The sequence below is a fragment of the Pseudomonas sp. GL_139_B genome (assembly GCF_057834475.1).
The window spans coordinates 6,083,322-6,196,271 of the sequence record NZ_CM174403.1 but is presented as its reverse complement, the minus strand read 5'-3'; the positions used below and the strand labels follow the sequence as shown (position 1 = coordinate 6,196,271).

Sequence of the window (112,950 nt, the reverse complement as noted above, 5' to 3'; positions counted from 1 at the left end):
CCGTTGGCCTTGGGGATCGCGATGTAATCCTTGAAGCGCCCCGGCAACGGTTTGTACAAATTATGCACAGCACCCAGCACGCGGTAGCAGGTGTCGACCTTGTCGACGATGATCCGGAACGCGTACACGTCCATGATCTCGTTGAAGGCCCGACGCTTGCCGCGCATTTTCTTGTAGATGCCGTAGAGGTGCTTCTGGCGACCGCTGACCTCGCCCTGAATGCCGTCGATGGCCAGGCAGTGGCTGAGGGACTCTTCGATCTTGTTGACGATTTCCTTGCGGTTGCCCCGGGCGCGTTTGACCGCCTGGTTGATTCGCGCGGAGCGCATCGGGTGCATGGCCTTGAAGCCGAGGTCTTCAAATTCTATGCGGATGGCGTGCATGCCCAGCCGGTTGGCGATGGGCGCATAGATTTCCAGGGTTTCCTTGGCGATCCGCCGGCGCTTTTCACCGGACAGCACTTCCAGCGTGCGCATGTTGTGCAAGCGGTCGGCGAGTTTGACGAGGATCACGCGAATGTCGCGCGCCATGGCCATCGCCATTTTCTGGAAGTTTTCGGCCTGGGCTTCGGCTTTGGTCTCGAAGTTCATCTGGGTCAGTTTGCTGACCCCGTCGACCAGTTCGGCCACGGTTTCGCCGAACTGCGCTTGCAGCGCCTCTTTGGCAATACCGGTGTCTTCGATCACGTCATGCAGCATCGCGGCCATCAGGCTCTGATGGTCCATGTGCATGTCGGCAAGAATATTCGCCACCGCAAGAGGATGCGTGACGTACGCCTCACCGCTACGTCGGCGTTGACCGTCGTGGGCTTGTTCGGCGTAGAAATACGCTCGGCGGACCAGGTTGACCTGGTCCTTGCCGAGGTAGGTCGATAAGCGATCGGCGAGGGCGTCTATGCTCGGCATGATAACTCCTGCCGTTCGCTATGACCCCGCGCCGTGCTACGTCGACCAGGCATAGGCTTAGACGGCCTCGTTGGACTCGTCCTCGAACGCTGCGAACAGCGGTTCGTCTTCGACGATTTCAGCATTGGCGATGAACTCGTAGCTCATCAGGCCTTCAGCGATTTCACGCAGCGCTACCACGGTAGGCTTGTCGTTTTCCCACTGAACCAGTGGCTCTTTGCCGCCGGTGGCCAGTTGACGGGCACGCTTGGTGGACAGCATGACCAGTTCAAAACGGTTTTCCACGTGGTTCAGGCAGTCTTCAACGGTTACGCGGGCCATGGTATTCCTCGGAGCGAATGCAATATGCGCGCTGCCCGGGTGGGCGAGCGGACTCAACAGTTTAAAAAATCACCAGCGATTAGGGAAGCGCTGATTTTTTGACCAAGCCCTTCAACGCGCTGCAAGTGCCAATGTAAAGCCCTTGCAGCGGTTTTGGGAAGTGCTGTTTAGCCGAGCAATTCAGCCAAAAGTTTTCCATTACGCTGCTGCTGACGCTTTTGATGCAGCTGATTGGCGCGGAATATCGCCTGCAAATCGCTCAGCGCGTGGGCGAAATCGTCGTTGATGATCAGATAATCGTAGTCGACGTAGTGGCTCATTTCGCTAACGGCTTCACGCATCCGGCCTTCGATGACTTCGTTGCTGTCCTGACCGCGATTGTTCAGGCGTTGGTGCAACGCTTGAAGTGACGGCGGCAGAATGAAGATCGAGCGGGCCTGTGGCATCAGCTTGCGCACTTGTTCCGCACCCTGCCAGTCGATTTCCAGAATAAGATCGTGGCCTTCGTCCAGCGTCTGCTGCAAATGGCTTTGCGAAGTGCCGTAGAGATTGCCGAACACTTCGGCGCGCTCAAGGAAATCGCCGTGCTCGATCATTTTCACAAAGTCGCTGCGGTCGACGAAGTGATAATTCACGCCATTCACTTCACCTGGGCGCATCGCTCGAGTGGTGTGGGAGACCGAGACGCGGATCTCCTGATCTGCATCGGTCAAGGCCTTGACCAGGCTGCTCTTGCCCGCGCCCGAAGGGGCGGAAATGATGTACAGGGTGCCGGTGCTGTGGGTCATGTAGGGTTTGCCTTACTCAATATTCTGCACTTGTTCGCGCATTTGCTCGATCAACACTTTGAGGTTGACCGCCGCTTGGGTGCTGCGCGGGTCGAAGGCTTTGGAGCCCAGTGTATTGGCTTCGCGGTTGAGTTCCTGCATCAGGAAGTCCAGGCGCCGACCCGCAGCGCCGCCGGATTTGAGCACCCGGCGAACTTCAATGATGTGAGTGCTCAGGCGATCCAGTTCTTCGGCGACGTCGCTTTTTTGCGCGAGCATGACCATTTCCTGCTCCAGCCGCTGCGGGTCCAGGTCGGCCTTCATGTCGGCGAAGCGGTCGAGGACTTTCTGGCGCTGGGTGGCGAGCATCTGCGGGACCAGTTCGCGCAGGGTAACGACGTCTTCTTCGATGGAGGTCAGGCGATCATTGATTAGCCGTGCCAGCTCCGCACCTTCGCGTTCGCGGCCAGCCTTGAGTTCCTTGAGGCCTTCGTTGAACAGCGCCAACGCTTCGGCATTCAAGGCTTGCGGGTCGGTGGCATCACCCACCAGCACGCCGGGCCAGGCCAGTACCTCCAGCGGGTTGAGCGCCGCAGGATTTTTGATCAGGCTGGCGATCGTCTCGGCGGCGGCGACTAATTGCGCGGCGCGCTCGCGGTCCACTTGCAGCGGTTTATCAGTGTTTTCTTCGGTGAAGCGCAGGGTGCATTCAAGCTTGCCCCGGGAAATGCCTTGGCGCAGGGCCTCGCGGACGGCCCCCTCGAGGTCACGAAAGGACTCCGGCAGGCGCAAGTGCGGCTCCAGGTAGCGGCTGTTGACCGAGCGCAGTTCCCAGCTCAGGGTGCCTTGGGTGCCGGCTTTTTCAACGCGGGCGAAGGCGGTCATGCTGTGCACCATGGAGGTACCTCGCAAGTCAGGTCGATGCGTTACCAAAGGTTTCGCGGACCCGATATCTGTGAATGAAAGCCGACAGGCAGCAAAGGCGCAGGATTGTAGCGCAGTGGGGCGGATGCGCCCAAACACACGCTGTGACAAAGGGCTGCAAGCCGTCGGCAAAGCGCGGTTCAGGGCCTTCGGTCGTCGGGCTATTTTTTTAGAAGTGCCCAGTCGCGGCCGGCGGCTCTATAATGCTCCGCAGTTTTCCGTCCTCCGTACAGGTATTCCCTATGAAACGTCCAAGTGGTCGCGCTGCCGATCAGCTCCGCTCGATCCGCATTACCCGCAACTACACCAAACACGCCGAGGGTTCTGTACTGGTCGAGTTCGGTGATACCAAAGTCATCTGCACCGTCAGCGTCGAAAACGGCGTGCCGCGTTTCCTTAAAGGTCAGGGCCAGGGCTGGCTGACCGCTGAATACGGCATGCTGCCGCGCGCCACTGGTGAGCGTAACCAGCGTGAAGCGAGCCGTGGCAAGCAAGGCGGCCGCACCCTGGAAATCCAGCGCCTGATCGGTCGTTCCCTGCGCGCTTCGCTGGACATGTCCAAGTTGGGCGATGTGACCCTGTACGTCGACTGCGACGTGATCCAGGCTGACGGCGGCACCCGCACTGCCTCCATCACCGGTGCCATGGTTGCACTGGTTGATGCCTTGAAAGTCATCAAGAAGCGCGGCGGCCTGAAAGGCGGCGACCCGCTCAAGCAAATGATCGCTGCCGTTTCGGTGGGCATGTACCAGGGTGAGCCTGTGCTTGACCTCGACTACCTGGAAGACTCGGCTGCCGAAACCGACCTGAACGTGGTGATGACCAGCACGGGCGGTTTCATCGAAGTCCAGGGCACCGCCGAAGGCGCGCCGTTCCAGCCAGAAGAGCTGAACGCTATGCTGGAACTGGCGAAGAAGGGCATGACCGAAATCTTCGACTTGCAGAAGGCTGCACTGGCCGACTGACCGGATGGAACCACACAAGGAGGACGTTATGAGTGACGAGCAGCAGGTACTTCCCATTCCGAGCAAAGAAGTTCGGCAGTGGGCGATGTTTTGTCACTTGTCTGCCTTGCTGGGGATCTGGATTCCGTTCGGTACACTGATCGGCCCGCTGATTCTCTGGCAGATGAAGCGTGAGATGGACCCGTTCATTGATGCGCAGGGCAAAGAGGCGCTGAACTTTCAGATCACCGTCGCCATTGCCTCCGCCATCTGCTTCCTGTTGATGGTAGTGATTGTCGGATTTTTCCTGTTGGGCCTGGTGGCAATAGGTGCATTGGTGCTGACGATCATCGCTGGCGTGAAGGCAAATGAAGGGTTTCCCTACCGCTACCCATTCACCTGGCGGTTGATCAAGTAACGCGCTTTAAAACAATGCCCCGACTTGTCGGGGCATCTGCTTTTTTGAAGTTGGGTTATCTTTACCGCATCCTTTTTGATATCCAGTGATGGCGGCTATTTTCCGTCTAACAATTATCGCTATTACACTTTTAGTCACAACTGCATCACCTCAGCACCACCTATGTTCTTGGCAATGAGACTTTACGGTTGATAGAGTTGCCCCACGTCATATTCAATCAGAAATATTTCGACATATTCAAGCCATCGAAGGTCCTTGAATTTCAAGCAATCAGTGTTGAGATACTCAGCCGGTTCAAGAGGCTTGCGCAGGTAAAAAGTTCGCCTCTGAATATATAGCCAAGAATAATCCCAATGATTCAACTCGATTTTTATGGAACGCTTGTGGCCGCCTCCTTAGTGCTTTTGCTGGGGCGCGGACTTGTCACACGTGTCGGTTTTCTACGTAATTACAATATTCCTGAACCCGTCGCCGGTGGCCTGTTGGTTGCCCTGGTTCTCCTGGTATTGCGAACCTTTGATCTTGAAGTCCGCTTCGATACTTCATTGCAAGCGCCATTGATGTTGGCTTTTTTTGCCACTATCGGTTTGAGTGCGGACTTCGCCAGCCTGAAGAAGGGTGGTCGGGTCGTGGGCGTTTTTCTGCTGGTAGTGACCGGACTGCTGATAGTGCAGAATGCCATGGGCATCGGCCTCGCAAAAATGCTGGGGCTCGATCCTTTGATGGGGCTGCTGACAGGCTCGATTACGTTGTCGGGCGGTCACGGTACAGGCGCTGCGTGGGGGGCGGTGTTCAGTGAGAAGTACGGTCTGGCTTCCGCTTCCGAGCTTGCAATTGCCTCTGCGACGTTTGGTCTGGTGTTGGGTGGCTTGATTGGTGGTCCGGTCGCTCGCCTGCTGATCAAGCGTGTTCAAGTACCCGGCTGTCATCCTCAGGAAACGCCACGGTTGCCAAAGGGTTTTGAACAGCCGAACAAAGAGCGCTCGATTACGCCGTTTTCGTTTATCGAGACACTCGCTCTGATCGCAGTCAGCTTATTAGCCGGCAATCTTCTGAATGGCTTGCTGCAAGGTACTGCACTGGAGTTGCCGACCTTCGTGTGCGTCCTGTTCGTGGGTGTGGTTTTACGCAATGGGCTTTCAGCGTTGGGCTTGTATCAGGTATTCGAGCGTGAAGTCTCCGTACTGGGGAATGTCAGCTTGTCGCTGTTTCTGGCGATCGCCCTGATGTCGCTCAAACTGTGGGATCTGGCTTCACTGGCTTTGCCGTTCTTCATCATCCTGGCTGCACAAACGCTGGTCATGGCACTGTTTGCGATTTTCGTGACGTTTAGAGTCATGGGTAGTAACTACGATGCGGCGGTACTGGCGGCAGGGCACTGCGGTTTTGGGCTGGGCGCCACGCCAACCGCCATCGCCAACATGCAAGCAGTGACACAGCGCTACGGAGCTTCGCAGATAGCGTTCCTGGTGGTGCCAATGGTGGGGGCTTTCTTCATCGACATCATTAATGTCATCGTGATTAAGTTGTACCTTGCGCTGCCGTTCTTTGCCGCTGCTTGAAGGTTCGATCACTGTTAACGATCCATAAAAAATGCCCGTATCTTGCGATACGGGCATTTTTTCTTCCGGCAACCGGATTTTCACAGGTCTGAGCGATGTCCGCTTTTTGTGTCTGCGAAACAGGGCTTAGATAGTCAGCGTCCAGTCGTAGTCCACGATCAGCGGTGCGTGCTGCGAGAACCGTGGCTGACGTGGCAGGCGTGCGCTGCGAACAAAGCGGCGCAGGCCCGGGGTCAGCAACTGGTAGTCGAAACGCCAGCCCAGGTTGAGCATCTCGGCCTGTTCGTTGTCCGGCCACCAGCTGTACTGGTCGCCTTCACGGCTGACTTCGCGCAGGGCGTCGACATACCCCATGTTGCCGACAATCTCGTCCATCCAGGCGCGTTCAGGCGCCAGGAAGCCCGGAGATTGCTGGCTGTCACGCCAGTTCTTGATATCCAGCTTCTGTTGCGCCACGTACAGCGAGCCACAGTAAATGTACTCGCGACGTTTGCGTCGCTGTTTATCCAGATAACGGGCGAAGTCGTCCATTAGCTTGAACTTCTGGTTCAAGTCTTCATCGCCGTTCTGCCCCGAAGGGAGCAGCAAGGTCGCGATGCTGACCTTGTCGAAATCGGCTTGCAGGTAACGCCCGTAGCGGTCGGCCGTCTCGAAGCCGAGACCGCTGATGACTGCCTTCGGTTGCAACCGCGAATACAAAGCCACGCCACCTTGGGCAGGAACTTCGGCTTCGCAGGCATAAAGGAAGTAGCCATCCAGTTGGAAGGCTGGATCGTCCAGTTCAAAGGCGGAGGCGCGGGTGTCCTGCAGGCAGATGACGTCGGCATTCTGTGCTTGCAGCCAACTGAGCAAACCACGCTCGACTGCAGCCTGAATACCATTGACGTTCACACTGATGATCCGCATAAATGGCCCCAAAAATCGCGTGCGTGTATGATACACGGCGTCAACCTAATTAGCTAAATCCGTGGTATTTGGGGTTTTTTTCATGCAAGCGTATCAGCGCGATTTCATTCGTTTTGCCATCGATCGCGGCGTTTTGCGCTTCGGTGAGTTCACCCTGAAGTCCGGGCGTACCAGTCCTTACTTCTTCAATGCCGGCCTGTTCAACTCGGGTTCGGCCCTTGCACAGCTGGGTCGTTTCTACGCGGCAGCCATCGTCGAGAGCGGTATTTCGTTCGACGTGCTATTTGGCCCGGCCTACAAGGGCATCCCGTTGGCGGCGACCACGGCAGTGGCCCTGGCTGAACACCATGACCGTGATTTGCCGTGGTGCTTCAACCGCAAAGAGGCCAAGGCCCACGGCGAAGGTGGCAGCCTGGTCGGCGCACCGCTGACCGGCGACGTGCTGATCATCGACGACGTGATCACCGCCGGCACCGCGATTCGTGAAGTGATGCAGATCATCGCTTCCCAGGACGGCGCCAAGGCCAAGGGCGTGCTGATCGCCCTGAACCGTCAGGAGCGTGGCAACGGTGAGTTGTCGGCGATTCAGGAAGTGGAACGGGACTTCGGCATTCCGGTGATCAGTATCGTATCGTTGAACCAGGTGCTCGAATTCCTGGCGGACGATCCGCAGCTCAAGCAACATTTGCCTGCCGTAGAAGCCTACCGCGCCCAATTCGGCGTTTGAACACAAGCCCGCTCCCACAGGGATCGCAGGCAAAAAAAGACCCCGCTCAGCCAGGCTGAGCGGGGTCTTTTTGTATGTGCTGCTTAAGGACGCTTGCGATTACTGATCAAAGTGCCCACACCGGTATCGGTGAAAATTTCCAACAGAATCGCATTCGGCACCCGACCATCAATGATCAACGAACTGCCGACGCCGCCCTGAACCGCTTCCAGCGCACAACGGATCTTCGGCAGCATGCCGCCGTAGATGGTGCCGTCGGCGATCAAATCGTCGACCTGCTGGGTGGTCAGGCCAGTCAGCACGGTGCCCGACTTGTCCATCAGGCCGGCGATGTTGGTCAGCAGCATCAACTTTTCAGCTTTCAGTGCTTCGGCGACTTTGCCGGCCACCAGGTCAGCGTTGATGTTGTATGACTCGCCGTTGGCGCCGACACCAATTGGCGCGATCACCGGGATGAAGTCGCCTTTTACCAGCAGGTTCAGCAGATCGGTGTTGATGCCGACCACTTCGCCAACATGGCCGATGTCGATGATTTCCGGTTGGGTCATCTCCGGGGTCTGGCGGGTGACGGTGAGCTTTTTCGCACGAATCAGCTCGGCGTCTTTACCGGTCAGGCCGATGGCGCTGCCGCCGTGACGGTTGATCAGGTTGACGATGTCCTTGTTGACCTGGCCGCCGAGGACCATTTCCACAACGTCCATGGTCGCGGCGTCGGTGACGCGCATGCCATCGACAAAGTGGCTCTCGATCGACAGACGTTTGAGCAGATCGCCGATTTGCGGGCCGCCACCGTGAACCACCACCGGGTTAATGCCCACGGCTTTCATCAGCACGATGTCGCGGGCGAAGCCGGTTTTCAGCTCCTCGCTTTCCATCGCGTTGCCGCCGTATTTGATCACCAGCGTCTTGCCGACATAGCGGCGAATGTAAGGCAGCGCTTCGGACAGGACCTTGGCGGTGTTGGCGGCGGCTTCGCGTTCGAGGGTCATTCAGGGCTCCGGCACTTCAATAAAATGCGCTTCAATCAATCAAAACGGTAGTTGGAGGTCAGGTGCAACACGTTTCAGCTGGGCGTGGAACACGTCCTTGATGCGCTGCAATTCAGCCTCGTCATCGGCCTCGAAACGCAATACCAGCACCGGTGTAGTGTTGGAGGCGCGCACCAGGCCCCAGCCTTTGGCGTAGTCGACTCGCACGCCGTCGATGGTGGTCAGGTCAGCGCCTTCACCCCACTTCGCATCGTGCAGTGCATCAATGATGCTGAATTTGCTCTCTTCGGTCACATGGATATTGATTTCAGGCGTAGAAATATCATTAGGGAAGGTCGCAAACAGCTCTTCCGCAGTGGATTTTTCCTTGCTCAGGATTTCCAGCAGCCGTGCGGCGCTGTAAATGCCGTCGTCGAAACCGAACCAGCGCTCCTTGAAGAAGATGTGCCCGCTCATTTCACCGGCCAACAGCGCGCCGGATTGTTTCATTTTCTTTTTGATCAACGAGTGACCGGTCTTCCACATTAGCGGACGGCCGCCAAATTCCTTGATCAGCGGAGCCAGGCGACGGGTGCATTTGACGTCGAAGATGATTTCCGCGTCAGGGTTGCGCGCCACAACATCGCGGGCGAACAGCATCAGCAAGCGGTCCGGGTAGACGATGCTGCCGGTATTGGTCACGACACCAACGCGGTCGCCGTCGCCGTCGAAGGCCAAGCCGATGTCGGCCTTGGTTTCCTTGACCTTGGCGATCAGGTCGACAAGGTTTTCAGGCTTGCCCGGATCCGGATGGTGGTTCGGGAAGTTGCCATCTACTTCGCAGAACAGCGGGATGACTTCGCAGTTCAGCGCTTCGATCAGTTGCGGGGCGATCACACCGGCCGCGCCGTTGCCGCAGTCGACCACGACCTTCAGGCGACGGGCCAATTTGATGTCCTGGACGATTTCTGTGTTGTAGCGGTCGAGGATCTCGACTTTGGTCACGCTGCCCTTGCCGCTGCTCAGGTTGTGGGTCTTGAGGCGGTCGTGCAGGGCCTGGATCTGTTCGTTGGCCAAGGTGTCGCCAGCGATAACGATCTTGAAGCCGTTGTAGTTCGACGGATTGTGGCTGCCGGTGAGCATCACCCCGGATTTACCGGCCAGTACGTTGGCGGCGTAGTACAGAGCAGGAGTTGGCACCAGGCCGACGTCGCTGACGTGGCAACCGGCATCGGCCAGGCCTTTGATCAACTGCTCGACCAGCTCCGGGCCGGACAGGCGGCCGTCGCGGCCCACGGAAACGTTTGGCTCGTCCTGAGCCAGGCTCTGGGCGCCGATGGCGCGGCCGAGCCAGTAAGCGGTTTCAGCGTTCAAGAACTCCGGGACGGTGCCGCGAATGTCGTACGCACGGAATATGCTGTCGGGAAACCTGGGGGCGACTTGGGCGGGGGTGTTCATCTGTAGGAATGCTCCATCTCGAAAGTGACTGGACAGGCCTGCTTGGTACGCATCGGCCGGCTCAAACTGAAGGGTATGACGGCGTTTTCCACAGAGAGTTCGTGGTGCGAAAAGGCCATGCCAGCGGGATTAGCGGAACTTGGGTCGGCCAATGCCTTGATTTTCGCCGGTAAACCTTCCAGATAAACTTTGTGTAATTCAATGCAAAACCTGTGGGAGCGAGCCTGCTCGCTCCCACAATGAAGTCATCAATGGCTGCCGGAATGCCCGAAACCGCCCGTGCCGCGCTGGGTTTCGACGAACTCTTCGACCATCTCGAAATGCGCTTGAACCACTGGCACCAGCACCAATTGAGCCAGACGTTCGCCAACAACCATGGTGAATTCGGTCTGGCCACGGTTCCAGCAGGACACCATCAGCGGGCCCTGGTAATCGGAGTCGATCAAACCGACCAGGTTGCCCAGCACGATGCCGTGCTTATGGCCCAGGCCAGAGCGCGGCAGAATCAGTGCAGCCAGGCCCGGATCACCGATGTAGACCGACAGGCCGGTCGGGATCAGCACGGTTTCACCCGGCTTGATGACGATGTCTTTTTCCAGCATGGCGCGCAGGTCGAGGCCGGCGGAGCCTGGGGTGGCGTATTGCGGCAGCGGGAATTCGGTACCGATGCGAGGGTCGAGGATCTTGGCTTGCAAAGCGTGCATGTAAATTAAACCTGGTTCAGACGTTCGGCGATAAAAGTGATCAGCTGGCGAGCAATCTTGCTCTTGCTGGTCTGGGCGAAAAGTGTGGCGTGAAGCTCGCGGTCGATCACGCTGCAGGCGTTTTCTTCGCTGTTGAAGCCAATGCTCGGGTTGGCGACGTCGTTGGCGACGATCAAATCGAGGTTCTTGTCTTTCAACTTGCGGGCCGCGTAGTCGAGCAGGTGTTCGGTTTCGGCGGCGAAACCGACACTGAACGGACGGTCGGGGCGCGTGGCGATGGTGGCCAGGATATCCGGGTTACGGACCATCTGTAGCAACAAGCCGTCTCCATTCGTAGGGTCTTTCTTGAGTTTCTGTGGGGCGACGACTTCCGGACGGTAGTCCGCGACCGCTGCCGAGGCGATGAACAGGTCGCAAGGGATCGCGGCTTCACAGGCGGCGAGCATGTCACGGGCGCTGACGACGTCTATGCGCGTGACGCGATCCGGCGTTGGCAGGTGCACCGGGCCGGTAATCAGGGTCACGCGGGCGCCGGCTTCCACTGCGGCTTCGGCCAGGGCGAAGCCCATTTTCCCGGAGCTGTGGTTGGTGATGTAACGCACCGGGTCGATGTTTTCCTGAGTTGGGCCGGCGGTGATCAGTACGTGTTTGCCGGTCAGCGCCTGACGCTGGAAACAGTCCGCTGCGCATTGGGCGAGTTCGACGGCCTCAAGCATGCGGCCCAGGCCGACGTCGCCGCAGGCCTGGCTACCCGAGGCCGGGCCGAAGGCTTTGATGTCGCGGCTTTCAAGGGTTTGCAGGTTGGCCTGGGTCGCCGGATCGCGCCACATGGCCTGATTCATCGCCGGGGCGACGGCGACTATGGCGTCGGTAGCGAGCACCAGCGTGGTCAGCAGGTCGTCGGCAATGCCTTGGGCCAGACGGGCGATGAGGTCCGCAGTTGCGGGGGCGATCAGCACCATGTCGGCCCATTTCGCCAGCTCGATGTGTCCCATGGCAGCTTCTGCCGCCGGGTCCAGCAGGTCGAGGTGGACCGGGTGGCCGGACAAGGCCTGCATGGTCAGCGGGGTGATGAACTCGCTGCCGCCACGGGTCATGACCACGCGCACTTCGGCGCCCTGGTCGATCAGGCGGCGAACCAGATCGGCACTCTTGTAGGCAGCAATGCCGCCGCCGACGCCCAGAACGATGCGTTTCCGATACAGCCGCTGCATAGGTCTGCCTTTCATTTCGTTAATGACTGCATGGCGAGACCCCCTCCCCAGGGATGAAATCGCCAGCAAAAAAGATGGGCTACGATATCACAGCGACCGCTACGGAACAGCGGCGCCCATATTCCAGGGAGGTGCTATGAGTATTCGTGATTGGCCGGCGGCGGAGCGGCCGCGGGAGAGGCTGCTTGAGTTGGGCTCGGCAAGTCTTTCAGATGCCGAATTGCTGGCGATTTTTTTACGGACCGGCGTTTCAGGCAAAAGCGCGGTGGACCTGGCTCGACACCTGTTGAATCAGTTTGGCAGCCTGCGCTCATTGCTTGAGGCCGATCAGGTAGCGTTCAGCAAACAATTGGGGCTCGGCCCAGCGAAATTCGCTCAGTTGCAAGCGGCGCAGGAGATGGGGCGGCGGCATTTGGCAGAACGGGCACGTCAAAAATCAGCGCTGGAAAATCCGCAGGCCGTTCGGGATTACCTGAAATCGATGCTGCGCCACGAGCCCCACGAGGTGTTCGGTTGTCTATTTCTTGATTCCAGGCATCAAGTGCTGACCTTCGAAGTGCTGTTTCGCGGCTCCATCGACAACACCAGCGTTTATCCGCGCCAAGTGGTCAAGCGTGCTTTAGCTCACAACGCCGCAGCGCTGATCCTGTGCCACAACCATCCGTCGGGCAACTCCGACCCCAGCCAGGCCGACCGATTGCTGACCAAGCGCCTGCAGGAGGCGCTGGGCCTGATCGATGTGCGGGTACTCGACCATTTCATCATCGGCGACGGCGATCCTTTGTCCATGGCCGAGTACGGGTGGATGTAGGAGGGGCGGGTTAAGCCAGCTCCTACAGGTTTTGTGGTGGTGCTTATGGCTTGAGGTTGACCTTCGAGTAATCCTGCCGGCCGAACGGGCTCACTGCATAACCCTCAACATCCTTGCGCGTCAGCGCAAACGCCGTCGGGTGCGCCAGCGGCAGCCACAGCGCCTGCTGCTGGATCTGCGTCTGCGCCTGTTCGTAGAGCTTGGTGCGTACACCTTGTTCGCCGGTGGTCTTGCCGGCACTGATCAGCTTGTCCAGGTCCTGATTGCAGTAACGGGCGAAGTTGGTGCCAGACTTGACCGCTGCACAGGAAAACTGCGGTGTGAGGAAGTTGTCCGGGTCGCCGTTATCGCCAGCCCAGCCCATGAACAGCAGGTCATGCTCGCCTGCTTTGGCGCGGCGAATCAGCTCGCCCCACTCGATGACGCGGATTTCGGCCTGAATACCGATTTGTGCGAGGTCGGACTGCAGCAATTGAGCACCGAGGCTCGGGTTCGGGTTCAGCGTGCTACCGGAAGGGCGGGTCCAGATGGTGGTCTGAAAGCCATCCTTGAGGCCGGCCTTGGCCATCAATGCCTTGGCCTTCGCAACGTCGTGCGGGTAACCCGGCAAGCTTTTATCGTAGCTCCAGGTGTTCGGTGGGTACGGACCTTTGGCGGGCTCGGCGGTGTCTTCGAACACGGCTTTGACGTAGTTGGCCTTGTCGAAGGCGAGGTTGATCGCCTGGCGCACTTCCGGCTTGTCCAACGGAGGATGTTGGGTGTTGATACCGACGAACGCGGTCATGAACGCGTCGGTTTTTTCCACTTTAAGCTCTGGCTCTTTCAGTGCGGCCTGTACGTCCAGAGGCTTGGGCGACAGGGCGATCTGGCACTCATTGCGACGCAATTTCTGCAAGCGCACGTTGGCGTCCGGGGTGATCGCGAAGATCAACGGGTCCACCGCGGGCTTGCCGCCGAAGTAGTCCGGGTTGGCCTTGTAGCGAATCGACGCGTCTTTCTGGAAGCGCGTGAACACGAACGGGCCGGTGCCGATGGGCTGGCTGTTGAGTTTTTCCGCCGTGCCGGCCTTCATCAGCTTGTCGGCATACTCGGCGGAATAGATCGAGGCGAACCCCATGCTCAGGGTCGCGAGGAAGGTCGAGTCCGGATGATCGAGGGTGAAGCGTACGGTCATCGGGTCCAGAGCGTCGATCTTCTTGATTAGCGTGGGCAATTGCATCGATTGCGCATGGGGGAAGCCGCTCTGGGCTACCGAGTGCCACGGGTTGGCCGGGTCGAGCATGCGCTCGAAGCTGAAAATCACGTCTTCGGCGGTCAGGTCTCGCGTCGGGCTGAAGTATTCGGTGCGATGGAATGGCACCTGCGGATGCAGTTTGAACACGTACGTCAGGCCGTCGGGCGAGACTTCCCAGCTGTCCGCAAGACTGGCGACTACTTTGCCACTGGCGGTGTCGAACTCCACCAGGCGGTTCATCAGCACATCTGCCGAAGCGTTGGTGGTAGTCAGCGAGTTGTATTGCACCACGTCGAACCCTTCAGGACTGGCCTCGGTGCAGACAGTCAGGGCCGCGGCCATGGCCTGTGGGCTCAGTAGCAATGGGGCGAGCAAGAGGGGTAGGGCAGCGAGGCGCATGGTCGGATTCCTTTACAGATCGAAGGCCCATCTGCAAGTGCAGTCTGGAAAAGGCTTACCCTAGTAGGCTCTTTTGCAAATGACTATCCCCTTTTTCATTTTAAGGGGAGTATGTGCGATTGTTTTCAGTGTGCATGGGCTGAAAAAATCCTTAATCGGCGGGTTGGCCGATTTTCTGCGACGAGTGGTCTTTATCGACGATAGCCTTTATCCAAGGCGCTCGTGGCCCGAAAAACGGGGTTTTTATGAAGTCTGTGCACACGGAATGTTGTTGCTCTCCAGTCTTTCTGGTATAAAGCAGCGCTCTTTTCTAGGGGCCCGGTTCCTTCACTGTAGGTGTAGCCGGTAAGACCTCTAAAGAAACGCGGCGCCTGGCGCCAAATGACTGAGAGATTAAGCGGCCAACCCATGCCGGGTTGGGCATGTGGTTTTAGAGGGCTGAGGCATGTCGAGAGTATGTCAAGTTACCGGTAAGGGTCCGGTGACTGGGAATAACATTTCCCACGCAAACAACAAAACCCGTCGTCGTTTCCTGCCGAACCTGCAGCATCACCGCTTCTGGGTTGAAGAAGAGAAACGTTTCGTGCGTCTGCGCGTATCTGCCAAAGGCATGCGTATCATCGACAAGCGTGGCATCACTGTCGTGCTGGCCGAAATCCGCAAAGCTGGCAAGATCTAAGGGAGCTAATCATGCGTGAATTGATTCGTTTGATTTCGAGCGCCGGTACTGGTCATTTCTACACTACCGACAAGAACAAGCGTACTACTCCGGACAAAATCGAGATCAAGAAATTTGATCCGGTTGTTCGCAAGCACGTGATCTACAAAGAAGGCAAAATCAAGTAATTGATTTTTCTCTCTTACGAAAAAGGCCCGTATCGCGAGATATGGGCCTTTTTTGTTGCCTGCAGATTATGTGTTGTCTTTCAGGTCCTCATCGCGAGCTTTTGTGATCGACGCAAACCCCCTGTGGGAGCGAGCTTGCTCGCGATGAGGCCAGCCCAGACAGCCTGAATCCTCAGGCCTTCTGCTCAAACGCCACATAGATCTTGCGGCACGGCTCCAGCACTTCCCAGGTGCCCTGGAACCCGGCCGGAATCACGAAGCGGTCACCCGCGCGCAGGGTTTTGCTGTTGCCGTCGTTGTCGCGCAGCACCGAAACCCCTTGAACGATTTCGCAGTACTCGTGTTCGGTGAAGTTCACCGTCCATTGCCCGACTTCGCCTTCCCAAACGCCAGCATTCAACTGCCCGCAAGGGCTGTTGTAGTGGTTGTACACCGCTTGTTCCGGGTCGCCCCTGAGGATTTTCACCGGGTCCGGCCGATAGCGCTCGGGCGCGGTCGTGGCCTGGCTGAAGTCGACGACATTCTGGATTTTCATTCTTGTAATTCCCCGTGATTGCGGCGCGAGTGTTTAAAAGTCCCAAAGTCTATGTTTATTAAAATGAACATCGCAAGGCCGTTTGACGGCCTTATGTCAAATATATTGAAACATGAGGGGTGGCTGGTTTAGGGTGACGGTTGCCTTGGGCCGAAAAGCAGGCTGGCCGGGCAGAATTCCTGACAGCGCCCGCGAAGACCGCGTAGCGTTCGTATTCAATAAGAGGAGGACACTCGAATGACCACCCTGACTCGTGCCGATTGGGAACAACGGGCTCGCGATCTGAAGATCGAAGGCCGCGCCTACATTAATGGCGAATACACCGATGCGGTCTCCGCCGAGACCTTCGAGTGCATCAGCCCGGTCGATGGCCGTCTGCTGGGCAAGATTGCCAGCTGTGACGCCGCCGACGCCCAGCGTGCTGTTGAAAACGCCCGCGCCACTTTCAATTCCGGCGTCTGGTCGCGCCTGGCGCCGACCAAACGCAAATCCACCATGATCCGTTTCGCCGGGCTGCTCAAACAGCACGCCGAAGAGCTGGCGCTGCTTGAAACCCTGGACATGGGCAAGCCGATCAGCGATTCCCTGTACATCGACGTTCCCGGCGCGGCGCAAGCCCTGAGCTGGAGCGGTGAGGCCATCGACAAGATCTATGACGAAGTCGCGGCCACTCCGCACGATCAGCTGGGTCTGGTGACGCGCGAGCCGGTCGGTGTTGTTGGCGCCATCGTGCCGTGGAACTTTCCGCTGATGATGGCCTGCTGGAAACTCGGCCCGGCGCTGTCCACCGGTAACTCGGTGATCCTCAAGCCTTCCGAAAAATCCCCGCTGACGGCCATTCGCATCGCAGCGCTGGCCGTTGAAGCCGGCATTCCGAAAGGCGTGCTGAACGTGCTGCCAGGCTACGGTCACACCGTCGGCAAGGCCCTGGCCCTGCACAACGATGTCGATACGCTGGTGTTCACCGGCTCGACCAAGATCGCCAAGCAGCTGCTGATCTACTCGGGCGAGTCGAACATGAAACGCGTCTGGCTCGAAGCCGGCGGCAAGAGCCCGAACATCGTGTTTGCCGATGCTCCGGACCTGCAAGCCGCTGCCGAAGCCGCTGCCGGCGCCATTGCGTTCAACCAGGGCGAAGTCTGCACCGCCGGTTCGCGCCTGCTGGTCGAGCGTTCGATCAAGGACACTTTCCTGCCGCTGGTGATCGAGGCCCTGAAAACCTGGAAGCCGGGCAACCCGCTGGACCCGGCGACCAACGTCGGCGCGCTGGTTGATACCCAGCAGATGAACACCGTGTTGTCCTACATTGAGTCGGGCCATGCCGACGGCGCCAAACTGGTGGCCGGTGGCAAGCGCACGCTTCAGGAAACCGGTGGCACTTATGTTGAACCGACGATTTTCGACGGTGTGAGCAACGCGATGAAAATCGCTCAGGAAGAAATCTTTGGCCCAGTGTTGTCGGTCATCGCTTTCGACACCGCAGAAGAAGCCGTTGCGATTGCCAACGACACGCCATACGGCCTCGCCGCAGCGGTGTGGACCAAGGACATCTCCAAGGCTCACCTGACCGCCCGCGCGTTGCGTGCCGGTAGCGTTTGGGTCAACCAGTACGATGGCGGCGACATGACCGCGCCGTTTGGTGGCTTCAAGCAGTCGGGCAACGGCCGCGATAAATCGCTGCACGCGTTCGACAAGTACACCGAGCTGAAGGCGACCTGGATCAAGTTGTAATCTGGAGCGGGCCCCGAGACCGGGGCCCGACACAACGAAGATCCCCTGTGGGAGCGAGCTTGCTCGCGATAGCGGTCTGACAGTCGACGTCATTGTTGAATGTGAAACCGCTATCGCGAGCAAGCTCGCTCCCACAGTGTTTTGTGCCGTACACAAAAAATATCCACAGGAGCGTGGAACATGCGTTGGGCGACTTATTTCGCCGTGTTGGCGTCTGTCTTGAGCGTCGGGCTGGCCCTGGGCGTCAGCATGCCGCTGGTGTCGTTTCGCCTGGAAAGCTGGGGTTATGGCTCATTCGCTATCGGCGTGATGGCGGCGATGCCGGCTATTGGCGTTTTGCTGGGGGCGAAAATCTCCAGCCACCTGGCCGCGCGCCTGGGTACGGCCAATCTGATGCGCCTGTGTCTGTGGGCCGGGGCGTTGTCCATCGGCTTGCTGGCGCTATTGCCGAGCTACCCGATCTGGCTGGTATTGCGGCTGATGATTGGGGTGATCCTGACGCTGGTGTTCATCCTCGGTGAAAGCTGGATCAACCAACTGGTGGTCGATCAGTGGCGCGGGCGGCTGGTGGCGCTGTATGGCTGCAGCTATGCCTTGAGCCAGCTCGCCGGGCCTGTGCTGCTGGGCGTTCTGGGCACTGAGCATGATTACGGGTTTTGGGTGGGTGTCGGCTTGCTGATGACAGCTCCGTTGCTGTTGTTGGGCCGTAGCGGTGCGCCGACCAGTGAAGCGAGTGGCGTGACGTTTGGCGATTTGTGGGTTTTCTGCCGTGGCCTGCCGGCGATTGCCTGGGCAGTGTCGTTATTCGCCGCGTTCGAAGCGATGATCCTGACCTTGTTGCCGGTGTATTGCCTGCGTCAGGGCTTCACCACGGAAATTGCCCTGGCGATGGTCAGTACCGTGGTGGTCGGTGATGCGCTGCTGCAATTGCCGATTGGCGCGCTGGCGGATCACTTGTCACGGCGCACGCTGTTCACGAGCTGCGCAGTGGTGTTGCTGCTGTCGAGCCTGGCGATCCCGTTGTTGATCGACACCTTGATGATCTGGCCGTTGTGGGTGCTGTTTGGCGCCAGTGCTGGCGGCTTGTTCACCTTGTCGCTGATCCTGATTGGCGAACGCTATCGCGATGATGCGCTGGTACGCGCCAATGCCCATGTGGCGCAGCTATGGGGAATCGGTTGCCTGGTCGGACCGTTGGCGGCGGGGGCGGGTAGCCAGTGGATCAGCGGGCATGCGCTGCCGTTGTTGATGGCGGCCGGTGCGTTTGGCTTGGTAATTCTACTGATGCGTCAGGGTGCGTTTGGCGCCGCTGCCGAACCCGCCTGACACCGCTCCCTCCTTCAGAGATTTTTATCGCCTGTCAGAGCATCCTCTCCAGGCCGACCGTGGTGCTCATCCAGGCATTGAAGCGTCGCCACCAGCTCCCCGGTTCCCTGGTCAGGGTGTGCAGTTTGCCGTCGTCTTCAGTGACCCAGACAACCTGACCATTCTCCAGCTTCGCCTCATAGCTCAGCGTGGGTGCCATACCCTGCACGGCCAGCTCGCGAACACGCGCGGCCAACTCGGGACTGTCCACCAGCACCCCGACTTCGGTGTTCCACAGCACGGAGCGCGGATCGAAATTGAATGAGCCAACGAAGGATTTCTGCTGATCGAAGATCATCGCCTTGCTGTGCAGGCTGGTGTCGGAGCCCTGGTAAGTGGAGCGTCCGAAAAACTGCGGCCCGCTGCCTCCGCCTTTACCCGGTTGGCGCCGCAGTTCGTACAACTTCACGCCGTGTTCCAGCAGTGCCTTGCGATACGGCGCATAGCCGCCGTGCACGGCCGGCACGTCGGTGGCCTCCAGTGAATTGGTCAGCAAACTCACGGAGACCCCGGCATCGGCGCGCCCGGTCAGGTACACCAGGCCCGGCTGGCCGGGGACGAAGTAAGCCGAGGTCATGATCAGCTCTTTGCTCACACCGTTGAGCTCGGGTGCCAGTTGCGTCGTCAGCAACAAGTGCGGGTCCGGCTCGCCGTCGGCCAGCACCTTGCTCGGTGCATCCCACAACGCCTGATTCCAGGCCCAGATCAATTCTCGACGCCAGATGTCCAGGCGCGGGTGCGTCTTGAAGGTCATCAGTTGTTGATACAGCGCATGGTTCTGTTTGCGCGTGTCAGCGAGCGATTCCTTTAGGCGGGCCCGGGTGTTTTGCAGGTCCTGGGGCGTCGGTTTGCTGGACAGGAATTGTTCGATCGGCTTGCTCAGCGCGCTGTTCCAGTACTGATCGAAACTGTGCCCCAGCTGTTCGGCCACCGGGCCGACGCCGAGCATGTCGATGTCGGTGAAATTCAGGTTGGGCTCGGCATCGAAATACTCGTCACCCAAATTGCGCCCGCCCACGATCGCCATGCTGTTGTCCGCCAGCCACAGTTTGTTGTGCATGCGTCGATGTTGCTGCGACAGGTTGAACAGACGGCCCATGGTTCGCGTCACGCCGGTGCTGCGACCTAGGTGCAGCGGGTTGAACACGCGGATCTGGATGCTCGGGTGTGCAGCGAGGGTGGCGATGAGCTGATCCTGGCCGTCGCTGGTGGTGTCATCGAGCAGCACCCTGACGCGCACCCCGCGATCAGCCGCTTTGAGCAGTTCCTCCACCAGCATCCGCGTGCTGATGCCGTCATGCACGATGTAGTACTGCAAATCGAGGCTGCTTTGAGCGTTGCGGATCAGTTCGGCGCGGGCCGTGAAGGCTTCAGTGCTATCGGACAGCAGGCGAAAGCCCGACCGGCCCTCATGAGGCGCGGCCTGCGCCTGGACCGACCGGCCAAACGCCGAGCTGCTGGCGGGCAGCGCCTGACTTGGCTGGCGCTGAACATCAACGCTGGCGCAGCCGCTGAGGAACGAGGCGAATAGCAGAAGAGCGAGCAGGGGCTGACTGACTCTCAAGTGGGATCGTTCCGATTGGCGGCAGGTGTCGGCATATGGACGCTGGTTTCCCGAGAAAGGTCATTCAGTGATGCTGTCATTTTCTGCTAGTAGCCTGATCGCCGCAGCGCCGACCTTGCGCACCGCTTCTTCGATCTGCGGTGTTGGCTTGGCAGCGTAGTTCATGCGCAGGCAGTTGCGGTACTTGCCCGAGGCGGAAAAGATGCTGCCGACGGCAATCTGTACGCCTTGATCGTGCAATGCACGATTCAGTTTCAGTGTGTCGAAGCCTTCCGGCAGCTCAACCCAAAGCATGAAGCTGCCTTGTGGGCGGCTGGCACGAGTGCCGGCCGGAAAGTAGCGGGTGACCCAGTCGATCATCACGTCGCGATTGCGCTGGTATTGCGTGCGCATCCGCCGCAAATGCGGCTCGAAGTGCCCGGCCTTGAGAAACTCGGCAATTGCAATCTGCGGTTGTGGCGCGGTGGAGCCGGTGCTGATGTATTTCATGTGCAGCACCCGTTCCAGATATCGGCCGGGCGCAACCCAGCCAATGCGCAATCCGGGGGCCAGGGTTTTGGAAAACGAACTGCAGAGCAGGACGCGACCGTCCTCGTCGAAGGATTTGATCGTGCGCGGGCGTGGGTAGGTGTAGGCCAGTTCGCCATACACATCGTCCTCGATAATTGCCACGTCAAAACGCTGTGCGAGCGTCAACAACGCGCGTTTTCGCGACTCCGGCATGATGTAACCCAGCGGGTTATTGCAGTTGGGGGTCAACTGTATGACTTTGATCGGCCACTGTTCCAGGGCCAGTTCCAACGCATCGAGGCTGATGCCGGTGAGCGGGTCCGTGGGGATCTCCAGTGCTTTCATGCCCAGCCCCTTGAGGGTTTGCATGGCGCCGTGAAAACTCGGCGAGTCCACGGCCACAATGTCCCCCGGCTCGCAGATCGCCCGGATGCTGGTGGACAGTGCTTCGTGGCACCCGGTCGTGACCACCAGATCGCTGGCGCTCAACTGGCACCCGGAATCGAGCATCAGACGCGCGATCTGTTCGCGCAGTTCGAGGGTGCCGTGGATATTGTCGTAATACAGACCGGGCATGTCCTGCCGACGACTGATGCGCGCTAGGTTGCGCAGCAGCGGTTTCATGGTCGGCGTGGTGATGTCCGGCATGCCGCGACCCAGTTGCACCACATCCTTGCGCGGCACCGCGCGAATCAGCTCCAGTACCTGGTCCCACTGCGAAATATCCACCGGCCGCTGGGCCGGACGCCCAATGGCCGGCAGCTCCGGCAGTTCGCGACCCACCGGCACGAAGTAGCCCGACTTGGGTTTTGGCGTTGCCAGGCCACTGTCTTCCAGCATGCGATAGGCCTGCTGCACGGTGCTCAGGCTGACCCCGTGTTCGACACTCAGTGCCCGCACCGAGGGCAGCCGGTCACCGGGGCGATAGAAGCCTTGTTCGATACGCGTGCCGAGCAATTCGGCGAGGTTGACGTAAAGGGTCATGGTGCAGTCTCGGCATGGGTGATTCGCTAAACCAATACAGATCGAGGTAGAAATCAGGATTCAGACACAGAAATGCAAAATCTGTATGGAATTAATACTCGCTTGTTGAATCTGTATTGCTTTTCGTCGTCCACGCATCATGAAAGCTCTGGCTACCCAAGTAAACAGGAGCAATCAAATGAACGGCTTGAGCGATGTGCGGCTGACGTTACACAGTCAGGAACTGGTGAGAGGGCAGGAAAACGGCGCACGTGAGGCGCAGATGCGCAATGCGCCGTCCGGCCTGAGTTACTGGGGGCTGTTCTGGCATCGTCTGCACACGCGCAAGGCGTTGCTGGCGCTGACCCCGGAGCAGCTCAGGGATGTGGGGCTGACGCGGGAGCAGGCGCGGGAGGAGGGGCTTAAGCCTTTCTGGTGGACCTAATTTTTTCGGTGCTCTCCCGGGCTAATCGCGAGCAGGCTCGCTCCCACAGGGGATCATTAGTGAACACAAATTTGTGAGCACCAAAGATCAACTGTGGGAGCGAGCCTGCTCGCGATGGCGTCAGTACAGGCGCCATCAACCCCTCAGACCAACTCTTTAAGCCGATGCCACAACATCCCCAACGCCAACAACGGCGAGCGCAAATGCTTCCCGCCCGGAAAGGTGATATGCGGCACCTTCGCAAACAGATCAAACCCACCACTGTGCTGCCCGCTGATCGCCTCAGCCAGCAACTTGCCCGCCAGATGCGTGGCATTCACCCCATGACCGGAGTAGGCCTGGGCGTAATATACATTCGGCTGGTCTTTAAGCCGGCCAATCTGCGGCAGCCGGTTGGCGCCGATGCCGATCATCCCGCCCCATTGATAGTCGATCTTCGTCCCAGCCAATTGCGGAAAAACCTCCAGCATCTTTGGCCGCATGTATGCGGCGATGTCTTTCGGATCGCGGCCTGAATAGTGACAGGCGCCACCAAACAACAAGCGGCGGTCCGCCGAGAGTCGGTAGTAATCCAGCGCCACCCGCTGATCGCAGACCGCCATGTTTTGCGGCAGCAGAGTGTGCGCCAGCTCTTCGCTCAACGGCTCGGTGGCAATGATGTAGCTACCTGCCGGCAGCACCTTGCCGCTGAGTTCTGGATTGAGCTCGTTGAGGTAGGCGTTGCAGCCCAGTACCAGCGTCTTCGCACAGACCGAACCTTGGGCTGTGTGGACTTTAATCAAGGGGCCATAGTCGATGCGGGTGACCACTGATTGTTCGAACAGTATCGCCCCCATTTCCTGGGCCGCCGCCGCTTCGCCCAGCGCCAGGTTCAGTGGGTGCAGATGCCCTGAGCCCATGTCGATCAAGCCGCCGACGTAACGCTCGGAACCCACCACCGAGTGCATTTCATTAGCCTGCAGCAAGCGGGTTTCATAGCGGTAACCGAGGCTGCGCAGCTCTTCGGCATCTTCGGCGAAGCCTTCGAGATCGCGGGGCTTGTTGGCCAGGTCGCAATAACCCCAGGTCAGGTCGCAAGGGATCTGAAAACGCTCGACGCGCTGTCGGACGATTTCCACGGCTTCAAGGCCCATGAGTTTCATCTGATACACGCCGTCTGCACCGATCACATTCGCGAATTGATCAAGGCCATGACCAACCCCCCGAATCAACTGCCCGCCATTGCGCCCGCTGGCGCCCCAGCCGATTTTGCGGGCTTCGAGCAGGATGACACTCAAGCCGCGTTCAGCCAGTTCCAGCGCAGTGTTCAGCCCGGAGAACCCGCCGCCGACCACGCACACATCCGCCACCAGATCACCTCTGAGCACCGGATAGTCAGGCTGCGGCAGGCTGCTGGCGGCGTAATAAGAGGCGATGTGCTGGTGGCGTTGAACGGATTGCTGAGCACCGGCGTTCATGTGTGCGTTCCCGATTATTGCGTTTAGAAAATTTGACGGAGCATAAGCCGGACCTTCGGATGCGGGCAACATTGGTCGGCTGCTGCTGTATGGATCGGTGTCTTTGCTTCAGAATCGCGCTCTATTCCGCTTTTGGTCACCGCTTTAATGAGCTGCAACAGTCAGAAAATCCGTACGCTACGACAGCAGATCCCCTCGTTCGAGTGCGTGCCCGGCTGCCATGACTGCTGTGGGCCGGTGACCACCTCGCCAGAAGAAATGTCGCGCTTGCCGCGCAAGACCCGCGCTGAGCAGGACGCGGCGATGGATGAGCTCAATTGCGTGCACCTGGGGCCCAACGGCTGCACGGTGTATGACGAGCGCCCGCTGATTTGCCGGTTGTTTGGCACCACCAAGACCTTACCGTGCCCGAATGGGCGGGGGCCGGTGGAATTGATTCATCCGCGGGTGGAGAAGCAGATTCATGAGTACATGGCTTCTACCCGGCAGGTGTTGGTCTAGGTAGACCGAGTCGCCTCAATCGCGAGCAGGCTCACTCCTACATTGGTTCTGTGTCGTGCACAGAAGGTGTGTCCACTGAAAATCAACTGTGGGAGTGAGCCTGCTCGCGATAGGGCCGGATCAGACACCAAAAATACTCAATCCGGAATCGGCAAACTCAAGCTCTCTTTCACCTCTTCCATCACGATGTAGCTCTTGGATTCGCGCACATGCGGCAGCTTGAGCAGGATGTCCCCCAGCAGCTTGCGGTACGAGGCCATCTCGGAAATCCGCGCCTTCACCAGATAATCGAAATCCCCTGATACCAAGTGACATTCCAGCACATGGGGCAGTTTCAGCACCGCGCGTCGGAACTCTTCGAAGGTATCTCCGGATTTGTAGTCAAGACTGATCTCGACAAATACCAGCAGGCTACCCTTCAGGTGCTGCGGATTAAGCCGCGCGTTGTAGCCCATGATGATCCCTTCCCGCTCCAGGCGTCTCACCCGCTCAGTGCACGGCGTGGTGGAGAGCCCGACCTTTTCCCCCAGCTCCGTGAAGGAGATGCGTCCGTCCGCTTGCAGGATCCGCAGGATGTTGCGGTCGATCTTGTCCAGCTCTCGTTTGGTCTGAGTGTTGGTACGCATAGGGGATGCGCCTCCGTGAAAAGGGTTTTTGCCGAGAATTGTCGCCAAATATAGCTGCTTATATAGTGAAAAACACTGGCAAATCTTTTTTACACTTCGCACATCACTGCTTGAATACAACACACGTCAGCGGTCAGCCGCGATGAGGGATATGAAAATGCGCGTTATGGTCTTGGGTAGCGGCGTCATCGGTACCGCCAGTGCTTACTATCTGGCGCGGGCCGGGTTTGAAGTGGTGGTCGTGGACCGTCAGCCGGCCGCTGCCATGGAGACCAGTTTCGCCAACGCCGGCCAGGTTTCGCCGGGCTATGCCTCGCCGTGGGCGGCGCCGGGTGTGCCGCTCAAGGCCATCAAGTGGCTGTTGCAGCGCCACGCACCGTTGGCAATCAAGGCCACTGCCGACATCGATCAATACCTGTGGATGGCGCAGATGCTGCGCAACTGCACCGCCAGCCGTTACGCGGTGAATAAGGAGCGCATGGTCCGTCTGTCCGAGTACAGCCGTGACTGCCTCGACGAATTGCGCGCTGAAACCGGTATTGCCTATGAAGGCCGCAGCCTCGGCACGACCCAACTGTTCCGCACCCAGGCTCAACTGGACGGCGCCGCGAAAGACATCGCGGTGCTGAAAGAGTCCGGTGTACCGTTCGAACTGCTCGACCGCGCCGGCATTGCCCGTGTTGAGCCAGCGCTGGCCAGCGTCACCGACATCCTCGCCGGTGCCCTGCGCCTGCCGAACGACCAGACTGGCGACTGCCAGATTTTTACCACCCGCTTGGCCGAAATGGCCGTGAAACTCGGTGTGGAATTCCGCTTCGGCCAGGACATTCAGAAACTCGACTACGCCGGTGATCGCATCAACGGCGTGTGGATCGACGGCAAACTGGAAACCGCTGATCGCTACGTCCTGGCACTCGGCAGCTATTCCCCGCAATTGCTCAAGCCGCTGGGCATCAAAGCCCCGGTGTACCCGCTCAAGGGTTACTCGCTGACGGTGCCGATCACCAACCCGGCGATGGCCCCGACCTCGACCATTCTCGACGAGACCTACAAGGTCGCGATCACCCGTTTCGACAACCGCATCCGCGTCGGCGGCATGGCGGAGATCGCCGGTTTTGACCTGTCGCTGAACCCGCGTCGGCGCGAAACCCTGGAGATGATCGTCAACGACCTTTATCCTCAGGGCGGCGATCTGGCCCAGGCCAGTTTCTGGACCGGCCTGCGTCCGACTACTCCGGACGGCACGCCGATCGTTGGCGCCACCCCGTTCAAGAATCTGTTCCTGAATACCGGTCACGGCACACTCGGCTGGACCATGGCCTGTGGCTCCGGTCGCCTGCTGGCTGACCTGATGGCGAAGAAAGCACCGCAGATCAGCGCCGAAGGCCTCGATATTTCCCGTTATGGCAGCAAGACCCAGGAGTCCGCAAAACATGGCAATCCAGCGCCAGCTCACCAATGAGCGCATGAGTCAGATCGTCAGCCACAACGGCACTGTGTATCTGGCAGGGCAGGTCGGCGATGACTTGAGCGCCGGGATTGAACAGCAGACCCGTGAAACCCTTGCCAACATCGAGCGTTTGCTCGATCTGGCGGGCACCGACAAGAACCACCTGTTATCGGTGACGATTTACCTGAAAGACATTGATGCCCACTTCGAAGGCATGAACGCCGCCTGGGACAAGTGGCTGCCAAAAGGCGTTGCCCCGGCCCGTGCGACCGTCGAGTCGAAGCTGTGCGAACCGGAAATTCTGGTCGAGCTGTCGGTTGTAGCCGCTCTGCCGTAATAGATTCAGCAAGATCCCTCTTCCGGTGCTGTTGGCGGTTCACGCCGTCAGCCAGCGCCGGTTTTTTATTCCCATGACCGCCTAGAAGTCTGCCGCCATGCGTCCAGCCCGTGCCCTGATCGACCTTCAAGCCCTGCGTCACAACTACCGGATCGCCCGTGAGATCACGGGGGCCAGGGCCCTCGCGGTGATCAAGGCCGATGCCTACGGCCATGGCGCGGTGCGTTGCGCCCAAGCGCTGGAAGCCGAGGCCGACGGCTTTGCCGTGGCCTGCATCGAAGAGGCTTTGGAATTGCGCGCGGCGGGCATTCGGGCGCCGGTATTGCTGCTGGAAGGGTTCTTCGAAGCCGATGAATTAGCGCTGATCGTCGAGCACGATTTCTGGTGTGTGGTGCACTCGCTGTGGCAGCTTGAAGCCATTGAAAAGGCCACGCTGAGCAAGCCGATCACCGTCTGGCTCAAGCTCGACTCAGGCATGCACCGCGTCGGTCTGAACCCAAAGGATTATCAGGCGGCCTATCAACGGCTGCTGGCCAGCGGCAAGGTCGCGAAGGTTGTGCTGATGAGCCACTTCGCCCGCGCCGATGAGTTGCACGAACAGTCCAGCGCTGAGCAGGTCGCGGTATTTGAAGCCGCGCGTGAAGGCTTGTCGGCGGAAGTCAGCTTGCGCAACTCGCCGGCCGTGTTGGGTTGGCCGCAGATTCCAAGCGATTGGGTTCGCCCCGGCATCATGCTGTATGGTGCGACGCCGTTCGAAGAAGCCAACACTGTGGCCGCTCGCCTGCAACCGGTGATGACCCTGGAATCCAAAGTGATTTGCGTGCGTGAACTGCCGGCCGGCGAGCCGATTGGTTACGGCGCCAGGTTCATTTCGCCAAAGCCGATGCGCGTTGGCGTGGTAGCCATGGGCTATGCCGACGGTTATCCGCGTCACGCGCCGACCGGCACGCCAGTCATGGTCGCCGGACAACGCAGCCAGTTGATCGGCCGTGTATCGATGGACATGCTCTGCATCGACCTGACCGATGTGCCGCAAGCCGGTCTCGGCTCGACCGTCGAGTTATGGGGTAAAAACATCCTCGCCAGCGATGTGGCTGCGGCAGCGGACACGATTCCGTATCAGATTTTCTGCAATCTGCGCCGGGTGCCACTGCTCTATTCCGAGGGCTGACAGCCGACGGTCGAAACCGAAAGTCGCCTCGCCCCACAGGATTCAGGCCCAAGTGTTGTAAATACTGAACGCTGTCGCCATGATAACGCTCAATATTCCAACAACCTGAATCCCTGGAGGCGCAAGCATTGGACGTCGGTGAACGACTGCAATCCATCCGTAAGCTCAAAGGCCTTTCGCAGCGTGAGCTCGCCAAGCGCGCGGGTGTCACCAACAGCACGATTTCGATGATCGAGAAGAATAGCGTCAGCCCCTCGATCAGTTCGCTGCGCAAAGTACTGGGCGGGATTCCCATGTCCATGGTCGAGTTCTTTTCTGAGGAAATCCTGCAGGAAAAACCGACGCAGATCGTCTACAAGGCCAACGAGCTGATCGACATTTCCGATGGCGCCGTGACCATGAAGCTGGTCGGCCGGGCTCATCCGAGCCGGGCTATCGCCTTTCTGAATGAAATCTATCCCCCAGGCGCCGACACCGGTGACGAGATGCTCACCCATGAGGGTGAGGAAACCGGCATTTTGGTGGAAGGTCGACTGGAGCTGGTGGTCGGGCTGGAAACTTTTGTGCTCGAAGCTGGCGATAGCTACTACTTTGAAAGTACCAAGCCACACCGTTTCCGAAATCCGTTCGATGCGCCGGCGCGACTAATCAGCGCAGCGACACCGGCGAATTTCTAAGTAAAGAAGGGGTCCTGCCAGTCAGGCCGAGGCACCCGGGCAGTTTTTCCGCCGCAGTGTAAGACCCCTTCGACTTTGGGGTTGTTTCAGTGTGACGGGCTTACCGCTATACTTGCGCCCGCCTGCGAACCGTGGCCGTAGGCGTGACTAGCCACCATTGAGGGTGAACGCGTGAATCTAATTATGAAAATGCTGGCTGTACCAGCAACCGTATTGGCCTTTTGGGCTGTCAGCGCTCAAGCTGCGACGAACGACGATATTGCCAAACGCCTTGAACCGGTCGGTCAGGTCTGTGTACAGGGCAAAGAGTGCAAGGGCATGGAAGTGGCCGCTTCCGCTGGCGGTGGTGGCGGTGCCAAAACCCCGGACGAAGTGATTGCTAAACATTGCAACGCTTGCCACGGTACCGGCCTGTTGGGCTCGCCAAAAATCGGCGACGCCGCAGACTGGGGCAAACGAGCCAAAGAACAGGGCGGGCTTGATGGTCTGTTGGCTAAAGCCATCAGCGGCATCAACTCCATGCCGCCAAAAGGCACCTGTGCCGACTGCTCCGACCCTGAGCTGAAGGGTGCAATCGAGAAGATGTCCGGCCTGAAATAAGCCCACATCTTCAGCGAAAAAACCGCTTTCGAGCGGTTTTTTTGTGCCTGCGATTTGTGTCTGAGACTGTTCATTGCAGCAAAGACCCGGCAAGCTCGGTCCAACCCCGATTCACGGAATGTTAAGGGAGGATCAGATGGTGCAGCTGTGTTCTATCGAGCAGGCGGTCGATGACGTACTGGCGCGGTTGCCGGCGCACATTCACATGGGCTTGCCCCTCGGCCTGGGCAAACCCAACCACTTCGTCAACGCGCTGTACCGGCGCATCGCGCAATTGCCGCAGCGGCAGCTGACGATCTACACCGCCCTGTGCCTGGGCCGCCCGTCACTGGGCGATGGTTTGCAGAAGCGCTTTCTTGAGCCCTTCATCGAACGCGTATTTGGCGACTATCCGGAACTGGATTTCCTCGCCGGCCTGCAACGCGACAACCTGCCCCCGAACATTCACATCCAGCAATTTTTCATGCAACCGGGCAGCCTGCTGCATAGCGCATCGGCTCAGCAGGATTACGTCAGCAGCAACTACAGCCATGCCGCGCGGGACATCAACGCCGCCGGTTTGAACCTGGTCGCGCAGATGGTGGCCAGTCATTGCGAGCATCCCGATCGCCTGAGCCTGAGCTGCAACCCGGACATCACCCTCGACCTGTTCCCGATGATCGCCAAACGCCGGGCGGCGGGGGAGACAATCCTGCTGGTGGGCCAGGTGCATAACGATTTGCCTTACATGCTCGGCGACGCCGAAATCGGCATCGACACCTTCGATCTGCTGATCGACGAAAAAGACAGCACCACGCTGTTTTCCACGCCGAACATGCCGGTGGGCTTCCAGGACCACTTCATCGGCCTGCACGCCAGTGCGCTGGTGCGCGATGGCGGCACGTTGCAAATCGGCATCGGAGCCATGGGCGATGCGCTGACCGCTGCGTTGCTGGCGCGGCAGGCTGACAACGAAGGTTACAGGGCGCTGCTGGCCGATGTGAACCTCAGCCAGTGGGCGCAGTTGATCGACCGCGAAGGCGGCCTCGAACCGTTCGCCAAAGGCCTGTACGGTTGCAGCGAAATGTTCGTCAACGGCTTGCTGGTACTGGCCGATGCCGGAATCGTGCGACGCAAGGTCTACTCGGATGTGCCGACTCAGCAACAGGCGAACGCCGGCACCCTCGATGACGCCGCGCAAACCGATGGCATCTCGGTCCACGGCGGCTTCTTCCTAGGGCCGCGCAGTTTCTACGAGCGCCTGCGCGAGCTACCGCAAAGCAAGCGCCTCGAATTCAACATGACCCGCATCAGCTACATCAACGAGCTGTACGGTCAGGAAGAGCTCAAACGCTTGCAGCGCCTCGATGCGCGCTTCATCAACACCGTGTTCACCATGACCCTGCTGGGTGCCGGTGTGGCCGATCAGTTGCAAGACGGGCGAGTGCTCAGCGGCGTGGGCGGGCAGTACAACTTCGTCGCCCAGGGCCATGCTCTGGAAGGTGCGCGGTCGGTGCTGCTGCTGCGCAGTTGGCGCGAGTCTGGTGGGGATGTGAGTTCGAATATCGTCTGGGAATACGGCCACTGCACGATCCCCCGGCACCTGCGCGACATCGTGGTCACCGAGTACGGCATCGCCGACTTGCGCGGCAAAACGGATGCGGCCGTGATCGAGGCGTTGCTGAACATCAGCGATTCGCGGTTTCAGTCGGGGTTGATCGAGCAAGCGCAGAACGTGGGTAAGCTTCCGAAGGATTTCCGCATCGATCCACGTTTCGCCGATAACAGTCCGGAACGTTTACAGGCGATTCAGGCGCGGCACCCGAACCAGTTTCCGGAATATCCGCTAGGTTGTGATTTCACCGAAGTGGAACGCGACGTGTTGCGGGCGCTGAACTGGTTGAAGAGCAAGTTCAAGCTGGCGGAGATTCTGGAGCTGGGCAAAGCAGCACTAGATGCGCCGGAGGCTTCGATGTTTCCAGAGCATCTGGAGCGGATGCAACTGACAAATCCTGACGGGTTGAAAGAGGATTTGTTTCAGCGCCTGCTACTGACCGGCCTGAAAGCCACCACGCAATAGCAGCCACCAGACCCCTTGTAGGAGCTGGCTTGCCAGCGAAGAGGCCGTTACATCCAACATTAATGTGGCTGTTACACCGGCTTCGCTGGCAAGCCAGCTCCTACAGGGAGGGGTTACTCGATGAAGGTCACGACGCCGCCAGCCAGTGATTGCACGCGAGCCAGGGATTCCACGCGATAACCCTGTGCATCCAGTTCTGCACGACCACCCTGGAATGACTTCTCAATGACGATACCCAAGCCCGCCACGGTTGCGCCGGCCTGTTTGATGATCGAGATCAGCGCCTGCGATGCCTTACCGTTGGCCAGGAAGTCATCGATGATCAGCACGCGGTCGCTGCTGGTCAGGTGGCGCGGGGAGATCGCCACGGTGCTTTCGGTCTTCTTGGTGAACGAGTAAACGGTCGCCGACAGCAGGTTTTCAGTCAGGGTCAGGGACTGCTGCTTGCGGGCGAAGATCACCGGCACGCCGAGGTTCAGACCGGTCATGATCGCCGGGGCGATGCCCGAGGCTTCGATGGTGACGATCTTGGTGATACCCGAGTCCTTGAACAGCGCAGCGAACTCGTCACCGATCAGCTTCATCAGCGCCGGGTCGATCTGGTGGTTCAAAAAGGCGTCTACCTTCAGGACCTGATCGGAAAGCACGATGCCTTGTTCGCGGATTTTCTGGTGCAGTGCTTCCATGAAGCTTTCCTCTACTGGCGCCATGTGCGCCGAGTTTGTCAAAAAGTGTTCGGTTAAAAAGTGCTCAATTCTAGCGCTTTAACATCGCGCGTATATCCGCCAATGCGGTATTTCCGCGAACGGCTTTGACTTCAACGGGCGTGTCGTCGTTGCCTTCCCAGGCCAGATCGTCCGGCGGCAGCTCATCGAGGAAGCGGCTTGGTGCGCAGTCGATGATTTCGCCGTACTGCTTGCGCTTGGCGGCGAAGGTGAAGGCCAGGGTCTGGCGCGCGCGGGTAATCCCGACGTAGGCCAGGCGGCGCTCTTCTTCGATGGTGTCGGCTTCGATGCTGGAGCGGTGCGGGAGGATTTCCTCTTCCATGCCCATGATGAACACGTAAGGGAATTCCAGACCCTTGGAGGCGTGCAAGGTCATCATCTGCACACCTTCGGCGCCGTCTTCCTCTTCCTGTTGACGTTCCAGCATGTCGCGCAGGACCAGTTTGCCGATGGCGTCTTCGACGGTCATCTCGCCTTCTTCGTCTTTCTCCAGGGTGTTCTTCAGCGCCTCGATCAGGAACCAGACGTTGCCCATGCGGTAATCGGCAGCCTTGTCGCTGGAGCTGTTGGTGCGCAGCCAGTTTTCGTAGTCGATGTCCATGACCATGCTGCGCAGTGCCGAGATCGGATCTTCGCCGGCGCACTGCTCGCGCACCTTGTCCATGAAGCGCTTGAAGCGCGACAGGCGATCGGTGAAGCGCGTGTCCAGATGCTCGCCCAGGCCGATTTCGTCGGTGGCGGCGTACATCGAGATTTTGCGTTCGGTGGCGTAGTTGCCGAGCTTTTCCAGCGTGGTCGAGCCGATTTCCCGGCGCGGAACGTTGATCACCCGCAGGAAGGCGTTGTCGTCGTCCGGGTTCACGATCAGGCGGAAGTAGGCCATCAGGTCTTTCACTTCCTGACGACCGAAAAAGCTGTTGCCGCCGGACAGACGATACGGAATCTGGTGATGTTGCAGTTTCAGCTCGATCAGCTTGGCCTGGTAGTTACCGCGATACAGAATCGCGAAATCGCTGTACGGCCGATCCGTGCGCAAGTGCAGGGTCAGAAGTTCCACGGCTACGCGCTCGGCTTCGGCGTCTTCGTTGCGGCAGCGGATCACGCGGATCTCGTCGCCGTGGCCCATCTCACTCCACAGCTGTTTCTCGAATTCGTGCGGGTTGTTCGAGATCAGCACGTTCGCGCAGCGCAGGATGCGGCTGGTGGAGCGGTAGTTTTGCTCCAGCATGACGACTTTCAGCGATGGGTAGTCGTCCTTGAGCAGCATCAGGTTTTCCGGGCGCGCGCCGCGCCAGGCGTAGATCGACTGGTCGTCGTCGCCCACCACGGTGAACTGGTTGCGAGTGCCGATCAGCAATTTCACCAGCAAATACTGGCTGGCGTTGGTGTCTTGATATTCGTCCACCAGCAGGTAGCGGACTTTGTTCTGCCACTTTTCGAGGATGTCGGCGTGTTCCTGGAACAGCTTCACCGGCAGCAGGATCAAGTCGTCAAAGTCCACCGCGTTGAACGCCTTGAGCGTGCGCTGGTAGTGGGTGTAGACGATGGCGGCAGTCTGTTCCTTGGGATTGCGCGCATTTTCCAGGGCTTCGGCGGGCAGGATCAGGTCGTTTTTCCACGAGCCGATCATGTTCTTGATCTCATCGACGCCGTCGTCGCCTGCGTATTCCTTCTGCATGATGTCGGTCATCAGGGCTTTGACATCAGCCTCGTCAAAGATCGAGAAGCCGGGTTTGTAGCCCAGCCGCACGTGTTCTTTGCGGATGATGTTCAGGCCCAGGTTGTGGAAGGTGCACACCGTCAGGCCCCGGCCTTCGCCGCCCTTGAGCAGGGTGCCGACCCGTTCCTTCATTTCGCGCGCGGCCTTGTTGGTAAAGGTCATGGCGACAATGTACTGGGCGCGGATGCCGCAATTCTGGATCAGGTGCGCGATCTTGCGCGTGATCACACTGGTCTTGCCGGAGCCTGCGCCGGCGAGCACCAAAAGAGGGCCGCCGACGTAGCTCACGGCTTCTTGCTGCCGGGGATTGAGTCGGGACATACAGAATTCAGGGAGTCATTTGTGAAATGGGCCGGCATTTTAACAGGCTCAGCGAATTGTGCTGCTCTGTCCGACTTGTGACACAACTCGCTTTCTCTAATTGCCGGTTTTGATACTTTCAAGCAGGATGCGCGGTGAATGTGCGGCTAATGTTCGGATTCCAGACACAAAATTGCTTTTGATAACTGATGTCATTTGGTCATTGGTTACCGGCGCGGCATAATGCCTGCCGCCTACATCCTTGCAGAGTCTAGGGAGCTAGCTTGTCTACGCCTGTCGAACCCTTGCGTTTGCTGCTACTGGCCGAAGAGCCAGCGTGGGTAGCGTTGTTGCGTGAGTGTCTGGCTCCAATGGGGAGCTCGGCCGTGCTCATCAGTGCGCCGAGCTGGGAGTCGGTCTGCAATTTGTTCGATGACAACCGCAACGCGGTGTTATTGACTGTTCCTGCGCTTCAGCCGCTACCTGGCCGTTGCAGCTTGCCGACGGTTTTATTAGTCGAACACGAGCCATTGGTGACGCCCGATGGCGTGAGTGACTGGCTGGTGCGTGATCTGCTCGATGCCGGCATGCTGCGCCGGTGCCTGCGGCATGTGCGTGAGCGTGGCTTGCTGGAAAACACGCTGCAGCGTCTGGCTGAGCAAGATCCGTTGACCGGTATCGCCAACCGCCAGGGTTTTCAGACCTTGCTGGCAGCGCGTCTGGCGGAAAACGACGGCCGCGGCCTGGCACTCGGTCACCTTGACCTCGACAACTTTCGTCACGCCAATGATGCCCTCGGCCACCAGGCTGGCGACCGCTTGATCCTGCAAGTGGTCGCGCGACTGAAAAGCCAGCTTGAGGCCGGCGATCAGCTGGCGCGCCTGGGCAGTGATGAATTCGCCTTGCTGATCGACACCCGCCGTGCGCCTCAGCGCGCCGAATGGATGGCCGAGCGCATTACCGAAGCCCTGGCCGAACCGTACTGGGTCGACGGCGAAAGCCTGTTGATTGGTTCCAGTCTGGGCATTGCCCATGCTCGGGTGCACGCCGGGGCTGACCCGCTGATGTGGCACGCGCACATCGCCATGCAGCAAGCCAAGAGTACCCAAGGCTGCACCTTTCACATTTTCAACGAACGCATCAACCGCAACGCACGCAGCATGGCCGACCTTGAAAGCGAGCTGCGCCGGGCCTTGCGCCGTGACGAACTGGAACTGCATTACCAGCCGCGCCTGAATCTTGCCGACGGCCAGATCGTCGGTCTCGAAGCCTTGGTGCGCTGGCGTCACGCCGAGCGCGGTCTGCTGCCACCGAGCGAATTCGTCCCGCTGGCCGAGCAAAGCGGCTTGATCGTGCCGCTGGGTTACTGGGTGATTTCCCGGGCGCTGCGGGACATGCAGGCTTTGCGCGAACAGGGTTTACCGGCGTTGCACATGGCGATCAACCTGTCATTCCGCCAATTTCAGGACAGCCAATTGCTCTCCACGCTGAGCCGGTTGATTGCCGAACGCGGCGTCGAAGCGCAGTGGCTGGAGTTCGAACTGACCGAAACCGCCGTGATGCGCCGCAGCGATCTGGTCAAGCAAACCATGGACGCCCTCGGACGACTGGGCGTGCGCTTCTCGCTGGATGACTTCGGCACCGGGTTCTCGTCCTTCGTGCACCTCAACAGCCTGCCAATCGCCTTGCTCAAGGTGGACAAGAGCTTTGTTGGCGGCATGGAAGAACGTGAAGAGAACCGTAAACTGGTCCACGCGATGATCAATCTGGCGCACAACCTCAATCTTGAGGTCGTTGCTGAAGGGGTGGAAACAGCGGAACAGCTGGATTTGTTGCGCGGGTTTGGCTGTGATCAGGTTCAGGGGTATCTGATCAGCAAGCCGTTGCCGCTGGCAGAGCTGGTTAACTATCTGACCTTCGACAGCAGCCAGCAGCCTGCACTGGAAGTCGTGGGCTAACCCAAAACAACTGTGGGAGCGAGCCTGCTCGCGATAGCGGTGTATCAGTCAACATAGTTATTAACTGAAAGACCGCAATCGCGAGCAGGCTCACTCCCACAGGGGGATCTCACTCGGTCTGGGCGATGTCGAAACGCTGTGACGACGGCTCCTGTTTGATCATCCGTTTCATCTTCCACTCAAACGCCAGCGTCAAACTCACCGCCGCACACGCCAGTCCCAGCGCCAACCCCCACCAGACGCCCGTCGGCCCCCAGTGCATATGAAAGGCCATCCACCACGCGGCCGGTGCGCCAATCAGCCAATAGCAACCCAAGCCGACCAGGAATGTGGTCTTGGCATCCTTGAGCCCGCGTATGCAGCCCATGGCGATGGTTTGCGTACCGTCGAACAGCTCGAACCAGGCCGCGACCGCCAGCAGGCTCACCGCCAGTTCAATGACAGGCCGGAACGCCGGATCGTTGTGGTCCAGGAACAGGCCGATCAACTGATTTGGCAGCAGCCAGAAAACCATCGCAAAACCCAGCATCGCCGCCGCGCCGAAGGCAATGCCGACCCGTCCGGCCAGTCGCGCATCGAGCAATTGCCCGGCGCCATAGTGCTGTCCGATACGCATGGTGATCGCGTAAGAAAGCCCGGCTGGAATCATGAACGCGACCGATACGATTTGCAGGGCAATCTGGTGCGCCGCCAGTTGTGTGCTGCCCATGGTGCCCATGCACAGCGCGGCGAACGCAAACAGCCCGACTTCCACTGCGTACGTGCCGCCAATCGGCAGGCCCAGGCGCCACAACTCTTTCAAGTACTGACGGTTTGGCCGTGACAGTCCCTGGCGCAAGGGGTACGCGTCATACGCTGGATGCCGGCGAATGTGCAGCGCCAGCGCCACTGCCATCAGGTTGGCGACAATCGCCGTCACCAGTCCGATACCGACCAGACCCATTTTCGGCAGGCCGAACATTCCGGTGATCAACGCATAGTTGAGCAGGAAGTTGGCCACGGTGCCGCCGAGGCTGATCACCATGACCGGTGTTGCGCGGCCAATGGCGCTGGTGAAACCGCGCAGGGCCATGAAACTCAGGTAGCCGGGTAGGGCGAACGGCAGGATCAGCAGAAACTGCCCGGCCGCGTGGACGTTGCTTTCAGTCTGGCCAAACAGCAACAAGACGGGTTTGAGGTTCCACAACAGCAGCCCGGCCACCAGCGCCATCAACCAGGCCAGCCACAATCCGGCCTGAGTCAGTCGCGCAGCGCCAACGATGTCGCCCGCGCCCTGACGAATCGCCACCAAAGTGCCAACGGCGGCAATGACGCCGATGCAGAAAATCGACACGAACGAGTAAGTCGCCGCGCCCAGACCACCACCGGCCAATGCCTCGGGACTCAGGCGCGCCATCATCAAGGTGTCGGTGAGGACCATCAGCATGTGCGCCAACTGCGAGGCAATCAACGGCCCCGCCAGCCGCAGAATGGCCCAGAGTTCAATACGCGCTGGATGCTTCATGGTCATCACGCTCGATTATCAAGGAGAACTGGAAAGCGTCGATTCTCGGCGCTTCACGGGGTTTGCACAAAGGGATAAAAAGGATGGGTAGCATGAGTCAGACTCATGCTGAAGAGTTTCTGCTAGGGTAGCCGGATTGCGCTATAGGACCTTTCCTCATGTCTCGTCGTCTTCCTCCCTTATATGCCTTGCGCGCATTCGAAGCGGCGGCACGGCATAGCTCGTTTACCCGCGCCGCCGAAGAGCTGTCGATTACTCAGAGTGCGGTCAGTCGGCACATTCGTACGCTTGAAGAGCATTTTGCCTGTCGACTGTTTCACCGCAGCGGGCGCAATTTGCAACTCACCGAGTCGGCGCGGTTGATCCTGCCGGGCATTCGTGATGGTTTCACTGCCCTGGAGCGCGCCTGCAATACCTTGCGCGCCGAAGACGACATCCTGCGCATGAAAGCCCCGTCGACCTTGACCATGCGCTGGTTGCTGGCGCGACTCAGCCGTTTCCGGCACCTGCAACCGGGTAATGAAGTGCAGCTGACCAGCGCCTGGATGGACATCGACTCGGTGGACTTCAATCAGGAGCCGTTCGATTGCGCCGTGATCCTCAGCAGCGGGCATTTTCCGCCGGACTGGGAGGCGACGTTGTTATTCCCGGAGGAGCTGATTCCGGTCGGCGCGGCGAATCTTCTCAATGATCAGCCGTGGGACGTCGCGCGCCTGGCCAGCACCGAACTATTGCACCCAACGCCCGATCGCCGTGACTGGCGCAGTTGGCTGGAGCGCATGGGCCTGACCGATCAAGTCTCGCTCAAGGGCGGCCAGGTGTTCGACACTCTGGAGCTGGGCATGATCGCCGCCGCCCGAGGCTACGGCGTGTCCATGGGCGATTTGTTGATGGTGGCGGAGGATGTTGCGCAGGGACGTCTGAGTTTGCCGTGGCCGACGGCAGTCGCCAGCGGCGAGAATTATTACCTGGTCTGGCCGAAAACCCGCCCCGGGGGTGAACGTTTGCGCCGCCTTAGTGATTTTCTCTTGGGTGAGGTTCGGGCCATGGATTTGCCGGCGGTCGAGCACCTGAGCTGACTCGCTGCAAAGCCTGGCGGCGATCTTGCGGCATGAGGCTGACCGGTTTCGTTGAGGCGCCTCTGAGATAGCCATCGCCGGCAAGCCGGTCTCGCTCCCACAGGGTTTGTGTCGATCACAAATCCAGTGTGGGAGCGAGCTCGCGAATGGGTTCACCTCTATTGCGGATCAGTCCCCAAACTAGTCGCACTTGGCACTGCTGGAAACTTCCTTGCTCGCCTGTTTCAACTGGTTAGCCAGTTCAGCCGCATTGGTGCTGTTGTAAACCCGGCCGCCGGTGTTTTCAGCGATGCAACGTGACGGGCCGCCAGCACCGATTTTCACCACGTTGACTCGCAAGCGCGGTTGTTCCCTGGCGATTCGACGGGATACCGCGCAAACGTCCTGCCCGCAACCGTCTTCTCCGTCGACAAACATCACGATCACCGCATCGTTATTGCGCCCGTCGACGGTGCTCGCCGCGCGGGCCAGGCTGTCGGCCAGCGGTGTGCCGTCGTCGGGAACCAGACCTCGAATCCCGTTGATCAGCCGCGGGCGGTCGCCGAACTTGAACACACCCCGGTCCGGTGTTCTTTCACAGCCGGCGAAGGTGATCAGGCGTGTGTCGATCTTCGGGTCCAGCCCGTTGATCATGCCGGCCAGCGAGTCCTTGGCGACGTCCATGCGGCTGGGTTTGGCGGTGAGACGCATGTAGCGATTCGGGTCCAGGAGCTTGTTGAGGTCACCACCACCGAAGAACCAGTCCTCGTCGGCTTTCACTGACTTGATGTTCAAGTTCATCGAACCCGAGGTGTCGAGCACCACCACGAATTGCGGGACCTCCGCAGCCGGCGCATTTTTACGGCATGCGAAGTTGTCTAGCGTCGGGGCCGGTGGCGGGGCAGCCACTACCGGTTTTGGTGGTGGAACCGGTTTGGGTGGCGGGATCGGCTTGGGTACCGGTGCCGGTGCCGGTTTTGGTGGCGGGACCGGCTTGGGTTCCGGTACCGGTTCTGGCACGGGTTCTGGTACCGGAGCAGGTTCCGGTTCCGGTTCCACGACTGGCTCGGGGACAGGTTCAACCGGTTTCTCAACCGGCGTCACCACGGGCGCTACAGGTGCTACAGGCGGAACCACGACAACCGGCTCACGGTGCAGGAACCACCAGAGCCACAGCGCCAGAAGCAGCAACAGCAGCGCGAGCAACGCCGCCGCGATCCACCAGCCACGACGCGATGGCGGCACCACTGGCGCGAGCGGCACCACCGGCGGCACGATTGGTTTGGGCGGGCGCTGGTTCCAGCGCACCACCAATGGCTCACCGTTGAGGCTGTAGAGTTTGTCCAGCTCTGGCGTGCCGAGCAGGCTGCGCAGGTCATCCGCTACCGTCGGTTGACCGCGTTTTTGCAGTTCGTCCGCCAGCTGTTCAAGGGACGTCTGACGCACTTCATAGGTTTCCAGCAAACGTCGTTGCGCGTCCTCGTTGAGGTCGGCATAGGGCGTGGGTTGGCCACCCAGTTCGGTCCACCATTCCAGCACGTCGCCGCTGCCCATCCGCGGGATGGCAAACAGACTGGCGACGGTCGGCGGAAAGTGTTTCTGGATGAGGGCGACTTTGGCTTGCAGCGCACTCATCCCCTCCGATGTGGCTTGCGCATCCCTGATGACCCGCTGCATGACGACGATTCCTGAAAAAGTGCAGGCATCCGTCGGGATGCCCTGCGGGGTGAAAAGTTACTCTTCGTAGCCGAGGCTGAATTGCAGCTGGTTGACCTTCTTCTGCAACGTTTTCAGCTCTTGTTGCTTGGCCGCCAGCGTCGCAGGCGTTGACTGGGTCGTCGGCGCCGCTTGCGAAGCCTTGAGCTGCTTCTCGAGGTCGGCAATCTGCTTCTGCACCTGGGCTTCATTGCCACGCCGGGCCTTGAGCGAGTTCAGTAGTTGCGCCAGCGACTGATTCAGCGCCGCCTGGGATTTCTGCTGGCTGGCCAGATCGGTTTTGGTGCTCAGTTGCTGAGCCTGAATGTTCTCGTATACCTGACGGAACATTGCGTTTTGCTGACGGGACTCGCTCAGGGCCAGTTCCTTCTGCTTGACCTGATCGCTGTAACCACCGGAGTAGTCGCAGTTCATCTTGGTCAGCATGCTGCTATCGCGATTGGTCGCATCGCATTCGCCGGGCGTGCTCGCGCAACCGCTCAGGGCCAGGACGGCAGTGATGACCATCAGTTGTCTTAGCGTCATGTGCTTAGCCCAGGGTGATTGCGGAGCGTTGGCTGTACAGAGCGTCGACTTCCTTCTGCAGGCTGACGACTTTCTGGTTCATTTTCTGAATGTTCATGTCTACCTGCTTCATCTCGGCGCTGCTGCCTTGTGCGCGCTCGGCGTCTGCCACTTTGCTGTACTCGGTAACTTTGGTGCGCATGTTGGCAAGGTCTTTACGCAGGCGCGCGATGTCCGAATCGATCCCGGCGATTTGCGCCTGAGCCTTGGAATGGTCGACTTTCTTGTTGGCGATGTCCTTTTTGATCTGGGCGATTTGCGCCTGGTCATCATTGATCACCTGTTGAGCGGTCGCGGTACGGGCGATCACGTTCTGCGTGTCTTGTTGGACGTCGCTGTTCATCTTTGCCAAACGGGTGGAGGTATCGGCGTATTCGCTGCGACGTTGATCCAGGTAATAGTTAGCGCCCATGGCCACGCCACAGGCGGTAATACCGGCGGCGATGACACACACGGTTTTGTTGTTGCTGTTGGACAGTGCGCAAGCGAGGATGCCGACACCGGCGCCGACGGCGCAGGCCTGGTATCCAGACTTGCTGAAGAACTCTGCGTCATTGCCCTGGGTCAGGCGCGGGTCGGCACCGTCGCCTTCGCCGAGCATAGAGCTGCCGGTGTTGGCGCAACCGGTCATTAGCAGGCTGCCGGCGACCACGAAAGCGATCTGTAGCTTGAAGCGAGTCCAAAGGCTGCGCGACATGGTGAAACTCCTAGGTAACGGTGTTGACGCGTTGTTATTGAGTGACGGTTTTGCAGCTGTTCAACCAGGCTTCAGTGTCGATCTTCTGCTTTTGCAGGAACGCCTTCTGATTGGCCCAGTGGGTGCGCAAGTAAGGTTTGAGGTCTTGCAGCTGTTTGTTGCGGGTCATGATTTCTTCCATCACCGGGACTTGCGTTTCAAGCAGTGGCTGGCCGTACAAGGTAGCCGATTCCACCAGGCTGCTGGCGTAGTAACGGCTGAGTTTGTGCAGGCGATCCTTTTGCTCCTCAAGCTTGCCTTTACGCATGTCGCAACTGGCATCTTTGTCTGCGCTTTCGCAGTTGAGCTTGTAGTTCTTTTGCAGGAAGTCCACGTACTGACCGTCGTCGAGCATCTTGGTGCACAGGAATGCGCCCAGATTGAGGCTGGCGCGGATCGCCTGGTCGCGGGTTTCTTCCTGCTGCTGGTTGCTGGCGCGCAGCTGGTTCTCCAGGGCCTGGAGTTTTTCCTTGAGCGCTTTGTCTTCTACGCCCGAGGCGAGGCTGTTCAGGGATTGCACGGTGCCTTTGTCGGCAGATTCGGCTTCCTTGCTGCCGGTGCCGAGTTTCTTCCAGCTGCTTTCGATGCTGGCGACCCGCTCGCGAGAGGTGAGGGTCGGTGAGACCATCACCAAGCGCAGGCCTGTGGTCTTGTTTTTCACCTGGCCTTCGGCGTTGTAATACGGCTCTTCCTTGCGCAATGCCGTCCGCAGGTCGGCCTGCGCGGTCAGGTAGTTGCCGCCACGGACGACGTAACCGCCGGCCTGACCGTGCTGGCGGTCGAGTTTGTTCAGGCGAAACGGCTCGAACATCATTTCGTCGACGTTACCGAGCATGTCATGCAGGCCCAGCGGGTTGGGCTTTTGCAGTCCGGTCAATTGCACTTTGCCGTTGGACGATTGCGCCCCGGCGAACCACTCGTAGGCATTGATGCCTTCTGGCATCGGGTAGTGCGTGTCGCGGAATTCAGCAGCACCGACTTCCAGTCCGCCGCGCGCAGCGAACTCCCATTCGACTTCGGTCGGCAGGCGCAGGAAACCTTGCGCGCCGTCTTCCTTGGGCAGCTTGTCAGCGGCGTTTTTGCGCAGCCACAAGTTGTACTTGTCGGCGGCTTCGATGGCTTGCACCCAGCTCACCGCCGTTTGCGGCACGCGCAGTTTGGTGGCGGCGGTGGGGCAGGTTGCTTCGGTCAGCGCGGCGTATTGCAACTGACTCATCTCGTACTTGGCCATCAGGTAGTAGCGGGATTTGTCGTTCTTGGCCCCGGTAAAACTGCCTGCGATAAAGGTCGGACGGGTTTGTTCGACGTAGCCGTATTCCGCACCGTCCTGACCGATGTTGATCGGGTAGTCATCCAGCGGACCGGCCACCGGAATGAACACCTTGCGAAACACCATCGAGCCTTCGCAGGGCATCGGCAGCACGACGTCGTTAGCCTCGGGCATCGGGTTGTAATACTTCTCTTCCCAGCCCGCTGCCGAGGCGTCGAGCAAATAGCCGAGGCTCAGGGGTAACAGCAAGCCAAAACGTTTATAGCTCACGCAGACTCTCCGCAGGTTGGATGTTGATCGCTCGCAGGGCGCCGATCACGGCCACCAAAGCAGCGACCAAAAAGGTCAGGAGCAGGGCGGCCAGGCCATGCCAGACAGTGATGTGGCAAACGAAGGTGCCGGTGGCCCGGCTGCTGCCGAGCAAGTAGTCGAACAAATGACTGCCCACGGCATAAAACCCCAGCCCGCCCACGTAGCCGGCCAAGCTCAGCAATAGCGCTTGCAGGACCACGAAACCGCCGACAGCCCTGCGCTTGAAGCCCAGCAGACGCAGGACCGCCAGGCTTTTACGTTTACGGTCGATGTTGGCCAGGAACGCGCCGACCATCGACGCCACGCAGCCGATTAGCGCCGCCCCGGCGATCACACCGAAGATCAGCCCCAGCACATGGTTGATGGCTTTGACGTTGTCGATGTCGGCCAGCCGGCTCGAGGTCTCGATGTGTTGTTCGTTGAGCCAGTGCTCCAGTGGCGCGACCTGATCGATGTCGCGCGCATACACGCGGGCGCGGGCATACAGCGGTTGCAGATCGCCCTGAGGCTTGCCGGTGGCAACACCGAACCCACTGACCTGATAACCGTCGCGAAAACGCTCCAGATCCAGCAGCAGCGGCGGGGCGACAAACCCGGCAGCGCGACCGAAACGGGCACCGTCGAGCACGGCCACTACCGTCAGTGTCGTCTCGCCGTGCTCATTGACACCTTCCAGGCGGCGCAAAGCCCGCAGCTGCACGCTGTCCCCGACCTTGGCCTGCAAGCGTTGCGCGGCGCTGGCGCTGAGGATCACTTGATTGCCGACAGGGTTGAGTGACGGCAGGTTCAGTTGTGGGTCACCCGGCTCGGTGGCGATGATTTCCGCACCTTCGACAAACCGTTGCATGCCGATCAACAGGTCAGCCTGGGTATTGAGCGAGCGGGTTTGGCCGAGGGCAAAACCGGTCTCGGGGCGCTGGCGCAAACGCTCGATCCAGGCCGTGTCGTAGTTGCCGTTGCTGAGCATCTTCACTTCAAGGTTGCGCGGGTCGCGCAGCAGTTCGTCCTGCAGCTGGCTGACCACCCCGTGTTTGAGCCCGAACAGCAACAACAACGGCGCGATCACCGCCACCAGGGAGGCGGCGATGCACAGCGAGACCTTGCGGTCGTGCCAGAGGTCTTGCAGCGCCAGTGAACCCAGCAGGTGCAAGCGATCAGTCCATCGGTTCAAACAGAGTCTCCCCCTGATGGCTGATAGCGCCGAGTCGCGGCAAGCCGAAATCCTTCAACAAGGCCCAGTCATGGGATACAACGAGTGCACTCAGGCCCATGCTCGACACCAGGCTCAGGAGCAGCTCGAACAAACGCCGGGCACTGAGAGGATCGAGCGCGGCGGTCGGCTCGTCGGCCAACAGCAGCAGCGGTTCATGGGCAATTGCCCGAACGCAGGCCACGCGCTGGCGTTCGCCGATCGACAAGGCCTGAGGTTGTTTATCCAGCAATCCTTGCAAGCGCAACACGTCGACGGCGTGGTCGATGTGATCGCTCTTTGCCTTCATTCCGAGCAAACGGCGCGGCAGGCTGATGTTGTCACGCACGCTCAGGAACGGCAGCAAGCCGCCGCTCTGCAAAATGAAGCCCAAATGCCGTGAACGCACCGCTGCAAGAGCAGGCTGGTCGTCAGCCGCCAGCAGTTGGGCGATATCCTGAGCGTGCGTCGGGCCCAGCCGAAAGCGCTCGAGTTCCACCGGCGCGAGCAACAGGCCGATGGCTTCGAGCAACGTGCTTTTGCCGCTACCGCTCTCGCCGGTGATGGCGAGGATTTCTCCGGCGCCGACCTGCAAGTGCGGCAGTCGCACGTGATGGGCCTGTGCGCCTTCACCACGGCGCACCAGCAGGTTCTTGATATCGAGCATGGGCGTCTCGTTAAGGCATCATTTCCAGTGGCACGGGATAGACGTTGTCCCGCGCATCACTGTCTTTGGCTAAAGCTACCCAACGGTCGACATCTGCGTTGTAACGCTGGTAATGCCGTAGTTTGGTGTTCAGTGTGCGGATGAATTTCTCTTGCGCCAGACCGTCCCAGCTCTTCCAGGTCTCTTCATCCAGGTTCAGCACTTCACTGTGATAAGGCAGGTCTTCGAGGTATTCACCGAGGACGCCCATGTCCGCCAGTTTGGCGTTGCCGTTCTGTTTGAGCTGATTGGGATCTGCGCCCATGGTCGCCGCCACGGAACGCAGGCGATCGAACATTTCCGTCGGCGAAATCAGGCCTTCGTTGGCGGCATCGAGAATCTGCTTCATCACATCGCTCAAGTCGCTGAGCTGTGACTTGGTCAGCAGCACCCGCACGTCGGTGGTCGGGATGTTCTGCTTGATCAGGTCGCGGTCGGTGATCCACGCCTTGAACACTGGCGGGGCTTTGCTGTTGGTCTTCTCACCGAGATAGGCGAGTTGCATGGCGTGGCCGATCAGCGCCGCGTCTTCGAGCATTTTCTTTTCGGCAGGGTCCTGCTTGGCGTTCGCCGCACTGCCGATGGCGTCTTCGCCCATGTAGGCGGCTTTGACTTGTGTAGTGATCGCCCCGGCCAGGGCGTCGACCTTGCGCCCGAATTCCTGCACATCGCCAGCGTTCACCGGGTAGTACAGCGAAGTGTTGGTGCCCGGGTAGGTCGACAGGTTCTTGTACTGCGCCTCGGCCTTGGCGTGGTCCTTGGCCCCGGCAGGGGTTTTCAAGTGCAGGGTGTAAATCGCCACGCCCGGGTTGGCGGCTTCCATACGCACCTGTGCGGCGCTCAAACCGGTCTTCGACAGCTTGTCGTCGCCTTCGATAGCGCCCGCGTCGGTGATCAGCACCACGTAGCGCGCGCCGAACTGGCTCCAGTCGACCTGGTCGATGCTCTCCATGACGCCGGCAAACGAGTCTTCATCGAAGCTGCTGCTCGACACGGTGGCCTGTTTGAGGTCGGCGATCTTGGCGAAAAAGTCGGCGCTGTCCTTCACCTTCGTCGGGTCGGCGTACATCTTGGTGGTGTATTCCAGCCCCGGCACCGCCTGGGTGTTGGAGCGGAAAGCCACCAGGCCGAACTTGACCTGCTTGCCGAGATTTTGCGCTTCGATCTTCTGGTAAACCTTGCGGATCGCTTCGCGGGTGCGGTCGATGTAGGGGTCCATCGAAATCGTCGAGTCGATGACAAATACGACGGCCGCACTGAACTCCTTCAGCTGGTTGGCCTTTTTATCTTCGGCTTCTTTGCTGCCGGCAGCGCTGTTTGCAGCACCGCCCTTGGCGTTCTTGTCCTCCGGCTTGCTGACGGAGGCGACGTTGAGCAGGCGCGTGCGGAAACCGCTTTCGGTCATGACTTCTTCGCCACTGAGCACCGGCAGCAGGTAGAACTGCTTTTGCAGGTCGACGAAATATTCCGGTTCTTCAGCCAGTACGCCCGGTGCCTGTTGGCCCTTTTTCAGCGCGGCCCGCAGCGGCGCGACTTTGCTGACCGGATCTGGCGCATCAAGGATGCCTTCGACGGTGGCGCGGTCCTTGAAGAACAGTAGCCGGTCGCGGTTGGCCGGGTTGGTGAAGGCCAGCGTCAACTGCATCTTCCAGTCGGTGGTGCAGCTGGCAGGCAGCCAGCCAATGGTTTTGCCGTAACTGTCGGGGCCGACTTTCAGCCACTCGGCGTTGTTCGCTTGGGCGCGCTCGTACACATAGAAGCGGCTGAAGACTGGTTGTGCGTCACCTTCGGCACCGCCCGCCGTCGGGCTGATCTTGCAACCGGGCGTGGTCAGTACGCGTTGGAACAGGGTCTTTTTACCGGCCTGGATCAGCGGTTTGTCATCGGCCTGGGACAGCGGGCTGATGCACAGCGCGAGCAAGGCGGCACCGCTCAGCAGGAATCGACTCATGGGCGAGCGCATCACTTCTGCAACTCCTCGAAGCGCTGCTTGGCTTCGGCGTTGTTCGGATCCTGGGTGAGGATGGTTTCATACCAATAGGCGGCGGTGGCGTTGTCCGCGGCCGGGAAACATTCGCTGGCCTTCAGGTATTTTGGGTCGTATTCGCGGGCATAAGCGTTGGCGATCAGTGCGTCACCGGCCTGGGCACGGTTGGCGTACAGGCGCTGGGCGACACCGCAGTGCTTGCCGGCCTTGGCCTGGTTGATGATCTCTAGCAACTTGGCGCTGTCGGGTGCCGCCTTGATGCAGGTCTGGACGAAGGTCAGCTCGGGCAGGCTGTTCATGCTTTCGAGAGTGCAGGCTTGAGCATCGGCGCCGGCGGGTGCGACGGCAGTGGCTGCAACCGCAGGGGCCGGGGGACGTTTGTAGAACCAGAAACCTGCGCCCGCTGCCAGCAACAACACGACCATCAACAGACCGATCAGGCCTTTGTTGCTTTTCTTCACCGGTGGAGGAGGCGGCGTGTAGGCGGGCTCGGTGAGTACCGACTCCAACTCCACTTCTGGCTCGGCGGTGGACAGGATCATTTCAGGTAGATCCGGGATCTCCAGAATCTCCGGTGCAGGTACGCTTGGCGCCGTCAGTTCAGCGCCGCCGTAGGTCGAGCGTGTCTGGCCGCCGGCCGTGGACGGCAGCACGCCAACGCCTGGGCGAACCACGCCTTTATCGGCATGACCGTGGTTCTGTTCGCGCAGTTCGATCTGGAATTGCGAGTTGGCGCCGCCTTCCAGCAGCGGGTCGACCACGTCCGGACCGACCTGCGTTTCCAGGGCTTCGCCGCTGGCCGCAAAGTTGAAACGCGAGACCTTGAACCAGAATGGATTGTTGCTCCAGGCCTTGTGGTCCTGAAGGTAAAAACCGTCCTGATTGCGTTGGATGGAAAACTCCAGCTGTTCCTCGCCACCCTGCCATTTCTTCACAGTGAGGCGGGCCTGGCCAGGCACATTGGGCTCTAACGCGAGCAGGTCGACACGAATTGGCATTGCTTATCTCGCTGTGAAGGCTGTGAGCACGAGGCCCAGCCGTTCGTTCTGTTCAGGGGTGATTTCACGTCCGGCACCATGGCCGGCATTGTCCTGTGTGATGTAGGCCAGGCCCGAGAGCCAGTCGCCAAGATACAGCTGTGCCTGATTGGCCGGTTGCGCCGGCAGCACGGGTACTTGTCCGGGGCCAATGTCGGTGTAGAACGAAAATAAAGGCGCCTTTGCTCCGGCGCGGCTGTTCGGGCGCTCGCTCACCGGCTTCTGGAGGTAGCCGAACCAGGACAGAAAATCTCGTAGCACCCGTTGCACTTCCAGTACCTGGCGCTCGACCAGTTGATCGCGCCGCGCACCACTTTGTGCACGCTTGAGGACGGCGCGGCTCAGCTGCCCCGGCAAGTCCTGGCGATAGCCGGCGGTGATCAGTTCATCGACCACCGCTTCCAGCAAGGCCTTTTCCAGCCCCAGCAGGTTGAGCAGGCTTTGCCGGGTGGTCAGTTCACGCAGGTGCGCGATCCAGGCCTTGAAGGCCGCTTTGGCAAAACGATGCTCGTTGCTTTGCAGTTCGGGCGCAGGGGTGCCGGTTTTGCTGCTGACTGGCGCGTCGTGGCTCAGGTCGTCACTGAAATCGAAATCGAAACCGGCGTCGTTGCCGTACAGACTCTGGCTCGGTGTCGGGGGGACCGGCTCGTCGCTCACGGTCGGCTCGTCATCGGTTTCGTACACGCCACTGAGGTACAGGTCGCGCACCTCTTCGCTCGGTATGTCGAGTTGATCGATCAATTCGCCAAGCACCGCAGGACGACGGCCCAGTCCGGTCAAAATCATCTGCGCTTTGGCTTTTTTGGCGGCTGCGGCACCGTCGTCGTCAGCGTGGTACCAGGAGCTCAGGCCGTGAGTGGTCAGGCCTTCGAGGCATTCGCTCAATTGCTCGCGGATGCGCTGCAATTTGAATTCGATATTGGCCACGCCTTTGAAACTGCCGCTGAAGTGGCTGATGCCACCGTCATCGTTGCGCAGCATTTCTGCCCAGGCGTTGGCCGGGTTCTTGATGTGTTTGCACACCAGAGCGTTGCTGGCGAAGCTGGCGCCCAGCGCGCTGACACGATCCTGATAGATGGCATTGAGGCCGGTTTCCGCACCGGTCGCGTCTTGCCCGATGAATGCCGCATCCATACGCGGTTTGCGTACAAGGTAAGTGTTCTGGAACGGTGTGCCGGCCCAGTCGTTCATCCAGCTCAGGCTGCCAAAGCGCTCCAGCATGGTCAGCTTGACCATGCCGTTCCAGCTCTCGTCGTACTGGTCAGGTGTCAGGCTCAGGGAGTTGGTGATGCGCAGGTCGAGCATGGTCAACGCCCAGATCAGGCCGGTATCGCGCTTGCTGCGAGCGGCCGAGTCGGCCCCCTGGGTTTTTTCGATCCAGCGGGTGAGCACCGGGCCCACGTCGTTGACGTCGCTCTGCTTGGTCGAACCGGTGCAGACCACCAGCGCGTTCATTTCCTGGTTGTCGGTGTAGCGTTCGAACAGGTAGGCGACCTTGCCGCGCAGGATCAGCTGGGAAACGGAGTTGTCCTTGGCGGTGGATTGCGGGTCGTTGGAATCGGCGATCTCGTGCAGCTTCTGGCGCCCGCGATAACCGGGGAAATCCAGCAGGTCGACCTGATTGACGATGTCATCCACCGGCGCTTCGATCAGGCGGAAGGTCATTTCGGCGGTCAGTGCCGCCAGTTGCGCGACCGCAATCGCCTGACTGTTTTGCAGGCGATCGCCAACCAGCGGTCGAACATCGATCGGCAAGTCCAGCGGACTGCCGAAGCGTTCGAGGATGTCGACGTTCATGATGCTGTCGCGCTGGCTGTAGGTGTCGTTTTCGAAACTCACCAAGGCCTTCAACGGTGCGAACACGGTCTCGGGCAGACCCAGCTTGTGCAGCGCGCCGGCCAGTTGCTGGTACACGCGCGTCAACTCGCTTTGCTCGCCCCAAAGGATCGAAAACAGCTCGGCCCGTTCCTGGAAATTCAGGCGTGGCGCCAGTTGCAACGCTTTGGGCCAGTACAGGTGCTCAAGCTTCTTCACCGAGTTGCGGAAGTTGTCGCGCAGGTAATCCCACAGCGACACCAGATCGTCGGCATTGACTCCCGTTTGCAGCGGCCCGGTTTCGCGTCCTTCGAATGGTTTGAGCACGCGCTGGATGCGCTCTTCGTCGATCTCGTAGGAAATCCGCTCAAGGTCGAAATCCTTGAACCAGGCGTTGGCGAGAATCTTTGCCAGCTCGACTTCCTTGAACAGCGTGAGCTCTACCGGGAAGTCCCTGTCCTGGCTTTCCGTCGCCCGACGGCTGAAGCGCGTTACCAGGCCGGTGGCTTCCTTGCCACCACCCACCGGGTTGATGTGCTTGATGAAATCCAGGCGATGGTCGCCGAACTCGGTCTCCAACTTGCCGTTCTGACCGGCGGCGAGGGCCGAAATCAAGTAGGACTTGCCGGCCTGGGACAAGCCGAAAAAGCCAATGGTCATCGGCGTGCAGGCCACACGACCGAGGCTTTGAGCCAGGTTGCGGGCGCGGTGCAGGCGGATGTTCAGGTTGTCGGCTTCGCTGTCCAGACGCGGCGCATTGCCGCGCGTCTGGCCAATCCAGTCCAGCGCCTGACCGGCGCCTTTATAAACTGCGGCCCAACTGGCAGAGAGCTGAGTTTGATCGGGGGTCAGGTCTTTCATTTGCGTTTCACGCTCCCACTGTCGAGCCAGTACTTGCTCTCGCTCAGGCCGGCGTCGAGCATGGTGTTGAGTTCCAGCTCGAGGTCGCTGCGCGGGTTGAAGTTGACGTTGTTGCTGTTGGATTCGATGTCGCGGACCGAGAGGCGGTCGCTGACCAGATCCTGCTTGCGCGTGTATTTGTCTGCCGGTTTGACCTCAAACCGCACCTTGAGCAGCGGCGCGGCGCCATTTTCACCGATTGCGCGGGAAAACTTCTCCCGACCCGCCTTGGTAAACCGCAAGGTGTACAGCGGCGAGGCGGCCCAGCGGTCGGCGGCCAATTGGCGGAAACCGAGGCGCAGATCGCCGCGCATTTCCAGTTGTGGCGTGTCGGCGGTATCTCCGACGCCAATTTCCGGCAGCTTGATTTTGTAATCTTCGGACTGGATGTCGCGGTACAGCACGTCGGCATCCTTGATCACGTTGTTCAAGTCGATGACACCAATGTGCTTGACCGTCGAATACGGTTTGAGTGCCGAAGCACGGAAGTAGAAGTTCGGCACGCTGTGGTTGGCGCACAACAGACAGAGCATGGCGCCGACCGACGCGGTGCTTTTCGGGTCGTCGATCCGGCCGTTTTTGTGGAACGGATACCAGCCTCCGGTGCGGTAGTTTTGCAGCGCCAGGATGCGTCCGGGGGGCAGCGGCAACACCTTGCGAATGAACGCCTGGATGCCGGGCAGGCGCGAAGGGCGGCCGGTTAGCAGCAAGACATCGCACGGGTAATGCGCGACCACTTCACACAGCGCACCAAGGACCTTGGTGATATTGATCTGGTCGTTGAGGAACGCGGCGTGGAGTTTTTGCAGGTCGAAGCTGATCGGCGCGGCATACAGGTCGAAACCGCTCTGACCGCCGACATCGCGACGCACGGCGGCGTTGACGTAGTCGAGCACGGTCTGGCTGATCCCGTTGTCACCGAGCAATTGGCGGTAGCTTTGCGGGGTGACTTCTTGCGGGATCTGCGGATCGTAGTGCTCGTACGCCTTGAGCAGCGCCAGACCCAGCGGGGCGAACACTTGGAGGTTCAATTGTTGACGCAGGATCATGTCCTGGGCGCTGACCGATTCATCGCCACACAGCCGCGACATCAGCGAATCCGGGGCTTTCACGCCGGCGTTCTGCAGGGCTTTTTCGAAACTCGGCAGGATGAAGTCCTGAATGACGTCCAGCAGGATGTCGTCGCCGGCCACTTTGAAACCATCGCGAAAACGCTGTTCGGGCACTATGTGCACGTTGCTGCCGCTGCCGGTATTACCCGCGCGGTCGAGTCGATAGTCGGTGATCACAAGGTCGGTAGTGCCACCGCCGATGTCGATGGTCGCGAGGGTGATGCGTTGGCGGTCGGTCTTGTCCGGCCGAGCGATGGTGTCAAAAAACTCTTCCGGATGGCCGGCGAAGTTCTCGTTGACCTCGGTGTACAGATACACCAACTGGCCGCAGGAGGCTTCGTCCCATTCCACGCGGATACTCGGGATCGGCGTGCGCGGGCTGACGGCCTGATCCTGATGCGGATCTTCCTCGCCGGCATGCCAGCCGAGGCTTTTCCACACCAGGCCGATGGCTTGCAGCATGCGTTCGTTGAGGATGCTGCGCTCGGCCTGGGGCATGCCTGGCGGCACGGTCAGGGTGATGCTGTTGAGCTGGCGCGGCACGCGGGTGTGACCCTGGCGCGAACGCTGGGCCGGGCTGTTGATTTGCGACAGCGCCTGGGCCAACACCTCGGCGAGCATGAAGGTCATTAGCGAGCTGCGTGAATAACGCGGCATGAACACCGGCAGACGATCATCTTCTTCGAGGCTGTATAGCGCCTCGCCGGTTTCATTGATCAGGTGTGAGAACGGCGCGGCAGTAGCGTACGGCTCGCTATCGGTCTTGATGTACGAGCAGTTGAATCGCCAGCCGTGGCCATAGGCGTTTTCGTCCCACAGATAGCGTTTCGGGCTGGACAGGCCCGTGGAACCTTCGGTGCCGCGACGGCGGCTGGCCAGGCGGCTGGCCTCATTGCCGACACGGGCAATCGTCGCCCACTGGAAGGCATCATGACGGCCACTCTTGACCGAGCAATGGTCCTTGCCGAAATACGCCTGGGCAAATTCCACGCGGCTTTCGAACGGCAGGTTGTAGGTGTGTTCGGGGGTGATCAGGTCGCGCAGTTCCAGCACGTAGTTCTGCTTGAGCCCGGAGCCGGCCTGACCATGGTTCTCGATCAGGATGCCGCAGGTGCGTGAGTTGCCGACGTCCAGCACCAGGTCCACCGGAATCGGTTTGACCAGGCCATTGCTGTCGTTGGCGACCACCTTCAGCTCGGGGATTTCAACTTTCGCCCGGGCCTTCGACTGCTGGGCGGCTGACGGCTTGCTCAACAGGCTGAGTAAGTTGAGGTAGTGCGCCAGGTGATAGTTGGCGCGGATATCGATGTCCAGCTCTGCGCGCGAACGGTGGGCATTGCCCTCGTTGAACACTTCGAGCAGCCACTCGTTGACCCACGGCTGCGCCAGAAACCAGCGGGTTTCGCTGGCCTTGATCGCCAGTTTGAAAGACACGCCGGAGCTGATGTCTTCTTCGTTTGGTGCCAGATAAGCCGTGCCGTCACGCTTGGGCATCACGCGGCTGTCGAACGCCATCGTCAGGCGGTGGGTGTTACCGTCGATGTCGGGAGTCGCCAGTTTCACCAGACGCATGCGCGACCAGTTGGTCGGACCTTCGTCGAAGCGATGCGGCGGCATGAAGCGGAAAAACGGGGTCGGCAGCCAGATACCGTCGAGCAATTCGAGGCTGCTTTTCATGTCGACGCTGAACGCAGGTTTGGCTTTTTCGACCTTTTCCGGTTCGGGCTCGTAGAAAAAGAAGTCTTTCTCTTCGTTGTACACCAGGCGGCAGATCAGCCCGCTGATCATCGGTGCGAACTCGCCCGCCGGTTCCTTGCGGGGATCCAGGCGCAGGGCGAAATCCATGAACTGGATGCCGGTGTCGCTGACCAGCGTGACGGTGTCTTCGAATTGGGTGACTTCAGGCAACATGTCGGGTTATTCCGTATTTATTCGCCCACGTGCCGCATGGACATGGGGAATTGATCTTTTCCGTAACCACCGGTGCAGTCCGCGACCGTGGTCGCCCCTTTGCGGCAGTTGATCTTGGGCATGTCGTAGGTGCTGCCATCGCCGCACACGGCCTGGCCCTGGCTGTCGATGGCAAGGCTGCCACCCTTCATAGTAGCGCTCACCGGCCCACTGCATTTCGAACCGTCGGCCTGGTGTACGGTGACTTGGCCCTTACCGTCCTTGAGCTGGTATTCCAGACGCAGCGGTTTGCCGGTTCGGCGGTCCTGTATCCCGGCGCCTGCGTTGTACTGACCATCGAGAAACTTGGCGGCACCGTCAGCGGCGTCGGGCGGGATGCTCAAGGGAGGGCCGGGTTTTGCGGCGGCGGATTTTTCTGCTTCGGGCGATGTGACATCCGGCGGCGCGGTTTTGTTTTCAGGTGGCGCGGTTTTGTTTTCGGCTGCCGGGTCTTTGGCTGGGTCTTTGGTCACGTCGGCAGGTGCTGCGTCAGCCTCGTTACCCTCGACGGCCGGCGCTTCCACACCCTGTGTTCCGGTCACGGCGGTGTCGGCGCCGGTGCCGTTGGTAGCACCTACGACGGTGCCGGTCACGGGGACGCCATTGAGCGTCGTGACATTACCGGTCAGTGGCGGCTCTTCCAGCTGTTTTTCCACCGGCACGATGCCCTTGGGCAGCAGGTCTACCGCCACCAACGGAATCGGCACGCAACCGCGCAGGCCGAGCAACAGCCACAAAAGCAGCAGCAGGAGCGGCAGCAACAACAGCCACCACCAGCGCCGCCACCACGGTCGGGCCACCACCGGCACGACGGGCGCAACAACAGGCGCTTCGACCACGGGTGGCGGCGGAACCTGATAGAGGCAGTGCAGGGGATCGCGATTGAGGTCAGTACCGGCGTGCTCGAAACCCCAAAAGGTCAGCACGGGTTTGCCTTGCACCAAGTACACGAAGTTTTCGTCGGGGATATGAATGACGCGCTTGAGCAACTTGCCGAACACGGCTTTGTCGCCTTGCTGCTGTTCGCCGGATTCAGTGTCCAGGAAACGCTGGCTCAATTCTTCGAGCGCAGTCTTGAGGGCTTCCAGTTGGCGGCGGGCAGGGGCGCGTTCTTCTTCGGTCGCGCTGCTCCACGGAATTACATCGCCGTCGAGGGCGCTGTACCAGTCGATCTGGTTGCCGAGTTCATCGCTTTGAGGGATGGCCAGATGATCGACCAAATCGGGGTTCTTGCGGCGAATGGCTTCGCGCAATTGCAGGGCTGCCCGGTAGACCGGTTGACCTGTTTCGCCGAGGGCAGTGAATGACCCGCTCTTACCGCTGCGTAATAGTGCCCCGCGCATTCAAACTCCATACGATCCGTTGCGCAAAAATGACAGACAATTCTGTCTGTACCTGCTCCTGCATTAACGGGGGGCAATGATGTCATCATGATTGCGCCGTCAATTTGTCGGAGGTTCAACCGTATGAGACTAACGTAAGCGTGCGGAGGTTGCATAAAGTCAATTTTAATTGGCTTTGGAAGTCTTGGGCATGAGCTTTTTTAAGCTTGCTGAATCGTTTCAGTAGCGCTATAAAAAATACACAACTCCAAGAAAGGCTTTCCCCATGACCCCGCTCAAACTCCTCGTCGCCCTTGGCGCGCTGTCCGCCTCCCACGCCATGGCCTGGGATTACGTCCTGCTCGACAGTGACAAAGCCGCGCAAAACTGGCAGATCACCAGCCAGCAACTCGGTGTGAAGACCGATAAACCCTTCTCCGTGAGCCTTCGTACCTTGCACGGCGGTCGGCAAGAGGGCGTCAGCATCGTCGACATCGATAACGGCACAATGAAACTCTCGGTAGTGCCGACTCGCGGTATGAACGTCCTGCAGGCGTCGGTCGGCAATGTGCGCCTGGGCTGGGATTCTCCGGTCAAGGACGTGGTCAATCCATCCTTCATCGAGCTCAACGGTCGTGGCGGCTTGGGCTGGCTCGAAGGCTTCAACGAGTTGGTCGCCCGCTGCGGCTACGAATGGGTCGGCCATCCCGGCATGGACAACGGCGAACTGCTGACCCTGCATGGCCGCGCCGCCAACATCCCGGCCAGTAAAGTCACCCTGCATATCGATGAAAAACCGCCTTACGCAATCAGCCTGCGTGGCGAACTCAAAGAGCAGGCGTTCAAGAAAGTCGATTTCTCGGTAATGACAGAATTGGTCACTGAGCCCGGCAGCGTCACATTTGCCCTCAACGACACCCTGAGCAACAACGGTGATTATCCAAAGGAATACCAGGCGCTATAACACAGCAACTTCAGTACGCCGTTTCTGGAGCAAGGCGCCCGATTTGTTGCGCCGGTTAAGCAGGTGTCGCCGTTCAACGACAAGGCCAAAGGGGATTTGCCAGATTGGCAAACCTATCGCGCGCCGACCAAGGACTATGACGAAACGGTTTACAACGTTGTGCCTTACGGCGATGCCAAAGGTGACACGTTGACTGTGTTGCATAACAAGGCCGGGAGCCTTGGGGTGTCGGTTGGGTTTAATACTCAGCAGTTGCCGGTTTTTTCATTGTGGAAGAACACCGATACGCAAGGGCAGGGGTATGTGACCGGGTTGGAGCCGGGGACGAGTTTTTCCTATAACCGTCGGTATCAGCGGCCACTTGGTTTGGTGCCGATGATTGGGGTTAAAGAGCAAAGGCAGTTTCAAATCAGGTACAGCTTGCTCGCGGATAAAGGGGCTGTGGATAAGGCGCTGAAGACGGTGAGTGATATTCAAGGTGGGCGGGAGACTGAGGTGAGGGCTACGCCGTTGGTGGACCTCAGCAAGGAATAGTCCCTGCTAGTTTGAGGTTGGCCGGTATTGAAGCGCTTCGGCCAAGTGCTCGCGAGTAATGCCGTCGACTTGTTCCAGGTCCGCCAAGGTACGCGCGACTTTGAGCAGTCGATGGGCCGCCCGCAGTGACAAGGTCAATCGCTCACACGCCGTTTCCAGCCAGGTCTCATCGGTTGTGGATAACTTGCAGTGTTGGCGCAGGCCCGGCAGATCAAGGAAAGCATTCGCGCAGCCCTGGCGTTTATGTTGTCGTTCTCGTGCGTCGGCGACCAGTACTGCGGCGGTGGCGGTGTCGTCACCGGGTTTGCGCGCAGGGTTCAACGCCGTGGCTTCCCGGGCGACAGTCAAGTGCAGGTCGATTCGGTCCAGTAGCGGCCCCGACAGTTTGTTGCGGTAGCGCTGGACCATGTCCGGTGTACAACTGCATTTGCCACTCGGTTCGCCAAGATATCCACAGGGACACGGGTTCATTGCGGCCACCAGCTGAAAGCGGGCGGGAAACCTCACTCGATCCTTGGCGCGGGAAATCACGATGTGTCCGGACTCCAGCGGTTCTCTTAACACCTCCAGAACTTTGCGGTCGAATTCCGGGAGTTCGTCCAGGAAAAGAACTCCGTGATGGGCCAGGGTGATTTCGCCGGGCTGCGGTTTCGAGCCGCCGCCGACCAATGCCGGCCCGGAAGCGGAGTGGTGGGGCTGGCGGAAAGGGCGTTGAGGCCAGTGGCTCAACGGCACGCAACTGGAAACTGACTGGATCGCCGCGACCTCCAGCGCTTCGTTTTCAGCCAGTGGCGGTAACAATCCCGGAAGACGGCTCGCCAACAACGTTTTCCCGGTCCCCGGTGGTCCGCTGAACAACAGGTTATGTGCCCCTGCCGCGGCAATCAGCAAGGCGCGCTTGGCTGAGAGTTGCCCCTGCACTTCATTGAGGTCGGGATAGGGTTTGCTGGCGTAGAGCAAACCATTGGAAACGTAAGGCTCGACCGGTGTGTGCCCATTAAAATGTGCGACTGCTTCCAGCAAATGATCCACCGCGATCACCTTGAGCCCTGAGGCAAGGCATGCTTCTTCAGCGTTTGCCCGAGGCACCATTAGCGACCGCCCGGCATTGCGCGCGGCCAAGGCTGCCGGCAATACCCCACGCACAGCTCGTACAGCACCTGAGAGGGCCAGCTCTCCCAGACATTCCACATCATCCAGCGTCAACGTCGGCACCTGCACGCTAGCCGAAAGAATCCCCAAGGCAATCGCCAGATCGAATCGTCCGCCGTCCTTTGGCAAATCCGCCGGGGCAAGATTCAACGTGATGCGTCGTGCTGGGAATTGCAGGCCCGAATTGATGATCGCGCTTCGCACGCGATCCTTGCTTTCTTTCACCGCGGCTTCCGGCAGTCCGACCATCGTCAGCGACGGCAAACCGTTGGCCAGATGGACTTCGACGGTGACGGCGGGCGCATCCACGCCAATCTGGGCGCGGCTGTGGACGATGGAGAGGGACATGGTCGTTCCTTGAGCTTTACGGGAACCGCTTCCTGCGGTTTTTTGAAGAGTAGCCGGGTCGCGTGACGGCACAGGCACCAAACTTTCGCAGGATGTTGCGGATGTTAATGAGCTGATACGTTGCGAAGTAAAACTCAGTCAGGCGGTTTTTTTGAGTTGCTGAAACAGACTCGAGCGCCTGCAAGCCAGCCGCTTGGCTCAAACTCTTTCCCGTGAGCAGCAGCGACATCGAAAAATCGGTGTTGATTGGCTGATACTTTCCCGGTTAACCGACGTGCCTCGGCATGAAATTCAACGATGAGTAGCAGTTTCGCTTGCCGCTTTTTCGTTTTCACAGCGACCTTCCTTCGATTTATGGGCCGTTTTTTTGGCTAGTTATCTTAAGAGGCGAGCACGGTTTAGAGGCAATGAGAAATGCCGCTCGTTCTTGTAGGACTGGGCTGAATTTCGTAGGCCTTCTGAAAGACGCACGTAGTCCTTTTCCTAGAGTTTTGAAGGGAAGGCCAAACCTCAAAGGAGCACGTTTGCATTTATGAGCTCAAGTTATACACTCAAGCTTAATGCATAACGTTAAGCTTTAAATTATGATCGTTAGCTTTAAGTGTTCTGAGACCGAGTACCTGTTTCGCAACGGTAAGACCCGTATGTGGTCAGCCATTCTGAGTGTCGTGGAACGAAAGCTGACGATGCTTGATGCTGCTGCCGTACTGATGGACCTTCGTTCACCACCGGGCAATCGCCTGGAGGCGTTGGACGGGGATCGAAGAGGTCAACACAGCATCCGCATCAATGCTCAATGGCGAATTTGTTTTGTTTGGGGTCCTAACGGACCAGAGAACGTCGAAATCGTCGATTATCACTGAGGTGAGTATGACTAAGAATGGTATGCGCCCGGTACACCCTGGCGAGATCCTCAAAGAGGAATACCTGGAGCCTCTGAGCCTTACGGCTGCTGCTCTGGCCAGAGCGTTGCGCGTTTCGACCCCCACGGTGAACGACATCGTGCTTCAGCGTCGAGGCGTCAGTGCTGATATGGCTCTCAGGCTTTCTATTTGTCTGGATACGACCCCTGAGTTTTGGCTGAACCTGCAATCGACTTACGATTTGCGCAAAGCCGAGATTGAACGAGGGGCTGCGATCCGGGATCAGGTTGAGCGTCTTTCACATTGCGCCTGATCCTCTGCTCCTGAGCGAACCCCACGTTACAAACGTGGGGTTTTTTTGGTGCGCCCAGCATGGGCGCAATCTTGTGGGTGAAAGTCCCGCCGTAAGCTGACCACAGCGAACGAAGTGAAGCGCAACTGCATGAGGGTGACCGAGTGTGGGGAGGAAGCGTGAATCGAAGCCGTGAGCCGATGGACAAGAACCGGATACAAGGCGAAGCCGATCAGGGCGAGCGAGCCAAAAATCGCGAAGCTCTTGTGGTCAAAGATCAGGCTGCGTAAATCCGGCGGTTGTGCGGGGAAGGATTGCGTTCTTACCTGGGGAGATCTCGCCTCGTGCCTGAAAGGGCGACGGCGCCAGCCGGAGCGAGAAGTCAGCAGAGGCCGTAGTAGTCTTTTTTTTTGACGAAGGGCCGAACGAGAGAAAGCGTTATAGGCCATGTTGATGCGAACGACCGGAAGTCAGATGCCTGCCAAACGCGGGGCGGATCGAGACTGCGAGCGGTGAAGCCGTGAGAAGCTCCGTCAGTGACGAGGTCAATCGCCCGCAAGATGAAACCGACAACGCAGGGCAAGGGCTACTGGAACGGGCCTTTGCGAGAGAAAACCTGAAGCGGGCATGGAAGCGGGTCAAGGCCAACAAAGGGGCAGCGGGAGTCGATGGTCTGGATATTGAACGGACTGCCGAACACTTGTTAACCCAGTGGGCAGCGATTCGTGAACAGCTTCTCTCAGGTGTCTACCGGCCCAGTCCGGTACGACGTGTGGTCATTCCCAAACCTGACGGCGGTCAACGCGAGTTGGGTATCCCGACGGTCACCGACCGTTTGATCCAACAAGCGCTGCTACAAGTCCTGCAGCCATTACTCGATCCGACTTTCAGTGAACACAGCTACGGCTTTCGCCCGGGACGCTGCGCGCAAGACGCCGTGTTGGCAGCTCAGCGCCACGTGTCTTCGGGCCGAAAAGTGGTGGTGGATGTGGATCTGGAGAAGTTCTTTGACCGGGTCGACCACGACATTTTGATGGATCGTTTACGCAAGCGGATTGCGGATCGGGCGGTTATCCGGCTGATTCGGGCGTATCTGGATGCAGGAACGCTGATCAATGGCGTGGTCGAGAAAAGCCGCTGCGGGGCGCCGCAAGGCGGCCCGCTGTCGCCGTTGTTGGCGAATGTGCTGTTGGACGAAGTGGATCGGGAGCTTGAGCGTCGAGGTCATTGTTTCGTGCGCTATGCCGACGATGCGAATGTGTATGTCCGTAGTCGCAAGGCAGGGCAGCGGGTGATGGCCTTGCTGAAGCGTGTGTATGACAAGCTGCACTTGAGCGTCAACGAGAGCAAGAGTGCGGTGGCGAGTGCGTATGGTCGCAAGTTTCTGGGCTACGCCTTCTGGGCATCTCCACAAGGCGTCAAAAGAGCGGTAGCGGTCAAGGCGCGCAAGCAGTTCAAGCAACGGATACGCGAGCTCACCCGTCGCTCAGGCGGTCGCAGTATGCGACAAGTTGTGGAGAATCTACGCCCTTATCTCTTGGGCTGGAAAACTTACTTTGGGTTGTCGCAAACACCGAAAATCTGGCGAGAGCTGGATGAATGGATACGACACCGACTGCGAGCGATCCAGCTTAAGCAATGGAGGCGTGGACCGACGATCTACCGCGAACTGCGGACGTTGGGAGCCAGCAGCCAATCGGCCCGGAAAGTGGCGGCCAACTCGCATAGCTGGTGGCGTAACAGCCGATTTGAGCTGAATCGAGTGTTGGATTTGGCGTGGTTCGACAGGCTGGGACTGGTGCGACTCTCATAACCTCAATCTCTCGAACCGCCCGGTGCGGACCCGCATGCCGGGTGGTGTGGCAGGGGAGCGGCCTATGAAGGCTGCCCCCTATGCCGATTCGTTCAGATTGCCAGGAGTATTCGGGAAGCACGCTTCCACCACGGCGCAATGACCGCACGCTGTGGCCGTTCACCTTCTGCCAGCATGTGTGGAACATCCTGCAACCGAATCCACGGCTGGTTATTCCAGTGCAGCAAACTCAATGACATCTCCGACCAGTTCAACAGGCTCAAAATCGGGCGTTCGTTTGTGGTCGGTTGCTGTGCATCCCGGAGGGCGGGGACCACGTCGTGGGTCAGCCATTCGCGCAAGGCTCGGTATTCGGGGCAGTAGTGGTAGACCAGCAGGGCGTAGACGCCGGATTCGCTGATCAGCAGGGTGTCTTCGATGACGCCATGGATGAGGATTTGCGCGGACTGGTGTTGATCGGGGTCGAGTTTTCGGACGGCACGTTCGTCGAGGAAAAGGCGGAGCAGTCGGCCGAGGTCGCGGGCGCTGAACCAGGGTTGGTTTTCCAGGAGGAGGGCGTGGAGGTTGAGTTTGTGGCGGGTGAAGACGTGAGGAATCAGATAAGCATCGTTGCGATTCATTGATACAACTCCTTTTGCTAAAGGGGCTGCCGTCAATCGTCGCCAAACGATTGGGTGGCAGCTGTACGCAGGTTGGCGAACCGGAGCAAAAGGAACCCGGCAGACCCGAAGGTCTCCCACGCACAACCGCCATGACTCGATGTGGCGGAAGTAAACCCGCCATCGGATGGTCGTAATGCGCCTTAAGCTTCCGGGTCGCCAAACCCAGTGCTGAACATTCAGCATTGGGTGAGCTTAGGAACTGGAGCTTTGCGGCGCTATCGGACGGCGGATGAGATCGTTGTAGGACTCTGCCTTGAATCAGCGCTGAATCCGGAATAGCTGGAAGGTCGTTCCGACCTTATCGCGAGCAGGCTCGCTCCCACAGTTGATTGGGGTTCACAGGGGATTGGGCTTTACCGTGAGATGGGCTGTGTTACTCGCTTGGTGGATTCAGCTTCGCTTCCAGCTCCGCCACCTTCGCCTCAAGACTCTCCAGCCGTGCCCGGGTGCGTGCAAGCACGACCATCTGGCTATCAAACTCTTCCCGGCTCACCAGGTCGAGCTTGCTGAAGCCACTCTGCAACAGCGCCTTGAACTGGCTTTCGATTTCGCTTTTCGGCAAAGGGGTTTCGCCGCTGAAGAGGCGGGAGGCGGTGCCCGTCAGGGCGTCTAGGAAGTCTTTGGGCGCGAGCATGGGAAAGGTCCTGGAAACATTGGCGGGCAGTGTATCACGCAGTGTCTGTAGTCAATTCCGGTAGCCAGTCAGCGCACGTTTTTCGCGCATACGGACGGACGGCAGTGCACCGTTGTTGTGCGTTAATTCCCGGGTAATTCAGGGCGATGGCTTGCGGCATTGGCCAAGAGATTGAATTCAGTGTGTTTTGTCGAGATGGCAAGCTTTCTGCTAAGTGACTATCAACCCCTGCACTGATGCAGTCGCTGTGACGAATGCAGTGCGCCATGCGAAACGGGGGAAGTGTTTCGTACGGGGTGGTTAGCTGGGTTCGGACGGGCATTCAAGGCCGACGATGCGTTACAAAGCCAGGCACTGCGCTTAGACTTGAGACGGGTTTGTTTTCCTGGGGCAAGTCCACCAATTCGGGAGAGAGTTTTCATGAAGCTAGTCACTGCCATCATCAAGCCGTTCAAGTTGGACGACGTGCGCGAGTCGCTGTCCGAGATCGGCGTGCAGGGCATTACTGTTACTGAAGTCAAAGGCTTCGGCCGGCAGAAGGGTCACACCGAGCTGTATCGCGGCGCGGAATACGTGGTCGATTTTCTGCCTAAAGTGAAGATCGATGTCGCCATTGACGACAAGGATCTGGATCGGGTTATCGAGGCGATAACCAAGGCTGCCAATACCGGCAAGATCGGTGACGGCAAGATCTTCGTGGTCAATCTGGAACAGGCGATTCGCATCCGTACCGGCGAAACCGATACCGACGCAATTTAAGCCGCCACAAACCCAACGCCCCAGGAGAATACAATATGACTCTGCGTAATTTCGCAGGGCTAGGAGCCCTGTTGTCCATCGTAATGCCCGGCCTGGCTATGGCGGCAGATCCGGTGGCGGCTCCAGTCCTCAACTCCGGCGACACCGCCTGGATGTTGACCTCGACAGCCCTTGTGCTGTTCATGACCATTCCTGGCCTCGCGCTATTCTACGGCGGCATGGTCCGGTCCAAAAATATTCTTTCCGTGATGATGCAGTGCTTCGCCATTACCGGTCTGGTCACCATCCTGTGGTTCCTCTATGGCTACAGCATGGCGTTTGATACGACGGGTATGGAAGCCGGTGTTGTCAACTACAACTCCTATGTCGGCAGCTTGGCCAAGGCCTTTCTCGCCGGCATCACTCCGTCCAGCATTACCGGGCCAGCGGCGCTGTTTCCTGAGGCGGTATTTGTCACCTATCAGATGACGTTTGCCATCATCACCCCGGCGCTGATTGTCGGTGCGTTCGCTGAGCGGATGAAGTTCTCCGCGATGCTGGTATTCATGGGCATCTGGTTCACCGTGGTTTATGCGCCGATCGCGCACATGGTCTGGAGCGGTCCGGGTTCGCTGTTGGGCGACTGGGGTGTGCTGGACTTCGCCGGTGGCACCGTGGTGCACATCAACGCCGGTATCGCGGGTCTGGTAGCGTGCCTGGTATTGGGCAAGCGTAAAGGCTTTCCGACCACCCCGATGGCGCCGCACAACCTCGGTTATACCTTGATGGGCGCAGCCATGTTGTGGGTCGGTTGGTTCGGCTTTAACGCCGGTTCCGCTGCTGCGGCCAACGGTACTGCCGGTATGGCGATGCTGGTTACCCAAATTGCAACCGCTGCCGCTGCACTGGGCTGGATGTTCGCCGAGTGGGTCACTCACGGCAAACCAAGCGCACTGGGTATCGCCTCGGGTGTTGTTGCGGGTCTGGTGGCAATTACCCCGGCCGCCGGCACCGTCGGTCCGATGGGTTCGCTGGTCATCGGTCTGGCAGCAGGCGTGGTGTGCTTCTTCTGCGCCACGACCCTGAAACGCAAACTTGGCTATGACGACTCCCTGGACGCCTTCGGTGTGCATGGTATCGGCGGTATCCTCGGCGCGATCCTGACCGGTGTATTCGCTGCACCGTCCATGGGTGGCTTCGGCACCGTGACTGACATCGCCGCGCAAGTCTGGATTCAGTGCAAAGGGGTTGGCTTTACCGTGATCTACACCGCGATCGCCACGTTCATCATCCTTAAGGTCGTGGACGCTGTTATGGGTCTGCGGGTCAATGAAGAAGAAGAAGCGGTCGGCATCGACCTGGCACTTCATAACGAGCGCGGCTACAACGTGTAAGCACGCGCATAAAAACTTGCCCGGCTTGCCGGGCATTTTTTTGTCTGGCGTTTGTCAGTGAAGGAGTGGCTGAAAGGTTTTTTCGTACACGTTCAGGGGCGTTTACGACGGGCGCTTTTCTGCGGCCAATGGCTTACATCATTGAAGGAATATTAGGGCCTTTGTTTTTTCCCAGAGCGCGCTAGAATGCGCCCCGAACGTGCGGAGAACTGTATGTGGCAACAGACTCTGATTACCCTGCGGGCACGGCCCCGGGGCTTTCATCTGGTAACGGACGAGTTACTCGCCGGCTTGCCTGAACTCAAGGCGTGTCGGGTCGGTCTGTTGCATCTGTGGCTGCAGCATACCTCGGCGTCGTTGACCATCAACGAGAACGCCGATCCGGCGGTACGTCGCGACTTCGAACGGTTTTTCAATCGTCTGGTCCCACAAGGAACAGACGGCTATGAGCATAACGACGAAGGCCTGGACGACCTCCCGGCGCACTTCAAGGCCAGCGTGCTTGGCTGTCAGCTCAGTTTGCCGATCTCGGCAGGCCGACTGGCGCTGGGGACCTGGCAAGGTGTTTATCTGGGCGAGCACCGTGATTTTGGCGGTGCCCGTAAAGTCCTCGCCACCGTACACGGTGAAGAGGCATGAACCGCTGGTCACCAGCGGTTATTGAATTTTTCCGGCGACTGTCGACAGACGGTAAAGCTGGGCTATAACTAATCTGCTTTTCGCAAGAGTCATGAGGTAGAACATGAGCGACGATGATCTGGAAAACGACGACCTCGAAGTAGGCGACGACGACGAAACCGAAGAAGGTCTGGAAGCAGCGGCCGAAGACGTCGCTGAAGACGATGGCGGTGATGCGCCCGTTCCGACCGCCAAAGGCAAAGCCAAGGCTGCGGTATCGGTTGATGAACTGCCGAGTGTTGAAGCCAAGAACAAGGAGCGCGATGCACTCGCGCGGGCCATGGAAGAGTTTTTGGCCAAGGGCGGCAAGGTGCAGGAAGTGGAGGCCAACGTGGTCGCCGATCCTCCCAAGAAGCCTGATAACAAGTACGGCAGTCGGCCTATCTAAGCGTCTGCCCTTGCTTGCTGAAAAAGCCCGCCGTCGCTGCGGGCTTTTTCGTTCTACAGGCCTTTAACTACGCGGGTCTATAATTAACTTCGACATCAACCCCACACGCAGCCCCACACCTATTGCTCGCGTGAAGCAGCTTTTTCCTAAAGCGTGAGATTCCTGCCGGCTTCAACAGCGTCCCATTGGCTACGCCTTTTCAATCTCTTCACTGGTAAACAGGAAGGGCGCCCGCACCACTCCATATGACTCCGCGCATCGCGGGCGACATCTGCCGAGCCTCTCTGGATCGCCCAGAGGCGACTTCGATGGCGAGTTGGTTTCATAAAAACTAGGAAATTGAGAAAGTCCGAATCGGGCGGGGTAAATCCTCGGCGAATGGATCAGCGTCGCAGCGGAAGGTCTGTAGTGTCGTGAGCATGGCCAGAATTGCTAAGCTCAAATTGCAGCGAAGATTACGAAACGTCTTGCCTGAGTAGATCATTTTCGTTGATATTCGGTCCGTCTTGAAGGCGCCAAGCCATTAAGACAAAGCTCAATTGTTAAACAGTGACCAGAATATTAAACGGAATTTATCGATGAAATTGATAGGCTTCTCTTCACCAGACTTTGCAAAATTTTGCCCTCCGGAATTCAATATTCGTAACGGGTGCAATACGATACGGTTTGGAACATTGTTTGATTTCCGGACTGAAGAAAACGAAAAGCTACGAGATGAGGGGGAAGGAACGTTTAGTTATTCTGTGGAGTTCCCCGAACTCACAAAGGTCTCCCATGAATGGCTCGGAGCCTTTGAAATGGAAAGTCACGGCAGTTTCCATATTGGCGAAATGGAAATGCGAAATGGAAATTTCTTCGTGAAAAATATGACTCTTTCAGGGTCCAGTCATAATTGCTGGGTCTATTGCATGTCTAAAAGTACTGAGGTTGCGGGGAATATCACTGACACGCATCAAGATAAATGGTTGATTTCTCAAGATAAATTTCAGTCATTTGCTAATTATTTGGGCGCGTTGCTCTGGAACGAAATAAAATTGTCAGACTTACCTGATCACATAACTAGTAAGTTTAGTATGCAGGAAATACTTCAGCGGCTATCCCTGAATGTTGAAGTTAAAGAGGTTGACTATAGCCATCGCTCCATAACGATATTACAGGAAGAAGATCTGCCGGTGTCTCAAATTTCGGCGCTAAAAGATTCCATAGCATTTATTAAACCGAAAGTTTTTGAAAAAGAAAAAGAGATTAGGATTGCTTTCTGGCTAATTTTTGAAAATAAAAAAATTTCTATACAAAACAATCCAAAGATCGTTGGGCTTCGCCCGATTGATAAAATTATGTGACGTATAAAAATCACTAGCCTTCTGCCTAGCCATGGAAAAGACCATGAAGACGACTAAGGCGTACATCAGCGAATTTCTATCGGAGGTCGAGTTAGTCGCTGATGAGGTTTTCTTGTGCAGAAAGGCATGTGGCGTGTGGCAGTCATTCGAGCGTGGCGCGCATACCCCGTCGCCGGTGTCGAGGACACTGGCCTCGGCACCAGGCTCCAGTAATTTGCAACCCACTGATTTGTCATGCGTAATGCTATCTGTGAATTATTTTTAGTCACGGCAGTTACCAATCTCATGATCCAGAATACCCAGCACTTCTCGCAAAGGCCCGTTCTAGAGCGCATCACGAACGAAAAACCGTTTTGACACCTCAGACTGGCAAGTAAAAAACAGCCAGCCCCACGCACACGTCTAAACCGCTCCTCTTGCGCCTTACCCCACCATCAGATCGTAGTCATGCTTTCGTGCCTTTGCAGATCATGGAAAATCAGAGCGAATTAACTATCCAGCCGAAGCGCCGCGATAAATCCAACCCATCAACACCCCCAACACCACCCACACCGACTCCGTGCCAATCCTCTAACGCCCGACGCTTCAGAAACGACAAATCACCCTGCACATAGGTTTCAGTCAATCCCGGCATCGCATGGTTAAGCAACAGCTCGGCAATGACATAATTGACGCTCAGATGTTGCCAGCCGGCCCGCGCCAGCTTGCGCAGATCATGGCTTGACCACTTACCATCGCTCAGATCGGCAATCGCCGACGAAGCCCCAGCCACTGACAACGGCTGACCATGACCTCCGGGAAATAGATACACACTCGGCTGGCTAGACTGCTGGTCCCGGTACCAACGCAGCACAGCCACCACAACAGGCGTCAGCGGCAGCTCATGCCGTGTCCGCGTCTTGGTCAGCTCAGCCGGGATCACCCACACACCCGCGTCTAGGTCCAAGTGTTCCCACTTCACTCGCCGCGTTTCGCCAACCCGCGTACCGTGACAGAGCATCAACAACGCCAACAGGCAAGGCCCTGGCGATTTCGGCAGACGCTGTGCCAGCAGATCCATTACTCGGCCAACATCACGTGGAAACAACCGCGCGCTCTTTGGCCTTAAGCGGCCCAGACCAAAATCCGAGAACCTGACATCAGCCAGCGGATTGACGTTCAGCACACCCAGCCGCTTGCCCGTGCGAAACGCCGCGTTTAATACCCGGTAGGCATTGCACACCGTCGCTGGAGCCAGTAGCGCGTGCATCGGTTGAATCAACAGCCGGTCGAGCGTGGCCGTCGTCAATTGATCCACCGGCAAACCCCACAGGCGCGGAAAAAGCCAATTCTTGGCCAGTGACCGGCAACTGGCCTTGCGCGCCTTCGATACCGTGGCCATGTTCAAATGCCGCTCCAGATACCACGTCACCACGTCACCTACCGTATACAGCGCGCAGAGCATGGCGCCTGAATGAACACCACCGGCACGCAGCAACTGGAACGACGACCTCCGCGCATCCAATTGATTGCAGCCACAACGCGGCCAATCCGCCGCCTTCTGCCATTTACCAGCGTGCACCGTGTACCACGCACCCCGGTGCCGATCCTTGAGAAAACGAAAGCGCATATCCGGGTAGCGCTTGTCCCGAAGGTCGCGAACGTCTTTATCTTTTGCTTCGGCTCTAATCGCCGCATCGCTGAACTCGATATATCGCGTTTCACCCATCGCACACCTCAATAATGAATGACCACCGCACCCGGTCGACTCTCTGGCAGGCCCGGGTCAACACCCGGTCGACGACACCGACGAAGCTGGCTTCGACACCTTGGCAGACCCGGGTCAACATCCGGTCGGCGCCACCGACGAAGCTGGCTTCGACACCCTGGCAGGCCCGGGTCAACATCCGGTCGACGGCACCGACGAAGCTGGCTTCGTTACCCTGGCAGGCCTGGGTCAGCACCCGGTCGACCACACCGACGAAGCTGGCTTCGACACCATGGCAGGCCCGGGTCAACACCCGGTCGACCACACCGACGAAGCTGGCTTCGACACCCTGGCAGACCCAGGCCAACACCCGGTCATTCCGCAAATTCATCGAGCGCCCGCCGCACCAATAACACTTCGTGCCAGCCCGCTACGCTGGCGCGCAGTTGCGCCTCAAGCTCGCGCTCCAGCCTGGCCACCTGTGCCACCGACGCGCCGCTTACGGCAAATTCGTGCAGAATTTCAGACCGAATGTTTGCGCTATCAAGATCCGGGCAACCCTTCAGCGCCCATGCCTGCAATGTATTCAGTGGCAACACCCCGCCCGACAGTTTCAACACTCGGCGCGGTAACCGTGACTTTCTAAGCGGCTGACCATCACCCCCCATGAACAGATATTCACCGTGCCCCTCAGCTACGGACCAATAGCGCGTCAGCAGGTCTAAGACTTGGGCCGTCAGCGGCAGACGGTCGGCACCAACTCGCCACACCCGCTCCCGCAGATCGAAGTCCATCCAGCGCGCTAGCAGCGTTACCTCCAGCGACTGGCCGTAACAGAGTGTCAGCAGCGCGACCAACGCGGCTTGCGGGTCATGCTCAAACTCAGCCAGCAGTCGCAACACGGCACGGCCAATGACCTGCAAAGGCTCACTCATAGCGTCCCTCCTAGGCGCACGCACGCAAAAACGCGAAATACAGGAGGCCGCAGGCCTCCCCGGCGCAGCGCGCCGGAGGCACTTGCCCACCGGCTACGCCCGTGGACAACTGCAAGCCCTCGACCCCGCAAGCGGGGCCCCACTCGGGCCTCAAGATCAAAGTCAACGATTTCCAATCGTCCAGACAGAGCAAAAGCAAGAGCGAAGCGATTGCATTGAACCCCTTGGGGGGTTTGGGGGGCTCTTCTCTTCTCTTCTCTTCTCTGGTCCGCATTTCGTCCGCTTTCAACGCGGACTCTTCCGGGCCGCTCGCTTACGCTCCGCATCGACGGCACGACGCTTGGAGCAGGCGCCGTTATGGACTTCAAAGCTTGGAATGGTCAGATTCAGGCCGTCGTTTTCCAGCCATCCAACTGTAACCATGGCCTCGGCAAAACCCGACCATGCAGCAAGCTCATCAAGCGTGTCCAACGTGTAACCGGACAGCGTTCCATCACTTGAGTGGAAATCGAAAAGACTCCAAACGGACAAAAGTCCACCAACTATCCGAAATCTGTCCGCTTTCAATGCGGACGCCATGCGGACAACTTTCGGATTCGACGGTAAGTTAGTACGCATCTTGATCCAGTCACCCGCCATGGCTTATCTCTCGAAGCAGACCATGGCCGTGCAAGATGAAAGTGCTATGCGGATTCGCCGACGACACCAGCAGGTCGCCATCGGCGAGCCAGACGGTGAAACCAGTGCGATACCCCGGCTTATCGCCCAATGCGGGGAAACGGGAGATTTTGCTGGCGGGCGCGGGAGTTGCCGCAGTTTGCCCGCTGGGGGCCTTTATCTCGTCGTGAAGAGTCATCGAACAGCCCTCGAAATTGTCGAAGGCCGGAAAGGCGCGACACTCAGCGTGCTTACCACCACTTGGCGGGGGTGGTTGGCACAGCCGGACGCGTCCACGTCCGGCTTTTTTATGCGTGAGCGGTTTTGCTCCGGCTCTTGTCGATTTGCTCTCGCACCCAGGCGTTAACCTCATGCTCTAACCATCCAACTGCGCCGCCACGGCCAAGCTGCACCTGTTGCGGGAATGTTTGGTTCAAGGCGTATTTGTAGATCGAGGCGCGGGCCAGTCCTGTTCGTTTCATAACGTCATCGATACGCATAACCCGCAGATTGTCAGTCATTGACCTGGCCTCCTGCATGGCTTCCCTTCAGGCGGCGCTTGCGTGGGGTGGGATTGGGTTGGCGGGACATAAGCCGTGCCCTGATCCATGCGTCAACCTCTTGGTCAAGCCAGGCCACAGAAACACTGTCTCCGAGCCTGATGGGTTTCGGGAAAGTGCCCCTTTGCACGGATTGATAAATTGCGCTTGAGCGCAGTCCGACACGATCCATAACGTCGCGCAGGCGCAGTAAACAAATAGGGTGGATGTCGGGGGATGTGGAATCCATGTTCGCTCCTCGCGAATTAAAAGCGCCGGAGTCAGTGGGCGCCATGGATTCCAATACTATTGCTCGTTTCGAGGCTCGTGTTGCGCGTAATTAACGGCAAGGTAATTACGCGCAAACGCGCCAGGCTCATCAGTTATTTGACCAGACGCAATCATCAGGTCGCGGTGAGCGCGGAACATTGGCAGCAAGCGTGGATCGGTCGGTCGGGTGGATTCACTCCTCAGCCGTTCGGCGCCTTCTGCGTGACGGACCATAGACCTCCATGGCTCCTCTTTGGCCAAGCGCTTTGTAGCATCGGTAACTGACCGTTCCAACGCATGGTGTTCTTCGATACTCAGTACCAACAAAGTGCGAGTGACATCATCCCAGTGTTTACGCCTTCCCAAAGATTTGACGCTTGCCAGCTGGAAGCTTGGTAAATCGAGTGCCAAGCTCCAGCAAAGGCTCATCCAATCTCCAGCCTTAACGCCATGCTCCTCAAATAACAGGCCCATGCGGCGCTCTACCTCCGATATGTGCACCTTGCTCCATGCCTCATATTGCGCGGGTGTATGGAGGGGGCCGAGCCGATCCAGTTTGATAGGTTTGGCCAAGTCGCCGCTGTATCTGCGTGTCATGCTTCCACTCGCCCAAACGCGCCGTGAATAACATTCACCGCTGGCGGAGTGGTGGCGAACTTTGCCCAGGCTTGCATCAGCTCGCGGCGTTTCTCCAATAGGTTGCTGCGACTGTAAGCGGCCTCGATTTTGTCGCGCTCATCATGGGCAAGCGCCAGCTCACAGACTTCACGCGGATAGTGCGTGCATTCACTCGCCCAGGTGCGAAAGGTCGCCCGGAACCCGTGTGTTGTTATGTCTGGCAGATCCATTGCGCGCAGTAGTGACAAGAACGCAACACGGCCCATCACGCCTGACTTTCCAGTGCCGGGAAACAGATAGGGGCTGCCAACAGTGCGCGGGATTGCTCGTAGCAGTTCAATGGCTTGCTGTGGCAATGGGATGGCGAACGCCTGCCGGGTTTTCATGCGCTCGGCTGGAAGATTCCAGGTGGCTGACTCTAAATCGAATTCGTCCCACGTCGCCAACCGAACCATGCCAGCCCGTGCTGCGGTCAGGATCACCAGTTGTAGCGCGTGAGAATCACGGTCATTGGCTGCGGCCAGCCTGCTCATGAATGCTGGAAGGTCACGCCAGAGCATTGCTGGATGATTAGTCGATTGCGTAGCCCGTTTTTTGTCTGCCCGACTTAGCAGGTTGTCCAGATGGCCGCGCCAGCGTGCAGGGTTCTCGCCAGATCGAAGGCTCAGCGCTTTGGCGGAGTCCAACACACTTTCTATCTGGCTCCTAACCTCGCTCGCTGTCCGGGGCTTCTCGCTCCAGATCGGCTGCAAAACACGCAACACATGCTCGGTTTGAACCTTTCCGGGCGGCAATTCACCCATGACTGGATAGACGTAACGCTCCAGCTTGGAAAGCCAGCCTTTGCGCCAGCCATCGGTCACATGCAGGCAGTGGGACCGGTGGTAATCCAACGCCAGCGATTTGAACGTGACGGACTTTGCTTTATCGGCCAGCCGTTGGTCTTTCTGCCGCTGCTGTTCTGCCTTGCGCTCATCCAGTGGGTCACGGCCCTGCATGATCAGGGACCGCGCCTCCGTGGCGGCCAGTCTTGCTGCTTTAAGCTTTACGGTGGGAAATGGTCCCAAGCCCATGTCACGTCGTTTGCCGCTGAGCTGATAACGCAGCAGCCAGGACTTGCTACCGGTAGTGCTGATTACAAGGTAAAGCCCGTCGCTGTCCAGATACCGGCCTGGCTCGCTCAAATGCTCGACTTGCTTGGGGTTCAATCGGCTCATGCTATTTCCTCGTCGACTGATCCAACCCCACACGCAGCCCCACACATTTTCGTGGGATCAGGTAGATATGGGTGGGATGCTGTAGACAAGATAATACCCGGTAAGCCCCGGAATCACTAGGTTTTGTGGAATGCTGTGGACAATTACGGAAAAGAAAAAGCCCGCCGTCGCTGCGGGCTTTTTCATGGGTGTCACAAATGTCTTGGGTCTGACGCAACCCGGTAGGAGCCGAGCTTGCTCGCGATAGCGGCGTGTCAGTCGATATAGATTCTAAATGTTATGCAGTCATCGCGAGCAAGCTCGGCTCCTACAAGGGAATATCGGTGATCTCAGGATGGGTGTCGGGAATTCCACAGGGCCAACAGCGACGGCAGCTCGGTCAGACTGCGAATCTCGGCATCTGGAGCCTTCTCCGCTTCCCACACTTTACCTTGCGGGTTAAACCAGATTGCCCGCAATCCTGCTTGCTGTGCCCCGGCAATGTCATCGCCCGGATGATCGCCGATATGCACCGCCGTCTCGGGCGTTGCCCCCCCGCGTTGCAACGCCTCATGAAACAAGCGCGCGTCCGGCTTGGCGATGCCGATATCTTCGGCGCACAGCGCAAACTTGAAGTAATCCGCCAGCCCTAGCCGGCGTACATCGGCGTTGCCGTTGGTGACTACGCCCAAAGCGTAGTGCTTGGCCAGTGTTATCAGGGTTGGCTCGACTTCGGGGAACACTTCGATCTGATGCCGCGCATGCAAAAACACTTCAAAGCTTTTGTCGGCGAGTTCGGTTGCCTGGCTGTGGTCGTAACCGGCCTCTTCCAGCGCATGGAACAACACCCTGCGGCGCAACGCGCTGATGCGATGTTTGAGTCCCGGTTCGCTGCTCAGAATTCGCTCCCGAATGGCCCACAAATGCTCTACCGGCACGCCCCCAAGGTTCGGAGCATGCTCGGTCAGCCATTCACGCAGTACGGCTTCGGCGCTGAGGATCACCGGGGCGGTGTCCCACAGGGTGTCGTCGAGGTCGAAGGTGATCAATTGGATGGTCATGAGTCATCGCCCTTAATGCGTTTGGCCCGTGGATGGGCGCTGTCGTAAACCGTGGCCAGGTGCTGGAAGTCCAGGTGGGTGTAGATCTGGGTGGTCTTGATGTCTGAGTGACCGAGCAGTTCCTGTACCGCACGCAAGTCTTGCGAGGATTCCAGCAAGTGGCTGGCAAAGGAGTGTCGCAGCATGTGCGGGTGCAGGTTTTGCCCCAGCTCACGCTCGCCAGCGGCTCTGACCCGAACCTGAATGGCTCGTGGGCCGAGGCGTCGGCCTTGCTGGCTGACGAACACGGCGTCGTCCGCCGGGTTGGTCATGGCCCGCAGCGGCAACCACAGTTCCAGCGCTTCGCGCGCTTTTTTGCCGACCGGCAGCAGTCGGGTTTTGCTGCCTTTGCCCAGCACTTGAACCATGCCGTCGGCCAGATCCAACTGATCCAGATTGAGCCCGGTCAGCTCCGAAAGGCGCAATCCCGAGGAATAGAACAGTTCCAGAATCGCCTGATCCCGCCGCGCCAGGAAATCATCCTCGACCGCGCCTTCCAGCAATTGCAGTGCGCGGTCGGTGTCGAGGGTTTTCGGCAGGCGGCGCTCACCCTTGGGCGGTGCCAGGCCATTGGCCGGGTCGTGGTCGCAAAGGCCTTCGCGATTCAGATAGTGATAAAGCCCGCGCACCGCCGATAGCAGCCGCGCGAGGCTGCGGGACGATTGACCCTGTGAATGCAAACGGGCGATCAGGCTGCGCAGGCGCTGGATGTCCAGCGCGGCCCAGCTGTCGATGTTCTGTTTGGCGCACCAGCCCAGTACTTTGTCGAGGTCGCGACGGTAGGCGTACAGCGTGTGAGGCGACACCTGTCGCTCACTGCGCAGGTGTTCGCAGTAAGCGTCCAGTTGCCGTTCCATACTCAGCGTACCGAGCGCAGGGAGCTGTTGACCCGTGGCAGCACGCGCCCCATGACTTCGGCGATGTAACTCAGGAACAGGGTGCCGACCGAGCTTTTGTAGTGCTGCGGATCACGGCTGGCGATAGCCAGGATGCCGTGAATGCCTTGGTGGCTGATCGCGACGACGGCGGTGGAGCCGATCTGCTTGCGCTGTTCTTCGCCAAACAGGAAGTCCAGTTCGTGTTCACGCAGGCTGCCGCTGACGCTTTTATCTTCCGTCAGCAAGCCGCCGATGGCCGTTTGCGCCTCGGCGTGAGTCACCCAACGCCCCACCGGCATCGGGTTGTCACCCAGCAGGATCAGGCTGACAAAAGGCACCTGAAAGTCCTGGCGCAAGCTGTCTTCGACACTGATCACCACGTCTTCCAGGCTGGTGGCATCCATCAACGCGAGAATCAGGCGGCGGGTTTTATCGAAGAGTCGGTCGTTGTCCCTGGCTACGTCCATCAAGTGCGAGAGGCGATGACGCAGTTCGATGTTGCGGTCGCGCAGAATGGCCATCTGGCGCTCGACCAGCGAAATGGTATCGCCGCGTCGGTGTGGAATGCGCATGGCCGGAAGCAGTTCTTCGTGGTCGATGAAGAAATCCGGATGAGCCTCCAGGTACGCGGCAATCGCCGCCGCCTCAAGGCTTTCGCAAGGGGCTTCGTCGGGCTGCAGGGTGGGAACCTGGGGCTTGTCGGTCATGGATTTCGCTCACTCAAAGACGCACTTGTCCTTCATATACGCGTACTGCCGGGCCGGTCATCATGACCGGTTGGCCAGGGCCTGCCCACTCAATGGACAAGCGCCCGCCAGGCAGGTCGATCAATAGCGGTGAATCCATCCACCCCTGGCTGATCGCGGCCACAGCGGCTGCACAGGCACCGGTTCCGCAGGCCTGGGTTTCCCCGGCGCCACGTTCCCAGACGCGCAACTGCGCACGACTCCGGTCAATGACCTGGAGAAAACCGACATTGACCCGCGCCGGGAAGCGCGGATGGTGTTCGATTTTCGGCCCCAGTTCATGCACCGGTGCGTTGTTGATGTCACTGATTCGCAGCACGGCATGGGGGTTGCCCATGGACACGGCGGCCAGTTCGACCGGCGTGCCATCGACATCGATCGGGTAGCTCAGTGCCTGTTCCGCGGCGATAAACGGAATGTCCGCCGGCACAAGGCGCGGTGCGCCCATGTTGACGCTGATCTGGCCGTCGCTACGCACATCGAGTTCGATGACGCCGCTTTTGGTTTCGACGCGAATCTGCCGTTTTGCGGTCAGGCGTTTGTCGAGCACGAAGCGGGCGAAACAGCGCGCACCGTTGCCGCACTGTTCCACTTCGGAGCCGTCGGAGTTGAAGATCCGATAACGGAAGTCCACATCCGGATTGCTCGGTGCTTCGACGATCAGCAACTGGTCGAAACCGATACCCGTGTGCCGATCACCCCATTGCTTGGCGTGCTTGGGCAGAATATGCGCGTGCTGGCTGACCAGGTCGAGGACCATGAAGTCATTGCCCAGGCCGTGCATTTTGGTAAAACGCAGCAGCATGGGATTACTCCGGCAGCAGGCTTTCGCCAGCAAACAACTCGGCTACCGTTTCACGGCGACGCACTTCAACTGCCTGATCACCGTCCACCAACACTTCAGCGGCGCGGCCGCGGGTGTTGTAGTTGGAACTCATGACAAACCCATAGGCGCCGGCCGAATGCACAGCCAGCAGATCGCCTTCTTCCAGGGCCAGCTCACGGTCCTTGGCCAGGAAGTCGCCGGTTTCGCAGATCGGGCCGACGATGTCGTAGGCACGCGCCGCCGTATCACGCGGGCGCACAGCGGTGACGTCCATCCAGGCCTGATACAGCGCCGGGCGGATCAAGTCGTTCATGGCCGCGTCGACGATGGCGAAGTCTTTGTGTTCGGTGTGTTTGAGGTACTCGACTTGAGTGAGCAGCACCCCGGCGTTGGCGACGATGAAGCGACCCGGTTCGAACACTAGCGCCAGGTCACGGCCATCGAGACGCTCGCGCACAGCCTTGATGTAGTCGCCAGCCAATGGCGGCTCTTCATCGCGGTAACGCACACCCAAACCACCACCGAGATCGATGTGGCGCAGGTAGATGCCGCAATCGCCGAGGCGGTCGACCAGGCCCAGCAGACGGTCGAGGGCGTCGATGAACGGGGGCAGGGTGGTCAGTTGCGAACCGATGTGGCAATCGACGCCGACGATTTCCAGGTTCGGCAGCTGCGCGGCACGGATGTACACGTCTTCGGCGTCAGCAATGGCGATGCCGAATTTGTTCTCTTTGAGACCGGTGGAAATGTACGGGTGCGTGCCAGCATCAACGTCCGGGTTCACACGCAGCGAAATCGGTGCGCGAACACCCATCTCGGCCGCAACCACTTGCAGGCGTTCCAGCTCATCAGTGGATTCGACGTTGAAGCAGTGCACGCCGACTTCCAGGGCGCGACGCATGTCGTCACGGGTCTTGCCGACACCGGAGAACACAATCTTGTCGGCGCTGCCACCAGCGGCCAGAACACGTTCCAGCTCGCCGCGGGAGACGATGTCAAAACCGGCGCCCAAACGCGCCAGGACATTCAGCACACCCAGGTTGGAGTTGGCCTTGACCGCAAAGCAAACCAGATGCGGCATGCCGGCCAGCGCATCGGCGTAAGCCAGGTACTGAGCTTCGATGTGTGCGCGGGAGTAGACGTAGGTCGGTGTGCCGAAACGTTCGGCGATGGCAGACAGGGCCACACCTTCCGCGAACAGCTCACCGCCACGGTAATTAAAAGCGTCCATGTCGTTCCCTTATTGGTAGACGTCGTGCGTGTGTGCTTTGGATGCAGGCTGCCGTTGCGACGACTTGGCCTGTTCGACAGGATCCTGGTCTTTATCAGGCAGGTACAGCGGGCCTTTTTGACCACAGGCCGATAATAAGCAGGCAAAAGCGACGAGCGAAGCGAGCGCAGCAAGGGAAGAGATCAGGCGCTTCATGGCGAAATCCTTGAAAATGCGTTAATTGCGCCGGAGTATACCGGCCACCCGACAGCTTGCCTATGCGATGGGGCTCCCGTCCGGCGGGGCTTGGCTGAGGCCTGCGGGCCTGCTCGCGAAGGCGGAGTGTCAGTCAACATAGATGTTGAATATGATGGCCTCTTCGCGAGCAGGCTCGCTCCCACAGGTTTTCTTGGTCGTTATCCTTTGCAATCACCGGGGCTCGCCCGTATCTTGCGGCGCTTGAGCGAGAACAGACACTTTTTGAGGTTGCCGCAAATGAGTTTGACCGAAGCCCGTTTTCACGATCTGGTCGATGCCACCCAGCAGACGCTGGAGGATATTTTCGACGAGTGTGACCTGGATATCGATCTGGAGAGCTCGGCCGGTGTACTCACCGTCAAGTTCGAAAACGGCAGCCAGTTGATCTTCAGTCGTCAGGAACCGCTGCGTCAGTTATGGCTGGCGGCTGTATCCGGTGGCTTCCACTTCGATTACGACGAAGAGAGCGAGCGCTGGATGTGCGACAAGAGCGAAGAGCAGTTGGGCGAAATGCTGGAGCGCATCGTCAAGCTGCAAGCTGACGTCGAACTCGATTTCGAAGGCCTGTGAGATCGTGACCCAGCCTGCGCCCGTTCGCGCGCCTAAACCGCTCTACAGCAATGTCAGCCCGGCGGTGCCTTCGCCGTGCAGTGGCGTGTGCCGTCTGGATGAGCAGAAGGTCTGCCTGGGGTGTTTTCGCCATGTCGAAGACATCCGCGAATGGCGTTCGGCGGATGATGAGCGGCGGCGGGTTATCTGTGCCCAGGCACTCCAGCGCAAATCCTGCGTCTGACGCAAAACCTTTGTACGAGCGAGCTTGCTCGCGAATGCGCTGTATCAGTCGACATCTCATTGACTGAAAAACCGCATTCACGAGCAGGCTCGCTCCCACAAGGTCCTCTCCGAGCCAGCTTACAATTTCCACCTGTCGGCACCATGGTCGCACCTGACTTGTATATTTATTGAGCTGTGATAGTGTCCAGAAACGCCTCAACCCATCGAGGCTCGTGAAAACCCCGTCTTTTTCTGGCGGGGTTTTGCTTTTTCTGTGCAGAAGAAAGGAGTCTGCCTCAATCATGACCGTACCTTCCATCACCCTTACTCGTCTGGACGTGCAACGTCTGGAGCGCCTGATCGACAGCCTGGATGACACGCTGCCGGGCGTTATCGCGCTGCAAACCGAACTGGATCGCGCCGATACCGTGGTCGGTCACGACGAAGTGCCTGCCGATGTCGTGACCATGAACTCCCGTGTGCATTGCCGTGAAGAAAGCAGTGGCAAGGACTATCACCTGACCCTGGTTTATCCCAAGGATGCCAACGCCGACGAAGGCCTGATTTCCATTCTGGCGCCGGTCGGCAGTGCACTGCTGGGTCTCAAGGTGGGTCAGCACATCGACTGGCCGGCACCGGGCGGCAAGACCCTCAAGCTGACGTTGCTGGAAGTCGAATCACAACCTGCCCTTGGCGGCCACTTCCCGGAATAACGCCCCTCAGACCTGTTCGAGCGCCTCGTTCAACGAGCGCTCCAGGTCGGCCTTGTAGCGCAGGTACAGATTGCTGGAGCTCTGACTGTCACCGAGCAGGCCCGAAAGGTCCAGGTCGGTGATGTAGCAGCGATAGCGTTCGGTTTCGTGACGTTGCTCGACGATTTCTTGCGCGACCACGCTGAACAGTCGGTCGCTATGTTCCAGCTCTGAAAACTCTCGCTGATTGCAATACAACGTTACCTGCACCCTGTCCGGCGCGGCTTTGCCGATGATTGCCTGTACGTCGTAGAAAGGTTTGTTGACCGGCGTTTGCGGCGCAGGACGCGCTTCGACCCGGCGCGCCCGCCCGGGGCCGGACGGCAGCAGTTGGTAGTACCGCGTGTCCAGGCTCAGGGGCTGCGCGGCGTCCATCGGCAACAAGGCGTCGCGCCGGTACTGGATCGATTGCAGGAAACGCTGCAGCGGCACCAACAGACTTTGTTCGTCGTGATAGGGCAAGCGTTGCTGCCACAGCGCATTGAATTCATCCAGAACGTAGAGGTCGGCCTGATCCTCGTTGATTCTGTAGAACACCTGAATGCACTCGGGCTGGCCCATCGGCAGGATCAGCGCGAGGTCGTGGTCTTCCAGCGCCATTGGGTCCAGGTGCAGCGGGCTGTACCCGGCCAGTTCCTCCCCCAGGTAATCGATCAGCGCCGGCAAGGTGGCGATGGCGACGTGATGAACCTGGCCCGGCACCAATTCCAGCACGTGAAAATGCTGTTGGACCTGGATCAGGTAGCGGTGATTGAGGTTGCTCAGCAGCAGGTTCTGCGCGGTGTCGATCACCTCTTCAACCCGTCGGGCAATGAACTGCGCACGGTTATGGCAGAAACAACGAACCCGTAGTTTGGGTTGCTGTGGCCCGCTCGACAGGTTGTTGAGGTAAGCGCGCAGGCAGTCGAGCAAAGCGTGAGGGCCGTCATAGCGGCTGACCAGCACTTCGTTCCAGCTGTTGAGCGTGACCTGGTCCAGGGTCAGCACGAGGTTCTCGCGGACCCCGGCATAGCTCAGGGAGTCGGTGCGCTCGGTGGTCATCAGGATGTTCAAGTCGCGATGGTGCTTGAGCGGATCGACGCCAACGTTCACCAGAATCAGCACCTCGTTTGGTACGCTGGCGCGCAGCAACGGCTCCTCTGCGACGGTGGACAGGGGCAGGGCGATAGTCTGTTGCAGGCTGCCGAGCAGGTTAAACAGTTCGAACTCGCTCAGGTCGCTGGCGCCAGGGTGCAGTGCGATCCGCGTGCTGCTGTCGATCACGCCATTGCGGTGACACCAGCTCAGGAGCTCCAGTAATTGGCGGCTGCGCTTGATCGGCGCGAAATGCTCCCACTCCTGAGCGGTCAGGCTGCCGTTGTACAAACCCCACTGACTTTGCCCCGGCTCTTTCTTGTTGGACGCCTGCACCAGTGTCAGCGTGTCTTCGGCCAAGTCCGGGGCAATGCCCGGGTTGATAAATTCGACCTTGTCGGCCTTGCGCTCAAAGGCCGCATACAGCCTTCGACCCAACACGTTGAGGTCGCGTTTGTTGATCAGGCTGACGGTGTGTTCAGTGCGCGCGAATTGGGTCAGGAAGCGATAGCTGTAGTTCAGCTCGTTGACCAGGGCACGGCGTTCAGCGCTGACCTGGCGGACTTTCCATTGGCTGCGGCTATCGAGCAGCGCCAGTTGCCGCTGATCCCAGCTCCATTCCTGAGCCAGCCGCTCGAGCAGTGAACGTTGCCAGCTTTGAGTGCGGCTGTTGCCGGTGAGTTTGCGATTGACCTTCAGGTACAGCGCGCGGCGCACCAATTCCAGCCGTTCCGGTTCGCCCCGAGCCTTGAGGTATTCCTCGATGCGCCGGTAGACCACGATGTAAGGGTCCAGCTCGTCGAGATCCAGTTGATTGGCGAATACGGCTTGCTTGAAACGCAGGCTCAGGCAATGAACCTTGGGGTGTTCGCTGGCATAGACCTCGGTCAGCAGCAGCTTAAGCACCGACTTGTAGGGTGACTCGATGCCCTTGAACAACTGCCAGAGCCCGGCGCCGATGAATTCACCGGGAGGGATGTAGGCCAGATGCCCCAGGTCCAGGCTTTCATCGGCTCGAATGAAGCGTTTGGACAGGAGCGTGTGGGTGTACCGGTCGTAGGCTGATTCTTCGTAGACCGGCACTAGCCACCAGATGGGAGTGCGGCCCGCCAGCCAAATGGCGGTGCGGTAGAACTCGTCCAGCAGCAGGTAATGCTGGGTGGTGCCGCAGTCTTCGGAACTCAACTGGGTATCGCGTTCGCCGAGCACGAAGCGTGTTGGGTCGATCAGGAAGAAATGCGCCTCGGCACCCTGAGTGGCGGCCCAGCCTTCCAGCAGCTGGCACTTTTTACGCAGCTCGGCGAGTTCGCTTTCGCCTAGGTCCGGCGCATGACAGACCCAAACGTCCATGTCGCTTTGATCTGCTTGAGCCAGCGTGCCAAGGCTGCCCATCAGGAACAGCCCGTGGATCGGTCGTGGCGGATTGCTGCCGTGGCGTGGTTTGTAAGAGAACGAGCGAGTCAGGCGTTGCGCTTCAGCGAGGGTATTGGCATCAGGCTCGAAGTTCGACAGCCCAGCCGGCGTGCTGCCGGAAACATACCCCGGCAATAACGGATGATTAACGTGGAAAAACAGCGGTAGTAGTGTCAGCACTGTTTGCTGGCGGGTCGACAATCCTTCCATGGCCCGGGCCATGCGACCTTCGTTGAGCTTTAGAAAACGTGCACGTAGTTGGCTGAGAACCTTGCGGTCGATTCCCTCGTCCAGATCGGGGCGGATTTCATGGGTGCGGGTCATGTCAGCTCAAACCGGCTCGCGAGGCTCGGAAGTGGGGTCGGCGGATGAGGGGGTAGTTTAGCGCCTCGGGCCTGCCACTCTTAAGCTGATATTTGTTTTTTGACGTCAGGTTTCTATCGCGCGGGTACGGACGGTCACGGAGTAGGCCCGCGGAAATCCCGATTGCAGGGGTTTCCGTGGGCGATGTGATGATCTTCAGGCTGTTTCTTCGACGCTCAGTATGGTCAGCACCGTTTGCACATTTTGCGCGGCGTCACGCCCCAGGCTGGTCAAGTAACCGCCATCGGGCTGGTCGATCAGTTCTTTTTCAAACAAGCGTTGGGCAGCGGCAATGGCTTTCGGGGCCGCGGTCTGATGAATTTTCAAACCTTCCTGGGAACTGTCCAGGTTGAAGAGTGCGAGGATTTCCAGTTCGGCAACCAACTCAGGGGTAAGCGACATAAGGACTCCAGACTTTCTAGGAATTGGACGACAGCGTCCCTAAGGTGAGCCCACTTGTGCGGCATGTCCAGTGCCTGCATCAGGGTTTTTTCACCTCGGGAAGCATTCCCCGGCGGGTGGTGCGGCAGCGGGGTGGGTACCAGTGTAGTCAGGGTATGGGGGAAGGCGGGATTGATGGGTGACAAATTGTGTAGGAGCGGATTGCCCGCTCCCGTACGGTGTTCGCTTACTTCTTTTCCGGCGGCAATTCCGGCAGTGCGCGCAGTGCTGTTTCGTACCATTCGGTATTGAATGCGCGGTCCTCTTCGAGGATCGCGTCGATTTCTACCGCCAACACGTGCGCCATCAAATTGAGGATTTCTTCACGCTCGTAACCGACCAGCGTCAACTTGTTGAAGGTCGCCTTGGCCGCAGGCGGGTTGTCACTTTCGATCTGGTTTTCGATGGCTTCGATCAGAGTGTTTTCGGCGAACTCTTCTTCGTCGATTTCGTCGTTGTTGATGCCGGGGGTTGGCTCGCTCATGGCAGGCTCCTCAAGTTAAGGCGGCCAGTTTACCCGCATTCAGGGCTGTGATGCTGCTGGCGAGATTTGCCCTGACGTTCTATAAAACAGGACTGCCAACCCCGCACGGCCTGGAGGCTTTGTGATGCTCAAGCTTTATGGATTTTCTGTCAGCAACTACTACAACATGGTGAAACTGGCGCTGCTCGAGAAGGGACTGCCATTTGAAGAGGTGCCGTTTTATGGCGGCACCAGCCCGGAAGCATTGGCTATCAGTCCGCGCGGCAAAGTACCGGTGCTGTACACCGAGCAAGGTTTTATCAATGAGACGGCGGTGATTCTCGAGTACATCGAGCAGAGCCAGAAAGGCACGCAGCTATTACCCAGCGATCCTTTCGAGCGCGCACAGGTGCTGGCGCTGGCCAAGGAAATCGAGCTGTACATCGAACTGCCGGGCCGCATGTGCTACGGCGAGGCGTTTTTTGGCATGCAGGTGCCGGAGGCGATCAAGGAGAGGACCAAGTCCGAGTTGCTGCTGGGGTTCGCCTCGCTGGCGCGGCACGGCAAGTTCGCCCCTTATGTGGCGGGGGACAGTCTGAGCATTGCCGACGTTTATTTCTTGTATAGCGTGCCCTTGGCGTGTGCTGTAGGGAAGAAACTGTTTGGCCTGGATTTGTTGGCCGAGATGCCGGCGGCCAAGGTGCTGTTGGAGCGTTTGGGAGAGAATCCGAATGTGCAACGGATTGCGGCGGACAGGGAGGCGGCGATGCCAGCCTTTATGGCGATGATCGCGTCCAAAAAGTAGGTTTTGTAGCGTTCTGAAGTCAGTCATCGCGAGCAGGCTCGCTCCCACAGTGAAAAGTGTTGAACACACCGGACCCTGTGGGAGCGAGCCTGCTCGCGAAGCTTTTAGCGGCTGGCGAGCAGTGCCTGGCCGCGAACCACTGCCAGCTTGACCTGCGCCGGCGCGGTACCGCCGATATGGTTGCGCGCATTGACCGAGCCTTCCAGGGTCAGCACGGCAAACACGTCCTGATCAATCTGGTCGCTGAATTTGCGCAGCTCTTCCAGGCTCATTTCCGCCAGGTCCTTACCGCTCTCCACGCCGTACTTCACGGCATGACCAACGATTTCGTGGCAGTCACGGAACGGCAGGCCACGGCGCACCAGGTAATCGGCCAGGTCGGTGGCGGTGGAGAAACCACGCAGCGCTGCTTCGCGCATCATGGCGTGCTTGGGTTTGATCGCCGGGATCATGTCGGCAAAGGCGCGCAACGAGTCGCGCAGGGTGTCGGCGGCGTCGAACAGCGGCTCTTTGTCTTCCTGGTTGTCCTTGTTGTAGGCCAACGGCTGGCCCTTCATCAAGGTCAGCAAGCCCATCAGCGCGCCAAAGACGCGACCGGACTTGCCACGAACCAGTTCCGGCACGTCGGGGTTTTTCTTTTGCGGCATGATCGAGCTGCCGGTACAGAAGCGGTCTGGCAGATCGATGAACTGGAACTGCGCGCTGGTCCACAGCACCAACTCTTCGGAGAAGCGCGACAGGTGCATCATCGCGATGCTTGCCGCCGAGCAGAACTCGATGGCGAAGTCACGATCGGACACGTTGTCCAGTGAGTTGCCGCCAACGGAGTCGAAGCCCAGTAGCTGCGCAGTGTATTCTCGATCGATTGGGTAGGTGGTGCCGGCCAGCGCGGCGCTGCCCAATGGCATGCGGTTGGTGCGCTTGCGGCAGTCGACCAGACGCTCGTAGTCGCGGCTGAGCATTTCAAACCAGGCCAGCATGTGGTGCCCGAAAGTCACGGGCTGTGCGGTTTGCAGGTGAGTGAAGCCGGGCATGATGCTGCCGGCTTCGCGCTCGGCCTGCTCCAGCAAGCCTTTTTGCAGTCGGGTAACTTCGCCCAGGATCAAGTCGATCTCATCGCGCAGCCACAGGCGGATATCGGTGGCGACCTGGTCGTTACGGCTACGGCCGGTGTGCAGCTTTTTACCGGTGACGCCGATGCGGTCGGTCAGGCGTGCCTCGATGTTCATGTGCACGTCTTCGAGGTCGATGCGCCAGTCGAACTGACCGGCCTCGATTTCACCCTGAATGGTGTTCAGGCCATCGATGATGCTGTCGCGCTCGGCATCGGTCAGCACGCCGACCTTGGCCAGCATGGTGGCGTGGGCGATCGAGCCCATGATGTCGTGGCGATACAGGCGCTGGTCGAAAGTGACGGAGGCGGTGAAGCGGGCGACGAAGGCGTCGACGGGTTCACTGAAGCGGCCGCCCCAGGACTGATTGGTCTTGTCAGTGCTCATGAATTCGCTCGTATCGGCTGGAGAAAAGTGACGTTGAAAGCTGTCGCGGATAATAACAGGGTTGCCAATCCTGTCGCTGACACTGGTCGATACGTTTTTTCTTAAACCGCGGTCCATACTCAAGGTGAGCCTTTGCGAAATTGCGCAACGATATTTGTCAATTGAGCAATATCGTCCCGGCAACCGTCTACAGTTGGACAGTAGTATCCGCGCATTTCTTGACGCGCTAACCGACTATAAAAATAGAGGGTGTTCATATTGTGTATCGACAAACCCTACGGGAATCCCTCGCCAACGCGGGCCAGAGCCTTCAATCAAGCGGCAGTTGAAAATTTAGCCGCCGATTTCGCGGCACTTTTTGGCCCTCGCGCTAGTCTTAGCGTGGATCGCGGTGACGGACGTCACTTCACCTGTCTACGCTATCCTTGTGCGAGACTCACGCAGGAATCCAGCGCAATATGAATGTCCTGATCGTTGATGACGAACCCTTGGCCCGCGAGCGCCTGAGCCGAATGGTCGGTGAACTCGAGGGATACAGTGTCCTGGAGCCCAGCGCCACAAACGGCGAAGAGGCGTTGGCACTGATCGACAGCCACAAGCCGGATATCGTGCTGCTCGATATCCGCATGCCAGGCCTTGATGGCCTGCAAGTGGCTGCGCGGTTGTGCGAACGCGAAACTCCGCCCGCTGTGGTGTTTTGTTTAGGACCCGATGAATTTGCCGTGGAAGCCTTACAGGCCAGCGCCGTAGGCTATGTGGTGAAACCTGTGCGTACTGAACATCTTCACGAAGCATTAAAGAAAGCCGAGCGCCCCAACCGTCTCCAGCTCGCTGCACTGACACGCCCCGCCGCCGAAAGTGGCAGCGGTCCCCGTAGCCACATCAGCGCGCGAACCCGCAAGGGTATCGAGCTGATACCGTTGGATCAGGTGGTGTACTTCATTGCCGATCACAAATACGTAACCCTGCGCCACGAAGGCGGCGAAGTGCTGCTGGATGAACCGCTCAAGGCCCTTGAGGATGAGTTTGGCGAAAGATTCGTGCGTATCCACCGCAACGCTCTGGTCGCCCGCGATCGCATAGAACGCCTGCAACGCACGCCTTTGGGGCATTTCCAGCTGTTCCTTAAAGGCTTGAACGGTGATGCATTGATCGTCAGCCGGCGCCATGTGGCCGGTGTACGCAAGATGATGCAGCAGCTTTAAGCCGCCATTCACCGGCGAACTTCACACCCGCTTGCAGGATTTCAAGGCCAGGGAGGCCACGCAGTTTCTGATACAAGTCAAAGTGGATTTGGCTGAGCTGTTATTATCCGCCGTATCTATTCAGTACGGATTGATCCATGTCCACTCGCGAAATCCGCATCGCCACCCGCAAAAGTGCCCTGGCCCTATGGCAGGCCGAGTACGTCAAAGCCCGTCTGGAAGAGGCCCATCCCGGTCTGCTCGTGACATTGGTGCCCATGGTCAGTCGCGGCGACAAGCTGCTGGACTCGCCACTGTCGAAAATCGGCGGTAAGGGCCTGTTCGTCAAAGAATTGGAAACCGCGCTGCTGGACAATGAAGCCGACATCGCTGTGCACTCCATGAAAGACGTGCCGATGGACTTCCCCGAAGGCCTTGGCCTGTTTTGCATCTGCGAGCGTGAAGACCCGCGCGATGCTTTCGTCTCCAACACCTACGCCAGTCTGGATGAGTTGCCGCCAGGCAGCATCGTCGGCACCTCCAGCCTGCGCCGTCAGGCACAGTTGCTGACCCGCCGTCCGGATTTGGAGATCCGCTTCCTGCGCGGCAACGTCAATACGCGCCTGGCCAAGCTCGATGCCGGTGAATACGACGCCATTATCCTTGCCGCCGCTGGCCTGATTCGTCTGGGCTTCGAAGACCGTATTACCTCGGCAATCAGTGTTGATGACAGCTTGCCGGCGGGTGGTCAGGGCGCGGTGGGTATCGAATGCCGCACGGCGGACAGCGAAATTCATGCCTTGTTGGCGCCATTGCATCATCAGGACACCGCCACTCGCGTGACAGCCGAACGTGCACTTAACAAACATTTGAATGGCGGCTGCCAAGTGCCGATCGCCTGCTATGCCGTGCTCGAAGGCGAACAGATCTGGTTGCGTGGTCTGGTCGGTGATCCCAGTGGTGGTCTGTTGCTCAGTGCTGAGGCCCGCGCGCCACGCGCCGATGCCGAGTCCTTGGGCATACAAGTGGCCGAAGACCTTTTGAGCCAGGGCGCTGGCGATATTCTGAAAGCGGTGTATGGCGAGGCAGGTCACGAGTGACAGGTTGGCGCTTGCTGCTGACACGCCCTGCGGATGAGTCCGCGGTGCTGAGCGATATTCTTGCGCAAGCGGGGATTTTCAGCAGCAGCTTGCCGCTTTTGGAAATCGAGCCGATTCCAGTCTCTGACACAATGTGCGCTGCGATTCAGAAGCTGGATCGTTTTTGCGCGGTGATCGTGGTCAGTAAACCCGCGGCCAGAATCGGCGTCGAGCTGGTCAGCCGGTATTGGCCGCACCCCCCTGCGCTGAAGTGGTTCAGTGTGGGCGCCGCCACCGCGCAAATCCTTGACGACGGCGGGCTCGACGTGACCTGTCCGGCCGAAGGTGATGACAGCGAAGCATTGCTTGAGCTTGCGCAGTTGCGCGAGGCTATTACGCGGCCCGATCCGCGAGTGTTGATCATGCGCGGGGAGGGCGGGCGCGAACTCCTGGCTGAGCGTTTGCGCGGCCTTGGTGCTAGTGTCGAGTATCTGGAGTTGTACCGTCGCGGCCTGCCTCACTACCCGCAGGCCGCACTGCCTGACCGGATCGAAGCGGAACGCTTGAACGGGCTGGTGGTCAGCAGTGGGCAAGGTTTTGAGCACCTGCATCAATTGGCCGGCGCTGCCTGGCCACAATTGGCGCAGTTGCCGTTGTTTGTTCCAAGCCCAAGGGTCGCCGAGCTGGCACGTGCCGCCGGGGCCCAAACAGTTGTGGATTGTCGCGGCGCCAGCGCCACGGCATTGCTGACGGCGTTGCGGGAGCATCCCGAGCCCGTTCTCTAATGCAAAGGATGGATACGTGAGCGAAACTGCCTTGCCTAAAGATGACGTCCAGCCAGTGCTCGATGCACGGGTTGAAACTCCGGATGAAACTGCGCCCCCAGCCGCCGTGCAGCACCGAGGCAATGGGCTGGCAATCGTCGCGCTGTTGCTCGGCGCTGCCGGTGTTGTGGTGGGTGGTTGGGGTGTCTGGCAGACGCGCCACCTACAGGCCAATAACCAACAGCAACTGGCACAGGTGCAGGCGCTGAACGATCAGGCACAAAACCTCAAACTCAATGAGCAGCGCATCAGCGCGCGCCTGGAGCAGTTGCCTGCCGTTGATGAGCTGGAAGCGCGCGCCCGTCTGGTGACGCAGTTGCAGGGCGATCAACAGCGCCTGAATCAGCGTTTGGAAACCGTTCTCGGCGCCAGCCGCAAAGACTGGCGTCTGGCCGAGGCCGAGCACTTGCTGCGTCTGGCCAGCCTGCGCCTCTCTGCATTGCAGGACATCAGCAGCGCTCAGGCGTTGGTGCAAGGTGCCGACGAAATTCTTCGTGAGCAGAATGATCCGGGGTCCTTTGCCGCTCGCGAGCAAGTGGCCAAAACCCTGGTGGCATTGCGCAGCACCGAGCAGCCGGATCGCACTGGACTGTTCTTGCGACTGGGCGCTCTGCGTGATCAGGTGATCGACCTCACCGAGCTGGCGCCCGAGTACAAGGACCGGGGTGATTCGCTGCTTGGCCTGACCGCCGATGGCGACGGTGCCAGTCGTTGGGCGCAGTGGTGGGATCAGATCTCTCACTACATCCGCATCGACTTCAACGCTGACAAAAATGTTCGGCCACTGTTGGCCGGGCAGAGCCTGAGTCAGGTGCGTCTTGCCCTGAGCCTGGCACTGGAGCAGGCGCAATGGGCCGCGCTCAATGGCCAGGCAGCGGTTTACACCCAGGCACTGGCAGAGGCGCGAGATGTGTTGACCGGCAACTTCAACCCGGACAATCCCCAGAGCAAAGTGATGCTCGAGCAGGTGGGTGAATTGAGCAAACAGCGGGTCACGGTCGTTACGCCGGATCTGACCGCCACGCTGAGCGCGGTCCAGGGTTATCTGGAGCGGCGTAATGTCAATGCTGAAGACTCGATCAAACCGATGGCGAAACCGGCCGCAGGTACCGTCCAGGAGGCAACGCCATGAAACGCCTCTATGTGATCGTGTTCCTGGTGATCGCCGCTGCTGCTGCGCTGGGATTGGCGATTGCCGAGCATGCCGGTTACGTGCTGATCGCCTACAAGAGCTTTCGTTACGAGTCGAGCCTGTGGGCGACCCTGGCGTTGGTCGCGGTATTGTGGCTGGTGTTCTGGGGTATCAAGGTGTTGGTTGAACTGGTGATGACCTCCAGCGGCGTGGTCAATCCCTGGTCGCGCCGTAATCGCAGCCGTCGGGTGCAGGTGGCAATCGAGCACGGTCAGCTGGATTTGGCTGAAGGTCGCTGGGCGAGTGCGCAGCGACATTTGCAACGGGCTGCCGAAGCCGAGCGCCAGCCATTGCTCTATTACCTGGGCGCTGCTCGTGCCGCAAACGAACAAGGTCATTACGAAGAATGCGACAACTTGCTGGAGCGTGCCCTCGAGCGCCAGCCGCAGGCTGAATTGGCGATTGCCTTGAATCACGCCCAATTGCAGACGGACCGTGGCGATACTGAAAGCGCCTTGGCAACCCTTCAGGTCATGCATGAACGTCATCCCCATAACGCCCAGATGTTGCGCCAGTTGCAGCGCCTGCTTCAGCAGCGTGGTGACTGGTCGGCGGTGATTCGCCTGTTGCCCGAGCTGCGCAAGGATAAAGTCCTGCCGCCCGCCGAACTGGCCGAACTGGAGCGCCGTGCGTGGGGTGAAAACCTGTCTGTGGCGGCGCATCAGGAAGAGGACGGCAAGGTCGGTCTGCAATCGCTGGGTCGCGCCTGGCAGCAACTCACTGCGGCTCAGCGTCAGGAACCTCAACTGGTGCTGGCCTATGCCGAGCAGCTGCGGCAGCTGGGTGCGCAGATCGAAGCGGAAGAGGTGTTGCGTACGGCCCTCAAGCGCAATTACGACAGCCATCTGGCGCGTCTGTATGGGCTGGTTCGCGGCAGCGATCCGGCTCGCCAGCTACAGACTGCAGAGGGCTGGCTCAAAGGTCATCCGGGCGACCCAAGCCTGTTGCTGACATTGGGCCGCTTGTGTTTGCAAAACAGTTTGTGGGGCAAGGCGCGAGATTATCTGGAAAGCAGTCTGCGGGTTCAGCGCAATCCGGAAGCCTGTGCAGAGTTGGCGCGATTGCTGGCGCAACTGGGTGACACTGAACGCAGTAATCAGCTGTTTCAGGAAGGCCTGGGCATGCTCGATGAGCGCCTGCTGGCGGCACCGCTTCCGGCGCTGGCTCACGCGTGAAGCGGGTCAGTAGCAACTGGCGCAGCCGGACACAGGCTTCGTCAGCGGCTACAGGGGCGGGAGCGGTTCTCTGGCGCGATACGGTCGTTCGAAATTCGTCGCTTGTTTAGCTTTGTAGTCCCTGGTCGGCAGAGTCCTACAAGGGACTACATCAATTCCTCTCGGTGCTGTCGGGAATTCCCTACACTTCTGGTGAAGTGTCCGTGCCGGCCTGCCTTGAAAGGCTGGCGCGCTTTCCTCTACCGTAACCACCTGTCTCTACTGGTACGGAAATGCCATGTCTTTGGCCTGCTCACGCTCCTTGTTTTTCATGATGTTCATTACAGGTTCCCTGGCCTTGGGTGTTTCCTTTTACCTGGAATATTCGGTCGGGCTCAGACCCTGCGGCTTGTGCCTTTTGCAGCGGTTTTGCCTGGCGTTGCTAACGGGTATCTGCTTGACAGCCTCCGTGCAGGGGCCCAAGCGTTTTGGATCATTCCTGTATTGGTTGCTCGGCTTTTTCTGCAGCCTCGCGGGCACGATTACGGCGTGGCGGCAGATTTTGTTGCAGGGTGATCCTTTGCATGAGTTATCGACATGCCCGCCCAACCTGGAGGCGGCGTACGAGAACATGCCTTGGTTATGCCAAGTCACGCAGATGTTTCAAGGGGACGCTGATTGCGCCGAGATTTCCTGGACGTTATTCGACCTCAGCGTTCCAGAGTGGAGTCTGTTGCTCTTTGTTGCGATGACGATTCTGGGGATTTATCAGTTGCTGCACATCGTCTGGCTTGCGTGCGAGCGACCACTCAGCGGCGAGTTGTCGCACCGGGTGCAGTTGAGCGATTAAACACTTGTATGAACTTTATCTGCTGCGTACCTTGAAGCCACAGCCGCGCGGGCATAATCTGGCCCGCACGTGTCATTGGAATTATGTTGCTCGATGGCGCTCTGCCTGACCGGTACTTGACCTTCAAGTGTGCGACAGGTGTAGGGCAGCATGACCCACAAGGGAAGAGAGATCACCATGCTCGAAAGTTGTCAGAATGCTCAGGAACGTTGGGGTGGAGTGCATCTGCTGATCGATCGTTGGTTGCAGGAACGTCACGAGCTGGTTCGAGCCTATGATGCTCTCGGCGCCAAGCCAGAGGCTCTCGGCGAGAACCGCAAGCCGTTGCAGGAATTCTGCGGCGTGCTGGTCGATTACGTGTCTGCCGGACACTTCGAGATCTACGAACAGTTGACGGGGGAGGCCAAGGCCTTTAACGACAAGCGTGGTCTGGAGCTGGCCGAGACCATCTACCCGCGCATCGATGTCATCACCGAGAAGCTGCTGGCGTTCAACGACCTGTGTGATGCAGGCGAGTGCGTCGCGGAGAAATTCAAGGAGCTGGGCGGTTTGTTGCACGAACGCTTCGAGCTGGAAGATTGCCTGATTGAAGTGTTGCACACGGCTCACAAGGAAGAGGATTCGGTTCAGGCCTGAATCTCCTTCTGTCAGCTAAAAACGGTGCGCTTTGCGCGCCGTTTTTTGTGTCCGCGATTCAGCTGGTGACGCCGCGCAATTCGACTTCGAATACCAGCGGCGTGAACGGTGCGATCAGGTCGCCGGCACCCTCCGCGCCATAGGCCTGAGACGATGGAATCACCAGGCGCCATTTTGCACCGACCGGCATGTTTTGCAGGGCGCTGCGCCAGCCGCTGATTACGCTATCGAGACTGAACCACTGCGGCTGACTATTCTGATCGAATACTGTGCCATCCGGCAGGCGCCCGACATATAAAACCTGGACCTTGCCATTTGGGCCGGCCTTGGCACCGGTACCGGGCGTCAGCTCCGTCAGCAACACACCATCCGCCAATTCGCGAACACCCGGTTTGGCTTTTTCCTCGGTGAGAAAGCGCTGCTCTTTTTCGAGTGCGGCTTCGCTTTGCGGGAGCGCCGGTTGCTCGGCGAGCTGGGCTTCATGCTCGGCCAGAATTCGCTCGATCTGTTCGTCCTTCAAGGCCAGCGGTTTGCCTTGATACGCCTGTTGCAAACCTTCCAGCAGTGCCTGAAGTTGCAGATCGGGAACCTCTTGGCGCAGGCGTTCACCGAGGCTCGCGCCTAAGCTGTAAGCAAGATCGTGAGCGTTATTTGCCAAGGTTTTTTCATCAGCCTGAGCCACCGAAAAAAACACGCACAGCGATAAAAAAAGGTAGCGCGACATGGGCACTCTCCAGCCTGAGATGCGCTGGATTATGCCAGTGTGAATGCGCACAAAGGTGAACTGGTTTTGCGCAAGCGCAGAAGATTTTCGATCTGTTGCAACGCAGCGCTTTCGATACTGTCAACATGCCCTAGCGGCGGTAGCAGCAGAGGTCTAGTATGAGCCGCACCCACGTCAGCCAGGAGGTAAACCATGTCGGCCACCAAGAAGCCTGTAAATACCCCGTTGCACTTACTCCAACAACTGTCGGGCAGCCTGCTCGAGCATTTGGAAAACGCTTGTTCACAAGCTTTGGCTGATGCTGAAAAACTGCTCGCCAAACTGGAAAAGCAGCGCGGAAAAGCACAAGAAAAATTGCACAAGTCCCGTACCAAACTGCAGGACGCCGCAGCGGCCGGCAAGGCCAAGGCACAAGCCAAAGCCAAGGGCGCGGTGAGTGAGCTTGAGGAATTGCTCGATGCCCTCAAAGATCGTCAATCCGAAACCCGCAGCTACATTCTGCAACTCAAGCGCGATGCTCAAGAAAGCCTGAAACTGGCCCAGGGCGTCGGTCGTGTAAAAGAGGCTGTCGGCAAGGCATTGTCCCTGCGTGCGGCCAAGCCTGCTGCGCCACCTGCGAAGAAAGCCGCTGCCAAACCCGCTGCTGCAAAAGCACCGGCTAAACCTGCCGCCAAGGCTCCGGTAAAAGCTGCTGTAAAACCTGCCGCTAAAACAGCTGCTGCGAAACCTGCCGCCAAGCCAGCCGCTGCGAGAACCGCTGCTGCCAAGCCCGCTGCGAAATCGCCTGCTGCCAAGCCTGCTGCAGCAAGAACAGCAGCTGCTAAACCGGCTGCTGCAAAACCTGCTGCCAAGCCAGCCGCTGCGCGAACTGCCGCTAAACCGGCTGTAAAAGCTGCTGCGAAACCCGCTGTAAAAGCTGCAGCCAAACCTGCCGCTAAACCAGCTGCCAGAACTGCTGCCGCTAAACCCGCTGCTGCCACCAAGCCAGCCTCAGCTAAACCAGCAGCCAAACCAGCAGCCAAACCTGCAGCTGCAAAACCGGCTGCAAAACCTACCGCTGCAAAACCAGCGACCAAGCCTGCAGCCAAACCTGCTGCTGCAAAACCTGCCGTTGCCAAGCCGGCCACCGCGCCAGTTGCCAAGACAGCCAACCCGGCTCCGGTAGCGACGTCTGCTTTAGCGGCAGCCACTTCGACAGCCACGCCAGCGCCAACGCCGGCCGCCGCATCGATCGCAGCAACCACCCCAACCAGCGCTTCCTAAGTGCCGGTTACCGCGACGCGCAGCTGATGCAGCGCGTCGCGGTCCAGGTTGGCGGCGCCTGCCGCCACACCTTCCAGCCAGGCCGTTAGATCGGTCGCCTCACCCTGCGGCCAACTCTGCGCCGATCGCTCCAGTCGCAACAACAGATGTCGCTCGGCCTCCGTTTCCAGCGATTTCACTTCTTCGCGCAAGTTTTGCAGGCCGGCATCTTCGGCAGCGTCGGCTTTCCATTGCATGCGCAAAGCGCGCAAGGGTTGCACGACATCTGCGTCCCAAGGCTCGGCTATATCGCGAAGCAACTGCAATCGTTGCTCGTTGCAGGTGACGCCACGTTCTCCCAGCCAAAACCCACACAGCAGCAAGCACACGTTCACACCCGCCGACTGCAAGTTCAGGCACGCCCGTTCAACGCCGCGACGGCAGTAAGTGTCAACAGAAAAGCTCCACAGGTCAGAGGACATAGTGCTACTCGCGCCAGTTGCGAGCGAAGCTGGTAGACTCCGCCGCCATTATGATTCGACTTCAGAACCTGACTTTACAGCGTGGCCCTCAACGTCTGCTAGAAGACGCTGAGCTGACCCTGCACGCCGGCCACAAAGCCGGCCTCATCGGTGCCAACGGCGCCGGCAAATCGAGCCTGTTCGCCTTGATCCGGGGCGAACTGCACCCGGACTCGGGTGACTGCTTTCTGCCGGCCGACTGGCGCATCGCCCACATGCGCCAGGAAATCGAGACGCTCGAACGCCTGGCGGTCGACTACGTGCTCGATGGCGACCTGCGCCTGCGAGAGGTGCAACGTGACCTCGCCGCAGCCGAAGCGGCGCATGACGGTGCCGCTCAGGCCCGCCTGCACGCGGAACTCGACAGCGCCGACGGTTACACCGCCGACGCTCGGGCCCGCAAACTGCTGGCCGGCCTTGGGTTCACCAATGAACAGATGGATCGCCCGGTAGGCGATTTCTCCGGTGGCTGGCGGATGCGTCTGAACCTGGCTCAGGCTTTGATGTGCCCCTCGGACCTTTTGCTGCTCGACGAACCGACCAACCACTTGGACCTCGACGCCATTATCTGGCTCGAAGAGTGGCTCAAAAGTTACCCCGGCACGTTGTTGCTGATTTCCCACGACCGAGACTTCCTCGATGCTGTGGTCGATCACGTGGCTCACGTCGATCAACGCAAGATCACGCTGTATCGCGGTGGTTATAGCGCTTTCGAACGCGCCCGCGCCGAACGTCTGGCCCAGCAACAGCAGGCTTACGAGAAGCAGCAGGCGCAACGTGCGCATATGGAAAGCTACATCGCCCGTTTCAAGGCCCAGGCTACCAAGGCCCGTCAGGCCCAGAGCCGGATCAAGGCGCTGGAACGGATGGAAGAACTGTCCGCTGCCCACGTTGATTCGCCGTTCGATTTCGTATTCCGTGAATCGCAGAAAATCTCCAGCCCGCTGATCGACCTGTCCGATGCCCGTTTGGGGTACGGCGACAAAGCCGTGCTGGAGAAGGTCAAGTTGCAACTGACCCCTGGCGCGCGCATCGGTCTGCTCGGCCCGAACGGCGCCGGCAAATCGACCCTGATCAAGAACCTCGCCGGTGAACTCGAGCCGTTGTCCGGTCGCCTGACCCGTGGCGAAAACACCGTCGTTGGCTACTTCGCCCAGCATCAATTGGACTCTCTCGACGCCAAGGCCAGCCCGTTGTTGCACTTGCAGCGTCTGGCCCCGACCGAGCGTGAGCAGACCCTGCGTGATTTCCTCGGTGGGTTTGACTTCCGGGGTGCGCGTATCGATGAGCCGGTGCTGAATTTCTCCGGTGGCGAAAAAGCCCGTCTGGCCCTGGCGTTGATCGCTTGGGATCGGCCGAACCTGCTGCTGCTCGATGAACCGACCAACCACCTGGACCTGGAAATGCGTCTGGCGCTGACCATGGCGCTACAGGAGTTCAGTGGCGCGGTTCTGGTGGTTTCCCACGATCGTCATTTGCTCAAAAGCACCACGGACAATTTCTATCTGGTGGCGGACGGCAAGGTCGAGGAATTCGACGGCGACCTGGAAGACTACGCCCGTTGGCTGGTCGATTATCGCCAGCGCAATGCGCCGGTCAACAACACGCCGGTCAATCCGGACAAGACCGACAAGAAGGCCCAGCGTCAGGCCGCAGCTGCGTTGCGTCAGCAACTGGCGCCGCACAAGCGCGAGGCAGACAAGCTGGAAGCCGAGCTGGGCAAGCTGCACGAGAAGCTGGCGAAGATCGATGCCAGCCTTGGCGACAGCGATATTTACGAGCCGGCGCGCAAGAATGATTTGCGCGATCTGCTGGCCGAACAGGCCAAGTTGAAGGTGCGTGAAGCCGAACTGGAAGAAGCCTGGATGGAAGCGCTCGAACTGCTTGAAAGCATGCAAGCGGAGCTGGAGGCGTTGTCTTGATGGAGGCGTTCAAGCTGCCGTTACCGGCGGTGTGGATCGAACCCATTTGGCTCGTCGTGCAAATCCTGCTGATTCTGCTGGCCGGTTATTTCGCCCAGCGCTTCGTTGCCAAAGGCCTGACCCGGCTGGGCGAGCGTTATCCTTTGCCGCCGCAGTTGCTGATGCCGCTGCGAGGCGGACTGCGCTGGCTGATCATGGGTAGCGCATTGATTTTCGTGCTCGAACGCCTCGGGGTGTCGGCCACTGTGCTCTGGACCGCACTGTCCGGCTTCGTCGCGGTGGCAGCGGTGGCGTTTTTCGCCATGTGGAGTGTGCTCTCCAACTTGCTGTGCGCGATCCTGATCTTCACCGTCGGCCCGTTTCGCCTCGGCGACGTGGTCGAGTTGGTGGATACGACCGACAAACCCGGCGTCAAAGGTCGGGTGGTGGCGATCAATTTGCTTTACACCACGTTGATCGAAGCGGAAGAGCTTGGCACTGGGAGTGCCATGGTTCAGGTGCCTAACAGCTTGTTCTTCCAGCGCTCGGTTCGACGCTGGCGCGGGAGTGATGTATTCCCTTCGAGCGGCTTCGAGAAATAGGTTTTACCCCTACCATTTTGGGTGCCTGATAATCCGTCTTCGCGGGCAAGCCCGCTCCCACATGATTCAGAGGTGTTCACAAATTTTGTGTCCACCGAAGATTCAATGTGGGAGCGGGCTTGCCCGCGAAGGGGTCCTGAGGCTGTAAACGCTAGTCGGCAGGCGTCGCATCTTGCAAAAAAATCGGTAGTCATCAGCCCAAAGCCGCATTAGCTTAGACGTCTGTCACGAGTCCGAGTCGAGGTGTGCAATGGAGCTTCAAACATGGGTGGCGTTTTTTGCCGCCTGCTGGGTGATCAGTCTGTCTCCCGGTGCCGGCGCCATTGCGTCGATGTCCAGCGGTTTGCAGTACGGTTTCTGGCGCGGTTACTGGAATGCCCTGGGCCTGCAATTGGGCCTGGCGGTGCAGATCGCGATTGTCGGCGCCGGTGTGGGCGCGATCCTCACGGCTTCAGCTTCTGCCTTCTATGCGATCAAATGGTTCGGCGTGGCGTACCTGGTGTACCTCGCCATCAAGCAATGGCGCGCGCTGCCCAGCGACATGAGCGATGACGCGGCCGTGCGGCAGATCGGCAAACCGATGGCGCTGGTGTTCCGTGGTTTCCTGGTCAACATCAGCAACCCCAAGGCGCTGGTGTTCATGCTTGCGGTGTTGCCGCAGTTCATTGACCCGCATGCGCCGTTGCTGGCGCAGTATCTGATCATCGGCGTGACCATGATCTGCGTCGACTTGATCGTCATGGCCGGTTACACCGGGCTGGCCTCCAAGGTGCTGCGACTGTTGCGCACACCCGAGCAGCAAAAACGCATGAACCGCACCTTTGCCGGGCTGTTCATCGGCGCGGCGGCGTTCATGGCGACGCTGCGGAAAGCCGTGGTTTAAAAGCGCTCAGCTCCAAAAAAGGCGACCCTTGAGGTCGCCTTTTTCATGTCCGAACAAGCACAGAACCTGCGGCGCTTGCGAACAAAGCTTGAGTGAAAGCCATTCAGAGGGAACAATGTATTACTTCGTATTACCAATTGAGATTCATTCATGACTGCCCCGTCCCGTTTTCTGGCCTGGCTGGTGCTTCCGCTGTTTGCCTTGTGCAGTTCCAATTTGCTGGCCGACACTGTGGAAGGCGCGCCGCAAGCGCTGCATTTGCTCGATTACATCAGCGCGGACTACCCGCAAACCGTGCAAGCGGGCAAGGTGATCGATGAGTCCGAGTACCGCGGGCAGCTGGAATCCATCAAAACCTTGCGAGGCCTGATCGGTGCGATGCCGGCCAAGCAGGAGAAAACCGGGTTGGAGCAGGGCGTCAGCTCGCTCGCCGGTGCCATCGCGGCTAGGCAGGACGGCGCGGACGTGGCCCGTCAGGCGCGCCAACTCGGGGCGAAACTGGCCGTGACTTATGAGGTCAGTCAGGCGCCGATCATTACCCCGGATCCCACCCGTGGTGCGCCGTTGTATGCCCAGCATTGTTCGGTGTGCCACGGTGATGCGGGGGCTGGCGACGGCCCGGCGGGTGTCGGCCTGACACCGCCGCCGTCCGATCTGCGTGATACGACACGCCTGGATCATCTGAGTCTCTACGCGCTCTTTAGCACCTTGGGCCAAGGCATCGAAGGCACTGACATGCCGGCCTTCGCCGATCAGCTTGACGATCGTCAGCGCTGGGATCTAGCCACCTACATCGCCAGCTTCAGCGCTGATCCGGCGGCGGCCAAATCCGACAAGATCTACAACATAGCCGACCTCGGCCGTCAGACGCCGGCCGAAGTGCAGGCCGCTGATGGCCTACAAGCCGCCACCACGTTCCGTGCGCAGCGGGCGCAGCCGCCGCAGGTCAAGCGTGGCCCGGCGCAGTTGCTTGATTACACCGCTGCTACCCTGGACAAAAGCATCGCCGCCTACCGTGCCGGCGATCACGATCAGGCCTATGACCTGTCTGTCGCGGCGTATCTGGAAGGCTTTGAGCTGGTCGAAAGCTCTCTGGACAACGTCGACGCCAACGTGCGCAAAGACACTGAAAAATCGCTGATGGCCTACCGTCAGTCGTTGCAGGACGGCTTGCCGGTGGCCCAGGCCCAACAGCGCCTGGACACGGCCAAGGCCAAATTGAAGGAATCCGCAGGCTTGCTGGGCAGTGATGGCTTGAGCTGGTCCCTGAGTTTCATCTCCGGTCTGCTGATTTTGCTGCGTGAAGGTCTGGAAGCCATTCTGGTGCTGGCGGCAATCCTGGCCTTCCTGCGCAACACCGGCCAGCAATCGGCCGTGCGCAGCGTCAACGTCGGTTGGGGCCTGGCGTTGTTGGCCGGCCTGGGGACCTGGGCGTTGGCGGCGTACGTGATCGATGTCAGCGGCTCGCAGCGCGAATTGCTGGAAGGCGCGACGGCGTTGTTTGCCTCGGTCATGGTGCTCTGGCTCGGCGTGTGGATGCACGACCGTCGTCACGCAGCGGCGTGGCAGGATTACATCAAGAGCAGCCTGGTGGGCGGCGGCGGACGATTTGGCTTTGCGATCCTGGCGTTCTTCTCGGTGTATCGCGAACTGTTCGAAGTGATTCTGTTCTACGAAACCCTGTGGCTGCAGGCAGGACCTGCAGGGCACAACGCCGTGTTGGCCGGTGGTGCCGCGGCGCTGGTGCTGTTGGTGGGTCTGGCGTGGGTCATCCTGCGCGGTTCGGCGAAGTTGCCGCTGGCGTTGTTCTTCAGCATCAACGCCGGCCTGCTGTGCGCGTTGTCAGTGGTGTTCGCCGGGCATGGCGTGAAAGCGTTGCAAGAAGCCGGGATCTTCGGCACCCGGCCGGTGCCGTTCTTTGATTTTGACTGGCTGGGCATTCATGCGGATGCGTATTCGCTGAGTGCTCAGGCCGTGGCGATCATTGCGATTGTTGTGCTGTATAGCCGTAGTCGGATGGCGGAGAAGCAGCGGGTGACAGTCTCTTAACAGCATTCGCTGCGCTCACAATCGCGAGCAGGCTCGCTCCCACAAGGATGATGTGTATTCTGTGGGAGCGAGCTTGCTCGCGATTTTTTTTGAAAGAGGAAAACATGATGCGAGTCTGGATCGACGCCGACGCCTGCCCTCGGGCGGCCAAGGATCTGGTGGTGAAGTTCGCCCTCAAGCGTCAGTACGAAGTGGTGCTGGTGGCGGGGCAGCCGCAGATCAAGCCGGGGCTGGCGCTGGTGAAGTTGATCGTGGTGCCGAGTGGCCCGGACGCCGCCGATGATTACCTGGTGGAGCATGCGGTGCCGGGTGAGCTGGTGATTTGCAGTGATGTGCCGCTGGCGGATCGCCTGGTGAAGAAGGGTGTGGCCGCGCTGGACCCGCGGGGCAAGGAGTTCGATGCGCAGAACATGGGCGACCGACTTGCGGTGCGCAATTTGTTCACCGACCTGAGGGAGCAGGGGCAGATGGGCGGTGGACCGGCACCGTTTGGCGAGCGAGAGAAGCAGGCGTTTGCTAATGCGTTGGACCGGATACTGACGCGGCTGGCCCGACAATCCTGAGCCAAGCGGTGATCCCTATGGGAGCTGGCTTGCCAGCGAAGACGGCGGTACATCCAGCATCGATGTGGCTGACCCACCGCTTTCGCTGGCAAGCCTGCTCCTAGTGGAATAGGGTCAGGCGTCGTTTTCGTGGGTCAGTTCGAGCACGCGGTCGACCATCTTGTTGATGCCGGAAGCGGCCTCACTGATCGATTGCGCCAGCATATACGCCGGTGTACTCACCAGTTTACGTGCCCGGTCTTCGACGATTTCGGTCACGGCGCAATCGGTGTGGGTCGCGCCCATTTTGTTCATGGCTGCTGCAGTCTCTGCGTCGTTGCCGATGGTGCAGTTCACCCCAGGGCCATAGATCTTCGCCGCCAGCGCTGGCGAGATGCACATCAAGCCGACTGGCTTCCCCGCTTCGGCGAAGGCTTCGGTCAGCGCCAGGACATCCGGTTGCACGGTGCAACCCGCGCCTTCGATGGCGAAGTTCGACAGGTTCTTGGCTGAGCCAAATCCGCCGGGAACGATCAACGCGTCGAAGTCGTCGACGTCGGCCTCGCGAATATCCTTGATGTTGCCCCGGGCGATCCGAGCCGACTCCACCAACACATTGCGCGACTCGGGCATTTCCTTACCGGTCAGGTGGTTGATCACATGCAATTGCGCGATGTTCGGGGCAAAGCACTGCACCTGAGCGCCACGCTGGTCCAGTCTCAGCAGGGTAATCACGCTTTCGTGGATTTCGGCACCGTCGTACACGCCACAGCCGGAAAGGATCACTGCAATTTTTTTGCTCATGGGTTTTTCTCCAGATTCATGGCGTTAAATGTCCACTAATTTGTCACTCGTTGCCATAGGGTAAATTCGCGGCTACACCTAGCATCTGTCTTCAAGATTCCGATCAGAGCGCGTCATGGACTTCATTCTGTATGCGGTGCCGTTTTTCTTTGTGCTGATTGCCATCGAGCTGTTGGCCGATCGTTGGCGCGGGGTCAGCAATTATCGCGTGGCCGATGCGATCAACAGCATGAGTACCGGTGTGCTGTCGACCACCACGGGCCTGTTGACCAAGGGCGTCGGGATAGTCACCTATGCATTTGCCCTTGAGCATATGGCGATTTTCGAGCTTTCGGCCGACAGCGTCGGGGTCTGGGTATTTGCCTTTGTCTTCTACGACTTCTGCTACTACTGGCTGCACCGCATGGGCCATGAGCGCAACATTCTCTGGGCTGCGCACTCGGTGCATCATCAGAGCGAGGAGTACAACCTGTCCACGGCGTTGCGCCAGACCAGCACCGGTTTCCTGCTGAGCTGGATTTTCTACCTGCCGATGGCAGTGATTGGCGTGCCGCTGCTGGTGTTCGTCAGCGTCGCGGCGCTGAATCTGCTGTATCAGTTCTGGGTGCATACCAAGCACATTCCCAAGCTCGGCTGGTTCGAATGGTTCTTCGTGACGCCGTCCAATCATCGGGCTCACCATGCGCAGAACGCTCTCTACATGGATCGCAACTACGGTGGGGTGTTCATTATTTGGGACCGTCTATTTGGCTCGTTTCAGGAAGAAGACGACAACGAGCCGGTGATTTTCGGCGTGACCACGCCGTTGGCGAGCTGGAATCCGCTATGGGCAAACGTGCAGTTCTATGCGCAGTTGTGGGATGACGCGCGGCGAGCCGAGAGCAAGTGGGACAAGCTGCGGATATGGTTCATGCGCACCGGTTGGCGCCCGGCGGATGTGGCGGCCAGGTACCCGACGAGCAAGCCTGACTTGAGCCTGTTTCGTAAATTCGAGGTGCCGCTGGACAGCCGTCAGCAACTGTATGTGGTGTTGCAGTTTTGCGCCTACATTGCGCTGGGCAGTTACTTGATGAACCTGGAGCGGAGCCTGCCAACTGCCGCGTTGGTACTCGGCTGGGGGGCGGTGGCGCTGGGGTTGTTTACGTTGGGCGTGGCCTTGGAGAATCGCCCGTGGGCGTTGAAGATGGAGCTGCTACGGCTGGCATCGAACATGCCGCTGGTGTGGCTGGCGCCGGTTGTCGGGTTGTGGCCGGCCAGCGCGGTGGGCTGGGTCGGCCTGATCAGTTACAGCCTGTTCAGTGTTATCGGCCTCTACTGTTGCAGAAACCGCTTCACTCGCTTGGCGTCTTAGGCACTTCGATGCGGGCCTGTCTGGCTTTCAGGGCTTGCTCGTCGGCGTAGACTTTCTTCGCCAGGCGGGCATTCTTGAAACGGCGACGCAGCCACAGGCCCAGGCCCACGACCAGCAAGGCGCCGAGCACCCACAGCTCGTACTTCTTGACGCTGCCGAGCATGCCTTCCAGCACGGCGCCAAAGTGATAAGCCGCCGCTGCCAGTGCAGCCGCCCAGATCGCCGCACCAATCCCGTTCAGCAACAGATAACGTCCCGGTGGATAGCCCGACAGGCCGATGGCCACCGGCATCACCGTGCGCAAACCGTAGACAAAGCGAAAGCTCAGCACCCAGATGTCCGGGTGCTTGCGGATGTGCTCCAGCGCCCGATCACCCATCATTTGCCAGCGCGGCTTGCGGGCCAGCAATTTGCGACCGTGCTTGCGCCCCATGAAGTACCACAGCTGATCACCGGCATAACTGCCGAAGAACGCTACGACCACCACCAGATTGATGTCCATGTATCCGCGGAACGCGAGGAAGCCGGCGAGCACAAGGATGGTTTCGCCTTCGAAGAATGTGCCGAGAAACAGGGCAAAGTAGCCAAAGTCGTGCAGAAATTGTTGGAGCATTGTCTGGGTGCTGGCGAAATGAACGCGCAGCCTAACCCTTCGTGAACATTCGTGAAAGTGTCCAAATGTGTCTCGACGTGAACATTTCCTACAACGACAATGGAATGCGACTACCTGCCACAGGGGTGCACATAACTGTAATGCGTTAGTCATAATGATCGCTTATAACTGTCACGCTCGCCCGTCAGCGCGGGCTCAGGAGTCTGCCGTGAGCTTTACCCCCGCCAACCGTCTATTTCCCGCCACCCGTCTGCGCCGCAACCGTCGGGATGAATTTTCGCGTCGACTGGTCCGTGAAAACGTTCTGAGCGTCGATGACCTGATCCTGCCGGTGTTCGTCCTGGACGGTGAAAACCGTCGTGAAGCGGTGGCTTCGATGCCGGGCGTCGAACGCCTGACCATCGATCTGTTGCTGGAAGAAGCCGCGAAGTGGGTCGAGCTGGGGATTCCGGCGTTGGCGCTGTTCCCGGTCACGCCGCCGGAGCTCAAAACGCTGGATGCCGCCGAAGCCTGGAACCCGAACGGTATTGCCCAGCGCGCTACCCGCGCACTACGGGCGCAGTTTCCTGAGCTTGGGGTGATCACCGACGTTGCCCTGGACCCGTTTACCACCCACGGTCAGGACGGCATTATCGACGAAGAAGGCTACGTGCAGAACGACATTACCGTCGATGCACTGGTCAGGCAGGCCCTGTCCCATGCCGAAGCCGGCGCGCAGGTGGTCGCCCCGTCCGACATGATGGACGGTCGTATCCAGGCCATCCGCGAAGCGCTGGAGCTGGCGGATCACGTCAACGTGCGGATCATGGCCTATTCGGCAAAATACGCCAGCGCCTATTATGGTCCGTTCCGCGACGCGGTCGGTTCGGCGCTGAACCTGGGCAAGGCCAACAAGGCCAGTTATCAGATGGACCCGGCCAACAGCAACGAAGCCCTGCACGAAGTGGCGGCAGACTTGTCAGAAGGCGCGGACATGGTCATGGTCAAGCCAGGCATGCCGTATCTGGACATCCTTTACCGGGTCAAAGAAGAATTCAAAGTGCCAACGTTTGTTTATCAAGTCAGCGGCGAATATGCCATGCACATGGCGGCGATCCACAATGGCTGGTTGAGCGAAGGGGTTATTCTCGAATCCTTGACCGCTTTTAAACGAGCAGGCGCCGATGGCATCCTGACTTACTTTGCCGTCCGTGCCGCCCAATTGTTACGAGAGCAACAATAGCCCTCACAGGAACATTCCATGAATACCGAAGTACTCACTGAAGTTGCTGTAAAAGAGGCTCAACCTGTGGTCGAGCAAATCGCCGAAACCCCGCCGGAGCTGGAGCCCGTTCCGCCCGCGGTGGTGGCCGAAACCGTAGCCGCGGCGCCGGCGATTGCCATTCCCGGACTGGATGACAGCAGCCTGTACATCCATCGCGAGCTCTCGCAACTGCAGTTCAACATCCGCGTGCTGGAACAGGCGCTCGATGAGTCCTACCCCTTGCTGGAGCGGCTGAAGTTTCTGCTGATCTTCTCCAGCAACCTGGACGAGTTCTTCGAAATTCGTGTGGCCGGCTTGAAGAAACAGATCACCTTCGCCCGTGAACAAGCCGGCGCCGATGGTCTGCAACCGCATCAGGCCCTGGCCCGCATCAGCGAACTGGTGCACGGTCATGTTGACCGCCAGTACGCGATCCTCAATGACATTCTGTTGCCGGAGCTGGAAAAACATCAGGTTCGCTTCATCCGTCGTCGTCACTGGACTACCAAGCTCAAGACCTGGGTTCGCCGTTATTTTCGCGACGAGATCGCGCCGATCATCACCCCGATCGGTCTCGACCCGACGCACCCGTTCCCGTTGCTGGTGAACAAGAGCTTGAACTTCATCGTCGAGCTTGAAGGCGTCGACGCCTTCGGTCGCGATTCCGGTCTGGCGATTATCCCAGCGCCTCGTCTGCTGCCGCGCGTCATCAAGGTGCCGGAAGAAGTTGGCGGCGCCGGCGACAACTATGTGTTCCTGTCGTCGATGATCCACGCCCACGCTGATGACCTGTTCCAGGGTATGAAGGTAAAGGGTTGCTATCAGTTCCGCCTCACCCGAAACGCCGACCTGGCGTTGGACTCCGAGGACGTCGAAGACCTGGCCCGCGCGCTGCGCGGCGAACTGTTCTCGCGTCGCTACGGGGATGCGGTGCGTCTGGAAGTGGCTGACACCTGCCCGAAACACCTGTCCGACTATCTGCTCAAGCAATTCAACCTGAGTGAGTCCGAGCTGTATCAGGTCAACGGCCCGGTGAACCTGACGCGTCTATTCAGCATCACTGGCCTGGACAGCCAGCGCGAGCTGCAATACCTGCCTTTCACGCCGCAGATCCCGAAACTGCTGCAAAACAGCGAGAACATCTTCAGCGTGATCAGCAAGCAGGACATCCTGCTGTTGCACCCGTTCGAATCGTTTACCCCGGTGGTCGACTTGCTGCGTCAAGCCGCCAAGGACCCGCACGTACTGGCTGTGCGTCAGACCCTGTACCGTTCTGGCGCCAACTCGGAAATCGTCGATGCGCTGGTGGATGCGGCGCGTAACGGCAAAGAGGTCACGGCAGTGATCGAATTGCGCGCACGGTTCGACGAAGAGTCCAACCTGCAACTGGCCAGCCGCCTGCAAGCGGCCGGTGCAGTAGTGATCTACGGCGTGGTCGGTTTCAAGACACACGCCAAGATGATGCTGATTCTGCGTCGCGAGGCGGGCGAAATTGTCCGTTACGCGCACTTGGGCACGGGCAACTACCACGCCGGCAACGCGCGCCTTTACACCGACTACAGTCTGCTGACCTCCGACGATGCCTTGTGCGAAGACGTCGGCAAGCTGTTCAGCCAGTTGATCGGCATGGGCAAAACCCTGCGCATGAAGAAGCTGCTGCACGCGCCGTTTACGCTGAAGAAGGGCATGCTCGACATGATTGCCCGGGAGACTCAGTTCGCGCTCGACGGCAAACCGGCGCACATCATCGCCAAGTTCAACTCGCTGACCGATCCGAAGATCATCCGCGCGTTGTACAAGGCCAGTCAGTCCGGAGTGCGTATCGACCTGATAGTGCGCGGCATGTGCTGCCTGCGTCCGGGTATCGCCGGGGTTTCGCACAATATCCACGTGCGCTCGATCATCGGTCGCTTCCTGGAGCACACCCGGGTCTTCTACTTCCTCAATGGTGGCGACGAACAGATGTTCCTCTCCAGTGCCGACTGGATGGAACGTAACCTCGACAAGCGCGTCGAGACCTGCTTCCCGGTGGAAGGCCGCAAGCTGATTGTGCGGGTCAAAAAAGAGCTGGAGCTGTACCTCACCGATAACACGCATAGTTGGAGCTTGCAGTCGGACGGTCGTTACGTGCGTAACACGCCGACCGGCAATCAGAACCCGCGTAGTGCCCAGGCCACGCTGCTGGAGCGCTTGGGTAGCCCGATCCTGACGGTGCGTTAACGCCCCAAACCTGTGGGAGCGAGCCTGCTCGCGATGGCGGCCAAACAATCAACATTGATGTTGGAAGTGATGGCCTCATCGCGAGCAGGCTCGCTCCCACAGGGGGGCTGCGGCGTTTGTTGAATCGCGGGCACAAAAAAGGGCGATCCATGTGGATCGCCCTTTTTCTTTTTAGCGGGTTTTCAGCGAGCGGTCAGGACAATGTCGACGCGGGTGAGCCATTCCGCTTCGATGGCGAAGTCGGCCTGGGTCAGTTGATTGTCGTCCAGCCATTTGTCCGGGAACAGTACATCAAGGCTGTTGCCGTTGGCGCGCAGCTCTACCTGAGGCATTTGCTGGGTGCCGCGGATGTGATGGAACAGGATCGCAAAGCGCAGTAATACGCACAGACGAATCAGCTTGATGCCGTCATCGCCGAACTCGGCGAATTTGTCCTTGGGAATGTTGCGTCGGTGACCACGTACCAGCAGGGCTAGCATTAACTGATCCTCACGGGAGAACCCGGCCAGGTCCGAGTGCTCGATCAGGTAGGCGCCATGTTTGTGGAACTGATAGTGAGCGATGTCCAGGCCCACTTCGTGGACCTTGGCGGCCCAGCCGAGCAGTTCGCGCCAGATACCGTCGTCCAGATCCCAGTCCTTGGCCACTTGATCGAAGGCATGCAGCGCTTTGCGTTCGACTCGTGCTGCTTGCTCCAGATCGACGTGATAACGCACCATCAGCGAGCTGAGTGTGCGCTCACGGACGTCTTCATGGTGATGACGGCCTAACAGGTCGTAGAGCACGCCTTCACGCAGGGCGCCTTCACAGTGGTCCATGCGTTTGAGTTCGAGGGCATCGAAAATCGCTTCGAGAATTGCCAGGCCCGCCGGGAAAATGGCCCGTCGGTCGGGCTTGATGCCGTCGAAGTCGATTTTCTCGACGTCGCCGAGCTTGATCAGCTTGCGCTTGAGCCAACCCAGGCCTTCGGCATTCACCTCGCCGGTGCCGTGGCCGCCGGCCTTCAACGCCAGGCCGATGGCGCGGATAGTGCCCGAGGAGCCGATGGCTTCATCCCAGGTCAGGCGGTGCAGGGCGTGTTCGATGCTCATGATCTCCAGCCGTGCCGCGGTGTACGCCTGGGCGTAGCGGGCCGGGGTGATCTTGCCGTCCTTGAAATAACGCTGGGTGTAGCTGACGCAGCCCATCTGCAGGCTTTCGCGTAGCAGCGGCTCAAAGCGCTGGCCGATGATGAATTCGGTACTGCCGCCGCCGATGTCGGCCACCAGACGTTTGCCCGGGGTGTCGGCGAGCGTGTGGGACACGCCGAGGTAGATCAGGCGCGCTTCTTCACGGCCAGAGATGACTTCTACCGGGTGCCCGAGGATGTCTTCGGCGCGATGGATGAATTCGGCGCGGTTTCGGGCCTCACGAAGGGCGTTGGTGCCGACGATGCGCACGGCGCCTGTGGGCATACCGTTGATCAGTTGGGCAAAACGCTTGAGGCAATCGAGCCCGCGCTGCATGGATTCTTCATTGAGATGGCGCTCTTCATCGATGCCGGCGGCCAGCTGAACTTTCTCCCCGAGGCGCTCGAGAATGCGGATTTCGCCGTTCTGGGCCGCCTTGGCCACGACCATGTGAAAGCTGTTGGAGCCCAGGTCGATTGCGGCGATCAGGGACAGATTCTTGGCTTGGGATTGCGGCATGGTCAGGGGGTCTCGGTCGATTACCTCGACATCGTGCCACGATCAAAGGCTGGCGCCAACGCGATGGCTGCCTCGAAAGCACCAAAAGTTGCATTGCGCACCGAAATGACCTCCTTCACTCCCGCCGCCACTGGACTTGAGCTATACCCAAATTCATGGACCACCATAGCGAGACTCAATCATCTGCACCTTCCTGAACGAGGGAAGGGCGGCTATGATGGGCCACGTTTTTTTGCTTACAACCTGGAGACTTCCATGAGCAGCGATCTTATCAAACACGTTAGCGACGCTAGCTTCGAGGCCGACGTACTCAAGGCCGAAGGCGCTGTACTGGTCGACTACTGGGCTGAATGGTGCGGCCCTTGCAAAATGATCGCTCCTGTTCTGGACGAAATTGCTGAAACCTACAAAGGCAAGCTGACCGTTGCCAAACTGAACATCGACGAAAACCAGGAAACCCCGGCCAAGCATGGCGTGCGTGGTATCCCGACACTGATGCTGTTCAAGAACGGCAACGTTGAAGCGACCAAGGTCGGCGCACTGTCCAAGTCGCAGCTGGCTGCTTTCCTCGACGCCAACATCTAAGTGTAGATTCAAGTGTCATCAAAAAGGCCCCGTACATTGCGGGGCCTTTTCGTTATTCAGGGCTAGACGCTCCGAAACTCAGGTGTTACATTCGGCCCCGCACTGGTTTCTCCATTGCCCCCTGCTAGCCGTCGCCGACGCACTCCTTTTCGAATAAGTACGCGATCCTGTCGCCTTCTCTGCGGCGCGGCCTCATTAAGCCAAAAGCTTAATTTCCCCCTCCATAAATGATTACGTCATTCCTATATGAATCTGACTGAACTCAAGCAAAAGCCGATTACCGAACTGCTCGAATTGGCCGAACAGATGGGCATAGAAAATATGGCCCGTTCGCGCAAGCAGGACGTGATTTTCTCCCTGCTCAAAAAGCACGCTAAAAGCGGCGAGGAAATCTCCGGTGATGGCGTGCTGGAGATTCTCCAGGACGGCTTCGGCTTCCTGCGCTCCGCTGACGCGTCCTATCTGGCCGGCCCGGACGATATCTACGTCTCGCCGAGCCAGATCCGTCGCTTTAACTTGCGCACCGGTGACACCATCGTTGGCAAGATCCGCCCTCCAAAGGAAGGCGAGCGTTATTTCGCGCTGCTCAAGGTTGATACGATCAACTACGATCGTCCCGAGAACGCGAAAAACAAGATTCTCTTCGAGAACCTGACCCCGCTGTTCCCGACTGTGCGCATGAAGATGGAAGCCGGTAACGGCTCCACCGAAGACTTGACCGGTCGTGTCATCGACCTGTGCGCCCCGATCGGCAAAGGCCAGCGCGGTCTGATCGTTGCACCGCCGAAAGCCGGTAAAACCATCATGCTGCAGAACATTGCAGCAAACATCGCGCGTAACAACCCGGAAGTTCATCTGATCGTCTTGCTGATCGACGAGCGTCCGGAAGAAGTGACCGAAATGCAGCGCACCGTGCGCGGCGAAGTGGTTGCCTCGACGTTCGACGAGCCGCCAACCCGCCACGTGCAGGTTGCCGAAATGGTGATCGAGAAGGCCAAGCGCCTGGTCGAGCACAAGAAAGACGTGGTGATCCTGCTCGACTCCATTACCCGTCTGGCTCGCGCCTACAACACCGTAATCCCGAGCTCCGGCAAGGTACTGACCGGTGGTGTCGATGCCCACGCCCTGGAGAAACCGAAACGTTTCTTCGGCGCCGCGCGGAACATCGAAGAAGGCGGTTCGCTGACCATCATCGCCACCGCGCTGGTTGAAACCGGCTCGAAGATGGACGAAGTGATCTACGAAGAATTCAAAGGCACCGGCAACATGGAACTGCCTCTGGATCGCCGTATCGCTGAAAAACGCGTCTTCCCGGCCATCAACATCAACCGTTCCGGCACCCGCCGCGAAGAGTTGCTGACCGCCGATGACGAGTTGCAGCGCATGTGGATCCTGCGCAAGCTGCTGCACCCGATGGACGAAATCGCTGCCATCGAGTTCTTGGTCGACAAGCTGAAAACGACCAAGACCAACGATGAGTTCTTCCTGTCGATGAAACGCAAGTAAGTCGATAAGGGCACTAGAGCCGGGGAAACCCGGCTTTTTGCTATCTGATTTTTGATCTGTCGGCAGTTCATGGTTCTGAATAGAGGGGTTCGGCGCTAAACTGCCCCCCCGAACGGCACGGCCAACACGAGGCTCACGCATGCAGTATCGCGACTTGCGCGACTTTATCAGCGGCCTGGAAAAGCGCGGCGAACTCAAGCGCATCCAGGTTCCGGTGTCCCCAGTACTCGAAATGACCGAGGTCTGCGACCGCACCCTGCGTGCCAAAGGTCCGGCGCTGCTTTTCGAAAAGCCCACAGGTTATGACATCCCGGTGCTTGGAAACCTGTTCGGCACCCCTGAGCGGGTGGCGCTGGGCATGGGCGCCGAGGCGGTCAGTGAGCTGCGCGAGATCGGCAAGCTGCTGGCCTTCCTCAAAGAGCCCGAGCCTCCGAAGGGCTTGAAAGACGCCTGGTCGAAGCTGCCGATCTTCCGCAAGATCATCGCCATGGCGCCGAAAGTCGTCAAAGACGCGGTGTGCCAGGAAGTGGTCATCGAAGGCGACGATGTCGATCTGGCGATGCTCCCCGTGCAAACCTGCTGGCCGGGTGATGTGGGGCCGCTGATCACTTGGGGTCTGACTGTCACCAAAGGTCCGAACAAGGACCGCCAGAACCTCGGCATCTACCGGCAGCAAGTGATTGGCCGCAACAAGGTCATCATGCGTTGGTTGAGCCACCGTGGTGGCGCGCTGGATTACCGCGAGTGGTGCGAGAAGCATCCTGGACAGCCGTTCCCGGTGTCTGTGGCGTTGGGCGCTGACCCGGCGACCATCCTCGGTGCCGTGACGCCGGTACCGGACAGCCTCTCCGAATACGCGTTCGCCGGTCTGCTGCGCGGCAACCGCACCGAGTTGGTGAAGTGCCGTGGCAACGACCTGCAAGTCCCGGCCACCGCCGAGATCATCCTCGAAGGCGTGATCCATCCGGGCGAAATGGCCGATGAAGGCCCGTACGGCGACCACACCGGTTATTACAATGAAGTCGACAGCTTCCCGGTGTTCACCGTCGAGCGCATTACCCACCGGATCAAGCCGATCTACCACAGCACCTACACCGGCCGTCCACCGGATGAGCCGGCGATTCTCGGGGTGGCGCTGAACGAAGTGTTCGTGCCGATCCTGCAGAAGCAGTTCCCGGAAATCACCGATTTCTACCTGCCCCCCGAAGGCTGCTCGTACCGCATGGCCATCGTGACCATGAAGAAGTCGTATCCGGGGCACGCCAAGCGGGTAATGCTCGGTGTCTGGTCGTTTTTGCGACAATTCATGTACACCAAGTTCGTTATCGTCACGGATGATGACATCAACGCACGAGACTGGAACGACGTGATCTGGGCCATCACCACGCGCATGGACCCCAAGCGCGACACGGTGATGATCGACAACACGCCGATCGACTACCTCGACTTCGCCTCGCCGGTCTCGGGCTTAGGGTCGAAAATGGGGCTCGATGCCACGCATAAATGGCCGGGCGAAACCACTCGCGAGTGGGGCCGGGTGATCGTCAAGGACGACGCCGTGACCCAACGGATCGATGCCATCTGGAATCAGTTAGGAATAGATTGATGCGTGTAACCTTGCAGCCTTCCGGAGCAGTGCTTGAGATTCTGCCCGGCGAGCGGATTCTCGATGGTGCGCGGCGTTTGGGTTATGAATGCCCACAAAGTTGCCGCAATGGCAATTGCCACGTATGCGCGGCGTTGCTGGTGGAAGGGCGGGTCAAACAAGCCGGTAATGTGCGCGACCATGGCGAGTTCTACACTTGCATAGCAGAGCCGCTGGAAGACTGCATCGTGCTGTGGGATGGCGTGCTCGCGCTGGGAGAACTGCCGGTGCGCAGCGTGTCGTGTCAGGTCATTGAGTGCAGGGACGTCGGCGGCGACACTTGGCGTGTGCGTCTACGTGCGCCGGCCGGTAAACCACCGCGTTATCACGCGGGCCAATATCTGATGATCGAGCGTGAAAGCGGCGAAAAATCCGCGTTCTCCCTGGCGTCCGCACCCCATGGCGGGCGAGATCTGGAAATTCATGTATTGGCGCGCGAAAGCAGTGCGTTAAATCTGATTAGCCAGCTTCAGCGCAATCCGATGGTGCGGGTCGAACTGCCATTTGGCGATACGCATTTGGCGGAATTACCGGACGGCCCATTGGTGTTGATCGCCGCGGGCACTGGCATGGGCCAGATCCACAGCCTGATCGAACACTGCCGCGCCACCGGCTTCAAGTACCC

106 protein-coding genes and 3 pseudogenes (2 of these 109 running past the window's edge) are annotated in these 112,950 nt (G+C 59.2%); 53 read left to right on the top strand and 56 right to left on the bottom strand.

Annotation, left to right across the window (positions count from 1 at the left end; all coding sequences use genetic code 11):
* The 4 genes from spoT to AC3ISI_RS28450 form a co-directional block, all read right to left on the bottom strand.
* Positions 1-905, bottom strand: partial view of a bifunctional GTP diphosphokinase/guanosine-3',5'-bis pyrophosphate 3'-pyrophosphohydrolase gene (spoT, locus tag AC3ISI_RS28465; RefSeq protein ID WP_489334778.1) — the beginning only. The gene continues 1,201 nt to the left of window position 1, outside the view; only the first 905 of its 2,106 coding nucleotides appear in the window; it begins with the start codon at positions 903-905; the stop codon falls past the left edge of the window.
* Between the two features lie 57 nt (positions 906-962).
* Positions 963-1,226 (bottom strand): DNA-directed RNA polymerase subunit omega, encoded by a 264-nt coding sequence (gene rpoZ, locus AC3ISI_RS28460; protein ID WP_007894670.1) that lies wholly within the window; start codon positions 1,224-1,226, stop codon positions 963-965.
* A gap of 167 nt (positions 1,227-1,393) precedes the next feature.
* Entirely contained in the window at positions 1,394-2,014 is a 621-nt protein-coding gene (gene gmk / locus AC3ISI_RS28455) for a guanylate kinase (protein ID WP_489334776.1), read from the bottom strand.
* 12 nt (positions 2,015-2,026) lie between these two features.
* Positions 2,027-2,890: a YicC/YloC family endoribonuclease gene (locus tag AC3ISI_RS28450; protein ID WP_027926349.1), complete on the bottom strand. Its 864-nt coding sequence runs from the start codon at positions 2,888-2,890 to the stop codon at positions 2,027-2,029.
* 269 nt (positions 2,891-3,159) lie between these two features.
* Between AC3ISI_RS28450 and rph the strand changes: the two genes are divergently transcribed.
* The 3 genes from rph (at position 3,160) to gltS (ending at position 5,841) form a co-directional block, all read left to right on the top strand.
* The gene (gene rph, locus AC3ISI_RS28445; protein WP_150780185.1) at positions 3,160-3,882 is read left to right on the top strand and encodes a ribonuclease PH; all 723 of its coding nucleotides are present in this window, start codon (positions 3,160-3,162) and stop codon (positions 3,880-3,882) included.
* A gap of 28 nt (positions 3,883-3,910) precedes the next feature.
* Positions 3,911-4,279 (top strand): DUF4870 domain-containing protein, encoded by a 369-nt coding sequence (locus AC3ISI_RS28440; RefSeq protein ID WP_489334775.1) that lies wholly within the window; start codon positions 3,911-3,913, stop codon positions 4,277-4,279.
* A 353-nt stretch (positions 4,280-4,632) separates the two neighbouring features.
* Positions 4,633-5,841: a sodium/glutamate symporter gene (gene gltS, locus AC3ISI_RS28435; RefSeq protein ID WP_489334774.1), complete on the top strand. Its 1,209-nt coding sequence runs from the start codon at positions 4,633-4,635 to the stop codon at positions 5,839-5,841.
* Positions 5,842-5,967: 126 nt separating this feature from the next.
* On the opposite strand, the gene crc is transcribed toward gltS, so the two are convergent.
* Positions 5,968-6,747 (bottom strand): catabolite repression control protein Crc, encoded by a 780-nt coding sequence (gene crc, locus AC3ISI_RS28430; RefSeq protein WP_007934608.1) that lies wholly within the window; start codon positions 6,745-6,747, stop codon positions 5,968-5,970.
* A gap of 82 nt (positions 6,748-6,829) precedes the next feature.
* Between crc and pyrE the strand changes: the two genes are divergently transcribed.
* Positions 6,830-7,474, top strand: coding sequence for an orotate phosphoribosyltransferase (gene pyrE / locus AC3ISI_RS28425; protein WP_046030683.1), 645 nt, complete (start codon positions 6,830-6,832; stop codon positions 7,472-7,474).
* 83 nt (positions 7,475-7,557) lie between these two features.
* Here the strand turns inward: pyrE and argB are convergent, their stop codons facing one another.
* The 4 genes and pseudogenes from argB to coaBC all read right to left on the bottom strand — a co-directional run bounded on the left by argB (position 7,558) and on the right by coaBC (position 11,818).
* A complete protein-coding gene (argB, locus tag AC3ISI_RS28420) occupies positions 7,558-8,463 on the bottom strand; it encodes an acetylglutamate kinase (protein WP_046030681.1) in 906 nt (301 codons plus the stop codon).
* 39 nt (positions 8,464-8,502) lie between these two features.
* Positions 8,503-9,879: pseudogene (locus AC3ISI_RS28415) on the bottom strand (phosphomannomutase/phosphoglucomutase); the annotation flags it as partial.
* A 269-nt stretch (positions 9,880-10,148) separates the two neighbouring features.
* The gene (gene dut, locus AC3ISI_RS28410) at positions 10,149-10,604 is read right to left on the bottom strand and encodes a dUTP diphosphatase (protein ID WP_027926354.1); all 456 of its coding nucleotides are present in this window, start codon (positions 10,602-10,604) and stop codon (positions 10,149-10,151) included.
* Between the two features lie 5 nt (positions 10,605-10,609).
* Entirely contained in the window at positions 10,610-11,818 is a 1,209-nt protein-coding gene (gene coaBC, locus AC3ISI_RS28405) for a bifunctional phosphopantothenoylcysteine decarboxylase/phosphopantothenate--cysteine ligase CoaBC (protein WP_489337804.1), read from the bottom strand.
* 136 nt (positions 11,819-11,954) lie between these two features.
* On the opposite strand from coaBC, the gene radC reads away from it, so the two are divergent.
* Entirely contained in the window at positions 11,955-12,629 is a 675-nt protein-coding gene (gene radC, locus AC3ISI_RS28400; protein ID WP_489334772.1) for a RadC family protein, read from the top strand.
* Between the two features lie 43 nt (positions 12,630-12,672).
* Here radC and AC3ISI_RS28395 read toward each other — a convergent pair whose 3' ends face one another.
* Positions 12,673-14,262 carry an ABC transporter substrate-binding protein gene (locus tag AC3ISI_RS28395; protein WP_489334771.1) on the bottom strand — a complete coding sequence of 530 codons (1,590 nt, stop codon included), beginning with the start codon at positions 14,260-14,262 and terminating at the stop codon, positions 12,673-12,675.
* A gap of 445 nt (positions 14,263-14,707) precedes the next feature.
* Here AC3ISI_RS28395 and rpmB point away from each other — a divergent pair, with 445 nt between their 5' ends.
* A complete protein-coding gene (gene rpmB, locus AC3ISI_RS28390) occupies positions 14,708-14,941 on the top strand; it encodes a 50S ribosomal protein L28 (protein ID WP_007894701.1) in 234 nt (77 codons plus the stop codon).
* An 11-nt stretch (positions 14,942-14,952) separates the two neighbouring features.
* Positions 14,953-15,108: a 50S ribosomal protein L33 gene (gene rpmG / locus AC3ISI_RS28385; RefSeq protein WP_007894709.1), complete on the top strand. Its 156-nt coding sequence runs from the start codon at positions 14,953-14,955 to the stop codon at positions 15,106-15,108.
* 172 nt (positions 15,109-15,280) lie between these two features.
* Here rpmG and AC3ISI_RS28380 read toward each other — a convergent pair whose 3' ends face one another.
* The gene (locus AC3ISI_RS28380) at positions 15,281-15,643 is read right to left on the bottom strand and encodes a cupin domain-containing protein (RefSeq protein WP_489334770.1); all 363 of its coding nucleotides are present in this window, start codon (positions 15,641-15,643) and stop codon (positions 15,281-15,283) included.
* Between the two features lie 237 nt (positions 15,644-15,880).
* Here AC3ISI_RS28380 and AC3ISI_RS28375 point away from each other — a divergent pair, with 237 nt between their 5' ends.
* Both AC3ISI_RS28375 and AC3ISI_RS28370 read left to right on the top strand, forming a co-directional pair.
* Entirely contained in the window at positions 15,881-17,374 is a 1,494-nt protein-coding gene (locus tag AC3ISI_RS28375; protein ID WP_489334769.1) for an aldehyde dehydrogenase, read from the top strand.
* Positions 17,375-17,554: 180 nt separating this feature from the next.
* Complete coding sequence (locus AC3ISI_RS28370) at positions 17,555-18,700, top strand: MFS transporter (RefSeq protein WP_489334768.1); 1,146 nt, start codon at positions 17,555-17,557, stop codon at positions 18,698-18,700.
* 34 nt (positions 18,701-18,734) lie between these two features.
* On the opposite strand, the gene AC3ISI_RS28365 is transcribed toward AC3ISI_RS28370, so the two are convergent.
* Positions 18,735-20,303: a phospholipase D family protein gene (locus AC3ISI_RS28365; protein WP_489334766.1), complete on the bottom strand. Its 1,569-nt coding sequence runs from the start codon at positions 20,301-20,303 to the stop codon at positions 18,735-18,737.
* A gap of 60 nt (positions 20,304-20,363) precedes the next feature.
* Positions 20,364-21,797 (bottom strand): aminotransferase-like domain-containing protein, encoded by a 1,434-nt coding sequence (locus AC3ISI_RS28360; RefSeq protein WP_489334765.1) that lies wholly within the window; start codon positions 21,795-21,797, stop codon positions 20,364-20,366.
* 178 nt (positions 21,798-21,975) lie between these two features.
* On the opposite strand from AC3ISI_RS28360, the gene AC3ISI_RS28355 reads away from it, so the two are divergent.
* Positions 21,976-22,221, top strand: coding sequence for a DUF1127 domain-containing protein (locus AC3ISI_RS28355; RefSeq protein ID WP_489334764.1), 246 nt, complete (start codon positions 21,976-21,978; stop codon positions 22,219-22,221).
* 143 nt (positions 22,222-22,364) lie between these two features.
* On the opposite strand, the gene AC3ISI_RS28350 is transcribed toward AC3ISI_RS28355, so the two are convergent.
* Positions 22,365-23,678 carry an NAD(P)/FAD-dependent oxidoreductase gene (locus AC3ISI_RS28350; protein WP_489334763.1) on the bottom strand — a complete coding sequence of 438 codons (1,314 nt, stop codon included), beginning with the start codon at positions 23,676-23,678 and terminating at the stop codon, positions 22,365-22,367.
* Positions 23,679-23,825: 147 nt separating this feature from the next.
* Between AC3ISI_RS28350 and AC3ISI_RS28345 the strand changes: the two genes are divergently transcribed.
* Complete coding sequence (locus tag AC3ISI_RS28345; protein ID WP_007947437.1) at positions 23,826-24,179, top strand: YkgJ family cysteine cluster protein; 354 nt, start codon at positions 23,826-23,828, stop codon at positions 24,177-24,179.
* Positions 24,180-24,316: 137 nt separating this feature from the next.
* Here the strand turns inward: AC3ISI_RS28345 and AC3ISI_RS28340 are convergent, their stop codons facing one another.
* A complete protein-coding gene (locus AC3ISI_RS28340) occupies positions 24,317-24,805 on the bottom strand; it encodes an Lrp/AsnC ligand binding domain-containing protein (protein ID WP_003177284.1) in 489 nt (162 codons plus the stop codon).
* Positions 24,806-24,962: 157 nt separating this feature from the next.
* Here AC3ISI_RS28340 and dadA point away from each other — a divergent pair, with 157 nt between their 5' ends.
* The 6 genes from dadA (at position 24,963) to AC3ISI_RS28310 (ending at position 31,099) form a co-directional block, all read left to right on the top strand.
* The gene (gene dadA / locus AC3ISI_RS28335) at positions 24,963-26,267 is read left to right on the top strand and encodes a D-amino acid dehydrogenase (protein WP_489334762.1); all 1,305 of its coding nucleotides are present in this window, start codon (positions 24,963-24,965) and stop codon (positions 26,265-26,267) included.
* The gene (locus tag AC3ISI_RS28330; RefSeq protein WP_489334761.1) at positions 26,239-26,592 is read left to right on the top strand and encodes a RidA family protein; all 354 of its coding nucleotides are present in this window, start codon (positions 26,239-26,241) and stop codon (positions 26,590-26,592) included. The genes dadA and AC3ISI_RS28330 overlap by 29 nt, the downstream gene beginning before the upstream one ends.
* A gap of 97 nt (positions 26,593-26,689) precedes the next feature.
* Positions 26,690-27,763: an alanine racemase gene (gene alr / locus AC3ISI_RS28325; RefSeq protein ID WP_489334760.1), complete on the top strand. Its 1,074-nt coding sequence runs from the start codon at positions 26,690-26,692 to the stop codon at positions 27,761-27,763.
* Between the two features lie 128 nt (positions 27,764-27,891).
* A complete protein-coding gene (locus AC3ISI_RS28320) occupies positions 27,892-28,440 on the top strand; it encodes a cupin domain-containing protein (RefSeq protein WP_007947433.1) in 549 nt (182 codons plus the stop codon).
* Between the two features lie 183 nt (positions 28,441-28,623).
* The gene (locus AC3ISI_RS28315; RefSeq protein ID WP_489337803.1) at positions 28,624-29,040 is read left to right on the top strand and encodes a c-type cytochrome; all 417 of its coding nucleotides are present in this window, start codon (positions 28,624-28,626) and stop codon (positions 29,038-29,040) included.
* 136 nt (positions 29,041-29,176) lie between these two features.
* Positions 29,177-31,099 carry an acetyl-CoA hydrolase/transferase C-terminal domain-containing protein gene (locus AC3ISI_RS28310; RefSeq protein ID WP_489334759.1) on the top strand — a complete coding sequence of 641 codons (1,923 nt, stop codon included), beginning with the start codon at positions 29,177-29,179 and terminating at the stop codon, positions 31,097-31,099.
* A gap of 113 nt (positions 31,100-31,212) precedes the next feature.
* On the opposite strand, the gene AC3ISI_RS28305 is transcribed toward AC3ISI_RS28310, so the two are convergent.
* The gene (locus tag AC3ISI_RS28305) at positions 31,213-31,785 is read right to left on the bottom strand and encodes a xanthine phosphoribosyltransferase (RefSeq protein WP_027926370.1); all 573 of its coding nucleotides are present in this window, start codon (positions 31,783-31,785) and stop codon (positions 31,213-31,215) included.
* 70 nt (positions 31,786-31,855) lie between these two features.
* A complete protein-coding gene (gene rep, locus AC3ISI_RS28300) occupies positions 31,856-33,865 on the bottom strand; it encodes a DNA helicase Rep (RefSeq protein WP_489334758.1) in 2,010 nt (669 codons plus the stop codon).
* Between the two features lie 263 nt (positions 33,866-34,128).
* Here rep and AC3ISI_RS28295 point away from each other — a divergent pair, with 263 nt between their 5' ends.
* On the top strand, positions 34,129-35,802 hold the full coding sequence (locus AC3ISI_RS28295) for a putative bifunctional diguanylate cyclase/phosphodiesterase (protein WP_489334757.1): 1,674 nt from the start codon (positions 34,129-34,131) through the stop codon (positions 35,800-35,802).
* A 109-nt stretch (positions 35,803-35,911) separates the two neighbouring features.
* Here the strand turns inward: AC3ISI_RS28295 and AC3ISI_RS28290 are convergent, their stop codons facing one another.
* The gene (locus tag AC3ISI_RS28290) at positions 35,912-37,306 is read right to left on the bottom strand and encodes a NorM family multidrug efflux MATE transporter (protein ID WP_489334756.1); all 1,395 of its coding nucleotides are present in this window, start codon (positions 37,304-37,306) and stop codon (positions 35,912-35,914) included.
* Between the two features lie 158 nt (positions 37,307-37,464).
* Between AC3ISI_RS28290 and AC3ISI_RS28285 the strand changes: the two genes are divergently transcribed.
* Positions 37,465-38,385, top strand: a complete 921-nt coding sequence (locus AC3ISI_RS28285) for a LysR substrate-binding domain-containing protein (protein ID WP_489334755.1) — start codon at positions 37,465-37,467, stop codon at positions 38,383-38,385.
* 180 nt (positions 38,386-38,565) lie between these two features.
* On the opposite strand, the gene AC3ISI_RS28280 is transcribed toward AC3ISI_RS28285, so the two are convergent.
* Genes AC3ISI_RS28280 through AC3ISI_RS28230 form a run of 11 tightly spaced genes read right to left on the bottom strand, consistent with a single transcriptional unit; the run spans position 38,566 to position 55,001 of the window.
* Entirely contained in the window at positions 38,566-40,041 is a 1,476-nt protein-coding gene (locus AC3ISI_RS28280; protein WP_489334754.1) for a vWA domain-containing protein, read from the bottom strand.
* A 57-nt stretch (positions 40,042-40,098) separates the two neighbouring features.
* Positions 40,099-40,605 carry a hypothetical protein gene (locus AC3ISI_RS28275; protein ID WP_489334753.1) on the bottom strand — a complete coding sequence of 169 codons (507 nt, stop codon included), beginning with the start codon at positions 40,603-40,605 and terminating at the stop codon, positions 40,099-40,101.
* Between the two features lie 4 nt (positions 40,606-40,609).
* Entirely contained in the window at positions 40,610-41,341 is a 732-nt protein-coding gene (locus tag AC3ISI_RS28270) for a hypothetical protein (RefSeq protein WP_489334752.1), read from the bottom strand.
* A gap of 34 nt (positions 41,342-41,375) precedes the next feature.
* Positions 41,376-42,920 (bottom strand): SUMF1/EgtB/PvdO family nonheme iron enzyme, encoded by a 1,545-nt coding sequence (locus tag AC3ISI_RS28265; protein WP_489334751.1) that lies wholly within the window; start codon positions 42,918-42,920, stop codon positions 41,376-41,378.
* On the bottom strand, positions 42,910-44,133 hold the full coding sequence (locus tag AC3ISI_RS28260) for an ABC transporter permease (RefSeq protein ID WP_489334750.1): 1,224 nt from the start codon (positions 44,131-44,133) through the stop codon (positions 42,910-42,912). Before AC3ISI_RS28260 ends, AC3ISI_RS28265 begins: the two co-directional genes overlap by 11 nt.
* On the bottom strand, positions 44,117-44,818 hold the full coding sequence (locus AC3ISI_RS28255; RefSeq protein WP_489334749.1) for an ABC transporter ATP-binding protein: 702 nt from the start codon (positions 44,816-44,818) through the stop codon (positions 44,117-44,119). The genes AC3ISI_RS28260 and AC3ISI_RS28255 overlap by 17 nt, the downstream gene beginning before the upstream one ends.
* 10 nt (positions 44,819-44,828) lie before the next feature.
* Entirely contained in the window at positions 44,829-46,808 is a 1,980-nt protein-coding gene (locus AC3ISI_RS28250) for a vWA domain-containing protein (RefSeq protein WP_489334748.1), read from the bottom strand.
* 11 nt (positions 46,809-46,819) lie between these two features.
* Positions 46,820-47,842 (bottom strand): hypothetical protein, encoded by a 1,023-nt coding sequence (locus AC3ISI_RS28245; protein ID WP_489334747.1) that lies wholly within the window; start codon positions 47,840-47,842, stop codon positions 46,820-46,822.
* Positions 47,843-47,845: 3 nt separating this feature from the next.
* Positions 47,846-50,557 (bottom strand): putative virulence factor, encoded by a 2,712-nt coding sequence (locus tag AC3ISI_RS28240; protein ID WP_489334746.1) that lies wholly within the window; start codon positions 50,555-50,557, stop codon positions 47,846-47,848.
* The gene (locus AC3ISI_RS28235; protein WP_489334745.1) at positions 50,554-53,619 is read right to left on the bottom strand and encodes a virulence factor SrfB; all 3,066 of its coding nucleotides are present in this window, start codon (positions 53,617-53,619) and stop codon (positions 50,554-50,556) included. The genes AC3ISI_RS28240 and AC3ISI_RS28235 overlap by 4 nt, the downstream gene beginning before the upstream one ends.
* A 17-nt stretch (positions 53,620-53,636) precedes the next feature.
* Entirely contained in the window at positions 53,637-55,001 is a 1,365-nt protein-coding gene (locus AC3ISI_RS28230) for an SrfA family protein (RefSeq protein ID WP_489334744.1), read from the bottom strand.
* 265 nt (positions 55,002-55,266) lie between these two features.
* Here AC3ISI_RS28230 and AC3ISI_RS28225 point away from each other — a divergent pair.
* Positions 55,267-56,478 (top strand): annotated as a pseudogene (locus tag AC3ISI_RS28225) (aldose 1-epimerase family protein).
* A 6-nt stretch (positions 56,479-56,484) separates the two neighbouring features.
* Here AC3ISI_RS28225 and AC3ISI_RS28220 read toward each other — a convergent pair.
* Positions 56,485-57,978, bottom strand: coding sequence for a YifB family Mg chelatase-like AAA ATPase (locus AC3ISI_RS28220; RefSeq protein WP_489334743.1), 1,494 nt, complete (start codon positions 57,976-57,978; stop codon positions 56,485-56,487).
* 16 nt (positions 57,979-57,994) lie between these two features.
* A complete protein-coding gene (locus tag AC3ISI_RS28215; RefSeq protein WP_489334742.1) occupies positions 57,995-58,207 on the bottom strand; it encodes a hypothetical protein in 213 nt (70 codons plus the stop codon).
* 355 nt (positions 58,208-58,562) lie between these two features.
* Between AC3ISI_RS28215 and AC3ISI_RS28210 the strand changes: the two genes are divergently transcribed.
* From AC3ISI_RS28210 to ltrA, 3 genes are all read left to right on the top strand, one after another.
* Entirely contained in the window at positions 58,563-58,841 is a 279-nt protein-coding gene (locus tag AC3ISI_RS28210; protein ID WP_489334741.1) for a type II toxin-antitoxin system RelE/ParE family toxin, read from the top strand.
* Between the two features lie 7 nt (positions 58,842-58,848).
* On the top strand, positions 58,849-59,154 hold the full coding sequence (locus tag AC3ISI_RS28205) for a HigA family addiction module antitoxin (RefSeq protein ID WP_046045076.1): 306 nt from the start codon (positions 58,849-58,851) through the stop codon (positions 59,152-59,154).
* A gap of 499 nt (positions 59,155-59,653) precedes the next feature.
* Positions 59,654-60,946: a group II intron reverse transcriptase/maturase gene (gene ltrA / locus AC3ISI_RS28200; protein WP_489334740.1), complete on the top strand. Its 1,293-nt coding sequence runs from the start codon at positions 59,654-59,656 to the stop codon at positions 60,944-60,946.
* Positions 60,947-61,038: 92 nt separating this feature from the next.
* Here ltrA and AC3ISI_RS28195 read toward each other — a convergent pair whose 3' ends face one another.
* Together AC3ISI_RS28195 and AC3ISI_RS28190 are read right to left on the bottom strand one after the other, a co-directional pair.
* Positions 61,039-61,566, bottom strand: a complete 528-nt coding sequence (locus tag AC3ISI_RS28195) for a BRO-N domain-containing protein (protein WP_489334739.1) — start codon at positions 61,564-61,566, stop codon at positions 61,039-61,041.
* 415 nt (positions 61,567-61,981) lie between these two features.
* Positions 61,982-62,242, bottom strand: coding sequence for an accessory factor UbiK family protein (locus AC3ISI_RS28190; RefSeq protein WP_123434880.1), 261 nt, complete (start codon positions 62,240-62,242; stop codon positions 61,982-61,984).
* 420 nt (positions 62,243-62,662) lie between these two features.
* Between AC3ISI_RS28190 and glnK the strand changes: the two genes are divergently transcribed.
* The 5 genes from glnK (at position 62,663) to AC3ISI_RS28165 (ending at position 66,783) form a co-directional block, all read left to right on the top strand.
* Positions 62,663-63,001 (top strand): P-II family nitrogen regulator, encoded by a 339-nt coding sequence (gene glnK, locus AC3ISI_RS28185; RefSeq protein ID WP_002555808.1) that lies wholly within the window; start codon positions 62,663-62,665, stop codon positions 62,999-63,001.
* A 35-nt stretch (positions 63,002-63,036) separates the two neighbouring features.
* The gene (locus tag AC3ISI_RS28180) at positions 63,037-64,374 is read left to right on the top strand and encodes an ammonium transporter (protein ID WP_489334738.1); all 1,338 of its coding nucleotides are present in this window, start codon (positions 63,037-63,039) and stop codon (positions 64,372-64,374) included.
* A gap of 213 nt (positions 64,375-64,587) precedes the next feature.
* The gene (locus tag AC3ISI_RS28175) at positions 64,588-65,013 is read left to right on the top strand and encodes a secondary thiamine-phosphate synthase enzyme YjbQ (RefSeq protein WP_007942369.1); all 426 of its coding nucleotides are present in this window, start codon (positions 64,588-64,590) and stop codon (positions 65,011-65,013) included.
* Positions 65,014-65,116: 103 nt separating this feature from the next.
* On the top strand, positions 65,117-65,440 hold the full coding sequence (sutA, locus tag AC3ISI_RS28170; RefSeq protein WP_008050867.1) for a transcriptional regulator SutA: 324 nt from the start codon (positions 65,117-65,119) through the stop codon (positions 65,438-65,440).
* Between the two features lie 578 nt (positions 65,441-66,018).
* Positions 66,019-66,783, top strand: a complete 765-nt coding sequence (locus tag AC3ISI_RS28165; RefSeq protein ID WP_489334737.1) for a hypothetical protein — start codon at positions 66,019-66,021, stop codon at positions 66,781-66,783.
* Positions 66,784-67,261: 478 nt separating this feature from the next.
* Here AC3ISI_RS28165 and AC3ISI_RS28160 read toward each other — a convergent pair whose 3' ends face one another.
* The 14 genes from AC3ISI_RS28160 to lptM all read right to left on the bottom strand — a co-directional run bounded on the left by AC3ISI_RS28160 (position 67,262) and on the right by lptM (position 77,661).
* A complete protein-coding gene (locus AC3ISI_RS28160) occupies positions 67,262-68,491 on the bottom strand; it encodes a tyrosine-type recombinase/integrase (RefSeq protein WP_489334736.1) in 1,230 nt (409 codons plus the stop codon).
* Positions 68,484-68,861 (bottom strand): hypothetical protein, encoded by a 378-nt coding sequence (locus tag AC3ISI_RS28155; protein ID WP_489334735.1) that lies wholly within the window; start codon positions 68,859-68,861, stop codon positions 68,484-68,486. Before AC3ISI_RS28155 ends, AC3ISI_RS28160 begins: the two co-directional genes overlap by 8 nt.
* Complete coding sequence (locus AC3ISI_RS28150; protein ID WP_489334734.1) at positions 68,845-69,405, bottom strand: site-specific integrase; 561 nt, start codon at positions 69,403-69,405, stop codon at positions 68,845-68,847. The genes AC3ISI_RS28155 and AC3ISI_RS28150 overlap by 17 nt, the downstream gene beginning before the upstream one ends.
* A gap of 285 nt (positions 69,406-69,690) precedes the next feature.
* The gene (locus AC3ISI_RS28145; RefSeq protein WP_489334733.1) at positions 69,691-70,044 is read right to left on the bottom strand and encodes a hypothetical protein; all 354 of its coding nucleotides are present in this window, start codon (positions 70,042-70,044) and stop codon (positions 69,691-69,693) included.
* A 326-nt stretch (positions 70,045-70,370) separates the two neighbouring features.
* Complete coding sequence (locus AC3ISI_RS28140; protein ID WP_489334732.1) at positions 70,371-70,583, bottom strand: helix-turn-helix transcriptional regulator; 213 nt, start codon at positions 70,581-70,583, stop codon at positions 70,371-70,373.
* Positions 70,576-70,851, bottom strand: a complete 276-nt coding sequence (locus AC3ISI_RS28135; protein WP_489334731.1) for a helix-turn-helix transcriptional regulator — start codon at positions 70,849-70,851, stop codon at positions 70,576-70,578. Before AC3ISI_RS28135 ends, AC3ISI_RS28140 begins: the two co-directional genes overlap by 8 nt.
* A gap of 56 nt (positions 70,852-70,907) precedes the next feature.
* The gene (locus AC3ISI_RS28130) at positions 70,908-71,345 is read right to left on the bottom strand and encodes a hypothetical protein (RefSeq protein ID WP_489334730.1); all 438 of its coding nucleotides are present in this window, start codon (positions 71,343-71,345) and stop codon (positions 70,908-70,910) included.
* A gap of 119 nt (positions 71,346-71,464) precedes the next feature.
* A complete protein-coding gene (locus tag AC3ISI_RS28125; protein ID WP_489334729.1) occupies positions 71,465-72,706 on the bottom strand; it encodes a tyrosine-type recombinase/integrase in 1,242 nt (413 codons plus the stop codon).
* Between the two features lie 329 nt (positions 72,707-73,035).
* Positions 73,036-73,746 (bottom strand): HAD family hydrolase, encoded by a 711-nt coding sequence (locus tag AC3ISI_RS28120; RefSeq protein WP_489334728.1) that lies wholly within the window; start codon positions 73,744-73,746, stop codon positions 73,036-73,038.
* Positions 73,743-74,642: a tyrosine recombinase XerC gene (gene xerC / locus AC3ISI_RS28115; RefSeq protein WP_489334727.1), complete on the bottom strand. Its 900-nt coding sequence runs from the start codon at positions 74,640-74,642 to the stop codon at positions 73,743-73,745. Before xerC ends, AC3ISI_RS28120 begins: the two co-directional genes overlap by 4 nt.
* A 2-nt stretch (positions 74,643-74,644) precedes the next feature.
* On the bottom strand, positions 74,645-75,370 hold the full coding sequence (locus AC3ISI_RS28110) for a DUF484 family protein (protein WP_489334726.1): 726 nt from the start codon (positions 75,368-75,370) through the stop codon (positions 74,645-74,647).
* Positions 75,371-75,383: 13 nt separating this feature from the next.
* On the bottom strand, positions 75,384-76,214 hold the full coding sequence (gene dapF, locus AC3ISI_RS28105; protein ID WP_489334725.1) for a diaminopimelate epimerase: 831 nt from the start codon (positions 76,212-76,214) through the stop codon (positions 75,384-75,386).
* A gap of 4 nt (positions 76,215-76,218) precedes the next feature.
* The gene (gene lysA, locus AC3ISI_RS28100; protein ID WP_489334724.1) at positions 76,219-77,466 is read right to left on the bottom strand and encodes a diaminopimelate decarboxylase; all 1,248 of its coding nucleotides are present in this window, start codon (positions 77,464-77,466) and stop codon (positions 76,219-76,221) included.
* A 9-nt stretch (positions 77,467-77,475) separates the two neighbouring features.
* Entirely contained in the window at positions 77,476-77,661 is a 186-nt protein-coding gene (gene lptM, locus AC3ISI_RS28095) for an LPS translocon maturation chaperone LptM (RefSeq protein WP_489334723.1), read from the bottom strand.
* A gap of 279 nt (positions 77,662-77,940) precedes the next feature.
* Here lptM and cyaY point away from each other — a divergent pair, with 279 nt between their 5' ends.
* The 3 genes from cyaY (at position 77,941) to rnk (ending at position 79,190) form a co-directional block, all read left to right on the top strand.
* Positions 77,941-78,273 (top strand): iron donor protein CyaY, encoded by a 333-nt coding sequence (cyaY, locus tag AC3ISI_RS28090; protein WP_027926407.1) that lies wholly within the window; start codon positions 77,941-77,943, stop codon positions 78,271-78,273.
* A gap of 4 nt (positions 78,274-78,277) precedes the next feature.
* Positions 78,278-78,496, top strand: a complete 219-nt coding sequence (locus tag AC3ISI_RS28085) for a DUF1289 domain-containing protein (protein ID WP_489334722.1) — start codon at positions 78,278-78,280, stop codon at positions 78,494-78,496.
* A gap of 283 nt (positions 78,497-78,779) precedes the next feature.
* Positions 78,780-79,190, top strand: a complete 411-nt coding sequence (gene rnk / locus AC3ISI_RS28080; RefSeq protein WP_489334721.1) for a nucleoside diphosphate kinase regulator — start codon at positions 78,780-78,782, stop codon at positions 79,188-79,190.
* Between the two features lie 6 nt (positions 79,191-79,196).
* On the opposite strand, the gene AC3ISI_RS28075 is transcribed toward rnk, so the two are convergent.
* The 3 genes from AC3ISI_RS28075 to AC3ISI_RS28065 all read right to left on the bottom strand — a co-directional run bounded on the left by AC3ISI_RS28075 (position 79,197) and on the right by AC3ISI_RS28065 (position 83,004).
* Entirely contained in the window at positions 79,197-82,040 is a 2,844-nt protein-coding gene (locus AC3ISI_RS28075) for a class I adenylate cyclase (RefSeq protein ID WP_489334720.1), read from the bottom strand.
* 195 nt (positions 82,041-82,235) lie between these two features.
* Positions 82,236-82,481: a TIGR02647 family protein gene (locus AC3ISI_RS28070; RefSeq protein ID WP_095164804.1), complete on the bottom strand. Its 246-nt coding sequence runs from the start codon at positions 82,479-82,481 to the stop codon at positions 82,236-82,238.
* Between the two features lie 226 nt (positions 82,482-82,707).
* Complete coding sequence (locus AC3ISI_RS28065; protein ID WP_223517769.1) at positions 82,708-83,004, bottom strand: hypothetical protein; 297 nt, start codon at positions 83,002-83,004, stop codon at positions 82,708-82,710.
* A 124-nt stretch (positions 83,005-83,128) separates the two neighbouring features.
* Between AC3ISI_RS28065 and AC3ISI_RS28060 the strand changes: the two genes are divergently transcribed.
* On the top strand, positions 83,129-83,788 hold the full coding sequence (locus tag AC3ISI_RS28060) for a glutathione S-transferase family protein (RefSeq protein WP_489334719.1): 660 nt from the start codon (positions 83,129-83,131) through the stop codon (positions 83,786-83,788).
* A gap of 104 nt (positions 83,789-83,892) precedes the next feature.
* Here AC3ISI_RS28060 and argH read toward each other — a convergent pair whose 3' ends face one another.
* Complete coding sequence (gene argH, locus AC3ISI_RS28055; protein ID WP_489334718.1) at positions 83,893-85,287, bottom strand: argininosuccinate lyase; 1,395 nt, start codon at positions 85,285-85,287, stop codon at positions 83,893-83,895.
* A gap of 345 nt (positions 85,288-85,632) precedes the next feature.
* Between argH and AC3ISI_RS28050 the strand changes: the two are divergent.
* From AC3ISI_RS28050 to rsd, 8 genes and pseudogenes are all read left to right on the top strand, one after another.
* Positions 85,633-85,749 (top strand): annotated as a pseudogene (locus AC3ISI_RS28050) (sensor histidine kinase); the annotation flags it as partial.
* The gene (locus AC3ISI_RS28045) at positions 85,746-86,492 is read left to right on the top strand and encodes a LytR/AlgR family response regulator transcription factor (RefSeq protein ID WP_489334717.1); all 747 of its coding nucleotides are present in this window, start codon (positions 85,746-85,748) and stop codon (positions 86,490-86,492) included. The pseudogene AC3ISI_RS28050 and the gene AC3ISI_RS28045, both read left to right, overlap by 4 nt.
* A 137-nt stretch (positions 86,493-86,629) precedes the next feature.
* Positions 86,630-87,571: a hydroxymethylbilane synthase gene (gene hemC, locus AC3ISI_RS28040; RefSeq protein ID WP_489334716.1), complete on the top strand. Its 942-nt coding sequence runs from the start codon at positions 86,630-86,632 to the stop codon at positions 87,569-87,571.
* Positions 87,568-88,335 carry a uroporphyrinogen-III synthase gene (locus tag AC3ISI_RS28035; protein ID WP_489334715.1) on the top strand — a complete coding sequence of 256 codons (768 nt, stop codon included), beginning with the start codon at positions 87,568-87,570 and terminating at the stop codon, positions 88,333-88,335. The genes hemC and AC3ISI_RS28035 overlap by 4 nt, the downstream gene beginning before the upstream one ends.
* A 16-nt stretch (positions 88,336-88,351) precedes the next feature.
* Positions 88,352-89,506, top strand: coding sequence for a uroporphyrinogen-III C-methyltransferase (locus tag AC3ISI_RS28030; protein ID WP_489334714.1), 1,155 nt, complete (start codon positions 88,352-88,354; stop codon positions 89,504-89,506).
* The gene (locus tag AC3ISI_RS28025; RefSeq protein ID WP_489334713.1) at positions 89,503-90,741 is read left to right on the top strand and encodes a heme biosynthesis protein HemY; all 1,239 of its coding nucleotides are present in this window, start codon (positions 89,503-89,505) and stop codon (positions 90,739-90,741) included. The genes AC3ISI_RS28030 and AC3ISI_RS28025 overlap by 4 nt, the downstream gene beginning before the upstream one ends.
* A 277-nt stretch (positions 90,742-91,018) precedes the next feature.
* Positions 91,019-91,570, top strand: coding sequence for a disulfide bond formation protein B (locus AC3ISI_RS28020; RefSeq protein WP_489334712.1), 552 nt, complete (start codon positions 91,019-91,021; stop codon positions 91,568-91,570).
* Between the two features lie 177 nt (positions 91,571-91,747).
* Entirely contained in the window at positions 91,748-92,206 is a 459-nt protein-coding gene (rsd, locus tag AC3ISI_RS28015) for a sigma D regulator (RefSeq protein WP_489337802.1), read from the top strand.
* 58 nt (positions 92,207-92,264) lie between these two features.
* On the opposite strand, the gene AC3ISI_RS28010 is transcribed toward rsd, so the two are convergent.
* Positions 92,265-92,930 carry an FKBP-type peptidyl-prolyl cis-trans isomerase gene (locus AC3ISI_RS28010; protein ID WP_489334711.1) on the bottom strand — a complete coding sequence of 222 codons (666 nt, stop codon included), beginning with the start codon at positions 92,928-92,930 and terminating at the stop codon, positions 92,265-92,267.
* A 192-nt stretch (positions 92,931-93,122) separates the two neighbouring features.
* On the opposite strand from AC3ISI_RS28010, the gene AC3ISI_RS28005 reads away from it, so the two are divergent.
* The gene (locus tag AC3ISI_RS28005) at positions 93,123-94,193 is read left to right on the top strand and encodes an AlgP family protein (protein ID WP_489334710.1); all 1,071 of its coding nucleotides are present in this window, start codon (positions 93,123-93,125) and stop codon (positions 94,191-94,193) included.
* Here AC3ISI_RS28005 and AC3ISI_RS28000 read toward each other — a convergent pair.
* Entirely contained in the window at positions 94,190-94,654 is a 465-nt protein-coding gene (locus tag AC3ISI_RS28000; RefSeq protein ID WP_489334709.1) for a TIGR02444 family protein, read from the bottom strand. The two genes, AC3ISI_RS28005 and AC3ISI_RS28000, sit on opposite strands and share 4 nt — an antisense overlap.
* A 50-nt stretch (positions 94,655-94,704) precedes the next feature.
* Between AC3ISI_RS28000 and AC3ISI_RS27995 the strand changes: the two genes are divergently transcribed.
* From AC3ISI_RS27995 to AC3ISI_RS27975, 5 genes are all read left to right on the top strand, one after another.
* Positions 94,705-96,615: an ATP-binding cassette domain-containing protein gene (locus AC3ISI_RS27995; RefSeq protein ID WP_489334708.1), complete on the top strand. Its 1,911-nt coding sequence runs from the start codon at positions 94,705-94,707 to the stop codon at positions 96,613-96,615.
* A complete protein-coding gene (locus AC3ISI_RS27990; protein ID WP_489334707.1) occupies positions 96,615-97,196 on the top strand; it encodes a mechanosensitive ion channel domain-containing protein in 582 nt (193 codons plus the stop codon). The genes AC3ISI_RS27995 and AC3ISI_RS27990 overlap by 1 nt, the downstream gene beginning before the upstream one ends.
* Before the next feature lie 250 nt (positions 97,197-97,446).
* Entirely contained in the window at positions 97,447-98,079 is a 633-nt protein-coding gene (locus AC3ISI_RS27985) for a LysE family transporter (RefSeq protein WP_489334706.1), read from the top strand.
* Between the two features lie 150 nt (positions 98,080-98,229).
* Positions 98,230-100,128, top strand: a complete 1,899-nt coding sequence (locus AC3ISI_RS27980; protein ID WP_489334705.1) for an FTR1 family protein — start codon at positions 98,230-98,232, stop codon at positions 100,126-100,128.
* 107 nt (positions 100,129-100,235) lie between these two features.
* Positions 100,236-100,691, top strand: coding sequence for a YaiI/YqxD family protein (locus tag AC3ISI_RS27975; protein WP_489337801.1), 456 nt, complete (start codon positions 100,236-100,238; stop codon positions 100,689-100,691).
* A gap of 114 nt (positions 100,692-100,805) precedes the next feature.
* Here AC3ISI_RS27975 and elbB read toward each other — a convergent pair whose 3' ends face one another.
* Complete coding sequence (elbB, locus tag AC3ISI_RS27970; protein ID WP_489334704.1) at positions 100,806-101,474, bottom strand: isoprenoid biosynthesis glyoxalase ElbB; 669 nt, start codon at positions 101,472-101,474, stop codon at positions 100,806-100,808.
* Between the two features lie 115 nt (positions 101,475-101,589).
* Here elbB and AC3ISI_RS27965 point away from each other — a divergent pair, with 115 nt between their 5' ends.
* Positions 101,590-102,825 (top strand): sterol desaturase family protein, encoded by a 1,236-nt coding sequence (locus tag AC3ISI_RS27965; RefSeq protein WP_489334703.1) that lies wholly within the window; start codon positions 101,590-101,592, stop codon positions 102,823-102,825.
* On the opposite strand, the gene AC3ISI_RS27960 is transcribed toward AC3ISI_RS27965, so the two are convergent.
* Positions 102,806-103,438 carry a DedA family protein gene (locus AC3ISI_RS27960; RefSeq protein WP_489334702.1) on the bottom strand — a complete coding sequence of 211 codons (633 nt, stop codon included), beginning with the start codon at positions 103,436-103,438 and terminating at the stop codon, positions 102,806-102,808. The genes AC3ISI_RS27965 and AC3ISI_RS27960 overlap by 20 nt on opposite strands.
* A gap of 208 nt (positions 103,439-103,646) precedes the next feature.
* Here AC3ISI_RS27960 and hemB point away from each other — a divergent pair, with 208 nt between their 5' ends.
* Both hemB and ppk1 read left to right on the top strand, forming a co-directional pair.
* Positions 103,647-104,660 carry a porphobilinogen synthase gene (gene hemB, locus AC3ISI_RS27955; protein WP_489334701.1) on the top strand — a complete coding sequence of 338 codons (1,014 nt, stop codon included), beginning with the start codon at positions 103,647-103,649 and terminating at the stop codon, positions 104,658-104,660.
* Between the two features lie 18 nt (positions 104,661-104,678).
* Complete coding sequence (gene ppk1 / locus AC3ISI_RS27950) at positions 104,679-106,901, top strand: polyphosphate kinase 1 (protein ID WP_489334700.1); 2,223 nt, start codon at positions 104,679-104,681, stop codon at positions 106,899-106,901.
* A 182-nt stretch (positions 106,902-107,083) separates the two neighbouring features.
* Here the strand turns inward: ppk1 and ppx are convergent, their stop codons facing one another.
* Positions 107,084-108,589, bottom strand: a complete 1,506-nt coding sequence (gene ppx / locus AC3ISI_RS27945; protein ID WP_489334699.1) for an exopolyphosphatase — start codon at positions 108,587-108,589, stop codon at positions 107,084-107,086.
* 255 nt (positions 108,590-108,844) lie between these two features.
* Here ppx and trxA point away from each other — a divergent pair, with 255 nt between their 5' ends.
* The 4 genes from trxA to AC3ISI_RS27925 all read left to right on the top strand — a co-directional run.
* The gene (gene trxA / locus AC3ISI_RS27940) at positions 108,845-109,174 is read left to right on the top strand and encodes a thioredoxin TrxA (protein WP_003206727.1); all 330 of its coding nucleotides are present in this window, start codon (positions 108,845-108,847) and stop codon (positions 109,172-109,174) included.
* A gap of 246 nt (positions 109,175-109,420) precedes the next feature.
* The gene (gene rho, locus AC3ISI_RS27935) at positions 109,421-110,680 is read left to right on the top strand and encodes a transcription termination factor Rho (protein WP_007942421.1); all 1,260 of its coding nucleotides are present in this window, start codon (positions 109,421-109,423) and stop codon (positions 110,678-110,680) included.
* A 139-nt stretch (positions 110,681-110,819) separates the two neighbouring features.
* Entirely contained in the window at positions 110,820-112,286 is a 1,467-nt protein-coding gene (gene ubiD / locus AC3ISI_RS27930; RefSeq protein WP_223517803.1) for a 4-hydroxy-3-polyprenylbenzoate decarboxylase, read from the top strand.
* On the top strand, positions 112,286-112,950 hold the 5' portion of the coding sequence (locus AC3ISI_RS27925) for a CDP-6-deoxy-delta-3,4-glucoseen reductase (protein WP_489334698.1). Its footprint extends 304 nt past the window's final position; only the first 665 of its 969 coding nucleotides appear in the window; it begins with the start codon at positions 112,286-112,288; its stop codon lies beyond the right edge, outside the window. Before ubiD ends, AC3ISI_RS27925 begins: the two co-directional genes overlap by 1 nt.

Bases quoted from the DNA above. Each gene is read 5' to 3' on its own strand.
- AC3ISI_RS28120 (WP_489334728.1), bottom strand. From the start codon at position 73,746: ATGACCATCCAATTGATCACCTTCGACCTCGACGACACCCTGTGGGAC.
- AC3ISI_RS28190 (WP_123434880.1), bottom strand. From the start codon at position 62,242: ATGCTCGCGCCCAAAGACTTCCTAGACGCCCTGACGGGCACCGCCTCC.
- rep (WP_489334758.1), bottom strand. From the start codon at position 33,865: ATGTCCCGACTCAATCCCCGGCAGCAAGAAGCCGTGAGCTACGTCGGC.
- AC3ISI_RS28130 (WP_489334730.1), bottom strand. From the start codon at position 71,345: ATGGGCCTGTTATTTGAGGAGCATGGCGTTAAGGCTGGAGATTGGATG.
- dapF (WP_489334725.1), bottom strand. From the start codon at position 76,214: ATGCTGCTGCGTTTTACCAAAATGCACGGCCTGGGCAATGACTTCATG.
- AC3ISI_RS28180 (WP_489334738.1), top strand. From the start codon at position 63,037: ATGACTCTGCGTAATTTCGCAGGGCTAGGAGCCCTGTTGTCCATCGTA.
- rpoZ (WP_007894670.1), bottom strand. From the start codon at position 1,226: ATGGCCCGCGTAACCGTTGAAGACTGCCTGAACCACGTGGAAAACCGT.
- AC3ISI_RS28370 (WP_489334768.1), top strand. From the start codon at position 17,555: ATGCGTTGGGCGACTTATTTCGCCGTGTTGGCGTCTGTCTTGAGCGTC.
- glnK (WP_002555808.1), top strand. From the start codon at position 62,663: ATGAAGCTAGTCACTGCCATCATCAAGCCGTTCAAGTTGGACGACGTG.
- rpmG (WP_007894709.1), top strand. From the start codon at position 14,953: ATGCGTGAATTGATTCGTTTGATTTCGAGCGCCGGTACTGGTCATTTC.
- rsd (WP_489337802.1), top strand. From the start codon at position 91,748: ATGCTCGAAAGTTGTCAGAATGCTCAGGAACGTTGGGGTGGAGTGCAT.
- AC3ISI_RS28125 (WP_489334729.1), bottom strand. From the start codon at position 72,706: ATGAGCCGATTGAACCCCAAGCAAGTCGAGCATTTGAGCGAGCCAGGC.
- gltS (WP_489334774.1), top strand. From the start codon at position 4,633: ATGATTCAACTCGATTTTTATGGAACGCTTGTGGCCGCCTCCTTAGTG.
- AC3ISI_RS28000 (WP_489334709.1), bottom strand. From the start codon at position 94,654: ATGTCCTCTGACCTGTGGAGCTTTTCTGTTGACACTTACTGCCGTCGC.
- AC3ISI_RS28235 (WP_489334745.1), bottom strand. From the start codon at position 53,619: ATGTTGCCTGAAGTCACCCAATTCGAAGACACCGTCACGCTGGTCAGC.
- gmk (WP_489334776.1), bottom strand. From the start codon at position 2,014: ATGACCCACAGCACCGGCACCCTGTACATCATTTCCGCCCCTTCGGGC.
- AC3ISI_RS28360 (WP_489334765.1), bottom strand. From the start codon at position 21,797: ATGACCCTTTACGTCAACCTCGCCGAATTGCTCGGCACGCGTATCGAA.
- AC3ISI_RS28345 (WP_007947437.1), top strand. From the start codon at position 23,826: ATGAGCTGCAACAGTCAGAAAATCCGTACGCTACGACAGCAGATCCCC.
- rho (WP_007942421.1), top strand. From the start codon at position 109,421: ATGAATCTGACTGAACTCAAGCAAAAGCCGATTACCGAACTGCTCGAA.
- AC3ISI_RS27975 (WP_489337801.1), top strand. From the start codon at position 100,236: ATGCGAGTCTGGATCGACGCCGACGCCTGCCCTCGGGCGGCCAAGGAT.
- AC3ISI_RS28315 (WP_489337803.1), top strand. From the start codon at position 28,624: ATGAAAATGCTGGCTGTACCAGCAACCGTATTGGCCTTTTGGGCTGTC.
- AC3ISI_RS28195 (WP_489334739.1), bottom strand. From the start codon at position 61,566: ATGAATCGCAACGATGCTTATCTGATTCCTCACGTCTTCACCCGCCAC.
- dut (WP_027926354.1), bottom strand. From the start codon at position 10,604: ATGCACGCTTTGCAAGCCAAGATCCTCGACCCTCGCATCGGTACCGAA.
- xerC (WP_489334727.1), bottom strand. From the start codon at position 74,642: ATGGAACGGCAACTGGACGCTTACTGCGAACACCTGCGCAGTGAGCGA.
- AC3ISI_RS27965 (WP_489334703.1), top strand. From the start codon at position 101,590: ATGGACTTCATTCTGTATGCGGTGCCGTTTTTCTTTGTGCTGATTGCC.
- sutA (WP_008050867.1), top strand. From the start codon at position 65,117: ATGAGCGACGATGATCTGGAAAACGACGACCTCGAAGTAGGCGACGAC.
- elbB (WP_489334704.1), bottom strand. From the start codon at position 101,474: ATGAGCAAAAAAATTGCAGTGATCCTTTCCGGCTGTGGCGTGTACGAC.
- AC3ISI_RS28160 (WP_489334736.1), bottom strand. From the start codon at position 68,491: ATGGGTGAAACGCGATATATCGAGTTCAGCGATGCGGCGATTAGAGCC.
- AC3ISI_RS28005 (WP_489334710.1), top strand. From the start codon at position 93,123: ATGTCGGCCACCAAGAAGCCTGTAAATACCCCGTTGCACTTACTCCAA.
- AC3ISI_RS28290 (WP_489334756.1), bottom strand. From the start codon at position 37,306: ATGAAGCATCCAGCGCGTATTGAACTCTGGGCCATTCTGCGGCTGGCG.
- AC3ISI_RS28450 (WP_027926349.1), bottom strand. From the start codon at position 2,890: ATGGTGCACAGCATGACCGCCTTCGCCCGCGTTGAAAAAGCCGGCACC.
- lptM (WP_489334723.1), bottom strand. From the start codon at position 77,661: ATGAAGCGCCTGATCTCTTCCCTTGCTGCGCTCGCTTCGCTCGTCGCT.
- AC3ISI_RS28025 (WP_489334713.1), top strand. From the start codon at position 89,503: ATGAAACGCCTCTATGTGATCGTGTTCCTGGTGATCGCCGCTGCTGCT.
- AC3ISI_RS28255 (WP_489334749.1), bottom strand. From the start codon at position 44,818: ATGCTCGATATCAAGAACCTGCTGGTGCGCCGTGGTGAAGGCGCACAG.
- AC3ISI_RS28215 (WP_489334742.1), bottom strand. From the start codon at position 58,207: ATGTCGCTGCTGCTCACGGGAAAGAGTTTGAGCCAAGCGGCTGGCTTG.
- AC3ISI_RS27985 (WP_489334706.1), top strand. From the start codon at position 97,447: ATGGAGCTTCAAACATGGGTGGCGTTTTTTGCCGCCTGCTGGGTGATC.
- AC3ISI_RS28145 (WP_489334733.1), bottom strand. From the start codon at position 70,044: ATGGCGGGTGACTGGATCAAGATGCGTACTAACTTACCGTCGAATCCG.
- AC3ISI_RS28150 (WP_489334734.1), bottom strand. From the start codon at position 69,405: ATGAGTGAGCCTTTGCAGGTCATTGGCCGTGCCGTGTTGCGACTGCTG.
- rpmB (WP_007894701.1), top strand. From the start codon at position 14,708: ATGTCGAGAGTATGTCAAGTTACCGGTAAGGGTCCGGTGACTGGGAAT.
- AC3ISI_RS28155 (WP_489334735.1), bottom strand. From the start codon at position 68,861: ATGAATTTGCGGAATGACCGGGTGTTGGCCTGGGTCTGCCAGGGTGTC.
- ubiD (WP_223517803.1), top strand. From the start codon at position 110,820: ATGCAGTATCGCGACTTGCGCGACTTTATCAGCGGCCTGGAAAAGCGC.
- AC3ISI_RS28230 (WP_489334744.1), bottom strand. From the start codon at position 55,001: ATGCGCGGGGCACTATTACGCAGCGGTAAGAGCGGGTCATTCACTGCC.
- AC3ISI_RS28395 (WP_489334771.1), bottom strand. From the start codon at position 14,262: ATGCGCCTCGCTGCCCTACCCCTCTTGCTCGCCCCATTGCTACTGAGC.
- AC3ISI_RS28210 (WP_489334741.1), top strand. From the start codon at position 58,563: ATGATCGTTAGCTTTAAGTGTTCTGAGACCGAGTACCTGTTTCGCAAC.
- AC3ISI_RS28165 (WP_489334737.1), top strand. From the start codon at position 66,019: ATGAAATTGATAGGCTTCTCTTCACCAGACTTTGCAAAATTTTGCCCT.
- AC3ISI_RS28380 (WP_489334770.1), bottom strand. From the start codon at position 15,643: ATGAAAATCCAGAATGTCGTCGACTTCAGCCAGGCCACGACCGCGCCC.
- AC3ISI_RS28270 (WP_489334752.1), bottom strand. From the start codon at position 41,341: ATGTCGCGCAGCCTTTGGACTCGCTTCAAGCTACAGATCGCTTTCGTG.
- AC3ISI_RS28075 (WP_489334720.1), bottom strand. From the start codon at position 82,040: ATGACCCGCACCCATGAAATCCGCCCCGATCTGGACGAGGGAATCGAC.
- AC3ISI_RS28220 (WP_489334743.1), bottom strand. From the start codon at position 57,978: ATGTCCCTCTCCATCGTCCACAGCCGCGCCCAGATTGGCGTGGATGCG.
- rph (WP_150780185.1), top strand. From the start codon at position 3,160: ATGAAACGTCCAAGTGGTCGCGCTGCCGATCAGCTCCGCTCGATCCGC.
- argB (WP_046030681.1), bottom strand. From the start codon at position 8,463: ATGACCCTCGAACGCGAAGCCGCCGCCAACACCGCCAAGGTCCTGTCC.
- cyaY (WP_027926407.1), top strand. From the start codon at position 77,941: ATGAGTTTGACCGAAGCCCGTTTTCACGATCTGGTCGATGCCACCCAG.
- AC3ISI_RS27980 (WP_489334705.1), top strand. From the start codon at position 98,230: ATGACTGCCCCGTCCCGTTTTCTGGCCTGGCTGGTGCTTCCGCTGTTT.
- AC3ISI_RS28110 (WP_489334726.1), bottom strand. From the start codon at position 75,370: ATGACCGACAAGCCCCAGGTTCCCACCCTGCAGCCCGACGAAGCCCCT.
- AC3ISI_RS28240 (WP_489334746.1), bottom strand. From the start codon at position 50,557: ATGAAAGACCTGACCCCCGATCAAACTCAGCTCTCTGCCAGTTGGGCC.
- AC3ISI_RS28280 (WP_489334754.1), bottom strand. From the start codon at position 40,041: ATGCAGCGGGTCATCAGGGATGCGCAAGCCACATCGGAGGGGATGAGT.
- AC3ISI_RS28350 (WP_489334763.1), bottom strand. From the start codon at position 23,678: ATGAACGCCGGTGCTCAGCAATCCGTTCAACGCCACCAGCACATCGCC.
- AC3ISI_RS28275 (WP_489334753.1), bottom strand. From the start codon at position 40,605: ATGACGCTAAGACAACTGATGGTCATCACTGCCGTCCTGGCCCTGAGC.
- coaBC (WP_489337804.1), bottom strand. From the start codon at position 11,818: ATGCAGCGGCTGTATCGGAAACGCATCGTTCTGGGCGTCGGCGGCGGC.
- argH (WP_489334718.1), bottom strand. From the start codon at position 85,287: ATGAGCACTGACAAGACCAATCAGTCCTGGGGCGGCCGCTTCAGTGAA.
- AC3ISI_RS28045 (WP_489334717.1), top strand. From the start codon at position 85,746: ATGAATGTCCTGATCGTTGATGACGAACCCTTGGCCCGCGAGCGCCTG.
- ppk1 (WP_489334700.1), top strand. From the start codon at position 104,679: ATGAATACCGAAGTACTCACTGAAGTTGCTGTAAAAGAGGCTCAACCT.
- alr (WP_489334760.1), top strand. From the start codon at position 26,690: ATGCGTCCAGCCCGTGCCCTGATCGACCTTCAAGCCCTGCGTCACAAC.
- AC3ISI_RS28060 (WP_489334719.1), top strand. From the start codon at position 83,129: ATGCTCAAGCTTTATGGATTTTCTGTCAGCAACTACTACAACATGGTG.
- AC3ISI_RS28305 (WP_027926370.1), bottom strand. From the start codon at position 31,785: ATGGAAGCACTGCACCAGAAAATCCGCGAACAAGGCATCGTGCTTTCC.
- AC3ISI_RS28375 (WP_489334769.1), top strand. From the start codon at position 15,881: ATGACCACCCTGACTCGTGCCGATTGGGAACAACGGGCTCGCGATCTG.
- AC3ISI_RS28135 (WP_489334731.1), bottom strand. From the start codon at position 70,851: ATGGATTCCACATCCCCCGACATCCACCCTATTTGTTTACTGCGCCTG.
- AC3ISI_RS27990 (WP_489334707.1), top strand. From the start codon at position 96,615: ATGGAGGCGTTCAAGCTGCCGTTACCGGCGGTGTGGATCGAACCCATT.
- AC3ISI_RS28245 (WP_489334747.1), bottom strand. From the start codon at position 47,842: ATGCCAATTCGTGTCGACCTGCTCGCGTTAGAGCCCAATGTGCCTGGC.
- dadA (WP_489334762.1), top strand. From the start codon at position 24,963: ATGCGCGTTATGGTCTTGGGTAGCGGCGTCATCGGTACCGCCAGTGCT.
- AC3ISI_RS28285 (WP_489334755.1), top strand. From the start codon at position 37,465: ATGTCTCGTCGTCTTCCTCCCTTATATGCCTTGCGCGCATTCGAAGCG.
- AC3ISI_RS27960 (WP_489334702.1), bottom strand. From the start codon at position 103,438: ATGCTCCAACAATTTCTGCACGACTTTGGCTACTTTGCCCTGTTTCTC.
- AC3ISI_RS28020 (WP_489334712.1), top strand. From the start codon at position 91,019: ATGTCTTTGGCCTGCTCACGCTCCTTGTTTTTCATGATGTTCATTACA.
- radC (WP_489334772.1), top strand. From the start codon at position 11,955: ATGAGTATTCGTGATTGGCCGGCGGCGGAGCGGCCGCGGGAGAGGCTG.
- hemC (WP_489334716.1), top strand. From the start codon at position 86,630: ATGTCCACTCGCGAAATCCGCATCGCCACCCGCAAAAGTGCCCTGGCC.
- trxA (WP_003206727.1), top strand. From the start codon at position 108,845: ATGAGCAGCGATCTTATCAAACACGTTAGCGACGCTAGCTTCGAGGCC.
- AC3ISI_RS28175 (WP_007942369.1), top strand. From the start codon at position 64,588: ATGTGGCAACAGACTCTGATTACCCTGCGGGCACGGCCCCGGGGCTTT.
- pyrE (WP_046030683.1), top strand. From the start codon at position 6,830: ATGCAAGCGTATCAGCGCGATTTCATTCGTTTTGCCATCGATCGCGGC.
- AC3ISI_RS28440 (WP_489334775.1), top strand. From the start codon at position 3,911: ATGAGTGACGAGCAGCAGGTACTTCCCATTCCGAGCAAAGAAGTTCGG.
- AC3ISI_RS27995 (WP_489334708.1), top strand. From the start codon at position 94,705: ATGATTCGACTTCAGAACCTGACTTTACAGCGTGGCCCTCAACGTCTG.
- crc (WP_007934608.1), bottom strand. From the start codon at position 6,747: ATGCGGATCATCAGTGTGAACGTCAATGGTATTCAGGCTGCAGTCGAG.
- AC3ISI_RS28070 (WP_095164804.1), bottom strand. From the start codon at position 82,481: ATGTCGCTTACCCCTGAGTTGGTTGCCGAACTGGAAATCCTCGCACTC.
- ppx (WP_489334699.1), bottom strand. From the start codon at position 108,589: ATGCCGCAATCCCAAGCCAAGAATCTGTCCCTGATCGCCGCAATCGAC.
- lysA (WP_489334724.1), bottom strand. From the start codon at position 77,466: ATGGACGCTTTTAATTACCGTGGCGGTGAGCTGTTCGCGGAAGGTGTG.
- AC3ISI_RS28250 (WP_489334748.1), bottom strand. From the start codon at position 46,808: ATGAGTCGATTCCTGCTGAGCGGTGCCGCCTTGCTCGCGCTGTGCATC.
- AC3ISI_RS28330 (WP_489334761.1), top strand. From the start codon at position 26,239: ATGGCAATCCAGCGCCAGCTCACCAATGAGCGCATGAGTCAGATCGTC.
- AC3ISI_RS28205 (WP_046045076.1), top strand. From the start codon at position 58,849: ATGACTAAGAATGGTATGCGCCCGGTACACCCTGGCGAGATCCTCAAA.
- AC3ISI_RS28310 (WP_489334759.1), top strand. From the start codon at position 29,177: ATGGTGCAGCTGTGTTCTATCGAGCAGGCGGTCGATGACGTACTGGCG.
- AC3ISI_RS28340 (WP_003177284.1), bottom strand. From the start codon at position 24,805: ATGCGTACCAACACTCAGACCAAACGAGAGCTGGACAAGATCGACCGC.
- AC3ISI_RS28010 (WP_489334711.1), bottom strand. From the start codon at position 92,930: ATGTCGCGCTACCTTTTTTTATCGCTGTGCGTGTTTTTTTCGGTGGCT.
- rnk (WP_489334721.1), top strand. From the start codon at position 78,780: ATGACCGTACCTTCCATCACCCTTACTCGTCTGGACGTGCAACGTCTG.
- AC3ISI_RS28065 (WP_223517769.1), bottom strand. From the start codon at position 83,004: ATGAGCGAGCCAACCCCCGGCATCAACAACGACGAAATCGACGAAGAA.
- AC3ISI_RS28355 (WP_489334764.1), top strand. From the start codon at position 21,976: ATGAACGGCTTGAGCGATGTGCGGCTGACGTTACACAGTCAGGAACTG.
- AC3ISI_RS28140 (WP_489334732.1), bottom strand. From the start codon at position 70,583: ATGACTGACAATCTGCGGGTTATGCGTATCGATGACGTTATGAAACGA.